The following is a 114,345-nucleotide window of genomic DNA, read 5'->3' as shown; positions in this document are numbered from 1 at the left end:
CGACTCACCGGCACCCGCTCGGCGTTGATCGTGCTCACCCGGGTCGCCGGGGCGGGCCGGGCGTTCCTCGTCGAACCGCTCGCGCGATCGTGACACCGATTGTCGCGCAGCGCGATCAGGCGATCTCGCCCCATCCGTCGACGTCCTCGGGGCGTCGCGGGCCGGGGCCGGTGTAGATCGCGGCCGGCCGCACCAGCTTGCCCAGACGCTTCTGTTCGAGGATGTGGGCACACCATCCCGCGGTCCGTCCGCAGGTGAACATCGCCGGCATCATGTGCGGCGGTACCTCGGCGAAATCGAGGATCACCGCGGCCCAGAACTCCACATTGGTCTCGATGGCCCGGTCGGGGCGGCGCTCGCGCAGTTCGGTCAGTGCGGCCTGCTCGAGGGCGGCGGCGACCTCGAAGCGGGGGACGCCGAGTTCCTTCGCGGTGCGCCGTAGCACCCGCGCGCGCGGGTCCTCAGCCCGGTACACCCGGTGCCCGAAGCCCATAAGTTTCTCCTTGCGGTCGAGGATGCCCTTGACCAGCCCACGGGCGTCGTCGGAACGCTCGACTTCCTCGATCATCGGCAGCACCCGCGCGGGCGCGCCACCGTGCAGCGGTCCGCTCATGGCGCCGACCGCCCCCGACAGCGATGCGGCGACATCGGCCCCGGTGGAGGCGATCACGCGGGCGGTGAACGTCGAGGCGTTCATGCCGTGTTCGGCCGCGCTGACCCAGTAGGCGTCGATCGCGCGGATGTGTGCCGGATCGGGCTCACCCCGCCAGCGCGTCATGAAACGTGCGGTGACGGTGTCGCATTCGTCGACCTGCGCCTGCGGTACGGCCGGCTGGTGGATGCCGCGCGCCGACTGTGCCACGTACGACAACGCCATCACCGACGCCCGGGCGAGGTTGTCGCGCGCGGTGGCGTCGTCGATGTCGAGGAGGGGCTCGTAGCCCCAGATCGGGGCGAGCATGGCCAGGGCGGCCTGCACGTCGACGCGGACGTCGCCGGTGTGGACGGGCAGCGGGAACGGTTCGGCGGGCGGCAGGCCGTCACCGAAGCGACCGTCGACCAGCAGGGCCCACACGTCGCCGAAGGTGACCCTGTTCTCCACCAGGTCCTCGATGTCGACGCCGCGGTAGCGCAGGTTGCCACCGGCCTTGTCCGGCTCGGCGATGTCGGTGGTGAAGGCGGTGACGCCTTCGAGTCCTGGGACGAAGTCGTCGGGCACGTGCGCGGTGTCCGAGGGGGTCGGTGAGCTGCCTGCCATCGTGTCGACTCCTTCGTCGGCCGTTCGCCTTGCTGACGCTGAGAACTCTAGTGCCCGCATCGGCACACACCGAGACAGCCCACAGGGTTCGACCGGCCCGCCGGTGGGTATGTCGACACCGAGCACCGAACGCACTCGACACAGGAGCGACCATGACAGACCTGACAGCGCACGGGTCGGCCCCCGACGACGACCGGGCGGTCCTCACCACCCGGCAGGGCCACCCCGTGCACGACAACCAGAACCAACGCACCGTCGGCCCGCGAGGCCCTGCGACCTTGGAGAACTACCACTTCCTCGAGAAGGTCAGCCACTTCGACCGCGAACGCATCCCCGAGCGGGTGGTGCACGCGCGAGGCGCCGTCGCCTACGGCCACTTCGAGGCGACCGGGAAGTGGGGCGACGAACCCATCGCGCAGTACACCCGGGCGCGGCTGTTCGCCCAGGAGGGAACCCGCACCGACGTCGCCGTGCGGTTCTCGACCGTCATCGGCGGGCGCGACAGCTCCGAGTCGGCCCGCGACCCCCGCGGCTTCGCGGTGAAGTTCTACACCGAGGACGGCAACTGGGATCTGGTGGGGAACAACCTCGGGGTCTTCTTCATCCGCGACGCGATGAAGTTCCCGGACGTCATCCACGCCCTCAAGCCCGATCCCGTCACCTTCCGGCAGGAACCGGCCCGCATCTTCGACTTCATGTCGCAGACCCCCGAGGCGACGCACATGCTGGTCAATCTGTTCTCGCCGCGCGGGATCCCCGCGAACTACCGCACGATGCAGGGTTTCGGCGTCAACACCTACAAGTGGGTCGACGCCGACGGACACACGCATCTCGTCAAGTACCACTGGATACCGACGGTGGGCGTGGCGAGTCTGACCGAGGTCGACGCCGCCGCGATCCAGGGTCGCGACCTCGGACACGCGAGCAAAGACCTCTACGACCACATCGAGGCCGGTGAGTTCCCGCAGTGGGATCTGCTGGTCCAGATCATGAGCGACGACGACCACGACGAACTGGACTTCGACCCCCTCGACGACACCAAGGTGTGGCCCGAGAACGATTTCCCGCCGAAGCTCGTGGGGCGGATGACGTTGACGTCCAACGTCGCCCACCACTTCGCCGAGAACGAGCAGATCGCCTTCGGCACCGGCGTACTGGTCGACGGTCTGGACTTCTCCGACGACAAGATGCTCGTGGGTCGCACCTTCTCCTACTCCGACACCCAGCGGTATCGGGTGGGCCCCAACTACCTGCAGTTGCCGGTGAACCAGCCGAAGAACGCCTCGGTGGCCACCAACCAGCAGGGCGGCCCGATGCAGTACCGGGTCGACGCGGTGGGCGACAACCCGCACGTGAACTACGAGCCGTCGACCACCGGTGGTCTGCGCGAGGCGCAGTCGCCGGGTGGTGACGATCAGGGGCCACCGATCTACGGCCGCTCGACCCGGTCGCGCATCGACCGCACCGACGACTACACCCAGTCCGGGCAGCGCTATCAGCTGCTCGAGCAGTGGGAGAAGGACGATCTGGTGACCAACCTGGTGGCCAACATCTCCGAGGCGACCGCAGCGGTACAGCAGCGCATGGTGTGGCACTTCCTGATGGCCGACGACGAGCTCGGCACGCGGGTGGGCGAGGGCCTCGGCATCTCAGCCGATGATGTACGTCATCTCGAACCGCTTGCGACGCAGACGCTGTCGGAGACCGACGAGCAGCGTCGGGTGAACCTGGGCAAGAACGGCCCGCGAGACGTGGAGGGCCTGGCCATGACCCACTGCGTGCCGAACGAGCACGTGGAGGTCGCGTCGTGACCGTCTCGGTCGAGGACGTCCGCGCGTTGCTCGCCGGCGACGTCGCCGACGCACACCTGATCCTGGAGGAGGGCAGGGTGTCGGTGATCTCGGGTGACGCCGTCGCCGAAGACCCGTCGGCGCTGGTCGTGGCCACCGCGCGCGAGATCCTCGACTCCCGAGGTCGCGGCGAACTCCCCGGCGACGATCAACTCCGCACCCTCGCGGCGCAACTCGACAGCCGGATCGCGACGCTCGGCGGCTGAACCAGCCGCATCTGTCGTCGCGAACCCAGGCCCACACCACCCACGAAAGGCACCATGTCCACCACCTCGAATTCTCCCGACACACCGACCGGGGCGGGTCCCACACCCCCGATCCCGATGACTGCGGCGGTCGCCGCCGAGGCCGCGTCCGAGGCGGCGCCTCTCCTGCCGCGCGTCCTCGGCGCGATCACCGCTGTCTACAGCGCGGCGCTGCTGGTGAAACCGTCTCTGCTGGCCCGTCCGTGCGGGTTCACCCCGGGAACCGCGGTGCCCCGTCCCGTCGCGACCCTCATCCGGGGCATCGCGGTCCGCGATCTGGCCAGTGGCACGGCGATGGTCGTGGCACCACCCGGCGCGCCGTGGACCGCGGCGATCGGCGTGCGGGTCGCCTCCGACCTCGGTGACGCCGTCGTGTTCGGCGCCGGTCTCACCGGCACGCGCGCACCGAAGATCGCGGGCTTCGCGGCGGTGTGGGGTGTGCTGTGCGCTGCCTCGACCGTCGTCGGCAGGCGCTGAGTGCGCCCCGACCTCGCCTGATCGGCGCCGCGCGGAGGTGACCGTCCGGGGTCGGGAGTAGCGTCGTCCCGCGTGGATGGTGAGGCAGTGAACGTGTCCGATATGCGCGTCGGCTACGGATCGGCCGGAGGCGGCGGGCTGGGTCCGGAGTCGTTGACCGGCGACCCGCTGTGGCTCGACCTGTTCGAGCGATGGCTGGCCGACGGCGTCGCCCGATCGATCCCCGAACCCAACGCGATGGTGGTCGCGACCGTCGACGCCGACGGTGTGCCCGCGACCCGCACGGTGCTGTGCAAGGCGGTCGACGAGCGCGGAATCGTGTTCTACACCAACCACGACTCCGACAAGGGCAGGCACCTGGCCGCCGAACCCGTTGCCTCGGCGACGTTCCCGTGGATCGCGATGGAACGTCAGGTGCACGTCCGCGGCCCGGTGACGCAAATCGCGCGCGCCGAGACCCAGGCCTACTGGGACAGCCGTCCCCGCGGATCGCAACTCGGTGCGCACGCCTCGACGCAGTCGCATCCCATCGCTTCACGCGCAGACCTCGAGGCCCAGGCCCGCGCCGTGGCCGACCGTTTCGGAGGCGTCGACGGCGACGAACCGGTGCCGCTGCCGGAGAACTGGGGTGGCTACCGCATCGAGCCGACGACCGTCGAGTTCTGGCAGGGCGGCGCCGACCGGCTGCACGATCGCGTCCGCCTGATCCGCGATCCGGCGACGGGCCGGTGGGACGCCCGCAGGCTGCAACCCTGATGGCGGGCCTGCTCGCCGACACCGCGCCGCTGCGCAGCCCGCACTTCCGTCGGCTGTGGTCGGCGAACATCATCACCGTCATCGGGGCCCAGCTCACCGTGGTGGTGGTGCCCGCGCAGATCTTCTTCATCACCGGCAGTTCGGCCTACGTGGGGCTCGCCGGCCTGTTCGGACTCGTCCCGCTCGTCGTGTTCGGGTTGTGGGGCGGCGCGGTCGCCGACATCGTCGACCGCCGTCTGCTGCTGATCATCACCACGATCGGCCTCATCGGGTGCAGTGCGCTGTTCTGGCTGCAGGCCGCCGCGGGCATCGACAACGTGTGGGTCATCCTGTCGCTGTTCGCCGTTCAGCAGGGTTTCTTCGCGGTCAACCAGCCGACCAAGTCGGCGATCCTGCCCAAGATCGTCGACATCAAAGACCTCCCGGCCGCGAACTCGCTGAACATGACGGTGATGCAGGCCGGCGCCATCGCCGGACCCGTCATCGGCGGCGCCCTCATCCCGAAGCTCGGGTACTCGACGCTCTATCTCGTCGACACGATCTTCCTGTTCGCGACGCTGTGGGCGGTCATCCGGTTGCCGTCGCTGAAACCCGAGCGCAGCGCCGACGCCCCGCGGGTCGCCGGTCTGCGGTCGGTCATCGACGGATTCGTGTACCTCCGTGGACACAAGGTGTTGATGATGTCGTTCGTCGTCGATCTCATCGCGATGGTGTTCGGCATGCCGCGGGCACTGTTCCCGCAGATGGCCCACGAGAACTTCGGTGGCCCCGACGGCGGTGGCCTCGCGTTCGCGCTGCTGTTCGCCGCGATCGGGGCGGGCGCGGTCGTCGGTGGGGTGTTCTCCGGGTGGGTGTCGCGGGTACAGCGACAGGGCCTTGCGGTGATCGTGTGCATCGTGATCTGGGGCGCGTCGATCGCCGGGCTCGGTGTGGTGGTGGCGTTCGCCGGCGGCGCCTCGCTGCCGATGCTGCCGATCGCGGTGGCGCTGTTGATGATCGGCGGTGCGGCCGACATGGCGTCGGCGGCCTTCCGGCAGTCGATGCTGCAGTCGGCGGCCAACGACGACGTGCGCGGACGTCTGCAGGGGGTGTTCACGGTGGTCGTGGCCGGTGGTCCCCGCATCGCCGACGTCGCGCACGGCGGTGTCGCGGCCACCGCAGGGGTGGCCGTCACCACCGCGGGCGGCGGTATCGCGGTCATCGTGTTCACGGTCGTCGCCGCGCTCGCCGTCCCGGCGTTCGTGCGCTATCGACTCGTGCACTGACCCGGCGGGTTCCGCGATGTCGTCGGTACCCTTGCCTGCGTGAAGGAGATGACCGGTCGCATCGGCGGCAGCGTGGTGCTGCTGGCCGCGATGGCGGTCGTCTACCTCGTGACCGTGTGGACCACGGCCGGTCAGCGTGTCGACCAGCGCATCTACGAGGCGATGTACGGCGCCGACACGTGGCGTGACCTCCTGCATCGCGTCGGTTTCCAGCGGGTGACCGACCCGCGGCTGTGGCTTCTGGCCGCGGTCGCCGTGATCGTGCTCGGTCTGCTCGCACGGCGTCGGGGCAGCATCGTCGCGCTGCTTGTGCTGCCGGCGGTCGGAGTGGTGGTCGCCCGGATGCTGCGCACCGAGATCCTGCCGCGTCCGGAGCTGATGGACATCGCCCGCGCCGCGTTCAACACCTTCCCGAGCGGTCACACCGCGGCCGCCGCCGGATGCGTCGCCGCGGCGATCCGGGCGGCACCGCGGATGGTGGCGCCGGTCCTCGCGGTCGTCGGCGCCATGTGGACCACCGTGGTCGGTCAGGGGCTCATGGAGGTCGGCGCGCACCGCCCCAGCGACATCGTGGGGTCCCTGTTCATGGTGGGGGCCGCGATGATCCTCGTCCCCGATTCGGCGCGCTCGGGGGTGCGGCCGGGGGTCGCCGCGCTGACCGGTGTGATCGCCGCGATCGGTCCCGTCGTGTGGGCGGTGCACACCGAACACCTGGTGCTCGCGGCGATCGGCGTTATCGCCGCGGGCGTGTTCGCACTGCTCACCGCGCGAATCGGCACGCCTGATCGACGGAACGCCTCGCCGACGCAGGCGGCCGTCCCGCAATCGCGGTGGGTCGCCGGTCGCTGAACCGCCGAGTGTGTCGCCCGTCACTTAGTGTGGGCTTTCTGCCCTCCGCTGTGTCTTACTATGCATTCCGTCATAACAATGACGGTTGTCATGGAGCCTCGGGAGCGGGATGTCGCACGGCAACAGTTCGGTCCTCGGTCGCATGGGTGCGTTCGTGGCGCGCCGCCGATGGTGGGTCATCGGCTTCTGGCTGATCGCGGTCGCGGCTCTCAACCTGGCCGTGCCCCAGATCGAACACACCGCCGCGGAGAAGTCCGCGGCGTTCCTGCCCCACCACATGCCCTCGGTCGACGCGCTGCGCGACATGTCGACCGACTTCGGGTCCCCGGCCTCGACGGCCGTGGGCAACGTGGTGCTCGCAGCCGACCGCGGTGTCGGGCCGGCGGAGACACGGTTCTACGGTGAGATGGTCCGCCGACTGACCGCCGACACCGACAACGTCGCCTACGTGCTCGACATGTACGGCAACCCCGCGACCCGGGATTCCGCGCTCAGCCGCGACGGCAAGGCCGTCACCGTGATGGTCGTCGCGCAGGGCGACGTCGGCAGCACGCGCGCACACCACAGCACCGTCGAGATCCGTTCGGAGATCGATGCGATCCCGCGACCGGCCGGTCTCGACGTCTACTACACCGGCGCGTCACCGACCCTGGCCGACCTCTTCTCGTCGATCGATGTGTCGCTGCTCATCATCACGGTGGTGTCGATGCTGCTCATCACCGTGATGCTGCTGATCGCCTACCGGTCGCTGTGGGCGGCGCTGGTCCCGCTGATCACCATCGGGATCGGCCTCGGTGTGGCGCGCGCGATCATCTCCGCACTCGGCGATGGGGACATCCTCTCGATCTCCAACTTCACCATCGCGATCATGACCGCGTTGTTGCTGGGCGCGGGAACCGATTACGCGATATTCCTGATCGCCGGATACCACGATGCGCGACGGGCGGGGCAGGACCCGACCGCAGCCGACCCATGGGGCGCGATCGCCACGGCGAGTGGGCGGGTGTCGCCGATCCTGGTGGCCTCGGCGCTGACCATCGCCGCGGCCGCCGGTGCCATGGGGTTCGCGAAGGTGGGGATGTTCGCCACGGCGGGTCCACCGACCGCGATCGGGGTGCTGGTGATCCTCGCGGTGTCGCTGACCCTGACGCCGGCGCTGATGGCGGTCGCCGCCGGTCGCGGTCGGCTCGAACCCCGCGCCGACACCGAGCGCCGCTGGCGTCGACGCGGTGTCGCGGTGATCCGCCACCGCGGTCCGCTCGCCGCGGCCTCGCTGGTGGTCCTGATCGCCTTGGCCATGGTGATCCCCACGATGCGGGTGAGTTTCGACGAGGAGTCGGTGCAGCTCTACGCCAACGACTCGACGCGCGGTTACGACGCGGTCTACCAGCACTTCGGTGTCAACGAGATCCTTCCCGAGTACCTCGTGGTGCGCGCCGACCACGACATGCGCAACACCAACGACCTCGCGGCGCTGGAGATGATGGCGATGGCGGTGTCGAAGCTGCCCGACATCGCCCATGTCCGGTCGATCACGCGGCCCGACGGCGCACCGATCCCCGAGGCGTCCACCGGTTACCAGGTGGGCCAGGTCGGCAGTCGCCTGGACGACGCCCATCGTCAGGTGCTCGAGGCGACACCCCAGTTGCGCCAGTTGGCCTCCGGCGTCGGCGATCTGCGTGACGGCGCCGATTCGGCGGCCGCCCGGCTCCCTGAGCTCGTCGCAGGCACCGATCAGGTGGTGTCGCTCGCGGACGGGGTGCTCGACACCGCCGACAGTGCCGAGCGGATCGTCGCCGCGGCCTCCGGTGGATCGCTGGACCTCCCGCAGGGTGTGCGTGCGCTCTCGGTGCTCGCCGATGTGCTCGGCACACTGATTCGCGATGTCTCGCAGAGCAATTCGTCGACCCTCGCCGCGGCCACACGATTGCAGGACGTGTTCGGCCCGATGCTCACCGCCGCACCTGATGCGACCTGTGCGACCGATCCGCGCTGCCTCGCCGCCCGCGCGGCGTTCCGGGTGTTCGATTCCGCCACCGCGGGACGGGCCTCGCAGGCGCTGCGCGAGGTGTCGTCGATCGCCGGGGTCCCCGGTGAGGTGGTTGCCCGCGCCTCGGCGGCCCTCCCCGAGATCCGTACCGGACTGGTCAGGGTGCAGGCCCTGCTCGACAGACTCGGTGGGCGCAGCATCGAGCAGGTACGCGGCGATCTCGGCCGGCTGACCGCCGGGATGGCCGAACTCACCGATGGCATGAACCGCCTCGCCGCCGGACTCCGTCAGGTGAAGGACGGAACCGACAAGACCGTCGCGCTCACCGCGCGACTGACCGCCGGTCTCGGCGAGGCCGGGGGCTACCTGCAGACGATGGCCCGCGACACCACCTCGGGCCCGGGTGCCGGCTTCTACCTCCCCGCGCAGGGGTTGAGCGATCCGCGTTTCGTGGCCGGATCGAAGCTGCTGCTGTCGCCGACGGGGCACACGGCACGGATGCTGGTGATCCGCAGCGACAACCCCTACGGACACAGGGCACTCGGAGACGTCGGTCGGGTCGCCGACGCCGCGCGGACCGCCGCGACCGGGACCGTGCTCGAGCGCGCCGAGGTGTCCTCGACCGGACTCGCCTCGCTCTCGGCCGACATGAGCGACCAGGTCGACCGCGACTTCGCGCTGTACGCCCTCGTGGCGATCCTCGCGGTCTTCGCGATCCTGTGTGTACTGCTGCGCAGTCTGCTGGCGCCGGCGTTGCTCGTGCTCGCGGTCATCCTGTCGTTCGGGGCGACCGTCGGGGTGAGTGTGCTGGTGTGGCAACACCTTCTCGGCATCGACCTCGACTGGTCGGTGATCCCGATCGCGTTCATGGCGTTGGTGGCCGTGGGCGCCGACTACAGCATGCTGTTCGCCTCGCGTATCCGTGAACACTCGTCGACCGGGATGATCAGCGGGATCGTCCGCGGGTTCGGCTCCACCGGGGGCGTGATCACCACGGCCGGAATCGTTTTCGCGGTCACCATGTTCGCGCTGATGAGTGCGACGGTGGTCAACCTGTTGCAGCTGGGTTTCACCATCGGTGTCGGACTGATCCTCGACGTGGTGATCGTGCGGACCATCCTGGTGCCTGCGGCGATGGCCGTGATCGGCAACCGCGTGTGGTGGCCGGCGAAGGTGTGAGACGGCCACCACACGCGGTGCGGCTCAGGCCTTTTCGTAGGTGAGACAGTTGGCGGTGTCCGAGGACTCGCCTGCGCCGATGCGCACCGCGGCGGCCGTGCACTCGAGGTTCGCGTTGTGCGAGCAGTCGGCCCGCTGGCAGGCGCCGACCTGGGGCGAGACCACGTCGAGGCCGCCCTTGGTCGACAGCGGGATGAAGGTGGCGCAGTCGGCGGTGCCGTTGTCGCCGCTGACGTTGATGGCGAATGCGTGACATCCGTCGTGGTTGTAGGAGCATGCGCTCATCGAACACTCGGTGACGTGCGGCATCTCGAGAGTGGCCATGGGAACCTCCGGAACGTGGGTGGGCGCGGCGACCGCGGGGCGTCGAGATCGCCTGGCACGCATCACGCTACGACCGTGTGACCGATTTTACCAGCAAGGTCAGGCTCCCCTTCGCGGGCGCGATGAGGTGAGGCTCGGCGAAGCTCAGGCCGCGATGTCGAGGGAGTCGAGAACCCGCCGGAATTCGTCGGCGACGTCGTCGAGGGGTGCGAGCGAGCGCTCGACGCGCGCGAGGATCAGGGCGCCCTCCGTCGCGGAGATCATCATGACCGTCACCGACCTCGCGCGGGCGGCGTCGACTCCGGCGGCGATGAGGGTGTCGCGGATGAGGACGTGCCAGTCGGCGAAGATCCCCGACACCTGGTCGTGCAGGACGGGATCGTTCTCGGCGCCACCGAGTGCGGCTCCGGCGACGGGGCAGCCGGCCTCGTACTCGCTGGAGGTCAGCAGATCGCGCCAGAAGGCGAAGAAGTCGTCGATCGCCTCGTGCAGCGGCTTGTCGACACTCGACCGGATCAGCGACGTCATCGTGTCACCCGCGCCGCGTAGGGCGTCGTGCACGAGCTGATCGCGTCCGCCGGGGAAGTGGTGGTACACCGAACCGCGGGGGGCGCCGCTGTCGGCGAGAACCGCGTCGACGGTGACCGCGGCGGCGCCGTTGCGCTGCATCAGGCCGATGGCGCTGCGCACCATGCGGGCGCGGGTGTCACCGCGTCGCGCCATCACCGTCCACCTCTCGCCGACACCCACTCACAGGACTATGCGGCAAAGCATACATTCGCGCCGGGGGTCTCGCGGTCACCCGGGCTCCTCGTGCGGTTCGATCACCAGCAGGCACAGATCGCGCAGCTGCGTGATCTGGTGCGGGGAGAGCCGGCTGCGCATGGCTCGCGACACCTCTCGCGCGTGCGCGGAACCGGCTCGTCGCGACAGCTCGACGCCAGCATCGGTGAGGGTGACGACGACGGCGCGTCCGTCCCCGTCGTCGCGGGTGCGGGTCACGAGACCCCGGGCCTCCATCCGCGCGATGAGACGCGACAGGCCCGGTTGGGTCAGCAGCACGTCGTCGGCGAGGTCGGTGATCCGCTTGCCCGCACCTTGTTCTGAGCCCCGTGTCCGGTTGCCGGCCGACAGGGCGTGGAGCACGCCGTATTCGCTCGCGTGCACCTCGTCCCACACCGCGCTGTCGGCGAGCTCGCGGGCGATCGTCGCCTGCGCCCGGTACAGCGCCTCCCAGGCCTCGTTGGCCGGGGCGACCACGCCGGGGGCGACCCCGTTCCGGGTCACGCCCGATTCGCGGCCAGGAGATCGGCGACGGCGGGCTTCACCGACCCGCCGAGCAGCTCGATGCCGCGGAGCATCGCGTCGTGGGGCAGCTTCGTGTTGGTCATCTGCACCGTGAGGCGCGCGAGGCCACCGAGATCGTCGGAGACGCGGGCGATCTTCTCCGCGACGGTGTCGGGCGAGCCGACGAACATCGCGCCGTGTGGTCCGGCCATCGCGTCGAACTCGGTGCGGCCCGGTGCGCCGAAACCGCGCTCGCGACCGATGCGTCCGAAGAGGTCGGACCAGCCCGGGTAGGCGGCGGCGATCGCGGCGTCGTCGGTGTCGGCGACCAGCCCGGGGGCGTGGATGCCGACGGGCAACTGTTCGGGGGTGAACCCCGACCGCGATCCGGCCTCGCGGTACAGATCGATCAGCGGACGGAACCGGCGCGGCTCGCCGCCGATGATCGCGACCATCAGCGGCAGTCCGAGGCGACCCGCTCGCACGAACGACTCGGGGCTCCCGCCCACGCCCAGCCACATCGGGATCGCGCCCTGCACCGGCCGCGGAAACACACCCTGCCCACGCAGCGCCGGGCGGTGCCGTCCGCTCCACGTGACCGACGCCGGGTTCTCCCGGATACGCAGCAGCAGATCGAGTTTCGCGGCGAACAGTGAGTCGTAGTCGGCGAGCTCGAGTCCGAACAGCGGGAACGCCTCGGTGAACGACCCACGGCCGACCACCATCTCGGCGCGCCCGTTCGAGATCAGGTCGATGGTGGCGAACTGCTGGTGCAGGCGCACCGGATCGTCGGCCGAGAGCACCGACACCGCGCTGGTGAGCCGGATGTCGCTGGTGCGCGCGGCCGCGGCGGCGAGGAGGACTGTCGGCGCCGAATCGTAGAACTCGGGGCGGTGGTGCTCACCGATGCCGTACACGTCGACGCCGGAGCGGTCGGCGACCTCGACCTCCTCGAGCAGATGCCGGATGCGTGTGCGGCCGTCGATCTCGCGACCGGTGTCGTATTCGACGACCGAGGAGACGAAGTTGTCGATACCGATCTGCATGGCGCACCGTCCTGTAGCTGTGCGGGCGTCGTGGTCGCGCCCGGCTCCCCTCGCACAACAACATGCGCAGTCATGTATTCCGGACAGCGTCGGGCGCGCGCAGACAGGTCAGCGTTGCCAGGGCAGATCGGCCCGGCGTGCGGCGCTCACCGGGCAGTAGTGCTCGGGCAGCCCGCGGCGGTCGACCGGCGGGAGATTGCGGGTCGGGGTCTCCACGAGGGGGGCGTCGGGGGCGACGCGACCCGACACCCGGTCCCACGCGTCGCGGGGGCGGGGGTGGATGCGATATCGGGGCGGCACCAGACGCATCCCCGCGTCGACGGCACGGCCGAAACGGCGGAATCGACGCTCGTCGGCCGCCGACCACGACAGGCCCAGCAGCTCGCGTACCGGCTCGTCGTAGAGGCCGGTCGTGATCCACACGAAGCCCCGTGCGACGACCTTCGCGGCCGGCCGCCACAGTGCGACGGGCATCCACGACATCCACGGCGGCGGGGGCAGCTCGGCAATGTCGAGCACCGTGCGGACCGCGGGATGATCCTCGAGAACGTTGCGACACATGTGATCCCAGTACTCGAGGAAGTCCTCGTAGGTGTCCGGGCACGGACGCATGCTCAGCCCGTACATCGAGTACCAGACCCGCGACTCGTCGAACATCGCTCGTTTGTCGGCCTCGGAGATGGGTGGGCCGAACGCCTCGGCACACCGCACCGCCCCATACCAGAAGGTGGCGTGGGCCCAGTAGAAGACGTCGGGATCCAGCGCGTGGTAGCGACTGCCGTCGGGCATCAGCCCGGAGATGGTGCGGTGGTAGTCCCGCACCTCGCGACCGGTGGCGGGAGTGCGGTCGAACACCACACCCGAGATGGGATACAGCGATCGCATCAGGCGCTGCCATCTCTCGCCGAAGAAGTCGGAGTGCTCCCACACCGCCGCGCCGAGCTTCGGGTGCATGTTCTGCATCGACCCCGACCACAGGCCCATCAGCATCCCGCGCCAGCCCCCGAAGTACTTCCACGTCACCGAGTCGGGACCCAGCATCGGGACCTCGTCGTCGGTGCGCGGGACCCGATCGGGGTGCGTCGCCGTCATGAGACGGAACTGTAATTCCGTCTCACGCCTGCGTCAACGGGTCCCCGCCGGGACGAGACGCACCCGGTCGCCGGCGACGAGCTGGGCGGCGGCTTCGATGGCGTCGGCGGTGAGCACCGCGACCACGGGATATCCACCGGTCACCGGGTGATCGACACCGAACAGCACCGGTTGGCCGCCCGGCGGCACCTGCACCGACCCGAGCGCGACGCCCTCCGAGGCGCGTTCGGTGCTCGCCGGATGCAGCGTCGGCAGGGGGTCGGAGCGGTTCGGGTCGCGGTCGAGCCGCACCCCGACGCGATCGCTGGCGGGATTGACGGTCCAGATGCCCGCGGTGAGGGCATCGGGATCGATGAGGGCGTCGGCGCGTGGTCCCGGCGAGATCGCCAGGGTGATCGGGCCGTGGTGTGCGGCGGCGGCGGTGAACGATTCGGTGGCGGTCGGCCACGGCCCGGCGTCGGAACCGACCGCCAGGAGATCGCCGGTCGCCACGATCGGTGGTCCCAGGCCCGAGAGGGTGTCGGTGGCGCGTGATCCGAGCACGGGCGGCACGTCGAGGCCACCGCGGACGGCCAGATACGACCGCAACCCGACGGTCGGGGAGCCCAGGCCGACCACGTCCCCGGCGTGCACCGCGAACGCCGCGCCGTGACCCATCGGGGTCTCGCCGCGGGTCACCGCACACGGTGCGCCGGTCACCACCACGAACGCGTCACCGCCCGCGCGGATCCGCAACCCGCCGAGCGTGGTCTCGAGGGTCGCGGCGGTCTCGGCGTTGCCCACCAGCCGGTTGGCGAGCCGGTGCGCACCCCGGTCGGCCGCCCCCGACAGCGGCACCCCGAGGTGGGCGTGACCCGCTCGGCCCAGGTCCTGCACCGTCGCGAGCGGACCCGTCGCCAGCACCTCGAGCACGGTTGGCCCCGTCATGTCGCGCGGAACCGCACCGTGACGCCGGGCGCGAGCGTGGCCGGAGGGGTGCGGGCGACATCCCACAGCGCGATCTCGCTGGTGCCCAGCAGATTCCAGCCCCCGGGGCTCGAGCGTGGGTACACGGCGCTGTAGCCCGCGGCGACCGCCACCGACCCCGCCGGGACCGACGACCTCGACTCGGGGCGTCGGCCGAGTGCACACAGGGCGTCGAGGGTCGCGGTGGTCGGCCCCGTCGTGGCGGGCACGAGATAGCCGAAACCCGGTGCGAACCCCATGAACTGCACCCGCCACAGGGTGTCGGTGTGTGCGGCGACCACCTCGGCGGGATCGACCCCGAGTGTCGCGGCGACGTCGGCGAGGTCCGTGCCGTCGTAGTCGACGTCGATCGTGACCTGGCCGGCCGCCGACGCGGTGATGTCGGCCGTGTCGATCCGGGAGGTGTCGTCGGATCGGGAGGCGCCCGCGGCACGCAGCACCCGACGGATGCCGAGCCGGTCGAGGCCGGTGCCCGGCGTCCCCTGCACCAGCACCGTCTCCGCGGTCGGGACGATGTCGAGCACCCCGGTCAGCGCGCCGTCGGAGGCGGCCGCGCGCAGGGCGTCGGCGGCGAGCAGGGCCTGGCGCCAGGGGGCCTCGGCATCGGCGAAATCGAGCAGCACGGCGTCGATTCCGGCAGGCAACTCCCGCATCCGACCACCGTACGTCGAGGCCGCCACGGGCCACCACCACGGCCGCATGGTTCCCGTCCCCCGAGTCCGGTCGAGGTGCGGTGTCGGTGTGCCAGACTCGTCCACGTGGGCGAATTCAGGATCACGGCGGGCGACTACAGCGCGGACATCGTGGCCCGCGGGGCAGGCCTGCGCGCCGTACGACACGGCGACCGGCTGCTGACCGAGACGTGGGATGCGGCGCAGGTGCTGGCCACCGAGGGCGGCAAACCGCCACTGTCGGCGGGGCTGGTGCTGGCGCCGTGGCCCAACCGCACCGCCGACGGCCGCTACACGTTCGACGGCGTCGACCATCAACTCGAGATCACCGAGACCGCGCGCAACAACGCCAACCACGGGTTCGTCCGCACCGTCGAGTGGAACCTGCACGAGGTCACCGACCGGTCGGTGACCCTCGGCGTGCCGATCGGCCGGCACCCGGGCTGGCCGTTCGATCTGACCCTCGTCGCCGAGTACGCCCTCGACGCCGACACCGGCCTCACCGTGACGGTCACCGTCACCAACGTCGGCGACACCACCGCCCCGTTCGCCCTGGGGCACCACACCTTCGTGCGTGCCGGCGACGCCGACATCGACGACTGCACACTGCAGCTCGCGGGTGCCTCCACGCTGCCACTCGATCCGGAGCGCCAACTGCCCGCCGGTGACCCGACACCGGTCGCGGGCACCGACCTCGACTTCTCCTCGCCCCGACGCATCGACGGTGTGTGGATGGACACCCCGTTCACCGATCTCGTCGACAGCGGCGGGCGACACCGCAACCGGCTCACCGCGCCCGACGGCGGGACCACCGAGCTGTGGACCAGCCCGGGCTTCGGGTGGGCGCAGGTGTTCACCGCCGACCCCGCCCACGATCAGCCGTTCCCCGGCCGAGGACGCGCGCTCGCCATCGAACCGATGACCGCCCCGCCGAACGCGCTGGCATCCGGTGTCGATCTCATCGTCTGCGAACCCGGCCAGATGTGGTCGGGCAGTTGGGGACTCCTGCACCACCCGGACGGCCAGGTGAGTGGCGACAACGAGGCGCAGGTGCATCCGGCGTGAAGGAGATCGTGGTCTGCGGGGAGTCGCTCGTCGACCTCGTCGCGCACACCGGCGGCCTCGCACCCCTGCGACCGGCCCTGGGCGGTGGGCCGTTCAACGTCGCGGTCGCACTCGGTCGGCTCGGGTCGGCGGTGTCGTTCTGTTCGCGTGTGTCCACCGACCACTTCGGCGACGAACTCGTGGCGTCGCTGCGGGCGGCCGGGGTGGACCTGTCTCTGCTGCAACGCGATCCGACCGCCCCCACCTCGTTGGCGTTGGCGTCGCTCGGCGACGACGGCGCGGCGAGCTACACGTTCTACGTCGAAGGCACCGCCGATCGGCAGGTCGCCGACCCCGGGCCGCTCCCGGGCACCGTCGGAGCGCTCGCCTTCGGCACCCTGTCGCTGGTGCTCGAGCCCGGCGCCTCGGTCTACGAGCAGATGATGCACACCCACCACGCGCAGGGGCGCCTGATCATGCTCGACCCCAACATCCGGACGCCGGTCATCGCCGACGCCGACGCCTACCGACGTCGGTTCGTGAGCTGGCTGCCCTCGGTCGACGTGGTGAAGGTGTCCGACGACGACGCCGAGTGGTTGGCCGCCGGAGCAGCTGGGTCGCGTCCCGACGACTGGCTCGACGCCGGTGTCGGTGCGGTCGTCACCACCCGAGGTGGCGCGGGGCTGTCGGTCACCACGAGCGCGTTCAGCGTCGAGGTCGCGGCCCCGGGCGTGCGCACCGCAGACACCATCGGCGCCGGCGACACCGTCGTCGGGGCACTGCTGCACTGGCTCGGCGCACACGGGTCGCTCGGTGCCGATGCGGTGCGCGACCTCGACCGCGACGACTGGCAGAGGGCGCTGGCGTTTGCCGCGCGTGCGGCGGCGATCACCGTGTCGCGACCCGGGGCCGACCCTCCGTGGGCGGGGGAGCTCACGAGCGACTAGGTTGACCTCAAGGCGTATGCACACCCTGGAACGGCCTTACCGGCCCTCCAGCCACTCGAAAAGGGGCCTGCAAGAGTGTCCGCGGAAACAGTCTCGTCCAACGGGGCGTCAGCCCAGGCCGCCAAGTTCGTCTACCCCGGGGGTGAGCTCGAGCTCCCGATCATCGAGGCCACCGAGGGGTCGGCCGGAGTGGGTCTGGGCAAGTTCCTCGCCCAGACCGGCATGACCACGTTCGACGGCGGGTTCGTCAACACCGCGTCGACCAAGTCGGCCATCACCTACATCGACGGCGACGCGGGCATCCTGCGCTACCGTGGGTACCCGATCGACCAGCTGGCGAAGAAGTCGACGTTCATCGAGGTCAGCTACCTGCTGATCTACGGTGAGCTGCCCTCGCCGACCGAGCTCGATCAGTTCACCGAGAAGATCCAGCGGCACACCCTGCTGCACGAGGACCTCAAGCGGTTCTTCGACGGCTTCCCGCGCAACGCCCACCCGATGCCGGTGCTCTCCAGCGCGGTCAACGCGCTGAGCGCCTACTACCAGGACTCGCTCGATCCGAAGGATCCCGAGCAGGTCGAGCTGTCGACCATCCGTCTGCTGGCGAAGCTGCCGACCATCGCGGCCTACGCGTACAAGAAGTCGGTCGGCCAGCCGTTCCTCTACCCGGACAACTCGCTGTCCCTGGTCGAGAACTTCCTGCGCATGACGTTCGGGCTGCCCGCCGAGCCCTACGAGGTCGATCCCGAGGTCGCCAAGGCCCTCGACATGCTGTTCATCCTGCATGCCGATCACGAGCAGAACTGTTCGACCTCGACCGTCCGCCTCGTCGGTTCGTCGCAGGCCAACCTGTTCACCTCGATCTCCGGTGGCATCAACGCCCTGTGGGGTCCGCTGCACGGCGGCGCCAACCAGGCGGTACTCGAGATGCTCGACGACATCCGCGCCGGTGGTGGCGACACCAAGGAGTTCATGAACCGGGTGAAGAACAAGGAGGCCGGGGTCAAGCTCATGGGCTTCGGTCACCGGGTCTACAAGAACTACGACCCGCGCGCCGCCATCGTCAAGGAGACCGCCGACACGATCCTCAAGACCCTCGGCGTGACCGACGACCTGCTCGACATCGCCAAGGGCCTCGAGGACGTCGCCCTGCACGACGACTACTTCATCGAGCGCAAGCTGTACCCGAACGTCGACTTCTACACCGGCCTGATCTACCGCGCGATGGGCTTCCCGACGCGCATGTTCACCGTGCTGTTCGCGCTGGGCCGCCTGCCCGGCTGGATCGCGCACTGGCAGGAGATGAACGCCGACCCGAGCACGAAGATCGGCCGTCCGCGCCAGATCTACACCGGGTACACCGAGCGCGACTTCACCGAGATGGGACAGCGCTGATGGCTGATCAGACCAAGCCCGAGGTCGATTTCCCGGAGGGCCCCGCGCCCACCGAGCTCGTGACCGAGGACATCACCGTCGGTGACGGCGCCGAGGCGGTGCCGCACGGCATGGTCGACGTGCACTACGTCGGCGTCGAATACGAGACCGGCGAGGAGTTCGACTCCTCCTGGGACCGTGGACAATCCGCGAACTTCCCCCTCGACCGCCTGATCCCCGGGTGGCAGCAGGGCATCCCCGGCATGCGTGTCGGCGGTCGCCGCAAGCTGATCGCGCCGCCAGAACTGGCCTACGGTCCCGCCGGTGCGGGACACCGGTTGTCGGGCAAGACCCTGGTGTTCGTCATCGACCTGCTCGGCGTGGGCTGAGGCTCCTCGCGTCAGGGTGTGTGCCGTCTGATCGACAGCGGTAGCACCACCCACAGCGCGATCGCGGCCACCGCGACGACGCCACCCACCACCAGGCCCGCGGTCTCGTCGACGACGACGTCGAAGATGGGGGTGATCACGCCGGTCACCGCGACGCCCAGCAGGGCGAGTCCGGCGACGGCGAGTCGGTTCGCCCACCGCACCACCGATGCGATCGCGTGCCGCCGGAACAGGGCTCGGTGCATCGCGACCGGCGCGACGAGGAACACCGTCGCCAACGCCGACGCCGTCAGCGTCACCAGATAGATCGTGAGATCCCGGTCGGACAGCCCGGTGAACCGTGTCTGGAACGGCAGGGTCAGCAGGAAGCCGGTCAGCAGCTGGATCCCGGTCTGGATGACGCGCATCTCCCGCAACAGGAACGACCAGTTGCGGTCGAGGCGTTCGATCGGTGTCTCCCCGCGGACGTTCTCGTTCCACTTGTCGTCGTTCACGCCCCGCCGTCCTTCATGCACTGTCACCGTTCACCTGTTGATCTCAGCACGACGCGGTCGCGTGACAGACTGCGACAGTGAAACAGCAGCGGGAATCGGGACTGGTCGCGGGCGTCGATGTGGGGGGCACCAACATCGAGGTCGGGTTGGTGAACGCCGACCACGAGGTGATCGACCGCGCGAAGGCGTCGACCCCCACCGACGGCCCCGACGCCGTGTTGTCGACCATCGCCGATCTCGTCGGTTCGTTGAAGCACCGTCCTGCGGCGGTCGGGGTGGGCATCCCGGGTGTGGTGCACGACGGTGAGGTGCTCACCGTCCCCAACCTCGAGAACTGGCACGAGCGGGTCGCGATCGACGACGACCTGGGTTCGCGTCTCGATCTCCCTGTCGCACTGGGCAACGACGTCAACGTCGGGTTGCGTGGCGAGTGGCGTGCCGGCGCGGCGCGCGGCGTCGACAACGCGCTCGGTGTGTGGCTGGGCACCGGCATCGGTGGCGCGTTGATCCTCGGCGGCCGCTTCTTCGAGGGTTCGCGGGGTGCGGCCGGCGAGATCGGTCACGTGGTGGTGCAGGAGCGGGGCGCGCTGTGCGGCTGTGGACGACGCGGCTGCGTCGAGGCCTACGCGGGTCGTCGATCGATGGAGACGACCGCTCAGGCCATGGTCGACGCGGGCCGGCAGACGCGCCTGTTCGAGATCCGCGACGAGGTCGGCAAGACCAGGGTGACGTCGAAGGTGTGGAAGAAGGCACTCGACTCCGGCGACGATCTGGCGACGTCGCTGTTCGACACCGCCGTCGAGACCCTCGGTGTCGCCATCGGTTCCACCCTCAACCTGCTCGATCTCGACCTCGTGGTGATCGGTGGCGGGTTGGCCGAGAAGCTCGGTGCGCCGCTGGCCGACCGCATCGCCGACGCCGCCGCCCCGTGGGTGCTGCAACCGAATCCCGATCGGGAGTTCGTGGTGTCGGCACTGGGCGACGACGCCGGCATCGTGGGCGCTGCCGATCTGGGGCGGGCCCTGCTCGCGCAGCGCTGATCTGCCCTGTTCGGCGGGAGCAGGTGGGTCAGAAGCGGTCGCAGGTGGCGATCACCCGTGCGATGCCGCGGTCGATCTGCGGCCGGAAGCGGTCGACCTGGGCCGCGACGTCAGGGTTGCGGTCGAGGTAGCGCTGTACTTCGGCACGCCGCTGCGGCTCGGGGAGCACCACGATGCGCTCGAACTCGCCGCGGACCCGCGGGTTGCGGAGGTAGCCGCCGAGGGTGGGGGACACCGCGGTGGTGGCGCGCTCGACCTGTCCGACGGTGCACGACGTGCCGGGGACGGCGCGATCGGCGGGTGCGGCCGACGCGGTGGCCGGCATGAGTGCCATCGCACCGATGCCGGCGGCCGCGATCGCGACGCCGAAGGTGCGGGTGATGCGGGAGGTGTTCAGCGTTCGAGAGGCGTTCTGGGCCATGAGGTCTCCTCGTGGAGTGTCTCTGGGCCGCGCGGGCACCGTCGGGTCTGCAGCGGCGCGGCCTGCCGTCCACCGTAGCGCGACATGTCCGACATGCTCCGCCGGTCGCGCTCCGAGCCGCGCCCGCAGTGGTCGGGCGGGGGGCGTCACGCGCCGACGGTGATGGTGAGTCGCGTGCCGCCCAGCGGGCTGTCGCTGAGGGTCGCGGTTCCGTGGTGCAGTGCGGCCTGCTGGGCGATCAACGCCAGTCCGAGGCCCGACCCGGAGTGTTTGCTGGGGCCGCGCTCGAAGCGTCCGAAGAGACGGTCCCGGTCGGCGACGGGGATGCCGCGTCCGTTGTCGTCGACGACGATGGCCGCCCCGAGCGAGTCCGGGTGGGCGGAGACCGCGACCTCGGTGGCCTCGCCGTGGCGGATCGCGTTGAGGACGGCGTTGTCGACCGCCATCCGTAGCCCGGTCTCGATGACGGGCACGACCACTGACGACGCTCCCGCGAGGGTGATCCGGACGCCCGGATGTCGGGCGCCCGCCTCGGTCACCACGCGGTCGAGGAGATCCACGACGTCGACCGCCTCGCGGTGGCGACCGCCGAGTTCGCCCTGCGCGAGGCTCTCGAGTGCCGCGAGGGTCTCCTGCACCCGGGCGTGGGCGCGACGCAGGTCGCCGACGATCTCCGCGCGCGCGACGGCGTCGGGTGCGAAGGTGTCGAGCACTTCGAGGTCGGTGCGCATCGCCGTCAGCGGCGTCCGCAGTTCGTGGGCCGACACCGACGCGAAGTCGCGCGCGGTGGCCAGTGCCTCCTGGGTGCGGATGCGTTCGTCGTCGACGCGGTGCAGCAGTGCGTCCATCGCCTCGGCGAGGTCCTCGGCCTCCCGGGCGCCCCGGACCGACTGCAGCGCAGTGCGTTCGGGCGATTGCGGTCCGGCATCGACGGGTATGGCCGCGGTCTGTCGGGCCAGACGACGCAGTGGTCGCACGGCGAGACCGCCGAGCAGCCACGCCAACACCGCCGCTCCCGCGACCGCGCCGAGGGCGATGAACAGCAGGGCGCGACGCTGGTCGTCGATACGGTTCTCGGTGTCGCGCAATGGGATCGCCACCGACACCGTCGCCAACCCGCCCAGGACCGTCGAGTCGAGCACCGACACCGTCTTCACGCGGTAGGCGGTGCCGTCGATCGTCTCGTCGGCCACACCCACCGACCGCGTCGGGACCGCCGGTGTCGTCGAGGCGACCGAGAGCGTGCCGAGCCGGATGGTGGCGAGGGCGCCGGAGGCGACACCGGTGGCCACGGTCGTCGCGTTCGGGTTCGAGATGCTGGGCTGCATCGCTGCCGACAGCGTGTCGACGCGCGCGTCGAGCTCGCGGTAGGCACTGGCGTGCACCTGTGTCCAGGCGACGGCGCCGACGATCGCGACGATGACCACGGTGGCCGCGGTCGCGGCCAGGGTGACACGGGTGCGCAGCGACGGCGTGCGGGTGCGTGTCACGGCGTGGTCCTGACCACGAACCCCACTCCGCGGACGGTCTGGATGATGCGCGGCTGACCGTGGGCCTCGAGCTTGCGGCGGATGTACCCGACGAACACGTCGACGACGTTGGTGTCGGCGGCGAAGTCGTATCCCCACACACTGCTGAGCAGCTGCACGCGACTCAGCACCATGCCGGGATGCTCCATCAGCACCGCGAGGAGTTCGAACTCCCGGCGCGTCAGGTCGACGAGGTGGCCGTCGCTGTAGACCCGGCGCGCGCCGGGGTCGAGCTCGACATGGGCGACGCTGCGGACCGCGCCTGCCCCGCCACGTTCCGCGCCGCCGGCCCCCGCACCGTTCGTCGCCGCGGCGGCGGCGTCGGCGGGACGGCGACGGAGCAGCGCCTTGATGCGTGCCACCAGTTCACCGAGGTCGAACGGTTTGGTGAGGTAGTCGTCGGCCCCGGCCTCGAGACCGGCGATACGGTCGTCGACCGATGTCCGCGCCGACAGCACACACACCGGGATGTCGTCGCCGATGGCGCGCAGGGCCGTCACCACCCCGACCCCGTCGAGTCCGGGCATGTTGATGTCGAGCACGAGCAGCGCGGGTCGGCGGACCTGCATCGCGCGCAGCGCCTCGGCGCCCCCGGTGGCGGTGTCGACGGAGAACCCGGCCAGGCGCAGCCCGCGTTGCAGCGAGTTCAGGACGTCGGCGTCGTCGTCGACGACGAGCACGCTGACGTCGGTGGCGGTGGTCGACTCGTCGGGCATGGGCTCCATTGTGCCCAGCGCGGGCGGGCGGGCACGCGGTCGGCGCGCGCGGTGTCGTGGTTGCCGCTGTGTCGTGGTTGCCGCTGTGTCGTGGTTGCCGCTGTGTCGTGGTTGCATGGAGTCGATGACCGACACCGCGCTGCTCTGGTTCCGCCGCGATCTGCGTCTCGCAGACCTGCCGTCCCTGCTCGACGCCGCCCAGGCCGCAGACCGGGTGCTCGCGTGCTTCGTCCTCGACCCGACGCTCCTGTCGTCGTCGGGGGAACGCCGGGTGCAGTTCCTCGGCGACTCACTGCGCGACCTGTTCGATCAGCTCGACGGACGGCTGCTGGTCGTGCGGGGCAAGCCGGAGAACCGCATCCCCGAGATCGCGAAGGCCGTCGACGCGACGAGTGTCCACATCTCCAGCGACCACACCCCGTACGGGATGGCCCGGGACAAGCGCGTCGCCGAGGCGCTCGGTGACATCGAGCTCGCGCCCCAGGGCTCGCCCTACGCGGTGACACCGGGGCGCCTGACGAAGGGCGACGGCGAGCCGTACAAGGTGTACACCCCCTACTTCCGGGCCTGGCGCGAGCACGGGTGGCATTCGCCCGCCGACACGAGCGCGTCGTCGGCGACGTGGGTGGACCCCTCGGACGTGACGACGTCGCGACTGAAGGCAGCTGACATCCCCGACCCCGGGGTCGATCTCCCGCAGCCCGCGGGGGAGACGGCCGCGCTCGCCCGCTGGAAGCAGTTCGTCGAGGGGACGAAGGACTACGCCGAGCATTCCGTCGGCGATTACGACGACGTCCGCGACCGCCCCGACCTCGACGCGACCAGTCGGATGTCGGCACACCTCAAGTTCGGGAACATCCATCCCCGCACGATGCTCGCCGACCTCGTCGACGCGGAGAAGAAGGCGTCGACGAAAGACGGTGCGACGGGCTATATCCGGGAGATCTGCTTCCGCGACTTCTACGCGACGATCATGCATCACTGGCCGCGCAGCTCCTGGTGGAACTGGAACCAGCAGTTCGACGGCATCGAGGTCGACACCGACTCCGACGCGGAGAAGGCCTTCGAGCGGTGGACGAAGGGGCAGACGGGGTTCCCCATCGTCGACGCGGCCATGCGGCAGCTGAACGAGTCGGGCTGGATGCACAACCGGCTGCGGATGATCGCGGCGTCGTTCCTGGTGAAGGACCTGCACCTGCCGTGGCAGTGGGGGGCGAAGTACTTCCTCGAACAGCTCACCGATGGCGACATGTCGAGCAACCAGCACGGCTGGCAGTGGACGGCCGGCTGCGGCACGGACGCGTCGCCGTACTTCCGCGTGTTCAACCCGACGACGCAGGGTGAGAAGTTCGACCCGAAGGGTGACTTCGTGCGGCGGTGGGTCCCCGAACTCGCCGACATCGACGGGAAAGCCGTCCATCAGCCCGGTGACAACCGGCCCGACGACTACCCCGCGCCCATGGTCGATCACAAGGCCGAACGCGAAGAGGCACTCGCGCGGTATCAGCGCGTCAAGCGCTGACAATCGCAGAGTTCGGTCATCCCAACTTAATTGTTCGCCCGGTTTGAAACCGGACGATCGGTGTGCCAATCTGGGCGAATGGCGTTGGGGACCGATCCGCAGGTGACCGATCCGGCACCGCGGCGCCCGCGTCGCGCACGTTTCGCCGGAGTGGCTCTGCTGGGCCCCGCCTTCGTCGCGGCCATCGCCTACGTCGACCCCGGCAACGTCGCGGCCAACGTCACCGCCGGAGCGCGCTACGGCTTCCTGCTGGTCTGGGTCCTCGTCGTCGCGTGCGCGATGGCGGTGGTCATCCAGTACCAGTCGGCGAAGCTGGGGATCGTCACCGGCAAGACGCTGCCCGCCCTGCTCGGCGAGCGGCTCCCGCGTCGCAGACGCCTCGCGTTCTGGGGGCAGGCCGAGATCGTCGCCGCGGCCACCGACATCGCCGAGGTGGTCGGCGGTGCCATCGCGTTGCAGCTGCTGTTCGATCTCCCGCTGGTCGTCGGGGGCGCCATCGTCGGCGTGATCTCCATGGCGCTGTTGGGTTTCCAGTCCCGCAACCGGCAACGCACCTTCGAGTCGATCATCGCCGGCCTGTTGCTGATCATCGTCGTCGGGTTCCTCGCCGGTCTCGTCATCAATCCGCCGTCGGCGGGAAATGTGTTCAGCGGTCTCGTCCCTCGTCTCCAGGGCACCGACACCGTGTTGCTGGCGACGAGCATGCTGGGCGCCACCGTGATGCCGCACGCCATCTACCTGCACTCCGCGCTGGTCGTCGACCGGCACGGGCCCAGCAGGACCGACGCGCGCCGTCGCCGTCTGGTGCGGGCGACTCGCTGGGACGTGGTGTGCGCGTTGGTGGTCGCGGGGGCGGTGAACATCTCGCTGCTCCTGCTGGCCGCGCAGAACCTGCAGGGCAAGGACGGCACCGACACCATCGAGGGCGCACAGCGCGCCGTCGGCGACGCCATGGGCCCCGTCATGGCCACGGTGTTCGCCGTCGGGTTGCTGGCCTCGGGCCTCGCCTCGACCTCCGTCGGCTGCTACGCGGGCGCGTCGATCATGCAGGGCCTGCTACGGATCCGGCTCCCGATGGTGGTGCGGCGGCTGGTGACGCTCATCCCCGCGCTGGTGGTGCTCGGCAGTGGCGTCGACCCGACGTGGGCCCTGGTGATCAGTCAGGTGGTGCTGAGCTTCGGCATCCCGTTCGCCATCATCCCGCTGGGCCGCCTCACCCGCGATCGTGCCCTGATGGGTGAGTTCGCCGACTCGCGCAGCCTTCGCGGTGTCGCGATCGCCATCGCCACGGTGGTCGTGGCCCTCAACGTCGCGCTGATCTTCCTCACGGTCACCGGGGCCGGCTGACCCTCAGGGGAAACGCGCGCCTACCGTTCGTCCGCGCGCCGAGCGTGGCGCGCGGATGAACGGGCGACGCGCGTTCGGACCGGGTCAGCCCTTCTTGAGGTCGGGGTTCTCGGCGTAGACCTCGGCGAGCACCGACATGTCGAAGATGTCGGTGGCGGCGATCGTGTAGCCGGCCTTGGCGAGGGCCTCGATGTTCTTGGCGATCAGGTCGTCGGTCATGGTGAGCAGCCCGTTGGCCTTCGTGTCGGCGGAGACGACGAGTTCGTTCTGCGCCTGGGCCTCCTTCACCTGCTCGTCGAGCTTGAGGCCCAACGACTTCCCGTACACGTTGACGGCGAGTTCGGCGGACTTCTGGGGGTCGGCGACGGCGTCGTTCCAGCCCTGCACCTCGGCCTTGAGGAACTTCTTCAGCTTGTCGCGCTCGTTGTCGATGGTCTCCTGGCGCACCACGAGGGTCTCGGCGACCAGGGGGAGGTTGTAGTCGGCGAACAGCAGGGTCTCGGTGGGGAAACCTTTCGCGGCCAGCGTGATCGGCTCGTTGGTGCTGTAGGCGACCCAGCCGTCGACGTCGCCGGTGGTGAGCGGGGTCGGGTCGTACTGCACCGTGATCTTCTGGATGTCGCTCTCGCTCAGGTTGTTCGCGGTCAACAGGGCCTTGAAGACGTTCTCGTTCGACGCCTGCACCCCGATCTTCTTCCCCTTCATGTCCGCGGGCGACGAGATGGGGGACTTGGCCGACGACATGATGCAGAACGGGTTCTTCTGATAAGTCGCGGCAACGGTTTTCAGCTTGGCTCCCTGCAGGATGACCGGGGCGGTCAGCTGGGGTGCGGTGGTCCCGATCCACACCTTGTTCGAGGTGAGGCCGGTCTCGACGCCGGTTCCCGCGCCTCCACCGGTGATGAGTTCGGGATCCGACGGTAGGCCCGCGGCCTTGTAGTACCCCTTGTCGAGCGCGTGGTACTCGCCGGCGAACTCGATGTTCTTGATCCACGACAGCTGCATCTTGATGGCGTCGGAACTCGACGACGATGATCCCGAGCTGCACGCGGCGAGCAGACCCGAGCCGCCGACGGCGGTCGCGGCGCCACCGGCGATCAGCGAATAGCGCAGGAAGGAACGACGATCGAAGGTGGGACTCATGATTCTCCTCAGGTGGGTTCGGTGCCCATGCGGGCGAGGACGATGTTCTCGATCACGCCGACGACGGCGTAGAGCACGATGGAACTGACCGTGATGACCACGACCGAGGCCCACAGTTCGTCGTAGGCGGCGGCGGGCAGTGCCTGTTGCAGGCTGGCACCGAGACCTTTGTTGGTGCCGAGCCATTCACTGACGGTGGCGCCGATCATCGCGCCCGGCACCGACACCTTCGCCGCGGCGAACAGCGCCGGCACGGCCGAGGGCAGCGACGCCATCCGCATCGTCGTGAACCGGGTGCCGCCGTAGGCGGTGATCACGTCGCTGATCTGTCGCGGCGCGGCTGCCAGCCCGGTCATGATCATCACCAGGGCAGGGAAGAACACGATGATGCCGCCCATGACGGCCACGCACGCCGGTCCGCGACCGACGATCATCGTGATCAGCGGCGTCATAGCGACCAGAGGGACCGACCTCAGCAGCATCGCGAGCGGCATGAACGTCTGCGCCGCGGGTCGGAACATCACGAACACCGCGGCCACCGCGATGGCGGCCACCATGCCGGTGACGAACCCGATCCCGGTGTCACCGAGCGTGATCCACAGGTCGTCGAAGATCGCCGACCGTTGTGACGAGGCGTCCGCACCGGAGACGAGGTAGGAGAACACGTCGATCGGGGTGCGACCGATGATGGGCCCGATGTCGGGGAACGCCAGCAGGAACAACGACCAGATCACGACGATCAGCACCAGCGAGCCCACGAGCGCACCGAGGAATCGGGTGGTCGTCGTCCAGGCGGATGTGCGGGTCATCGGCCACGCACCGATCCACCGCGCACCGATTCGCCGGTGGCCCAGCGGGTCACGAACACCGACACCGCTGCGACCACCGCGTAGCCGATACCCGCCACGGCGCCGGCGATCAGCGCGATCGCCCACACCTGCGGGATCGCGGCACTCTGCTGGGCGAGGATCATCGCCGGCCCGATGCCCTGTTCGGGCATGGACAGGAACTCACCGAGCACCGCGCCCAACACCGCCGCCGGGGCGGCGATCTTCAACGCGCCGAGGATGTTCGGCAGCGCCGCGACGATACGCACCCGGACCAGCTGGGCGAACACGCCGCCTCCGTGGACGCGGACGAGGTCGAGCCCGGCCTGCGGCGGCGATCGCAGCCCGGTGAGGGTGCCGATCATCGTCGTGAAGAACACCGAGATGGCCGCGAGGAACACGATCATCGTCTGGACCTCCGCGAACGCGACCTGCACGATCGGCGCCACCGCGATCAGCGGCGTGCAGTAGCTGATGATGGCGAGCTGGGTGGCCAGACCCTCGATCAACGGGATGATCACCACCAGCAGCGCCACCGCGATCGCCAGCAGGTTGCCCCAGAGGAACCCGCGCAGCGCCAGTTCGACGGTGGGTGTGACGTTGGTGGAGTAGAACTGTGAGCCCTGGTCGGCGAGGGCGTCGATCACCGCCAGCGGCGTCGGGATCGTGCCGGAGAACCACCGCGCCACCCCGGCGATCGTCCACACCGCGATGACCGCGACGAGTCCGGCGACACCGGCGCCCCAGCGCGATCCGGCGGTACGCAGCCCACCCCAGCGTGCCCCCGGCACGGGTACGCCCTCGACCGCGGTGCTCACGGTGGTCGTGCTCATGCCCGCTGTTCTGATGTCTGGGCGGGGGTCGACGCGCGACCGAAGAGCAGCCCGCTGAGGTGATCGTGCAGAGCGTGGAACTCCGGTGTCCGCATCATCTCGGGCACCCGCGGGCGCGGCAGGTCGATGGGCAGCACCTCGATGACCCGGCCCGGTCGCGGGCTCATCACCGCGACCTCGTCGGACAGGAACACCGCTTCGGCGATGCCGTGCGTGACCATCAGGGTCGTCGCGGGTTTCTCGGTCCAGATCCGGAGGAGTTCGATGTTGAGGCGCTGGCGGGTCATGTCGTCGAGCGCACCGAACGGCTCGTCGAGCAACAGGGCGGTCGGTCGGACCACGAGGGCCCGGGCGATCGAGACGCGTTGGCGCATACCGCCGGAGAGGGTCGCGGGTTTCGCCTTCTCGAAGCCGGTCAGTCCGACCAGTTCGATCAGTTCGGCGATCAGGCCGTCGTCGACGGGCATGCCCGCGACCTGCAGGGGGAGCTTGATGTTGGCCGCGACACTGCGCCACGGGAGCAGGGCGGAGTCCTGGAACGCGATCCCCAGACCGTGGTCGCGCTGCAGGTCGCGGGGGGATTTCCCGTTCATCAGGGCCGTGCCGCCGGTGGCCTGCTCGAGGCCGGCGAGGATGCGCAGCACCGTCGATTTACCACATCCCGAGGGACCGAGGAGCGCGAGGAACGATCCCTCGGGGGTCTGCAGGGTGACGTCGTCGAGCGCGGTCACCGTCGATGATCGCGACCCGAACACCTTGGTGAGCCCGGAGACGTCGATACCCGTCCCAGGGGGACGGGTACCGACGGACGAGTCAGGAGCAACCATGTCGGCGACGCTAGGTGCCGGTGGTTGCTGTGCTGTTAACCCTGTGTAACGCCGACCTTCTCGGGTGCGGGCGCCGAACCCGACGAGCCCTTGAGCGCGTCGGCCCAGCGCACCTTCGACCCGGTCTGCAGGATCGACCGCTGGTAGATGCGCGAGGCGGCCCAGACCGCGGCGAGGCACGCGATGATCATGATCACCACGGTCCCGATCACCTGGACCGTGTCGGTCTCACCGGCGGCGATCCGCATCGGCATGAGCGACGCCGAGAACGGCGGGATCCAGCTGAGCACCTTGATGAAGGTGGAGTCGAGCGAGTTGATGCCGAAGATGCCGGCGTAGAGCACGCCCAACGACAGGATGGTCAGCGGTGCCGCCGTCGACCCCAGCTCCTCCTGCCGCGACACCATCGCTCCGGTGGCGGCGTAGAGCGTCGCGAAGAACAGGAAGCCGAGCAGGAACCACACCACGACCGCGGCCAGCATCGACACCGCCGCACTGGGCACGGTGAGCACTCCGGTCACCGACGCGGTGATCAACCCCGCGCCGCCGAGCACGATCAGCTGTCCGAACGTGATCGCACCGATGCCCAGGATCTTGCCCCACAGCAGGTGCAGCGGACGGATGGTGGCGAGGAGCAGCTCCACCACACGCGAGGTCTTCTCCTCCACGACGCCGGCCGACACCATGCCGCCGCCGGTCATGATCGCGAACAGCAGCAGGATGACGCCCACGTAGGCGATGGCCAGGCGCTGGCCCTCGTCGGGCTTGGCGGGGTTCGTCTCGGTGACGTCGAGCGCGGCGGCGGCCTGCTGGGCCGCGGCGAAGGCCGACGGATCGACGTTGTTGCGGCTCAACGCCTCCTGCTGGGCGAGCTGTGCGATCGCTGTCCGCACGATGGTCTCCGAGGTACCCGAGAGTCCGTCCTTGGTGACGGCGGTGAACCCGGGGCCACCGGCCTGTTCCGCGGACAGGGCCACCGACACGTCGCCGGAGTCGACCTGGGTACGCGCCTGGGCGGCGTCGGCGAGCGGGACGATCTCGATCTTCGTCCCGGTGACCTGACCGGCGGCGGTGATCGACTGCGACAGTGCGGTGTTGGTGCCGACGACGCCGATCTTCTCGGGTTTGTCGTCGCCGCCGGTGAAGATCGATGCGACGATGAGGCCGCCGATGATCACCACCAGCAGCAGAGCGTTGGTGATGAGGAACGACCGGGCGCGCACGCGGGTGTTGATCTCGCGTCGCGCGATCAGCGAGACCGCGCGGCCCGCGCCGAGCCGGGTGGAACCGGATGTGTTCTGGCCTGTGATTCTCGGGGTGCTCATGCGGATACAACCTCTCGGAACAGATCGGTCAGGTGGGGAAGGCTGGTGGCGAAGCGGTGCACCGGCCCGTGGGACATGGCCGCGGCCAGGATCTGCTGGTCGTCGGCGGTGGAGTCGAGGGTGAGGAAGCTGTCGGCGCCGCGGTAGTCGGCGTCGACGACACCGGGCAGGCCGTCGGCCCACCGGGTGGAGGTGTCGGGACCGGTGACGTGCAGGGTGACGCCGTCGCGACCGCGCAGTTCGTCGACGGTGCCCAGCGCCCGCATGCTGCCCTTGGTGATGATGCCGACGCGGTCGCACAGTCGCTGCACGAGATCGAGCTGATGACTCGAGAAGACCACGGGCACACCCTCGGCCGCCTTCTCCTTGAGCACGTCGCTCATCACGTCGACCGCGACCGGGTCGAGTCCGGAGAACGGTTCGTCGAGGACCAGCACCGACGGCTCGTGGACGAGCGCCGCGGCCAGCTGTGCGCGCTGCTGGTTGCCGAGGCTGAGGTCGCCCACGTTGTCGTCGATGCGTTCGGCGATCCCGAGGCGCGCGACCCACCGCTCGACGTTGTCGCGGGCGTCGGCGGTCGAGAGCCCGTGCAGTTCGGCGAGGAACCGGAGTTGTTCTCCCACCTTCATCTTCGGGTACAGGCCACGCTCCTCCGGCATGTACCCGATCTGGCGACGCATCTCCAGGTCGATGGGCCGGTCGCCGAGCAGCACGCGACCGGAGTCCGCGGCGAGCACACCGAGGATGATCCGCATCGTGGTCGACTTGCCGGCGCCGTTGCTGCCCACGAAGCCGAAGATCTCGCCGGGGTTCACGGTGAAGGTCATGTCGGCCAGGGCGACCAGGTCGCCGTATCTCTTGGTCAGGCCGTCGATGATCAATGGGTTGTTCACGGTCGTCCTCTCGTCGGGTGGAGCACGGGTGGTCGGGGTGACGCCGGCGCGGCTTGCGTCACCATGTGGCCGGCGTCGGTGGGTCGTGGCGGGTGGTCGGGGTCGGTGTGGTCGGGGTCGGTGTGGGCGCAACGGATGTCGAGGTCGGCGGCGGATCGGTGGGGCCGGTCTGCTGATCTGCGGCGGAGGCGGTGGTCTCGACGGGTTCGCCGAAGTCCTCGGGGTCGGGGTCGGCCATCCACCAGGCGGTGAGCATCGTCGGGGTACTGACCCCGATCACCATCAGCGCGATGAGCAGCACCCCGATGCCGTACACGTTCTGTCCCTTGATGAGATCCATCGCCGACCCCATGAAGATGAGGACGAAGTAGGGGATGAACGACAGGGAGAACACGGCGAAGTAACCGATGGACCGGGCCGAGTTGCGTTGCGCCAGCTGGATCTCGTCGAGTGCACCCACGGGTGCGTCGATGATCGACCCGGTGACGGTCCGCAGGACGCCGAGGATCAGCATCAGCGCGACGATCGAGATGACGAACGGCGCGAAGAACCAGTACGAGAAGATCGCGACCACGGCTGAGGCCAGCAGGATGGTCTCCGCGCCGGCGAGCGCGATGACCAACCGTCGGAACGAGCGACGATTACGCAGCGTCGGCCAGCGGTGGGCGTTCTTTGCACACGACCTCTCGTATCGCGCGAGGCGCCAATCTTCGTAGCGACGCCACAGTGCGGGCTTGGCGTGTTCGGGGATCGTCGAGTGCGGGTCGGTCATGACGACGCTCCGTTCCTGTTGGCGTACAACTCTGCGGACATGGCGCCGAATTCGGTGCGGCTGAACACGGCTTCGACGGGGAGACCGAACACGGCACAGATGCGGAAGGCGAGATCGAGGCTGGGGTAGTTGTCACCCCGCTCGAGCGCGCCGACCGACTGGACGTTGATCTCGACCTTCTCGGCGAGTTCGGCGCGCGTCATCCGGCGTTCGGCGCGCAGGACGCCGATGCGGTTGTAGATCGGGAGCTGGGCTCCCCTGCGGACTGGGCTCACCCAAAGAAGTATTAGGAAAACACAACACCCTGTCAACAGGTGACAACAAATTGCTGTTTAGTGATTCAGTCGGTGCTGGTGAGACCCGGTGATGTCGTCGATCCGACGACATCGGCGACCACCCGCGCCGCCTCGCGACCCGCACGGTTGGCGCCGATGGTCGACGCCGACGGACCGTAGCCGAGGAGTTGGACGCGGGGCTCGTCGGCGACCACGGTCGCGAGGCGGCCGGTCATGGTGATCCCGCCGCCTGCGCTGCGCAGCCGTAGTGGCGCGAGGTGGTCCAGTGCGCTGCGGAACCCAGTGTTGTAGAAGATGACGTCGACGTCGAGTTGCGTGCCGTCGGCGAACGCGACGCCCGTCTCGGTGATGTCGGTGAACATCGGTCGCCACGCGAGGATCCCGTCGGCCTGCGCAGCGGCGATCGCGGGCGTGCGCCGGAGTCCGGTCACCGACACCACCGACGTCGGCGGTAGCCCTGCGCGTACTCGGCGTTCCACGCGGGCGACGGCCTCGCGGCCCTGTTCGGGCGTGAAGGGCCCGTCGGTGAACACCGGCTCGGTGCGCGAGCACCAGAACGTCTCCGCATCGGTTGCCGTACGGGCGATCTCGATGAGCAGCTGGATCGCAGAGATCCCCGCGCCGACCACGAGGACGCGCAGTCCGTCGAAGTCGTGCGGCCCGGAGTAGTCGTGGGTGTGCAGCGTGCGGCCGGCGAATCGCTCGGCGCCGGGGATGTGCGGTACGAAGGGGCGATCCCAGGTCCCGGTCGCGTTGACGAGGGTGGCGGTCTCGAGTGTGGTCGTCGGTGTCCCGGGGCCCGCTTTGCAGGTCACCGTGAACCGCGGGTCGTCCGGGTCGCGTCCGGGCACCAGGTGCACGGCGCTCACGTGGACCGGTCGGCGGACGGGGAGGTCGAAGCGTCGTTCATAGCGTCCGAAATAGTCGGCGACCGCGGTCGATGCGGGCCACTCGTCGCATTCGACGCCGAGCGCCTCGGTGAGGCCATAGCCGGGGAGATCGTGGACGTGGTTTGCACCGGCGAGGGTGAGTGTCGGCCACCGGAACTGCCAGGCCCCGCCCGACGACGGTGCGTGGTCGAGGATGACGAAACGACCGCCGAGGCCGCGCCGTTGGAGGAAGTAGCCCACCGAGAGGCCGGCCTGGCCGCCGCCGATCACCACGCAGTCGAGCTGCTCGTCGGAGGGCACGATGAGAACACTACTCAGCGTTCACGGCGTGCCGATATGCGTCGGGCAACCGGATGGTCTCGGTGGCCAGAAAGTGCAGTCTCCGTGCGGCCGCCGTCGCAATGGGTTCCGCCGGTGCGTCCTCGGCTGTGTGGTCGGCCAGGATCTGTGCTGGTCGGTGCAGGTGGTTGGCGCGTGGTGGGCCGGTGCTGCCGTTGGGTGACCAGCCGTAACGACCCCGATCGGGTCCGTAGTCGATTTTCACGGTCTGGAACTGGCCCGGGCCGTGGCCGACGGCCCGGTTGTGGGGGCCGCACGCGGGTGCGAGGTCGGTGATGTCGGTGAAACCACCATCAGCCCAGTCGCTTTCGGCGTGATGGATCTCGACATGCGCGAAGGGGGTGGGGCATCCGGCCTTGCCGCAGCCGCCGTACTGGGAGAACAGTGCGAATCGCTGGGCCTGCGTCGCCAATCGCTTGGCGCGACCGTGGAACAGCGGCTCGCCGGTGATGTCGTCGAACACCGACAGATGCATCTGCGCTGTCGCGGCCAGCGCGATGACGTCGGTCATCGGGAGGTCGGCGCCGGTGGCGGTGTGGGCGATCCCGGCTCGTTCTCGCAGTTGCTCGTCGGTGATGGACACGATGATGTGTGGCGGCAGCCCTCGGTGGGATCCGCCGAGGAGTCCCCCGTCGACAGCCGCCTGCAGCAGTGCCTTCAGGGCGTCGTGGTTGCGTTGGGACTGCGATCGGTGGTCTCGATCAGCCGCCTTGCGGAGGAGTGCAGGATCGATGCCGTCGCCGTCTCGACCGCCGTGGGGTGAGTGCTCGTCGTCGGGGTTGTTCATGCCGGGCGCGGCCCAGGCTGCGAGGACGACATCGAACAGTGCGCGCGTCGTCGGATCCAGGTGGCCGGTGAGCTTCGACATGAGCAGGGAGTCCTGGGTTCCCACGCCCACCCCGCGGTTCCGGGCGCGATCGCGGTCCGACGGCAGGTCGCCGTCGGGGTCGAGATGGGCGAGGATCCGAGCGCCGGCGCGGGCGATCTCGCGCGGTCCGAAGTCGCGGGCGATGTCGGCGAGCTGCGCCTCCGCGCGGTCGCGCTCGTCCGAAGGTGTTGCCGCAGGGACTTTGTCGAGAACATCGAGCACGGCGATGACGTGTTCGTGCGACAGTGCGCCGTCGGCCATGGCCGCCGCGGTCTCGGGGCAGCGCGGGGAGAGAGGTTCGCCGGTCATCGACAGCATCGACGACAATTCCGCGACCTCGCGAAGTCGTTTCTTGGGTGCTGCGACTCGGAGGCGTTCTCCGACGAACTCGATGAGGTTGCGACACTCCACCTCTCGGTAGGCCTCGCGGTCGGACACGTCGGCGATCCGACGGAGGCCGGTGGACCCCATGATGCGCGTGATTCGTTCGTGGGTGATCGCGAGTTCTGCGACCTCGGCGTCCGTACAGGCATCGGCAGACTCGGCGGCGATCTCGGCCGCAAGGCATTCCAGCGCAGCGTATTTGACGATCAATGTGTTCCCCACGAACAGCCTCCCCCCGGATGCATCGACTAGGTCGAGTCTAGTTCAGGTGTACGACATTCGCAAGTGTGTTCGATTGGCCCGCAGACCGAAGCTGTCGAGGGTTGTCGCGGCCGCCGAGGGCAGGCCGCGCGATACGCTGACGTCCATGATCGGGAGCACCACGGACGGGTCCGTCACGACCATCGAGCTGCAGCGCGCGGACAAGCGCAACGCGCTCGATCACGCCATGGTGGACGGCCTCGTCGCCGCGGTCGACGACGCCGTCGCCGCCGGTGCGCGGGCGATCGTCCTCACCGGCGAGGGTCGGGTGTTCTGCGCGGGCGCCGATCTGTCGGGGCCGGTCTACGACCCCGCGTTCCTCGCCAAGCTCGTCTCGGCGTTGCAGCGCATCGAGGCGACGCCGGTGCCGGTGATCGCCGCCCTCAACGGCAGCGCACTGGGTGCCGGGCTGCAGTTGGCGATGGTCGCCGACCTGAGGGTGATGGCGCCCGACGCGCTCTGCGGGATCCCGGCGGCCAAGATCGGTGTCGCGGTCGACGAGTGGACGATCCGCCGACTCATCTCACTGGTGGGATCGGGCACGGCGCGAGGCATGCTCATCGGTTGCGACCCGCTCACCGCCGAGCATGCGCTGTCGGTGGGCTTCGCCAATCGCATCGGCGACCTGGCGATGGCGCAGGAGTGGGCGGCGAGCATCGCCGAGCTGGCGCCGCTCACCCTCGCCCACTACAAGCTGGTGTTCGCCGGTGACGGCGCCCGTGACGACGTGCCCGCCGATCGGGCGGCCGCGATGATGCGTGCCTGGGAGAGCGAGGATCTCGCCGAGGGCCGGGCCGCGAGGGCCGAGAAGCGCAGCCCGCGGTTCACCGGACGCTGAGCAGCTACTTCAGGCGCTTGACCGACGAACCGGGTCGGTAGACAAGCTGTTTCACCGCCGCCGGCGGCGGCACGATCCCGGGTCCGCCCGCGCGCATCCAGTCGCCGACCTCGGCCATCGCCGACGCGCTCAACACCTTCTGCAGCCAGACCGGTCGGCCGCCCTTCACCCTTCCCGCCCGTGACGGCGACACCACGATCACATTCGAGCGCTTGCAGTCGTCGAGGCAGTCGCTGGTGCGAACCCGCGCAGCGTCGCTCGCCGCCGACCGCAGGGCGTCGAGGTGCTCGTCGTGGTCGATGTCGGGATGTTTACGCGCGGTGCCACAGCAGCAACCACGACACACCGTGGCCGTCGGCAGGGTGGTGGCGGACTTCTTACCGGACAGCATGAGCTCCGATGTTCGACGGCGGACCCGCGTGGCCCGATGACACTCATGAGCCTAGGTCATGTGTTCCAGGCCGCTCTACGCCACCCGGCTTTTGTGCGCAAGGCTAAGGGATTCGAGTTTTCCTACCCGAAACATGCTCGAACTGCGCGGGATACACCTCGCCTCTAGCGTCGCGATATTGCCCGCCAGGGGGTGGACATCATCTGCGATTGCCGATCGAGGAGAACGCATGACACAGGAAGTAGTGGAGCCGAACCCGGCTCTCACCGGGCCACAGGCCGCAGCGACCCGAGAGACGTTGGAGGACTACACCCTCCGCTTCGCGCCGCGTAGTTATCGCAAGTGGGGACCGGGCGTCGTCTCGATCTCCGCGCTCGGTGGCATCGCCTACCTCGCCGACTTCGCGATCGGCGCGAACATCGGTATCGCCAACGGCACCGGTAATGCGTTGTGGGGCATCCTGTTCTTCGCGGTCGTCGTCGTGTTGACCGGATATCCGCTGGCCTACTACGCGGCGAGGTACAACATCGACCTCGACCTCATCACGCGCGGTAGCGGTTTCGGCTACTACGGCTCGGTGCTGACGAACGTCATCTTCGCGTCGTTCACCTTCATCTTCTTCGCCCTCGAGGGCTCCATCATGGCGCAGGGGCTCAAGCTCGGTCTCGGGATCCCGCTGTGGCTGGGCTATCTCGTGTCGTCGGTGCTGGTGATCCCGCTGGTGATCTACGGGATGAACACCCTGGCCAAGCTCCAGGTGTGGACCACCCCGCTGTGGCTGGTCATGATGGTGCTGCCGTTCCTGTACCTGCTCATCACCCATCCCGACGCCGTCGGTGACTTCCTCTCCTACAGCGGCGGTCTCGACGCCCAGGGCGGACAGGGCGTGTCCTTCGCCGGCACCATGCTGGCCGCCGGTGTCTGTCTGTCGCTCATCGCGCAGATCGCCGAGCAGATCGACTACCTGCGCTTCATGCCCCCGAAAACCGCTGAGAACAGCCGCCGCTGGTGGACCGCGGTCATCGCGGCGGGCCCGGGCTGGGTGTTCTTCGGTGCCATCAAGCAGGTCGTCGGACTGTTCCTCGCGGTGTACCTCATCCTGAACTTCGCCGATCAGGCCGGCGTCGCCAACCAGCCGGTCGAGCAGTTCCTCGCCATCTACGAGGACTTCATGCCGCACTGGCTGGCACTGACCCTCGCGGTGATCCTCGTGGTCATCAGCCAGATCAAGATCAACGTCACCAACGCGTACTCCGGCTCGCTCGCGTGGACCAACAGCTTCACCCGCGTGACCAAGACCTACCCCGGACGCCTGGTGTTCCTGGTGTTCAACGTCGCCATCGCCATCGTGCTGATGGAGGCCGACATGTTCAGCTTCCTCAACAACCTGCTGAACTTCTACGCCAACTGCGGCATCGCGTGGATCGCGACGGTCGCCTCCGACATCGCGATCAACAAGTTCCTGCTGAAGCTCTCGCCCAAGCAACCGGAGTTCCGTCGCGGGATGCTCTACAGCGTGAACCCGGTCGGGTTCGGCAGCGTCGTGATCGCCGGCGGGTTGTCGATCATGACGTACTTCCACGTGTTCGGCGACGCCATCCAGCCCTACTCGCCGATCGTCGCACTGGTGCTCGCGGTGGTCCTCCCACCGATCTTCGCGGTTGCCACCAAGGGCAGGTACTACCTGCGTCGCACCGACGACGGGATCGACCTGCCGATGCTCGACGACGACGGCAATCCGTCCGACGCCAAGCTCATGTGCTGCGTCACCGGCATCGAGTTCGAGCGGCCCGACATGATCGCCTCGGCCAAGCCCGGCCCGAACGGCGAGAAGCAGTACATCTCGTCGCTGGCCCTGTCGTGCGACAAGACCGGCGAACACGTTCTGCCCGAACAGAAGTAACACCTCGGGCAACCTGGAGCCCGAACACTGCGGGGAGCGTCGACACCATCTGTCGACTGCTCCCCGCAGTGCTGTGCCGGTTCGCCCGGGCCGCAGCCGAACTCACATCCCCGGGGCTCAGGGGAAGAAGATGGTCCCGCCGTTGAAGTCCTGTGCCCAGCCGCGACCGTTGCGGTACTCGTCGCTCACCGGGAAACCGAAGAAGCCGGTCGAACCACCCTTGGCCGACCAGCGTCCGAGGATGCCGCCCCACACCGTGCGGGTTCCGCCGGCCGACGAGTAGTACACGTTGCCGCCCTGGAAGTTCTGGCGCTTGCCGCGGCCGGGGACGTCGATCTCGTTGGTCAGGGGCCAGCCGAGCACGCCGCGCTCGTACCGCAGCGACGCCCACTTGCCGCGGATGGCGCCGCCCACGTAGTGCGCCGTGCCGCCGGCGACATTCGCCTTCCAATAGAACGAGACGTTCTTCTCGAACCTCTGGAACCGCCCACCCTGGAAAGCGGGGGACTCGGGGATCAACGGGTTGCCCCACGTGTCGGGTCCGCCGGTGGCCGTGTAGGCCTCCTCGATCCGCCCGCCCACGGTGAACTCGCCGTAGGTGTCGTCGGCGCTCGCCACCCCGGCGAGCTGCGTCGACGCGATCGTCAGCACGGTCACGGCCGCGACGGTCAGTGCCGTCACTCGTTCTCTGATGCGCATGGGTGTCACTTTCTGCTTCGTGAGGTCACCGACCCGCGTCGATTGTTCCCCCATGGCAACGGTTCGCACCAACCCTCGACGTCGGATGGTGACGTGATCGACGCGGTTCCGCCGCACGCTCCGATATGCTTGGTGAGCACACGTAATTAGGGAGGCTAGATGTCTGACGTGATCCCGGACCGCGATCTCGTACCCGAGTACCCGATGGCGCGGACCTGTCCGTTCGATCCGCCCGCCGAGCAGACCGAGAACGGCCCGGTGTCGAAGGTACGGATCGAGACCGGCGCGACCGCGTGGCTGGTCACCGGATACGAGGAGCAGCGCGAGGCCCTCGTCGACCCACGCCTGAGTTCGGACTTCCGGCGACCCGGCTACCCGGCGCGCGTGATGGAGCGTCGCACGCGGTCGTTCATCTCGATGGACAACCCCGAGCATCAGAAGCAGCGCCGGATGCTGATCAAGCACTTCACCGTCAAGCGGATCGCGTCGATGCGACCGGCCATCGAGGGGTTGGTCGACTCGCTGCTCGAGCAGATGCTGGCACAGGACGGCCACGCCGATCTCGTCGCCGATTTCGCGCTCCCGCTGCCGTCGCTGGTCATCTGCGACCTCCTCGGCGTGCCCTACGCCGATCACGACTTCTTCCAGCGGTGCAGTTCGATGCTGCTCACGACGTCCGCGCCGATCGAGCAACGTGAGGCCGCCCGCGACGACCTCGCCGACTACCTGCGCGACCTGGTCGCCGAGGCGGTGGAGAACCCCGGCGACGACCTCATCGGCGATCTCGTGGTGAACCAGGTGCGGCCCGGCCACCTCACGACCGCCGAGGTCGCCGACATGTGCAGCCTGCTTCTCATCGCCGGGCACGAGACGACCGCGAACATGATCGCGCTGGGGACTCTCGCGCTGCTGCGCCACCCCGACCAACTCGCCGAACTCCGCGCGAGCGACGATCCCGCCACGATGACCGCGGCGGTCGAGGAACTGCTGCGCTACCTCACGATCGTGCATCAGGGTCTGCGGCGCGTGGCCACCGACGACATCGAGATCGCCGGCACCACCATCGCCGCGGGGGAGGGCGTCATCCTCTCGGCCGATGCGGCGAATCGGGCCGACGACGCCTTCGACGGCGACCCGAACACCCTCGACATCCACCGGTCCGCGCGACACCACGTCGCCTTCGGTTTCGGTGTGCACCAGTGCCTCGGCCAGGCACTGGCCCGCCTCGAACTCGAGATCGCCTACCGAGCCCTCATCACGCGTGTCCCCGGCCTCGCGGTGGCCGCCGAGCTCGATGACATCGACTTCAAGGACGACATGTTCGTCTACGGCGTCCGGTCGCTCCCGATCACCTTCGAGACCACCACCTCCGACACATCCGCCGGCGAGACCTCATGACCATCGACATCGACCGTGACGCATGCGTGGGCGCGGGCCAGTGCGTCCTCGCGGCACCGGATGTGTTCGATCAGAGCGAGGACGAGGGCATCTCCTACGTCCTCCCCGACGCACCCGTCGCGACCCGGACATCGGAGATCGCCGACGCCGTGGACCGCTGTCCCGCGCGGGCCATCTCGACCACCGCGTGACGCACTTTCGGCTGACGCGCACGCGGTCGGTCGTTGATACCCTCAGCCGGGTGAATCGCTCTCACTGTCGAATGTCCGGATCGATGCGCCGATGCTGATCCGGCTCCTGCGTACCTATCTCGCGACCTACCGTCGTGAACTGCTCGCCGTGGTGGTGCTCCAGCTCGTCGCCACCATCGCGATGCTCTACCTGCCGACGCTCAACGCCGACATCATCGACTCCGGTGTCGCGCGCGGCGACACCGATTACATCGTCGACATCGGCATGTGGATGCTCGGCATCTCCCTGGTGCAGGTGCTGTGCAGCATCGCCTCGAGCTACTTCGGGGCACGCGCGTCGCTCGGCGCGGGCCGCGACATCCGCCGCGACCTCATGGGGCGCGTCAGCACCTTCTCGGCCCGCGAGGTCGGTCAGTTCGGTGCACCGTCACTGATCACCCGCACCACCAACGACGTCCAGCAGGTGCAGATGCTGGCCGTGATGGCGTGCACGATCCTCGTCACCGCACCCATCATGTGCATCGGTGGCATCGTGCTCGGTCTGCACGTCGGCAGCTCCCTTGCATGGGTGCTCGTGGTCGCCGTCCCGGTGCTCGGCGGCAGCATGGCGATCATCATCGCCCGCATGATCCCGGGTTTCCGGGCCATGCAGAGCCGCATCGACACCGTCAACCGTGTTCTGCGCGAACAGATCACCGGCATCCGCGTGGTACGTGCGTTCGTCCGCGAACCCTACGAGCGCGAGCGGTTCGACCGCGCCAACGACGACCTGACCGACTCGGCGCTGCGTGTCGGTCGCCTGATGGCGCTGATGTTCCCGGTCGTCATGCTCATCACCAACGTCACGATGGTGGCCATCGTGTGGTTCGGCGGCTACAAGATCGCCGACGGCACCGTCGAGATCGGTTCCCTCACCGCGATGATCAGCTACGTCATGCAGATCATGATGGCGGTGATGATGGCGTCGTTCCTCGCGATGATGGCCCCGCGCGCCACGGTGTGCGCCGAACGGATCTCCGAGGTCCTCGACACCGAGACCTCGGTGCGGCCGCCGGAGAAGACGGCGCCGTTCGTGACCGATCCGGGCACCATCGAGTTCTCCGGCGCCGAGTTCCGCTACCCCGGCGCCGACGCGCCTGTGCTGTGCGACATCTCGTTCACCGCCACCCCGGGAACCACCACCGCCGTGGTCGGCTCGACCGGTTCGGGCAAGACCACCCTGCTCGGCCTCATCCCTCGACTGGTCGACGTGACCGGCGGCGCGGTATCGGTGGGTGGCACCGACGTGCGTTCACTGGACCCCGACGAGCTGCGGCGCGTGATCGGGCTGGTGCCGCAGAAGCCGTACCTGTTCTCCGGGACCATCGCGACCAACATGCGCTACGGACGCCCCGACGCCACCGACGACGAGATCTGGGAGGCGCTGACCGTCGCGCAGGCGGCGGACTTCGTGCGCGACATGCCCGATGGGCTCGACACCGCCGTCGCCCAGGGCGGCACCACGGTCTCCGGCGGGCAGCGACAACGCCTCGCGATCGCCCGCGCACTGATCCGGCGACCCAACATCTACCTCTTCGACGATTCGTTCTCCGCCCTCGACCTCGCCACCGACGCCCGGCTGCGCGCGGCCCTGCGCCCGGCGACCACCGACGCGTGCGTCGTCATCGTGGCCCAACGCATCTCGACGATCATCGACGCCGATCAGATCGTCGTCCTCGAACACGGAAGGGTGGTCGGCGTGGGCCGCCACCACGACCTCGTCGACACCTGCCCCACCTACACCGAGATCGTCGAGTCGCAGATGGCGGTGGACGCCCGATGACGCGCCCCGGCGGTGGCGGCGGTGGCATCCCGATGGGCGGGGTGCCGGGAGAAAAGGCGCGGTCGTTCCGGCCGTCGGTGAAACGCCTCGGCGGCAGGCTCGCGACGCGACGACTCTCGCTGGTGGTGATCTTCGCGGCCGCCGTCGGTTCGGTCGTCCTCACCGCCCTGTCGCCGCGGATCCTCGGCCACGCCACCGACATCATCTTCTCGGGTGTGATCGGTATGTCGTTGCCCGACGGCGTCTCCAAGGCCCAGGCCGTGCAGGGTCTTCGCGAGCGCGGCGACGGAACCTACGCCGACATGGTGTCGTCGATGAACGTCACGCCCGGCACCGGCGTCGATTTCGGCGCACTGGGATCGACGCTCACCCTCGTGCTGGTGCTCTATGTCGCCTCGGCCCTGCTGGCGTGGTTGATGAGTCTGCTGCTCAACGTCACCGTGCAGTCGACGGTGCGCGAGCTGCGCACCGAGGTGGAGGACAAGATCCACCGACTCCCGTTGCGCTACTTCGACACCACCCCGCGCGGCGAACTGCTCAGCCGCGTCACCAACGACATCGACAACGTGTCGCAGTCGTTGCAGCAGACCATCTCCCAGCTGCTCAACTCGCTGCTCATGGTTGTCGCGATCCTGGTGATGATGCTCGTCATCTCGCCGCTGCTGTCGCTGATCGCGATCATCACCGTGCCGCTGGCGGTGCTCGCCACCGCGATGGTCGCCAAACGCTCCAAGCCACACTTCCTGTCGCAGTGGAAGAGCACCGGCGCACTCAACGCCCAGGTCGAGGAGGCCTTCACCGGCCACGAGGTCATCAAGGTGTTCGGGCGCGCACAGGAGGTCGCCGATCGCTTCGACGAACGCAACGAGTCGCTCTACGCGTCGAGCTGGCGAGCCCAGTTCATCTCCGGGATCATCATGCCCACCATCATGTTCCTGGGGAACCTGAACTACGTGGCGATCGCGGTCGTCGGCGGTCTCCGGGTCGCGTCGGGCAGTCTGAGTCTCGGTGAGGTGCAGGCGTTCATCCAGTACTCCCGCCAGTTCACCCAGCCGCTCACCCAGATCGGGTCGATGTTCAACCTCATGCAGAGCGGTGTCGCCTCGGCCGAGCGCATCTTCGACATCCTCGACGCCGAGGTCGAGGACGCCGACCCGGCCGCGCCGAAGCTCCCGGTCGGAGACGCGGGAGAGGTTGTCGTGAAGGATGTCTCGTTCAGTTACCGCGACGACACGCCGCTCATCGAGGGCCTGTCGCTGACCGCGCGGCCGGGTCACATGGTCGCCATCGTGGGCCCGACCGGTGCGGGCAAGACCACCGTGGTGAACCTGCTCATGCGGTTCTACGACGTCGACTCGGGCACCATCTCGCTCGACGGCGTGGAGACCCGTGAGATGACGCGCGCGGACCTGCGGGAACGAACGGGCATGGTGCTGCAGGATTCCTGGCTGTTCGGCGGCACCATCCGCGAGAACATCGCCTACGGCGACCCCGACGCCGACGACGCCGCGGTGATGGCCGCGGCACGTGCGGGCCATGTCGACCACTTCGTGTCGATCCTGCCCGACGGGTACGACACCGTGATCGACGAGGAGGGCGGGGGTGTCAGTGCGGGCGAGAAGCAGCTCATCACGATCGCTCGGGCGTTCCTGGCCCAACCGAGGCTGCTGATCCTCGACGAGGCCACCAGCTCGGTCGACACCCGCACCGAACTGCTCATCCAGAAGGCGATGCAGGCGCTGCGGGCCGATCGGACGAGTTTCGTGATCGCACACCGGCTCTCGACGGTCCGCGACGCCGACACCATCCTCGTGATGGAGGGCGGCAAGATCGTCGAGCAGGGTTCACACGACGAACTCATCGACGCCCGCGGCGCCTACTTCCGGCTCTACAACAGCCAGTTCGCCGGCACGGTCACCGCCGACACCGACGGCTGAGTCTCACGCCTGCACGGGCGGGGTGGCGCACACCGCGATGACGGCGGTGCCCGCGGTGCGCAGGCCGTCGTCGACGAGTACACGGAACTCGTCGTTCGCCACGAACGGCAGATCCGAGGTGTAGACGAAGCGACCGTCGGCATCGATGTGGACCGAGCCGTGGCGTGGACCGCCGGCGACGGTGTAGATCCGACCGATGCCGTCGTCAGGGCCCACGATGGCGCCCGGTACCGACCGCGACAGCACCGACACCCCGTCGGCCGTCGCGGCGTACACGCGGGAACCGTCGGGACTGCACACCAGGTGACGGGGGAACTCGCCGGTGGGGGCCGCGGCCACCACCGTCCCGGCGCGCAGGTCGACCGCCGAGATGGCGTCGCCGAACGACGCGGCCACGAAGACGGTGTCCCCGTCGGGTGCGGCGACGACGGCGGTGTGCAACGCGCCGAGATCGATCACCGAGAGCACCAACAGGGTGCGGGTGTCGACGGTGGTCAGCGTGCGTGCGTCGGCCGAGACCAGGTGCAGGCGGGAATCGTTCGCGCCGAGGGCCATGTCGGGGACGAAGCCGTCGGCGCGGATGGTGCCGACCTTGCGTGGGGCGCCCGCCGGTGTCGTGATGACGTGGACGAGTGCATCGGGGCCGGACTCGTCGAGTACGTAGGCGCGGAGCCCGTCGGCGCTCACCAGCATCGAGCGGATCCGGCCGAGTCCGTCCACGCGTCCGACCTCACCGCCGTCCCCGTGCGAGGCCGAGCCCAGCACACGGAGCGACCCGCCGCCGTCGGCGACGAACAGCGCGGCGCCGTCGGCCGACACCGCGACTGCGACCGGCGCGGCGACCTCCACGGCACCGATGACCGATGCCGAGACGGTGTCGATGACGGCGATCCTGTCCTCGTCGGTGAGGGCGACGTAGACGCGCGCACCGGACGGGTCGACGGACAGCGCCGTGGGTACGCCGTCGAGGTCGATCACGTCGACGACCGCCGACGTGGTGGTGTCGATCATCGACCACGTCGATGCCTCCGAGCTGATCACGTGGAGGCGGGCGCCGGTGGCGTCGAGGGCCGTGGTCCGCGGGGTCGCGGCCAGGTCGATCGACGCGCTCCCGGTCGCGTTCACGGAGAATCGCACCGGCGTACGCGCGGCGTCGGCGGACACGATCGGGGCGACCGCCAGCGTGTGGCGGTGACCGGCGTCGTCGGACACGGCGATGCGGAAGCGATCGGCGACCGGGCCGGCGGTGCGGCTCAGACGGTGCACCGCCATCCCCGGTACGTAGTCGAAGGACCCGTCGGCGCGCACGGTCGCCCGGCCGTGTTGCGGTGCCGACTCCAGGACGTGGCGAGCGACGGTGTCGTCGGCATCCCGCGACGCCGACCCGACGAACGGCGCTCGACCCGAGATCGATCGGACAACGGTGTCGGCGGCGGGCGGTGTGGCTGTGTGGAACACGCGGCGCCGCAGCGAGGTCTTCCAGCGCGGTGTCGCCGGGACCGGCGCCGTCGGGACCGCCGGGACGCCGGGATCGACACGCGGCGACACAGGGTCGAGATGTGTCGGGAGATGCGCCGGTCCCCGGGAGTCGGACGGGACGATCGCCCCCGGCCCGGACCGGTCGGTCCCGTCTCGCGTGGTGCTCCGTTGCCTGACCGTTGTCTCGATCGGACCGTTCTCGTCCACCCCGTGCATGTCGCGCCCCCGAACAGTTCTGTCAGATGTTCATGTTCTCGACCCCGGCCGTTGCACTCCCCGCCGTTCCGAGATCACCTGTGTGGTGCTGACACCCATAGTGCCGTCGAAGTGCATAAAAAGTGCAAAAATGGCAGCTCAACGATGGTTCGGCCGTGGTTGGCGACCGTGGAAGCCCTCGGTGGGCTCGCCTCGACGTTCGGCGGTCGGGCCCCGGGCCTATCGTCATCGGATGGACACCGGGGCTCCGATCACGATCCGCCTCGTCGGCGTCGTGTCGGTCGTCCACGGTGACCGGGTCGTCGATCCGCGGGTGGTAGGCGGACCGCGGTGCGTCGAGATCCTGGCCTACCTCACCCTGCACCGCCAGCGGGAGGTCACCACCGCAGAGCTGGCCGACCTCATCTGGTTCGACGGGCGACCCCGGTCGTGGACCTCGTCGTTGCGGGGACTCATCTCCAAGGTCCGTGACTCGCTGGGTGCCGCGGGCGTCGCAGGCGACTGCGTGCGGTCGCGCGGCGGCAACGTCCGACTGCTGCTCCCCGACACCGCCGTCGTCGACCTCGAGTCGGCGCGGGCGAACTGCCGTCCGGCGGTCCCCGACGCCGACGGCACGATCGATCACCGGGCGGTGGCCGACCGTGCGCGTGCGGCGCTGGCGATGCTGTCCGACGAGGCGCTCGTCGGTGTGACGGGCGACTGGGCCGAACCGATTCGCGCCGAGTGCATCACCCTGCGGTTGCGCGCCCTCGACCTCGACGCCGGATCATCGCTCGAGACAGGCGAATACGAACAGGCGGCGGCATCGGCCGAGGCCCTTCTCGCCGTCGACCCGCTGCGCGAGATCGGCTACCGGATGGCCATGCGTGCCTACGCCGCGCTCGGCGACCGCGCCCAGGCCCTGTCGGTCGCGGCCCGGTGTCGACGGGTTCTCGCCGACTCCCTCGGCGTCAACCCCTCGGCCGACACCGAGGCCGTCTTCGCCGAACTCCTGCGGGACGACGCGACCACGAACGCGCGCTCATCCGGTGACCCCGTCGACCACGCCGTGCCGGTGGGACCGTCGACGTTCCCGTGGCTGCACATCGTCGGGCGCGGTGAGCATCTGCGCGAACTCGCCGCCGCCATCGAGGCCGCCTCCGGTGGGCACGGTCGATTCGTGGTGGTGTCGGGCGAGAGCGGCACCGGCAAGACCACCGTGGTGACCGAGGCCGTGCGCCGTGCCCGGGCGGCGGGTGTCGAGGTCGTCGTCGGACGATGCAGCGAGAACGCGGCCACCCCGTACGAACCGTTCGTCGAAGCGGTCACCCACGAGATGGAACGCCACGACACCGCCGACACCCGCGAATGGCTGACGCGGCACGGCGCCGACATCCTGCGCCTCACACCGCGCGCCGCCCGGCGGTTCCCCGACCTCATCCCGGCGTCGGTGTCCGACGACCGGCCCCTGGTGATGGAGGCGGTGGCCACCTGGCTCACCGGTGACCCGAACACCGCCACGGTGCTGGTGATCGACGATCTCCAATGGGCGTCGGCGGCGACGCTGGCCGTGTTGCGCTACGTCGTCGAGGTGTCCGCGCGGTCGAATCTGTGCGTGGTGGCGACCGTCCGTGATGATTTCGTCCCACACCCCGAACTGCTCGCGACGATGCACAGCGCAGAGGCCGCGGGGCGACTGCACCGGATCCCGTTGGGCCTGCTGACACCGACCGACGTGAAGGAACTCGTCGAGCTCGCGGGGTTCGACATCGACGCCGACTCTCTGCACGAGCGTTCCAACGGCCTCCCCATGTTCGTGGCCTCGCTGATGGCGGCGCACTGGCGGATGCCCGAGGAGGCGCTGCCGTCGTCGGTCGCCGACGCCGTCGCCCAGCTCGAACGCCGCCTCTCCGACGAGACCGTCGGGCTGCTGCACCTGTGTGCGGTGATCGGGATGGTGGTGTCGCGCCGCGTGCTCCGACATGCCGCCCGGTGGTTCGATCCCGTCGCCTTCGACGACGACACCCGGTTCGCCGAGGCGATCGACGAACTGCTGCTGCGGCGTTTTCTGCTCGTGTCCCCCGATGACTCCGAGGACGCGATGCGGCTGCGGCACCCCCTGGTGCGGGAGACGTTGTACGCGAACACCGCCGGTGCGGTGCGCGCCCGGATGCACTCGTCGGTGGCGCGTGCGCTGGAGGCGATCGGTGCGTCGGTCGACACCGACGACTTCGTGCGGCTGGCGTATCACTTCAGCCGTGCGCTCGACACCGATCGTCCTGCCGCGGCGATGTATTCGCGCCGCGCGGGCGAGAACGCCCATCGTGTCGCCGCATACGAGGACGCCATCGAGTACTTCGGTGACGCGTTGGATCGCATGGTCCCGCGGGGTGACTCGGTCGCGCGCTGCGAGGTGCTGATCGCCCGGGGCCGTTCGATGCGCCGGATCCGAGATCCTCAGGCCCGCCCGACATTGTTCGCGGCCGCCGCGATGGCGAGGCGTCTCGGCGAGCTCGACCTGCAGATCGCCGCGACGTTGGCGAACGCGCTCGAGGGCATCCTGTTCGTACAGATCCACGGCATCGATCATGAACGCGTCGACAGCCTCGGTGACGCGCTGGCGGCGCAGGAGGCCGCCGGTGTCGCCGACAACGCCGACACGGCCCGGTTGTTGTCGCAGTTGGTGATCGAGCTGGGGTGGGAGAACGACTGGGAGGCCCGTCGCGGGTTCGTGTTGCGCGCGTTGGCCGCCGCCCGCGCCGCCGGTGACCGTGATGCACTCGCCTCGGTGATGCTGTCGGTGCTGATCGGCCTGCGGGTACCCCAGTGCGCCGATCTGCGAGAGCTGGCGCGTGCGGAGCTGTCGGATCTGATGTCGCTCGCGACCCGCCGCGTCCGCGATCCCGCGGTGGCCATCTGGTCGTCGCGCGCGGAGATCGAACACGGCGATCCCGTTGCGGCGCTCCGGATCCTGGACCGGATCACCGAGGCCCAGACGTCGCGCAACCCTGAGCTGGCGGCGCTGGTGCAGTACGGGCTCGTCGGCATCGACGTCACCGTGGGGCGCCTCGTGGAGGCGGAGGAGCGGATCGCGATGCTCAACGCGTTGCCCACCGCACCGGACGACACCGGCAAGTGGGGGCGGCTGCAACTGTCGCTGCTGACCGTGCACACCTTTCGCGGCGATTTCTCCGCCCAGGTGGCCGAACGCGGCATCTTCGCCGAGGCGGCGCGCGTCGTGCCGATGTTCCGTCCGATCCTGGCGCTCGCCCTCGACGACGTCGGACACACCGACGTCGACGACGCGGCAGCGCTGCGGGCCGAGGCCGTCGAGCTGATGGACCACTACACCGCCGAACGCGTCGCCGAGATCCCGACGTCGGTGACCCTATCGCTGTACCTCGCGACGCTCGCCCGCGCCGCGGCGGTGACGCGCAACGTCGAGGTGTGCCGGGCGGTCTATGCGCGGCTGCTGCCGTTCGCCGATCAGACGATCGTGGTGTGGGCGGCGGTGTTCGGCGTGGTACATCACCACCTGGCGCACCTCGCGATCGCGATGGGCGAACACGACCGTGCGGCAGTCCATCTCGCCGACGCGCGCCGCGAACACCGGCGTCGCGGCTATGTGGCGTGGGAGATCGAGACCGAGCACCTCGCGGTGGTCCTCGCCGCCGAGACCGGCGCCCCGGTCGATCCGGTCGAGCTCGAGGCGCTGGCAGCGCGGGCCGAACGCATCGGGGCGACCGCGATCGTCCGCCGGGTCACCCTGCTCGCCCGCTCGCTCGGCGTCTGATTCAGTTGCGCCGGCCCGTCGGTCAGCGGATACCCACGATGACCACGTGGGTGTCGACGGGAGCGTTGCGGTGGTAGAGGTCGGTGATCCGGACCGCGAAACGATCGTCGGCCACCAGCGGCCCGTCGGCGGTGTAGACGAACGAACCGTCCTCACACACCGACGCCGTGCCGTGGCGCGGCGGGTGTCGCAGCTCGTGGTGGACACCGGAGTCGAGGAGGCCGCCGAGCACGGTCCCCGTCACCGTCGGCGACAACACCGTCACGCCGTCGTCCCCGGCGCAGTAGAGGGTGTCGCCTCCGGGTGCGACGGCGACGTCTCGGGGCCGGGCACCGGCGTGCACCGTCACCGCGCCGGGACGCTCGTCGTCGATGCCGACCACGGTGACGGTCTCGTCGAGGGAGTTGACGGCGACCACCGACCGGCCGTCGGCGGTGAACGTCGGGGCGCTGTGTCCGGGTGCGATGGAGACGGTGTGCAGCGTCATGAGGGTGACGGCGTCGAGGACGACGAGCCCGTCCCCGTGCCCGTCGGTGTCACCGCCGGCGTCGATGAGCGCGAGTCGGCGACCGTCGGCCGACATCGCGACACCGCCGACCATGCCCCGCGCGGAGACACGGTGGGTCGGCAGCGGCGCATGCATGGGCGACTCGACGAGTTGCACGGCGCACCCCGTCCCGTCCTCGGTGACCACATGCAGTCGCGAGTCGTCGGGCGAGAGCAGCACGCCGCGCACCGACCCGAGGTCGTCGAGGTTCACCAGGGTGCGGGTCGTCGCGGTGTCGATCACCTCGATCTCGCCGCCGCCGGTGGCGACGACCAGGCGCGACCCGTCCGAGGACAACGCGAGATGTATCGGTTCGTCGATCCACAGTGAATCCAGGATCTCGCCGGTCTCTGCGTCGACCACGTCGACGCAGTTGCTCCCCGCGATCGCCGCGTAGAGCCGCGGCCGGTGGGCGTCGACGACGATGGCGGCGGCCGGACCGGTGAGGTCGAACGTCTCGACGACACAGCACGACATCGCGTCGATCACCATGACGACGGCAGCGTCTTTGGAGATCGAGTAGACGCGTTCGGCGTCGGGGCTCGGTGCCAGGGCGCCAGGCGTGTGCGGCACAGGGATGGTGGCCGTGCCGGTGTTGGCGCTGGTCGCCACCTCCGGCTCGTGTGAACCGGCGCCGATGGGCACCACCACCGCGATGCGTCGTGCGGTCCCGCTCCGCTCGGTGCCGGTCACCACGAAGGTGTCGTGGGTCGGCCCGCCGGTGGCGGCCGCGCGGATCGCGGCACGTGTCGGGACGTAGCGGAACTCGGTCGGTCCGACCATCGTCGCCCGGCCGTGACGCGGCAGCACCGTCATCCGGTGTCGAACCGACTGCGGATCGGTGTCGTCGACGTAGAGGTGTCCGCTGATCGCCGCGCCGCCCGCGGTCAGGGGGTTGCCGATCCGCAACGCCCGCCCCGCCCACCGTCGCGGCGCCGCGCGCAGCGTGTCGGCCTGCTCACCCCGGTCCACGGATCGGCGTGTACCGACCTCGCTGTCCTGCATCTCCCGCTGACTCATCGCCCCCACCTCGCTCTCAGGGGGAGATGGTCGCGAACGAGTGCAATTATTCTGTAAGAGTCGCAGGTCACAGCGGTGTCATCGGGCTCGTCGAGCCCCGCGCCTACAGTCGTGTGGGCATCGCCGCGGAGTGCGCGGCGACGGGAGAGAACCGTGTCAGATCGACCGGTGTGGACAGCGAGGAGCGTGTGACAGCGATGGCGTATCGGTACCTGGGCAACAGTGGCCTGAAGATCTCGGAGATCACCTACGGCAACTGGCTGACCCACGGCTCGCAGGTGGAGAACGACATCGCCGACAAGTGCGTCCGCGCCGCGCTCGACGCCGGCATCACCACGTTCGACACCGCCGACGTCTACGCCAACGGCGCCGCCGAGACGGTGCTCGGCCAGGCGCTCGCCGGCGAGCGCCGCGAGGGTCTGGAGATCTTCACCAAGGTCTACTTCCCGGTCGGGGAGCGCGGACCGAACGACACGGGGCTGTCGCGCAAGCACATCTCCGAGGGCATCAACGCCTCCCTGAAGCGCCTCGGCACCGACTACGTCGACCTCTATCAGGCGCACCGCTACGACCACGAGACGCCGCTCGAGGAGACGATCGCCGCGTTCGCCGACGTCGTCCGTTCCGGCAAGGCCCTCTACATCGGGGTGTCGGAGTGGACCGCCGAGCAGCTGCGCGACGGCCAGCGCCTCGCCCGCGAGGCCGGGTTCTCCATCGTCTCCAACCAGCCCCAGTACTCGGCGCTGTGGCGGGTCATCGAGGAGAAGGTGGTGCCGACGTCGCAGGAGCTCGGCATCTCACAGATCGTGTGGTCGCCGATCGCCCAGGGCGTGCTCACCGGCAAGTACAAGCCGGGCCAGGCCCCGCCGGCCGGGTCGCGCGCCACCGACGACAAGGGTGGCGATCAGATGATCAAGCGCTACCTCGACGATTCGGTGCTCACCGATGTCGCGAAGCTCGAACCGATCGCCGCCGACCTGGGCATCACGATGGCGCAGCTCGCCGTCGCGTGGGTGCTCGCCAACGACAACGTCGCCGCGGCGCTCGTCGGCGCCTCGCGACCCGAGCAGATCGCCGAGAACGTGAAGGCGTCGGAGGTCACCCTCGACGCCGACGTGCTCGCGAAGATCGACGAGGCGTTGTCGGGCAGCATCATCCGCGACGCGTCGCTCACCAAGAGCCCCGAGAAGCGTCTGGTCTGACGGCACAGCCGTGGGAGTGTCGGCGGCCGTGGCTACTGTCGGTGACATGGCCCTGATACCCACCCCGCCGACGCCGTCGGGCACCGATGACCACAGCGCGTCGATCGCGTGGGTCGCCGAACATCTCGGTGATCTCGCGCGCGAGGACCCGGCCGACATCGCGGCCGGCGGGTTCACCGGGGGGCAGACCGCGGCCGATGTCGCGCTGGCGTCGCTCGACATCACCGGCTACGCGCGCGACCGGAACAACGTCCTGCCCGTGGGTCGTCGGGGCGCGAGCCGCATGTCGCCCTACATCCGTCACGGTCTGCTGTCGCTGCGCGAGGTGTGGGACGCGGTGTCCGACGCGCCGGGCCGCGACAAGAGCAAGTACCGCGACGAGCTGCTGTGGCAGGAGTACGCACGGCACCTCTATGCCCGCGTCGGGACCGACCTGGGGGAGTCGCTGCGCTACGAACAGCCCCGCCGCCCGGTGTCGCCCGAGGACCGACCGTTCGGCGGCGACCCCTGGCCCACCGAGATGAACTGCATGTCGGCGACGCTCGACGAGCTCCACGGCGACGGCTGGCTGGTGAACCAGACCCGCATGTGGATGGCGTCGCAGTGGGCAGTGCGGGTCGGTGCGACGTGGCGCGAGGGCGAGGACGAGATGTTCGCCCACCTGCTCGACGGATCGCGCGCGGCCAACCGCCTCGGCTGGCAGTGGACGGTCGGGACGGGGTCGGGCAAGCCCTACGGTTTCAGTCGCTGGCAGGTCACCAAACGCTCACCGTCGCTGTGCGGGTCGTGCGCGTTGAACGCCGACTGTCCGATCGAGGACTGGCCGCCGAGTGATCACGGGGCACCCCTCGACGGCCCGTACCTCGGCGCCTCCGCCATCCCCACCGGGCCCACCGAGGTCGACGGGGCAGGCGGCGGCGAGCAAGTATGGCTGACCGCGGAGTCGTTGGGACACAGCGATCCCGCCCTGGCCGCGGATCCCGATCGGCGCGCGGTGTTCGTGTTCGACGAGCCGCTGCTGCGAAAACTGCGGTTGTCGGGCAAGCGACTGGCGTTCCTCGCCGAATGCCTAGGCGACATCGCCGCCGGTCGTGAGGTGGAGGTGCGGCGTGGGGTGGTCGCCGACGAACTCGAGGGCCGCTCGCTCGCCGCGACGTGGGCGCCTGTGCCCGGCTTCGGCCGCATCGCCGCACAGGTCACGCCGGCGGAACTGCACCCCTGGCCGTGGTTGGTGACACCGCGCCGGGCGCCTGTCCGGTCGTTCAGCGCGTGGCGCAAGGCGGTCGGCACACCGCGCTGAATCGCCGCATCGGCTGCCTCGGCGCAGGGTTCTCCCTACTGTCATCGGTATGCGAGCACCGCGGACACCGGCCCGAGCGGGTGCGTGCGTGTGACCGTGGTGATCGCGACGATCAGCCTCAAGGGCGGGGTCGGCAAGACGACGGTGACCGCTGGGGTCGCGGAGTTCCTGGCCGGGGAGTTCGGACGCAGCGTGCTGCTCGTCGATCTCGACTCGCAGATCAACCTCACCACCATGTTCCTCGGCGACGCGCGGTGGCTCGCCCTGAACTCGGCCGGACACACGCTGGCGACCCTGTTCGCCGACGCCGTCGACGGCACCTCGGAGTTCTCACTGGGGGACACCCGACAGCGAGACGTGTCGACCGTCCGCGGGGTCGGTGGTGTCGACCTGATCCCGTCGTCGCTCGATCTCATCGAGGTCACCGAGGAGGTGAGTGCGATGCGGGTGCGCACCGACGACACCCTCGCCGGGGTGTCGGCGCTGCGGGATGGTCTGGCGCCCGTCGTCGACGAGTACGACGTCGTCCTCATCGACTGTCCGCCCAACATGGGCCCCATCACCCTCAACGGCCTCGCGATGGCCGACGCCTACATCATCCCGACCATCCCGGATGTGCTGTCCACCTACGGTATTCCGCAGGTGCAGACCTACATCGGCCGCTTCGGGGACGAGATCGGCCGTCGGCTCGTGGAACTCGGTGTGGTGATCACGAAGTACAAGGCGAACTCCGCGGTGCATCGGGAGACGGTGACACGGTTGCGGCGCGACCCGTCGATCCAGAACGTGCTCCCCGGCTATCTCGTGGAGGCCAACTCCATCGCTGCGGCCGCGGCCTTCGCCGAGTATCCGACCCTGCGCGCGAAATACGGCCGCCCACAGTTCGACCAGTTCCGAGAACTGGCCCACACCGTCCTCGTCGAGGCCTCCGCCAAGATTTCCGCAGCCGCACCCTGACCCGCAGTTGGGCCGACGTTCGCATCGGTTGGGCCGTGGTCCGCATCCAGTGGGCCGACGTCGCCGACCTGTGGGCGCTCACATCGGACCGTGTCGGCTGAACGAACTACATCCCACACAAAGTCGATCGCAGGGGTAACGAAACGGCGCGAAGGAGGTCATAGTCGAGACATGACTCTGGTACGTAGAATTTCCACAAGCTTCGCCGTTGCGCTCATCGGCGTCGGAGCATTGGGAGCGGGCACGGCCTGGGCTTCGCCGGTGGTCCCCGTGGCAGACGAGGTCATTCCCACGGCCGACGGACGCTGTTCAGGGCTGAGTCCGTACATCGTCGACTTCCCGCTCACGGCAGATCTCGAGGTGTCCCAGCCACGAATCAACCTGGCGCACGGTCAGGTGACGGCGTTGGGTCGCCCCCGGCCCACCATCTGGGCCCCGTACCCGCTGACAGCCCGGCTCGACTGGGTGAACACCACGCGAAACACACGCGGAAGTGTGACGACGACGGGACAGGTCACCGGCTTCGCCCAATCGGGTTTGATCGCCTTCACGCCGTCGTCGAAGGTCGTCACAGGAATCGGTGTCGTCGACTTCACCGCCACCTTCACTCCGCATGGTCCGGTACCGGTGGGTTCGATCAGGTGCGTGACCCGCTCGAACGTGCTCTGATCGACAGGTGATCCCGCAGCCCGGGAGCGCCGCCGCGCTCGACGCCGCCGACCCGTTGCGCCCCCACCTCGACCGTTTCGTCACCGGCGGCGGCGTGCAGGCGTACCTCGACGGCAACTCGTTGGGGCGGCCGCTGCGGGTGACCGCCGAGCGGATGCGCGCCTTCGTCGACGAGCAGTGGGGCACGCGACTGATCCGCGGCTGGGACGAGGGCTGGTTCGATCTGCCGCTGCGACTGGGCGATCGGATCGGCGCCGTCACCCTCGGTGCCGCTGAGGGACAGACCGTCGTCGCCGATTCGACGACGGTGCTGCTCTACAAGCTGATCCGTGCGGCGCTGGCTCTGCGACCCGGCCGCACCGACATCATCGTCGACCGCGGGAACTTCCCGACCGACCGCTATCTCGCCGAGGGCGTGGCCGCCGAGACCGGCGCGACACTGCGCTGGATCGACCCGGAACCCGATGCCGGCGTCACCGTCGATCTGCTCGAACCGGTCTTCGGCGACCGAACGGCTTTGGTGCTCGTCAGCCACGTCGCCTACCGCTCCGGACACCTCCTCGACGCCGCCGCGATCGCCGACGCCGCGCACGCCCACGGTGCGCTGGTGTTGCTCGACGTGTGCCATTCCGCCGGCGCACTGCCGGTCCGGCTCGACAGCTGGGGTGTCGACCTCGCCGTCGGCTGCACCTACAAATACCTCAACGGCGGACCGGGGTCGCCCGCGTTCGCCTATGTCGCGCACCGACACCTCGCCGACATCACCCAACCCATCTGGGGATGGATGGGCGCCGCCGATGCCTTCGAGATGGGGCAGGGTCACGTTCCGGCACAGGGCGTCCGGCGCCTGCTGAGCGGCACACCACCGATCGTCGCGATGCAGCCGATGATCGACATGCTCGACCTCATCGACGAGGCCGGTGTCGATGCCATCCGCGAGAAGTCCACGGCGCTCACCGGATTCGCGATCGACCTCGTCGACGAACGCCTCGCCGACCACGGTGTCACCGTCGCGACACCCCGCGATCCCGACCGCCGCGGCGGCCACATCACCATCGACCACCCCGACTCGCGACGCGTCACCATCCGACTGTGGGAGCGCGGCATCATCCCCGACTTCCGACGCCCCAGCGGGATTCGTCTCGGACTGAGTCCACTGAGCACGTCGTTCGCCGACGTTGCCACCGGAATCGACGCGATCGCAACCGAACTCGAGGGCTGAGCTACAGCGGCAGCTCGCGTTCGATCGCGGCCAGTGTCGCCGCCCACAGCCGCGTCGACGGGTCGATGATCGCGAAGTGATCGCCGGGAGCGGTCACCGTGGCCACCTCGTCGCCGGCCGCCGTCGCGGCCTGCACGTAGTCGGCGCTGATGTCGACGAGGTTCGGGTCGTCGTCGGTCCCGCATGCGATCACCTGCGGCACACCGAGAGGCAGCCGGTGCCGAGGCGACGACGCGACGTCGTCGGGGGAGCGGGGATCGAACCGGTGTCCCAGGGCGTTCGCCACCGCCCCGTCACCCATTCCCCGCTCGTCGGCCGTCTCGAGGTCGATCACCCCGGCCAGCGACACCCCGAGCACCGGTCGATCGGTGTCGGCGGCCACCCGCAGCGCGAGTTGTCCACCGGCGGAATGCCCGATGACCGCGATCGGGCCGTCGGCCTCCACCGCCGCGAGCGCAGCCGCGACATCAGCTGTGGTCGCGGCCCAACCGTGGGAGTCGGGTCGGCGGTACTCGACGTTCCACACCGCGACCCCCGCGGCGGCGAGCGAGTCGGCCATCGGGTCCATCAGGTCCAGTCGATACGGCGTCCGCCAGTAGCCGCCGTGGATCAACACCGCGGTCCAGCGAGGATCGGCCGACGGTTGGCGGACGGCGATGTGTTGGTCGGCGTGGTCGCCGTAGGTGACGGTGCGCTGGGTGACGTCGGTGCTCATGGATCCGAGTGTGCCCGAGGCGGGTCATCGGCCGAACTCCACCGGGCCCCCGGGGCATCCATGCCACGATGGGCGCATGGGACTGACGATTGCGGTGACCGGCCCGACCGGGGAGATCGGTATCTCGGCGGTGACGGCGCTCGAGGCCGATCCGAAGGTCGACCGGATCCTGGGGATGGCGCGACGACCGTTCGATCCGGCCGAGCACGGATGGACGAAAACCGAGTACCGACAGGGCGACATCCTCGATCGTGACGCCGTCGACGCACTCGTCGCCGACGCCGACGTGGTGATCCACCTGGCCTTCATCGTCATCGGGTCTCGTGAGGAGGCCGAACGCATCAACCTCGCCGGCACCCGCACCGTGTTCTCGGCGACCGTCGAGGCGAAGCGCCCGAAGCGGATGGTCTACACGTCATCGGTCGCGGCGTACGGCTATCACGCCGACAACCCGCTGCCACTCACCGAGGACACCCCGATCCGCGGGACCAAGGAGCACTACTACTCGGCGCAGAAGGCGCAGTGCGAGGACGCCATCGCCGATCTCGTCGAGGGCACCGACCTCGAGCTGTTCATGCTGCGCCCGTGCATCGTGGCCGGCCCGAAGGCGCCCGCGCTGGCGAATGCGATGCCGTGGAACATGTTGCCGGGCATCGCGACGTCGGCCATCAACGCCGTTCCGGGACTGAAGGTCCCGTTCCCCGATCACGGCGTGCCGGTGCAACTCGTCCATCACGACGACGTCGCCGCGGCGATCGCGTTGAGCGCCACCACCGACGCGCCGGCCGGCGCCTACAACATCGCCGGTGACGGCACGGTCAGCCTCACCGAGATCGTCGACGCGCTCGGTGGCCGACCGGTCCCGGTTCCCTCGGCGGCGGTGAAGGTGGCGGCCGAGGCGGTCAAGCGCCTGCCGTTCATGCCGTCGTTCTTCGAGTGGATCCACATCGGTCGCACCTCGGTCGTCATGGACACCACCAAGGCCCGCGACGTCCTCGGCTGGACGCCGCAGTTCTCGGCGAAGGACACCCTCGAGGCGCTCGCCTACGCCCGCAGGTCGAGCTGACGCCACCCATCCGATGAACCCACCGTGATCCGAATTGTCCGGATCGGATCGGTGTCGTCCTAGTGTCCGGACATGCCTGACGAACCGACCCGCGCGGCCGACTCGACCGACTCGACGGCCCCCGCCGACACCGACGTGTCGACACTGCAACGCCGGTGGCTCACCGAGGACTGGGCGGCTGTCGTCGTCGGCCTGGTCCTGATCCTCCTCGTCTTCGCAGGCGTCATCCCCACGGGACTCGTACCGTGACCGACAACCTCACCCTCGAGACACGCGAATCCGACAACCGCGTCCTGTGGGCGGTCGGAGGCCTGATCGCCGTGCTGGTCCTGGGCTCGCTGACGCGGTTGTTCGAGCAGCAGGTCCCGAACTGGCTCGCCGACACCCCGCTGGAGGATGTGGCCGGTGCGATCGAGTTCCCCGTCTACGCCATCGTTTTCGGCCTCATCGGCAACGCGGTGCTCACCCGCTTCGGGATCCGGGATCGCCTCTCCGGCGGATTCCGTACCGAGTTCTTCATCAAGACCGGCCTCGTCCTGCTTGGCGCGTCGGTCAACCTGAAGGTGCTGGTGAGCGCCGCGGGACCCGCGATCGTGCAGGCGCTGCTGTTGATCAGCATCGTCTTCGGCTTCACGTGGTGGTTCGCCGGACGGCTCGGCATCGACGACAAGCTGCGCGCACTGCTGGCCTCGGCCGTGTCGATCTGTGGTGTCAGCGCGGCCATCGCCGCGGCGGGTGCGGTGCAGGCGAAGAAGGAGCAGCTCGCCTACAGCGCGTCGCTGGTGATCGTGTTCGCGCTGCCGTCGATCTTCCTGCTGCCGTGGCTCGCCGGGTTGTTCGGACTCTCCGACGCGGTCACCGGCGCGTGGATCGGCGGCAACATCGACACCACCGCCGCGGTGGCCGCCGCGGGCGCCGTGGCCGGCGAGGACGCACTGCAGATCGCGACGATCGTGAAGACGACGCAGAACGCACTGATCGGGGTGGTCGCGATCGCGTTGACCGCCTGGTTCGCGTTCAAGGTCGACCGGACGCCGGGTGCGGCGCGACCGAAGATCGGCGACTTCTGGGCGCGTTTCCCGAAGTTCGTGCTCGGCTTCATCGCGGCGTCGATCATCGGGACGCTGTGGTTGGCGAACGTGTCGGGCGCCAAGGCCGACATCACCGTCATCAACGACCTGCGGACGTGGTTCCTCATCCTCGCGTTCGTGGCCATCGGCCTCGAGTTCTCGGTGTCGGGGATCCGCGACGCCGGCCGACGGCCGATCATCGTGTTCGCCACGGCCACCGTGGTGAACATCGTCGTCGCGCTCGGACTCGCCGCGGTCCTGTTCGGCGACTTCGACGTGCCGACAGGCTAGTACCGACCTATCCGGCGCGGGTGATGCGGAAGATCGGGAACTTCCGGCCCTCCGCGGTCTTGGTGTAGTCCGCGAATCCCGACGAGGCGTCGGTGAACTTCTTCCAGTCCGCGTCCCATTCGTCGTCGCCGACCTCGGTGACGTCGACGGTGATGGTCGCGACCTCGCCGTCGGCCGGGACCTCCATCTCGATCCGCGGGTTCGCGCGCAGGTTGTGCACCCACGCCGGGTGCTTTACCGCGCCGGCAGCTGAGCCGACGATGAGCCAGCTGTCGTCCTCGCTCAGCGCGAACAACGGGTTGAGGCGGATCTCGCCGCTCTTGGCGCCGATGGAGTGCAGCACCACGAGGTTGTCGCCGAAGCCCGCGGTCTCCACGTGGCCGTTGTTCTCGCGGAACTCGTTGATGATCATCTCGTTGAAGTCGGTCATGGCCTCATCATGACAACTGTCGGCGTCTGCGGGGAGGCGTTCGCTTCACGCGCGGATGACCGGCCGATGGCCCACACTGTTCGTCATGTCAGATTCAGATCCTTCGTTCGCCGCGGCGTTCCGCTGGAGGAAGGTCGAGGGCACCGACGCCGTCGTCGCCCCCGGTGACCGTTTGACCTGGCCGCGCACGGTCAGCATCGGCCTGCAGCATGTGGTCGCGATGTTCGGCGCCACGTTCCTCGTGCCCGTGCTCACCGGGTTCCCGCCCGCGACCACCCTGCTGTTCTCCGGTGTCGGCACCATCCTGTTCCTGCTCATCACACGTAACCGCCTGCCGAGCTACCTCGGCTCGAGTTTTGCGATCATCGCGCCGGTCACCGCGGCGACCGCATCCGACGGGCAGGGCGCCGCACTCGGCGGACTGGTGATGGTCGGTCTGCTGCTGGTGATCATCGGCATCGTGGTGCATGTCGCGGGGATCCGGTGGATCGAACTGTTGATGCCGCCGATCATCACCGGCACCATCGTCGCGGTCATCGGCCTCAACCTCGCCCCGACCGCCAAGACGAACTACGAGAAGGACGCGCTCACCGCGACCGTGGTGCTGGTGCTGCTGATCGCGGTGCTCGTGCTGTTCAAGGGCCTCGTCGGGCGTCTGGCCATCTTCGCGTGTGTGGTGCTCGGCTACCTGCTGGCCCTGGCGCGCGGCAAGGTCGAGACCGACGCGATCGGCGCCGCGAGCTGGGTCGGTCTCCCCGACTTCACCACTCCCACACTGCATCTGTCGGTGTTACCGCTGTTCATCCCGGTGGTGCTGGTGTTGGTCGTGGAGAACATCGGGCACGTGAAGTCGATCCAGACGATGACCGGCATCGACTACGACAAGCAGATCGGCCGCGCGCTCACCGCCGACGGCATCGCAACGGTTCTCGCCGGCAGCGGCGGCGGATCGGCGACCACCACCTACGCCGAGAACATCGGCGTGATGGCCGCGACGAAGGTCTACTCGACCGCCGCCTACTGGGTCGCCGGCATCGCGGCGGTGCTGCTCGGTCTGTCGCCGAAGGTGGGTGCGGTGATCGCGTCGATCCCCCCGGGCGTGCTCGGTGGTGTCACCACCGCGCTCTACGGCCTCGTGGGGATCCTCGGCGTCAACATCTGGGTCAGCAACCGCGTCGACTTCTCCAAGCCCATCAACCAGTTCACCGCGGCCATCCCGCTGGTGATCGGCATCGCCGACTTCAGCTGGACCATCGGCGATCTCAGCTTCGGCGGCATCGCCCTCGGTGCGGTGGCCGCACTGGTGATCTTCCACGCGATGCGCATCATCGGCGGATGGCGCGGAACCGTCGTTGCGACCGACGAACCCGAGTCCTCAGAACGCAGCGCCCAGTAGTCCGGACAGCAGCACGAAGACGGGCGGGGCGAGGAGGAAGCCGCAGACCGTGCGGCCCGGACCGCGTCCGCCGACTACGCCGATGAACGCCGATGCGGTGGCGATGATCGCGGCCGCCATCGCGATGGGCATCGAGCTGTAATCGGCGTCGTGTGTACCCATCTCGAAATCCGACGCGAATGCGGGTTGCCCCAGCAGCGACAGGACGATCGCGGGCGCGACGATCGCACCCAGCGTCGCGATCAGGGCCGCAACGGTCCCGATCACGCGACGACGCTCGGCGGGCAGGGGCTGATGGGTGGTCTCGGTGGTGATCATGGCCTGATTCCACCGCTGTTCGGCGGGCCGCGGCAGAGTAGCTCTACTCAAACTCGGATGCCGGAAAGCACTCGACCGGGGCGCCGGGATCATCGATCCTGGGTGCATGACATGGGAGACGCACCCGGTGACGCCCGATCGATTCGACGATTTCGCCGACGTCATCAACCCGAACCGACGCGCGAACCACTGCTGGTGCCTGTCGCACCGGATCAAGTTGCGCGAGATCGAGGAACTCGGGGAGGGCAGTCGAGAACAGGCGATGCGACGACTGACCGAACGCGAGCACCCGCCCGGCGTGGTCGCCTACCGCGACGGACTCCCCGTGGGGTGGTGCAACATCGGGCCGCGTTCGGAGATCACACGGTTGACCGGCAGCAGACTCATCCGGCCCGTCGATGACGTCGCGGTGTGGAGCATCGTCTGCGTGGTGGTGCGTGGCGGCCACCGCAAGCAGGGGGTGTCGGGTCAGGTGATCGAGGGCGCGGTGGACTACGCGCAGCGGTCGGGTGCGCCCGCGGTGGAAGCGTATCCGGTCGATCCTCCGGGCCGGATGGACACGACGATGGCGTTCGTCGGCACCCGGAAGATGTTCGCAGCGGCCGGTTTCGAGGTGATCGGCGAGACCGACGCGGTCGCCTCGAAGATGCCGCGACTCATCATGCGCCGCGACCTCACCTGACGCCGCGGTCATCGGGCCTCGTCCCCCCGCCCGGTGATGATGAGCGCCATGTTGGTCAGGGCCTGGTTCTGGGTGCCGTCAGGGTGGGTGTCCCAGTAGGCGCTGTGGTCGCCCAGGCGCGGGTGATCGCTGTGGTCGGAGGTGAAACGCTGTGCACCGAATATGGGGTTGTTCGGGCTGATACCGTGGACCCCCTCGGTGAGACCGATCGGATCGGTGGTCGAGGTGCTCGCGTACACGTGCTGCGCCATGTCCGCACGCGCGACACCGGTCAGCGACAGATCGTCGGGCGAGTTCGGGCCACCGATCCCGGGGCTGGCGAGGAACACCAGGTCGTCGGCATCGAGTGTGTTGCCCTGCGATGCCGCCTCACCCACCACGACGGTGCCGTAGCTGTGACCCAGCACGGTGTTGTGCGAGGGCGAGCCCTCGTGCGTGGCGCGCAGTCCGTCCTGAAACCTGTCGAGTGGTCCGGCCGCGCCGGCCGCAGAGCTCGGACCTGCTGCGGCGCCCAGGTTCTGCGGTGCGTCGTAGCCGTACCAGGCGACCACCGATGTCGCGGCGCGCGGATCGGCGCGTTCGGCTGCACCCACCATCCTCTGCGCCCGGTCGATGCCTGCGCCGATGGTGCTCAGGTTCGATCCGGTGCCGGGGACGTAGGTGGTCACGTTCGCGGCGGTGTCGGGGTTGTTGACCGCCACCGCGCTGCGTCCGCGGGCGTCGAGGCGTAGCAGGAATCGCGGGTTCGTCCCGGACGGGTCGTGCAGCGCCTTCTCCAGCCCGGTCAGCGCGCGATACCGTCGGGTCACCCTGTCGTACTCGTCTTCTCGCCGGTCGTCGGTGAGGTAACCGCCGGGACCGGGAGCCGCGGTCACCTTCCCGCCCTCGATGTAGGGGTGGGCGGCGATGTAGCCGTTGACCTTCGCTCGTTCGGCGATCTGCATCTCCGCGAGGTGGCGGCGGTTGAAGTGGTCCCGGTCGGCTGCCGGTATCCCGTCCCGATTGCCGACCGACCGGTCGGCGTTCCACAGCGCCGCCTTCTCGATGCCGGTCAGCGTGTCCCAGAAAGAGTTGAGGACCTTCGGATCCGACGGCAGTGATCTCTGACCTCCGACGATCAGCGAGACGTCGGCACGCAGAGGCGCCCACGCGGTCGCACGGTCGGCGGCGTGATCGAGTGCGGTGAGTGCGGCGCTGATCTGGCGGGCGAGGTCGGCGTCGGCCTGCCCGGCGGCGGCGAGTGCGGCCATGAGGTCCTGTTGGTGCACTGCGGCATTCGTCGCGGCGATGGTCGCGGCCACGATCTCGTCAGCCCCGGCGGGAACGTCGACGGGGTGGCCCGCGCGGGCGTCGGCGGGTGCGGTGACGGCGCCGGTGTCGGCCACGAGGTAACCGCCGCCGGTCAGTGAGTCGGCCAGGGATCGGGCCACCTCACACGAGTGGATGAACGTCGGCCCGAGGCGGTTCATGTCGTCGGCGATGTCGAGGATGGCGATCCCCAACCGGTTGCTGAACTGCTTCTCGGCAGCGGCCTGTGCCGCCGAGGCACGCGCTGCGTCGCCCTGCCAGCTCTGCGACACCGCGTCGACGTCGCGCAGGAGGTCGTTCATCGCGGCGTCGAAGGTGTCGACCGCCGAATCGATCTGTGCGGCCGCGTCGGTCAGCGCCATGCCGTGCCTGCTCCAGGTCCGTACCTGCGACACCGTCGGACTGCTCACGGGATGTCTACAGGGCCGGGTTCAGCGTCGCGCGGATTGCGGCGGCGTAGGTGTCGTCGGCGAGGTGCACGGTGTCGGCGGCGGTGCGATTGGCTGTCGCGAGCGCCTCGACCCGGCCGGCCACCTGGGCCAGCGCGGTCTCCACGGCCGTCTCCGCACGGGCGCACACCGTCGACACCTCCGACCCGGCGAGACCCGAGATCGCTGCGGCAAAGGCCTTTCCGACGTCGAGGCCGCGGATGGTGGCCGCGCTTGCGCGCTGTTTCCCGGCCAGCGCTCGGATGGCCTCGAGGTCGACTCTCATCACGTCGGACACAGGTGGCTCCCCCTCACAGTCGGGCCGATGGTGGCGTGGCCACGCTATCGACGCGGGATGTGCGAGAGGCGGTTCCGACGTCCCCGGTACACAGCCCCGACCGCGGCGGCGGTAACTGGGGAGAAGTCGGTCAGTTCGCGGCGAACGCCTCGTCGGGGTACCAGCGCCGGTAGACGTCGGGATGCGCACGGGTGCGGCTCTTCCAGGTGTTCTCGCCGTAGGTGGCGAACAGCGGGTTGGCCGGGTCGCTGGTGATCCCGGGCGCCTGCGCACCGGCGGGGGCTCCGATGGTGGGGATCACCGCGTCGAGCGACGGCGCGAAGAAATACGGGATCGACAGGCGCTCGGGGGCGTGGGGCGCGGTGAGCACCCGGTGCCGGGTCGCCTTCAGATAGCCGTCGGTGGCGACCTCGAGCATCTCGCCGATGTTGACGATGAACGCGCCCTCGAGTGCGGGCGCCTCGATCCACGTGCCGTCGGACCGTTCGACCTGCAGGCCCCGGGAGTCGTCCTCGAGCAGCAGGATGGTCAGCACACCGGAGTCCTTGTGCGCACCGACGCCCTGATCGTCGACGGGGCGGTCGTCGGTGCGTGCCGGGTAGCGGATGAGCTTGATCAGGGTCGCCGGCAGCGCGAACGCGTCGGTGAACGCCTCGGCCGATGCACCCAGCGCCACCGCCCACCGCGACAGCAGCTCACGCGACACCCGCGCCAACTCGGCGTCGTAGGCGGCGACGGCGTCGCGCAGTTCAGGTAGCGCGGCCGGCCACTGGTTGGGGCCCTGCAGACGCAGCGGGCCGCGGGCGTCGGGCAGTGGTGCGCGTTCGGGTCCGATGTCGATCTGTTCGCGCCGGTCGACCGATCCGTTGGTCAGCTCGCCGCCGAGCTGGTTGTACCCCCGGAAGTGCGGGCTGTGGATCATCGCGATGGACTGCTTGTCGGCGTCGGGCAGGGCGAAGAACTCGTGCGCGGTGTCGCGGATGCGGTCGATGGCGGCGTCCGACACCCCGTGGTCGACAAGATAGAAGAAGCCGACGTCGCTGCTCGCCGCGGCCAGGCGCTCGCGTCCGTCGGCGGTGTCGAGGTCGGGGAGCGAGATCACCGGCAGCATGGGTTCGACGATAGGTGGAGTGATGCCGGAACGCCGTCGGCGACGGATTTCGCGCCGCCGTGAGTCGAATCCCGCGAGCGCCGCTGAGCCGATCATCCGTAACGGTGCAGTTCAGCGGGTTGCTCCCAGCCGGAAATTACGTTCGACGAAAAGGTGTAACGGGTAGCCGGTCATTTGCGACAATCACCGTGAGATTCATGTGAGGCCACCGTGAGTTCACTGTCGTGAACCTTGCGGGTGGCGGTGCAGCTGGTGCAGAGACGCGGCAGAGAACCATCACTCCCATGCGCTCGTCGCCCCATCAGTTGGCCCCGGAGCGGGCCTGAATGTCCAGAGGTTGAGATGAATCGCAATGCCAAGGGTGCCCTCGCTGCAGGTGCCGCCGTCGTCGTCCTGCTCGGCGGTGCCGGCTCGTATGCTCTGTGGGACGACACCGCGTCGGGCGCCAACGGCTCGGTCACCACGGGCCAGCTGAAGCTGACCGCCGTCGGTACCCCCACCTGGACCGATGTGTCGACCACCGGCATCGTCGGCGGGACCACCGTCAACCCGGTCACCGACTTCCTCGTTCCCCGCGACACCTGGGAGTACACGACCAACTACACCGCATTGGCGACCGGCAAGAACATGAAGGCCCAGGTCACGGTCAACCCGGGTACGGCGGGCACCCTGCCGACCGGGGTCACCTTCACCCCCACGGTCACCGTGGCCGGCGGCACGCCCGGTGCCCCCGGCGCCCCCGTCACCATCACCCCCGGTGCCGCGCGGACCATCGAGGTCAAGGTGACCGTCGCGTTCGCCGATGTCACCGGCAGCACCAGTCAGAACACCCCGGTCAACGTGTCGGGGATGACGGTGAACCTGAACCAGATCCGTCCCTGACGATGAGTCGGTCGGGTCTCACCCGGCTGGCCGTCGTGGCCATCGCAGGCCTGGTGGTCGCACTGTCGCTCGCGACGGTGCGATCCACCGGTGCCCTGTGGTCGGACAATGCCAACGCCGCGCAGGCCACCGCCACCACCGGGAACCTGACCCTTGTCGCAGGTAGCGGCTCGGGCACGTCCTACCAGTTCCCGGGACTGTCCGGCTCGATGATCCTGCCGGGCAACCAGACCCAGGCGCCGCTGGTGATCGGCAACGGCGGATCCACGCCGCTGCGGTATCGGCTGACCGGCGCCGGGCCGGTGCTCACCTCCGGGCCCGCGGCCACGGTCGTGCTCTCGGGTGCCGTCAGCGGCAGTTGCGGCACCGGACCGCTGACCGGCACCCAGGCGTTCACGCCGGTCACCACCTCCACGCCGGTGGCGACAGCGGGTGTTTGGCGGACACTCGCGCGCGGCGCGTCGGAGACCTGGTGCGTCCGCAGCGTGCTGCAGTCGGTCGCCGCCGGCGCCGGATCATCGACGTACACAATCTCTTTCACCTTCGCAGCAGAACAGACGAGGCCATGACCACGGTGCATGAGGAGTCCGCCACCGCAGGCGATGAGCGGCGCACCGGACCGCTGTGGTGGCTGTGGCAGACCATCACGTGGCTCCTCCTGCTGTTCCTGGTCGGCATCCTCCTCGCCGCGATCGTGGTGCCGAAGGTCGCCGGCGGACAGCCCTATACGGTGCTCACCTCATCGATGACGCCGAAGTACCCGCCAGGAACCCTCATCGTGGTGCGCCCGGTCGAGGCCGCCGATCTGGGTATCGGTGACGTCGTCACCTACCAGATCCGTTCGGGTGAAGCCGATGTCATCACCCACCGCATCGTCGGTGTGACGTTCGATCAGCAGGGCAATCGAGTGTTCACCACCCAGGGCGACGCCGTCGGCAAGCCCGACGCGCGCCCGGTGCAACGTGCGCAGATCCGTGGCGAACTCTGGTACGCGATCCCGTACCTCGGTTACGTCAACAACTGGATCACCGGTTCGGCCCGCCAGGTGCTGGTCTACGGGATCGCCGGGGCGTTGTTCCTCTACGCGGCATGGCAATTCGTGCGGTCGACGCGGGATCGCCGCGCGACGAAGCGATCGTGACCATGCGCCTGCGAGCCCTCGGGCTCGCGCTCATCAGTCGACGGTTCCGGGCCGTCCTGTCGGTCGGGATGGTCCTCGGCCTCGGTGTGGTCGGCACGTTGGCGCTGTGGTCGTCGACGGTCACCACACAGTCGGGCACCTTCACCACCGCCACCATCTCGATCCTCGCCGACAACTCGAAGAGCGCGACCTTCGCCTTCTCGCCGAGCGGAGTGCTGCCGGGGAGATCGGCCGCGAAGGTCATCACGGTCTCCAACGCCGGCAGCACGGCCCTGCAGTACTCCGCGGCGGTGTCGAGCGCCGACGTTCTCGGTAGAGGGATGACCCTCACCGTGGTGCCCACCAGCACCTCCGCCAACGGGGTGTGCGGGACCGGCACCGCGCTCACCACCGGCACGGCGATCACCGCCACACCGACCACGTTCGTCACCGGCCGCGGTCCGCTCGCCGCCACCTCCGGCGCCGAGACCCTCTGTGTGCAGGTGAATCTGCCGATCGACGCACCCGCAACACTCGCCGGGACGTCGGGCACCATCACCCTGACCTTCACCGGCACGGCAGGGGTCTGAGATGGCCCCGCGCACCCGCCGCTTCCTCACCGAGACCGCCCTCACCGTGGGTGCCGTCGCGGGGGTGCTGTGCGTGCTCGCGGCGGTGGCCGCGGTCGCGTTCGGCCTGTCGCCGTTGGTGTTCCGCACCGGTTCCATGGCGCCCACCATCGGTGTCGGCGACGTCGCCATCGCACGGTCGGTGCCGGCGTCGAGCCTGGCGGTCGGCGACATCGTGAGCGTCAACCGACCCGACGGCGAGCGCGTCACCCACCGCGTGGTGTCGATCGACTCGCGCGTCGGCAACTCGACCACGATGACCCTGCGCGGCGACGCCAACAACGTCGCCGATGCCGCGCCGTACACGGTGACCACGGTCGATCGCGTGGTGTTCGACATCCCCAAGGTCGGCTACGTACTCGGCGTTCTCGCGAGCCCGTACGCGTGGGTGCTGACGACGCTGGCCACCCTCGGCCTGCTGTGGATCGCCTTCGGACCCGACCGGCGACGCCCTGATCGGCAGAGCCCGCCGCGCCACGCCGCCCCCGTCGCTACGACGGTTCGCCGCCGCACCGTGGCAGTGCAGGGCGTCGCCGCGCTGCTGGTGATCGCCGCGGCCGTCACCGGGTACACGCGCACCAGCGGCACCCTCGCCGCGCTCACCGATTCGGCGACCGCGTCCGGAACCGTGTCGGCGATCCGGCCCACCGCGCCCGCCTCGCTGTCGTGTGTGAATCAGTCTGGTGCGGCGCGGTTGTCGTGGCCCAACCCCACGGCCAGCCAGGGTTACGACTACCAGCTCGTGTTCACGCCGACGCTGCTGGGCGGGCCCACATCGACCGTCGTGATACCCGCGTCGACCACCGACCCGGCCGGTCTGCTCGTCACCCGCAGCTACGTCAGCGGACTTCTCGGGTTGGGTGTCCTCGGGACGTACTCGGTCGCGTTGCGCAGCAAGGTCGGCAATTTCGTGTCGACCGGAAGCGTGACCATCAATCTGACGCTCGTCGTCCTGAGTGTGTCGTGCGGCTCGAGCTCCGGGACCCCGTCGCAGACCACCGCGTCAGCGGCCGCGCGCCAGGCCGCACCCGCCACCACCTCATCGACCGCGCCGTCGACCTCGGCGTCGGCGTCGCCCTCGGCGGAGTCGAGCACTCCGAGTGTGCCGTCGAGCACGTCGTCTTCCACGTCGTCGTCGGCAGCGCCCGCGCCGGCGTCGACACCCACCACGTCCGCACCCGCACCGACATCGACGGCTCAGGCCGCTCCGGGTGTCGCCTCCCCGGACGGTGCGAGCACCGCGTCGGTCGCCGACGGGGTCGTCGTCATCCGCGACACCGCGTCGGGTGCCGAGCAGTACCGCGCAGACCTGTCGGCGGCGTCGGTGACGTGGGTCGACGACACCACCCTTCGTGTCACCGGGCGCGACGGGACGGTGACCACGCTGAGGCGGGTCGCCGGTGTGTGGAGTGCGGCGGCCGCAGCGCCGACCACGGCGCCTGTGGGCTGAGCACTCCGCGACGGCCGAGCGGGTCGTGCGCTCGGGTAACCTCACCTCGAATCCGTCCCGTACTTTCGACCGGCAGCCACAGGAGTCACGATGAACACGAAGACCATCGGCGCGATCGTCGGCGTCGCGGCCTGTGTGGGGGTGCTCGCGGGATGTTCGTCCGACGGCACCACGGCGCTGCCGTCCGGCGCGGGCGAGGGCGGCGGCGCGGCCGCCGGTGCAACTGCGCAGACCGATGGCAAGCCGCTGTCGAGCTACCTGCTGCAGCAGTCCGATGTCCCCGCCGGGTTCACTCCGTTGCAGGTGCCGGCGAGTGCCGGTGATCTGAGCGGTTCGGTGCTCGACGCGACCAAGAATGCGACGATCACCCCCGCCTCGTGCCAGCCGGATCTGTCCAACTTGTCGTCCGACGACGCCGCGAATGCGCCGCGGGCGCTGTTCACCAAGGCTTCGGAGGGAACGTCGATCATCTCCGCGGTCAATCCCTCGTCGAACAAGAACGCGTCGGTCAGCAACTTCACGAGGTACAACCTCGGTGATTGCGCCTCGTATCAGTTGACGTCGTCGGTGAGTGGGCAGTCGTTCACCGCCTCCGTGCAGACCGAGGACGCCGGCGTCGAGGTCCCCGGCATCGACGACGCGGTGACCGCGCAGCAGACCACCCGCACACAGATCCCCGGCGTGGGGCCGCGCACCTCGGTGGTGCTCATCGCCCTCATCCCGGTGCCGGGCGGCACCATGACCGTGCAGATCGGCAACGTTTTGGGCGGCGGCAGCGCGCCCGACAAGTCCCTGTTCACCACCGTCGTCGACGCGGCCGCGAAGCGCGTCACGGGCTGAGCGCCCGTCGCGAAACCCCCGAACGAGGAGGATCGATCATGCTGCTGGCGATTCTGGTGCTCAGTGCGTTCGTGCTCGGTGTGGGCGCGTTGGTGAAGCAGACAAAGAGTGAGCAATCCGAGCGGCCTGTGCAGCGAACCGGTCGTGCGGGTATCACCCCGATCTACAAGCGCTCCAAGGGAATGGACGTCGGCGGCGGCGTCGGGTTTCTCGGTGCCTCGGGTGACGGCGGCGGCTGGTTCGTCGGCGGTGCGGGGAGCTTCGACGGCGGATCGTGCGGTTCCGGCGATGGCGGGTCGGGCGGCGGGGACTCCGGCGGAAGCTGTTGACCGGCCCGATGAGTGAGCCGGCTGACGTGCAGGGTGTCGTCGACGCTCTCGCCGAGGCGCAGACGGTCACCGTCCTGACCGGCGCCGGGATGTCCGCCGAGAGTGGGGTTCCCACCTTTCGTGACGTGCAGACCGGCCTGTGGGCGCGCTACGACCCCATGACGCTGGCGACCCCGGAGGCGTGGGACGACGATCCGGCGCTGGTGTGGGCCTGGTACCAACGACGACGCGCGATGGTGACCGCCGTCGAACCCAACGCGGGCCATCGCGCACTGGCGACGTGGGCGCAGGCGGCCGATGTGAGGGTGGTGACCCAGAACGTCGACGATCTCCACGAGCGCGGTGGCAGCACCGATGTGGTCCATGTCCACGGCAGCCTCTTCACCTGCCGATGCGACACGTGCGGCCAACAGCAAGATGCCGAAGTGGTCGACCTCGACACCGACCGCATCGATCCACCGGAATGCGAGTGTGGCGGACTCGTGCGACCCGGTGTGGTGTGGTTCGGGGAGTCGTTGCCGCAGAACGCTTTCGCGGAGGCGACCGCCCGCGCCGAGGCGTGCGACGTGTTCATCCTCGTCGGGACGTCCGGCGTGGTCTACCCCGCCGCAGGGCTTCCGCACATCGCCCGTGCGGCCGGCGCCACCATCGTCGAGATCAACCCGAACGAGACCGACCTGTCCGATGCCTGCGACATCCGACTGCGCTCCAGTGCGGCCGTCGCGCTTCCCGCGATCGTCGCGGCCGCAGGGGCCTGAGCCCGGCTCACACCGCGACGATGTCCACGACGTGTGACAGCTCTTGCACATCTGCACTGTTGCGGGTGGCCAGTGCGAGGTCGTTCGCCACAGCGACCGCAGCAATCATTCGATCAAGGGTGTGAGTGCGGGCGCCTCGACCGGCCGCCACCGACTCCCGAACAATTCGGCCGTACTCCAGAGCAGCGCGATCGTCGTAGGGCAAACCCGCCCCGAAGACCCTGGTGACATCGTCGAGTCTGTCTTGTCTACGCTGCCGAGCGGCGCCGACAACTGTGGCCAGGCCCATGCGCATCTCCGAGTAGCACAGCGACGACACGAACAATTCGTCGAACATGGACAGATCGATCGGCCGCTCATCGCGCCGGCTCATGCTGACCAGCACCGACGTGTCGAGAAGTGCGCGTCGTGTCGTCACGCCCACGGATCGTCAGTCGCCTGGGCCCGGTCATCGGCGAGTTCCGCGGCCCACGAGGCACCGACCGGCGTCCGCACCAGTACATCCATGACCTCTGCCGGGGTCGCTCCGCGGATTTCTCGATGCGGCACCAGATCTGCCACGGGTCGGTTGTGGCTGGTGACCACGAGGCTGCGTCCCTCGCTCACGGCCTGCAATGCAGGCGCGGGGTTCTGTCGCAACGCGGCTATCGGAACCGTGTCTGTCATGGCCACACCTTACCGAGAAGTAGACTTTTATCTACTTCCGACTGAAGCGAACTGAACGGACTCCAGAGAACCTTGCGACGTCAGCGTTCGTTCGACCGTTGGCGCGGCGCGACCGGCCAGGGCACGTTGTGATCGGCATAGTCGATGGGTTCCAGGGGAGCGTGTGACGGAACCCCCAGTCCCGCATGCACCCACACAGCGGCGTCGACGAGATGGAGCGACACCCGCTGCTCGGTGACCGCCGAGCCGCTGACGGAGATGGTCAGGCGTGAGGTGCCACCCGGCGGAGCCATCGGCTGGACCGATGATCCGTCGGGGCGGCGGAGGCGATCGATCCACGGGTCGAACGGGACGCTGCACAACGTCTCGGGTCCGTCGTCGAGGGACACGAACACATCGACGGATTCGTCGGTGGTCGTGGTGAAGTCGAGCCACAGTGCGTCGCCCTGCCACATGGGTACGGCGAGATCGGTGAGCGAGTGATGCCCCACGCTGTCGGCTCGACGCAGCTCCAACGGGCCGAGATCGGGGAGGAGTCCGTACCGCTCGTCGGCCACGAGCGTGCGGCGCGGACTGATGGTCAGGTACCCCTGTCTGTCGAATCGATCCAGGCACAGGCGGATTTCGCCCACCACGATCTCGGGAAGCACGTCATCGTTCTCATCGACCTTCATGAGCCTTAGATGCGAATTGGCGCGAACTGGTTCCCGCGCAACCGAGGATTCTTCTGTGATCACGGTCACGTGGTGATTGACGGTCAGAGAAACAATCCGAGCCGACTGACATGGCTTCATCTCATCGCCGACGCCGTCGGAACACATCTGTACTTCTACTGATGTCGGTACCCAGCCGGGTACCCGCACCGTGGTGGGAACATGGTGGTGGAGACGTGGATCGGCAGGGGAGCATGCATGGCGCAGCGGAACGTGAAAGTGAAAGTGGCCTTGGCGGTCGCCGCCATCGCCGCGGTTGCGGTCGCCGCCACGGTGCTCTGGGTCCGCAGCGACGGTTCATCGGGCATCAGCGGGCCGTACCTCACCGCCGACGACGTCCCCTCCGGCTACCAGGTGTCGCAGCTGCCGAACACAGCCCCGTCAGGAATCGGGGGCACCACGATGCCGTCGGAATGCGGACCGGTCATCTCCGGGCAGGTGGCGCGCCAGATGCGCGCATCCACCCCCGGCGTTCTCGCGACACCCGACGACAGCACCAAGCCCACGTTCGCGCAGTCGGTGATCACGGGCGGTGAATCCGTCGCCGACACAGTCGGAGTCGTGCGCCGATGCCCCTCGTATCGGCAGCAGACCGACACCGAGACGTTCGAGTCGAGTTCGTCGATCCTGTCGACACCGAGCGGATGCCCGCGTGATGCGGTCGTCATCCGAGCACGAACCCGCTACTCGTCCGCGTCGGAACAGTCGGACACGACGTCGGTGACCGCGTACGTGCAGGGCCGCAACGTCGTCGGCGTCCTCACGACGGCTCTCGCCCGGGCCGAGGCGCCGATCTCCGACGACTTCTGCCGACTCACGACTCTGGTCGCCCGGCGTCTCGAGTAGCCGCCGGCGGGCTGTGGCTGTAATGACGGCCACGCGCTCGGCGTGCCGCCGACTTGCCGAAGGGAACGAACGCGCGGTGGTCCCCGTTGATCGAACGAGTGAGTTCGCCTGACAGGACGAGGGGATGTGAGCAGATGCTGGCGAGAGTCGTGAACATTGCCGAGCAGGTCGCGGATGCCGCGTTGGGGATCGTGGGTGTTCGTGTGTTGACCGAGGAGCCGTCGCACACCACGCGCCGACTGACCGACACGGTGGAGATACGTCGCTACGGTCCGCGGATCGCGGCCGAGACCACCGTGCAGGGTGCCGACGAACAGGCGGCGCGGTCCGAGGGATTCCGACGCCTGGCCGGCTACATCTTCGGGGGTTAATCAGGCAGGGGAGAAGGTCGCGATGACCGCCCCGGTCAGCCAGGGTTCGTCGAAGGGCCAGAAGATCGCGATGACTGCGCCGGTGTCGACGTCGGGCGACGACAGCGGTTGGGTCATCCGCTTCTTCATGCCGTCGAAGTGGACCATGGCGGCGCTGCCGACGCCGAACGACGATCGCGTGCATCTCGTCGATGTGCCGGCTGAATCGGTTGCCGCTGTGCGATTCAGCGGTTCTCGTGATCCCGACGCAGTCGCGACCAAGACAAAAGAGCTGCTGGACGCGCTGTCGGCCAACGGTGTCGAGACCGCGGGCGAATCGACGAGCTGGTTCTACGACCCGCCCTGGACGCTGCCTTTCCGTCGTCGCAACGAAGTGGTCGTTCCGATCGCCGAGTGAACGCCGATCGCACGTAGCCTGAGCACACGCAGTCGGGACCGAATCTGCGCGACGAGGGGGATCAGCGTGGACTTTCACGAGGAGCGCGCCGCGTTCTTCGGCGGTTACGGAGAGACCGATTCGTTGATGAGTTCGCTGCGTGAACAGCGACTGTTCGTGCCTCTCGACACCGATGAGCAGCTGTTCACATTGATGTTCGGCGATGTGCCCTGGATGGTTGCCTTCACGTCGGTCGATCGACTGCGAGCCTTCTCCGACGCCGCAGGGCGTGACTCGGCCGCTGTTCGTTTGACCGAGGTGGCGGCAGGCGATTTGATAGACAGGGTCATCACCCAGGGGCCCGTGCCCTCCGGCCTCGTGGTGGACGCACACAGCAGCGATGTGATGGTGTTCCCGCCGGACGCGCTGAACCGGGTCAGGAGGTCGGAATGACAGTTCACGTGAGTCCGGAAGTCCTCAGACAGGCTGCCGCCGGAATCAACGGAGTCATCGACGGATTGTCCGGTGCGCCTGTCGTCGGCTCGTACACCGGTCAGACCGGCCGCGGATTCGATGACCTCGCGCTCACCGGTGAATAGATGAGCAGAGCTCAGGCCAAAGCCGCGATGGACGACTTCTGTGAGAAGTGGGAGTGGGGCATCCGCGCCATCGTCCAGAGCGCGAACGACATCTCCCACAAGCTCCACCTCGGCGCCGGTATGTACGAAAAGCAGGACGATTTCCACGCCGACATGCTCAAGGACATCGCCAACGATCTCGTCGGTGACCCGTCGCTGCAACAGGAGTCGGTGCGCGACGAGCAAGGCAACATCGTGGTCCGCGGAACCGACGACATGTCGGCGAGCGAGCTGCTCGACTACAACACCGACCGTCTCTCCCATCCCGACATCGACGAGAACACTTTCGGCGACATGGTCGACGCGGCGAAACCGAACCTCGAGCAGGCCGTCGACGAGCTGCCGCAGGCCGGGATGAACCTGCTGCCGGGTGGAGCCGCTGTGGGCGCATCGAGATCGATCACCGGCAACTGACGTGGGCTTTCTCGACGACCTCGTCTCCACCGGGGAGGATCTTCTCGACGCAGGCGAGAGAGCCGTCGGCAAAGCGGTCGACAAGGGCACCGACCTCGTCGGTGACGGACTGCGCTCGGTCGGACTCGACGGTGCCGCCGACGCGGTGGAGGACGCCGGCGACACGATTGCCGACCAACTGGGCGCGACGCCTGACGAGAAATCTCTCGAAGAGACCGATGACCCGAAGGAACTGGTGCACGGCGACGCCGGGGCTCTACGGGACCGCGCGTCGAAGCTGTCGACAATGGCGGGTTCGCTCGAGCAGGGCGGCAACGGCCTCAAGGGGATCTCGGTGGGTGACTGGAGCGGCGAAGCCGCCGACGGCTACCACGAGAAGACCTCCGCCGAGTTCCCGAAGTGGTTCACCGCCTCCGACGCGTGCGAGTCGGCGGGAAACGCACTGACCCAACTCGCCGACGCGGTGCAGTTCGCGCAGACACAGGCCGCCGAAGCGGTGAGGCTGTGGAAAGAAGCCCAGACACAACACAACTCGTGGCTCACCGACGTGAACACGCGCACCGATTCCTACAACGCGGCTGCGGCGAGCTACAACAGCGGTGCCACCGACGTGAAGCCCACGATGCCGACGTTCGCGCCAGACCCGGGGCCGGCGCTCAAGGATCAGGCCAACGACGTACTCCGAAGAGCCCGAGAACACCGCAACACCGCCGCCGACAGTGCCGCCGGTGCCTTGCAGGGGGCTGCAGGGCAGGCGCCCCCACTGGAGGGCGCCGCGAGCCGACTGGTCGACAACATCCACGACGCCTCCACCGCCTTCGGCATCGCGAAAGACCACTTCGGTGCCGGGGCGATCGGCGTCGCCACCGACACCGTGAAGCTGGTGCGCACGGTCAACCCGAGCGATCCCTACAACATGGCCCACCCGGTCGACTATGCGCGCAACGCATCTGCAGTCGGGTCCGGCCTGGTCACCATGGCCGCGCATCCCGACCAGTTCGTGAAATCGTTCGTCGGTACCGGGTGGAGCAAAGACCCGGCCAAGGCGTCCGGTGCACTCACCGCGAACATCCTGTCGCTGGCCGCACCCGGCCCCAAAGGTGCAGGCGCACTGTCGGGTGCGGCACGGGTCGGTGGCGGTGCCGCGCGTGAGGCCGGTGTTGCCGCGCGATCAGCGGCGTCATCGGGTGCGCGTGACGCGGCATCGGCAGCCTCGCGGGAGGCATCGTCGTCGGCGCGATCAGCGGCGAGCGCAGCCACCCCTCGGGCGCCCGAGATCCCAAGGGCTACGACGTCGTCGGCTCATCCGTCGGTCGATGTGCCGCGCGACTCCAGCCCGGTTGCGGCGCAGCACGACACGACAGCGACACCGGCGAAGTCGGAGACATCGTCGGCGCCACAGCAGGAGACCGCCGGTCCGCCGCACGCCGAACCCTCAGCGCCGAACAAAGCGGACGCGCCTGCAGCCCACCCGGGAGACGGCGCCCCGGATCGTCCGGACCCCTCGACAACGCCCACGCCCGACAAGCCCGACTCGAACGTCACGCCGGCCGGCCCGCACGACGGATCCCATGCCCCGGAATCCGACGCCCCGCCGCCCAAGCCGGATCCCGACCCGGTCACTGCGCGTCCGCACGAACCCGATTCCGCGACGCCACCGCACGAACCCGATGCCGCGACCCCGCCCCGAGATCCTGATCCGGTGACCCCGCATGATCCCGACGCGCCCGCGTCGCGACCGCACGATGCCGGGGACACACCGACCCACACTGTCGACTCGGCGACTGTGCGACCACACGATGTCGACCCATCACCGCACCTCACCGACCGCGATGCACCGCCGTCGCACGCCGTGGAGCACGACCCCACGCCGATGCGTGACCCGGACACCACTGCAGCCCCGCATGATTCCGCCCCGCACGATTCGGCCCCGGCGAATACGCAGTCGGCGAGCGCTGCGCCAACGTCGGCACCGGTCACCCACCCGACGGGGAGCGGGCTGCACGATCCGGTGACCACACCGCGCACCTCACATGCCGCACCCGAGGCCCCGTCGACGCGCCCCGACGTCCCGTCCAGCCGTGTGGAGCCGTCACCGAACGTGGCTCCGCACACTCCCGGCCGTGTCGAGGCAACCCCCACCGGTCGTCTGCCTGATGCGAATCCGCCGATGGCGCCTCGGACTGCGCCCTTCGACGGCGGTCCGACCCCTGCCGCGGCGCACCCTCCCGGCTCGCCGAGTCCAGGCGGTGGCGCCCACCGCCCGAGCGAGCCCGGCGCAGTGGCGGCGGCCCCGGTGCGCGGACCCGGCGACGGCGTGGTGCCTCCGAAGGCCGTCGATGGCGGTCCGCGGACACCGACGGCGGGCACAGATCGTCCCCTCGGCGACGTGCCCGGCGGCGATCGCACCCCCGACTCTCCAGACGGGATCAGCGACAACGGCGACGCCACGAACATCAACGCCGACAAGCCCGATTCGACACCGTCGTCATCGGCCGAGGGACGCGACCAGACCACGTGTGGTGACCCCGTCGACGTCGCGACCGGCCAGTACCTGCTGCCTGCAGTCGATGTCGACCTCCCCGGCGTGCTGCCTTTGCGATTGGTGCGCGGGCACCGATCCGGCACCACCGGTGGTCAGTGGTTCGGACCGTCGTGGTCGAGCACCTTCGATGCCCGTGCCGTGGCGGATGACGAGGGTGTCACCACCGTCGATCCCGACGGTGTGGTGTTGCGGTTCCCGCCGGTCGAAGGCAATGACGAGGTCGAGTCGTTGACCGGTCGCGCGTGGCACCTGTCGCGAACACCGCTGGGCGGGTACGTGTTGCGTGATCGCGCCGGTACCCGTTTCTATTGGTTCGACCCGAAACCGCAGCTGGGTGGACTGGATACCAGCGCCGGCGCATTCTCACTGTCGGCTATCACCGATCGCCATCGCAACCGGATGGTCATCGGCCACGACGAGCTCGGTGCGCCGGTGTCGGTGGAGCACTCGGGCGGCTACCGCATCGCCGTCGACACCGAGGGCGGCCGTGTGGTGCGGTACCGCGCGATCAGCCTGTCGGAGTCGGGCGTGACCTCCACGGTGCTCCGCGAGTTCGCCTACACCGATGGTGAGCTCACCCACGTGACCACCGGTGTCGGTGCGACAACGCGATTCGACTACGACGACCTGCACCAGATGGTGCGTTGGACGGATTCGATCGGGCAGACCTACGAGAACGTGTACGACGACCGGGGTCGGGTCGTGTTCCAGACCGGGCCCGGTGGTGTGTGGTCGGGACGCTACGACTATCGCGACCTGCCCGACGGCACCGGCAGCGTCACGGCGTACACCGATGCCCTCGGCGCCACCACGTTCTTCGGGATCGACGTGGACGGTCGCCCGCAGCGAGTGATGGACCCGATGGGTCGCACCACGGTCCGGAAATGGGATGTGCGCCGCAACCCGATCAGCGTGACCGACGCCGCCGGCGCCACCACCACGTTCGACGCCGACGAGAACGGCGACATCGTCAGGGTCACCGATGCACTCGGTGGGGTCACCGATGTTCGCTACGGATCTGCGGGTCGGCCCGTCTGGATGGGGTCACCCGACGGCGCGCAGCAGTCGTTGACGTACAACGATGTCGGTGACCTCACCGAGGTGACCGATGCGGCCGGCGCGGTATCGCGGATGGTGTACGACGCGACGGGTGCGGTGGCGCAGCAACGGGATCCGGCCGGACGTCTCGCCACCGTCGCCAACAACGCGGCGGGGCTGCCGGTCCGCGTGACCGATGCGCTCGGGAACGCGACGGAGGTCGTCTACGACGACGCTGGACGTCCGGTGCGTGTCCTCGGACCCGATGGCGCCCAGACGGTGCGCGAGTACGACGTCGAGGGCCGGCTCGCCGCTGTGGTGGCCCCTGACGGTGGCCGCCAGGATTGGCGATACGACGGTGAAGGCAACCGGATCGCTCACGTCGATGCCAGTGGCGCCGAGACTCGTTGGGAATACGGCTTCTTCGATCTGCCGGTGACACGTGTCGATGCCGACGGGTCGCGAACCGAGTTCTTGTACGACCGTGCGCGGCGGTTGGTGGCGGTCGTCAATCCGCTCGGGCAGCAGTGGACATATGAGTACTTCGCTGACGGCCAGGTCGCTCGGGAGGTCGACTTCTCCGGCGCCGAGATCGTGTACAGCTACGACGACGCAGGCCGTGTTGCAAGCCGCACCAACGGTGCCGGGCAGCGGATCGAGTTCACCTACGACGCGCTCGGTCGCCGTATCGGCGAGGTCAGCGGCGACGATGTCGTGACTTACGGCTTCGACGCGGTCGGGCGGATGATCTCCGCTGCCAACGGCTCGGGACGCCTCGAGGTGTCGCTCGACGTCACGGGTCGCACGGTGGGGGAGTCGTGGAACGGTGGCGTCGTCGGGTCGCGGTGGGACCGTGACGGGTCGCTGACCGAGCGCAGCACACCGTCGGGTGTGCGTGCGGAGTTCAGCTACGACGGCCGTGGTGCACTGTCGGCAGTGGTGTGCGACGGTACGGCGATCGATCTGTCGCGCGACGCCGCCGGGCGTGAGACGCGACGCACCATAGGGACCATCGCGCTTGATTCCCGATGGGACAGTGCGGGCCGGCTGGTGGGTCGTTCGCTGATCAACGGCCTACGCGACACCGGGACGCTCAATCTCGGCGTCACCGGAACAGAGACCGAAACCGTCGTGGCCGGCAGTCGCTTCGATTACCGCCCGGACGGGTCGCTGGTGTCCGCTGGCTCCGAGGGGCCGTCGACCGGTTCGCTCGTACCCGAAGCGCGGTTCGATCTCGACGTGATGGGTCGGGTGCGGTCGGTGTCCGACGCCGCCGGGGCAGTGCTCGAATCGTTCGCCTACGACGGCGGCCACAACCTCGTCGGCGCCTCAGGCGGTGATGGTGACTGGCAGTACGAGGCCGGTCGCTTGTTGAGCGATGGCAAGGCTACCTATTCCTACGATGGCGCCGGCCGCGTGGCGCAGGTGGTACGGCGACGGCTGAGTCGTAAGCCCGATGTGTGGCTCTACGAGTGGGATGCGTGGGATCGGCTGCGGGCGTTGACCGACCCGGCTGGTGTCCGGTGGGAGTACGAGTACGACCCGCTGGGCCGCCGGGTGTCGAAACGGTCGAGCGACGGAACCGTTCACGTCCGCTTCGCGTGGTCGGGAACTCAGCTGGTCGAGCAGGTCGACGAGCTCACCGGCGAGTCGGTCAGCTGGGTGTACGCCACCGACGGCCTGACCCCCATCGCGCAGATCGCCGGCAGTGCGGCCGCCGTCGGTGCTCGGCCGGCGGGTGGGGCGCTGAACATGGCAGGCGCCGAGGGTGACTCGGCTCTGTCGCCGGGGTTGACGCAGTCCGATATAGATCGCCGTTTCTTCGCGATCGTCGCCGACCAGATCGGTATGCCGGTCGGGCTGGTCGACCCGGTTAGTGGCGGCTTCGCCGGACGCGCGGTTACAAGCCTCTGGGGCCAGTCGACATGGACCGGTGTATCGACGCCGCTGCGATTCCCGGGCCAGTACGCAGACGCTGAAACGGGGTTGTTCTACAACCTCTTCCGATACTACAGCCCCGACACCGGGCGCTACCTCTCCTCCGACCCACTCGGCCTCGCGCCCGCGCCGAATCCGTATGCTTACCCGCCCAACCCCACGGTGGTGTGCGATCCGCTGGGGTTGATGGCCTGCGGCGACGCAGAGAAGCCGCGAGTCGGTTTCGCGGAGGGTACTGCCGATTCAGTGTTGTCATCAGATCGGTTGCAACACGGGACACGTCACTTGACCGAAGCCGGGCTTTTGCCGAGTTGGTCGGGCAGAACGAGCCCTGGGCTCATCCGCGATCTCCTTACTCCGATCTTGGAGCACCCGTCTGCAACTTTCGAACACACTCTCGGTGGGACTCGTGTGAGGGGATTTGTGGGACAGCTTGATGATAGGGCAGTCGCGCTGTTTGTCTACGAGGAGGGAGCGATGCAGGGAAAGCTGGCGACGTCGATCGTTCCTTCCGCCGCTCAATGGGCAAAATGGGGGTTCTGAATGGTGCTTCGTCTGGTCGACGTGTTAGAGATATTTGTTGCGGGTGATCAGCGGCCGGGGTGTATTTTATATTCTCTTTGGTCTCGGAAGGAGGTTGCGGAAGCTAGTGAGCTGCCGCTGATCTCAGGGCTTCGAGTTGCCAATCGATTTCAGCTGCAAGGCGGCGACTGGGTCGTGGAGATGGTCGGGGTCGAGGCCGCGCACTGGCCGGACAATCCCAAGGATTGGAGCGATTGGCTGCGAAGGGCGCTGAATGAGCCGCTGACACATGGGGCACGCGCGACGTGGATGAGCAGCGAGGGCGGACCTTATGCTGATCCGCCCAATCTTTTCGACGAGAATCTCATGTCGGGAGGAGTATTCGCTTGGGCGCTGCCGGAGGAGACTTCGCGGATCCCGTTGCTCGATGAACAATTTGTGCCGGCACCGCCTGCAGAAATGAGCAGGTTGCGGTCAGCCACAGTGGAACTTTCCGCTGCGTCCGACAGAGGGGCTCCGCCTACATGATGTAGGTGGGGCATGGCGCGGACTCATTGAGCAGGGGCGATGCGGTCAGGACCCGTCGAGTTGCGGCGAGTTGCGGCCTTCGCCTCGAGGTAGGCTCCGTGAACGGGTGGCTATCACGACTGGGTCGGTGACGGAGCTCATTCGGGGTTCTGGTCGAAATGGCGGAGGGATCCGGTGTCAAACGTCAGCGTCAGCGAACTCGTCGGGTTCGATGCTTCAGCACTGAATGCGACTGAGCTCGAGGGCTTTCGGCATGCAGTCAGATCGACCTGCGAGGAGGAGTTCCAGGTTAGTGAGGTCGAGCAGCAGAGTGTTGTCAACATCTATCGCCGTGGCGCCAGCTTTATCGCCGATGGTCGATGAAGGTCACCCACGTCCGGGGCCGTGAATGGATTTGATCCTAGAGTTTGTCACCGCACACATGCGTTTCCTTTGGCGGGATGGCAAGTTTCGTATTAGCGGATCGACGGTGTCGCCAGCGAATGGTGGCAGCGCCGAACTGTTCCTCGAGTCCGCGGCCGTAGCGATGAATATCTCTTGTGACCGTAGAATATTACTGCTCCAGATTGGCCCACGTCGAGGGCCGGGTACTTCAGGTACGCCGAAAATGTATTCCGTTGATCTCATCAAGAAGGTGATTCTCGGCGAATGGAATCTCAATGAACCCTTCTCGCCGCGTGACGCGAGATTTGTTGAAGTGAATCTTGAAAATATTGAGAGTATGTTCTCTCCCAGTTCAGTCGATCAAACCGAATTGACTATGAAAACACTCAAGAAAGAGCGCGGTCGGTTGATGTTCGGATGAATTTGGGGCATTAGATGAATGTTGAGAAGTACCCCTGACGGCCGTGTTGTCACCGGGGTGACGCGAGTCGAGTGTTGAGTGTGACGGCATGGCGCTCCTGCCATTCAAAACCGCGCTCCCCAATCTGCCTGCTGTCTGCTTCAGCGCGCAGATTGTGACGTCGAGCGACATGGGAGGATGGGAGCGTCTGAACGGTTGAAGCGGAGGGAGAACGTGACTCCACGGCGAGCGCGATTCGCCCTGATCGTCACCGTGATCATCGCCGTTGCGGCACTGGCTTCGATGTTCTTGGGACGCGGCGGCGATTCATCCCCTTCTGCCGGCCCGTTCCTCACCGCTGACGATTTCCCGTCCGGCTACCAGGTTTCGCCGCTGCCGAACACGGCTCCCCCCGGCATCGGCGGGACCACGATGCCCGCCGAGTGCGGGCCGGTCATCTCCGCGCAGGCGGCACGTCAGCTGCGTTCGTCGCCGGTCGGTGTCCTCGCTGTGCCCAGCGACAGCGCGAAGCCCACGTTCGCGCAGTCGGTGATCACCGGTGGTGAATCGGTCCCCGACACCGTGGGGGTCGTGCGTCAATGTCCGTCGTATCGGCAGCAGACCGACACTGAATCGTTCGAGTCGACCTCGTCGATCGTGCCGGCTCCAGACGGATGCCCTCGCGATGCAGTCGTCGTGCGGGCGCGCACTCGGTACAGGGACCCCGGCGACCAATCGGATTCGACGTCGGTGACCGCGTATGTGCAGGGCCGCAACGTTGTCGGCGTCATCACCACCGCCCTCAACCAACCCGAGGCCGCGCTGTCTGATGAGTTCTGCACGTTGGTGTCGCTGGCCGCCGGTCGTCTGCGGTAGTCGCGCATTACGCCGTGACGGCCGCGCCGCATCAATCGAGCTTCAGAAGAAGAAGTACCGCTGCTTCGTGACGCTGAATCCGTGACCGGTCTGATCGTTCTTACAGCTGACCCCGGTCTGCTCACCCACGGCACAGGTGTAGCCGAGAACCTGCAGTTGGTTGTCGTAGGGGAAGCGGTACCGCGCCATATCCTGCCGAGTCAGCATGCTCGACACCCCCGCGGTGACCGCGAAGATGCTCGTCTGGCCCGAGGAGTCGACGCCGATACCGTTCGCGGCGACCTGTTTTCCGGGTTCCCCGGACAGCGCAACGGTGACCCCGTTGACCAGTGCCTCACCCTGTGGTGCGAAACAGCTCGCCTGCTCGGCGGTGATGGCGCAGTAGAAGTTCCCTGATGGACTCGACAGTTCGCATCGGCCGCGGTTCTCGCACTGACCGCTCTCGAGACGGTTCTTGCCGAACAGTCCGTCGGAACTGCCCGTGGTGGGAGCGGACGCGTCGGTCGGAGCCGACACGACGACCGTCGAGGTCTGCGTGACGAGAGGGCCACGCGGCGACGCGTTCGGGTCGGTTCGGGTGTCGACCACGAGCACGACCAACAGAGCGACCGCGACGGTGAGGACCAACACCACCGACACCAGCAGAACAGTTTTCGAGCGTTTCGCCGGTGTCGGGGCGTCCGGCGGCGGCGAGGTCATGCGTGTCCCTCGCGCAGTGATCGGCTACGGGTGGTGAACGGGGTTCTCAGCTGCTCAACACCTCTTCCATGCCGATAGCCAGCACGTCCGACATCGCCGACCACGGCACGGTGATGGTGACCAGCCCATCTGCGTAGGCACCGACCTGGTAGTCGCCGAAGTGGATCTGCATCCCCGCCGGCGACGCCGTCCAGTTGGCGAAGTTCTTCAGCTCCGGGGTGATGCCGCTGCGCTCGAAGCGGTTCCCGACGTTCGTGGTCGGCAGGATCTGCGCCGCCTGCTGCGACAATCGCGACAGCCCAGCGCCGAGATCAGTGAACGCGTCCTGCAGGGTGATGGGTTTCGCGGTGTCGGCATTGATCGTGACGGTCGCCAACAGCGAATCACCATGAGCACCAGGTGGGTTTGCGTGCCACTCCGTGATCTGTTCAGCACTGATCACGCGTTGGCCGATGTGCAACGGACCCTTGGTGTACCCGTCGTTGAGAGTGAACCCAGGGTAAGTGGTGTCGTCATCGTCGATCTGATCCTGCAAGGCTGCCCGCATCGACTGGTTGAACTCGGCGGTCACCGCGGCGTTCCCGCCCGAGAGCTGTGGGATGGTCACGTCGTAGATGGCTCGTCCCGAGGCGCCCTTCACGCGGGTGCTGGTGATCGCGTACGGATTCGATGGTGCCGATGCGGTACTCGGCGCGGCCGAGCGGGTCTGCTCAGCGGGTGCCTGCGACGCGGTCGAGGTGACCGTCGTGACGGTGGTCGACTGCGCAGCGGGCGTCCCGTCAGTGGAGGAGCATCCCGCCACCACCACAATCGCACCCAACGCCGGGATGGCGGAGCGCACCAGAAGTGATCGGTTCATAAGACAGGCGTAACAGTTTCAGGCGGCCGAAGCGACATACCGGATACGACCGATACCCAATCGATGCCGAACGTCGCCGTTGATCAAAACTGCTGATCAGCGGTGGTTTGATGCGCGGTCTGCCGGGCCTCACGACGCTGAGCGATGAGTAATTCATCTCGTCGGCCACTGGACGTCGTCACACCGCGAGCGCGAGGTGGTTCAGCGGGTCGGCGAGGTGGGCGAGTGGATCAATTGGGTGTACTGGCCGTGCAGTGAGATTCTCAACCAAGCGCCTGTACGGTAATTTCGTGAGCCGTCCGACTGCATCGGAGGTGAGTACGTTGCTCGAGAACAAACCAGCTGCCGGCCGCACCGTGATTGCACGAACCGCGGTGCCTTCGGCGTGACCGACGACCCGCGGACCTTTCGCTGGAAACGGCATCTGTCGTCAGCATCGACCGGCCGCGGTATTGCGCTGCTCATCGTGCCGGTGGCGGTGTTCCTCATGGTGATGCCGGCTCTCGACGGCGCCTGGTTCGGTGTGGTTGTCGGATTGTTCCTCCTGTTGACCGCGCCGCTGATACTGATGGGGCCGACGTTGCGGACAGTCCCCGATGGCGACCGCGTTCGAGTCCTTGCGCAGCCGCCCCTTCGCAATCCGCGTGGATGGTGCGCCGTCGACCTGGGTGTGTGCGGCGCATTCCTGATGTTTCGAGCATTCGCCGGCGCCGCAGTGGATCGCGGATATCTTTACGGCGCTGTCGTTTTCCTGACGCTGGCTCTGTTCCTTGCTGTGTTGAGCGCCCGGTGGCACGGGGAACTGGTGATCAGCCAGAGGCGGATCGATGTGGCGCCCGGTATGAGTTTCTCGGTCGATGACGACGAGGTGATGATCCGGGACTATCCCCGCACCGAGGCCGTGGTCACCCTGAAGCACCGCGTGCCCGGCGAGAAGCGGCAGACGAATGAACTCAACTATCGGCTATGGGGCATCCATCCGAACACCTTGATGTCGCTCATCGAGCAACTGCGCAAATGGAACTCGCAGGGCATCGAGGTCGACGGTAGGACGATCGCCGAGATGGCGGCGGTGCCCGACCAGCCGTCGCTCAAACAGGGTCAGACGACCGACATTGGTCTCGCGGTTTCATCGTGATCGTGTTCATTCCATTGTTGCGGAGAAAGGACGAGAAGACGGGGCCCTGGGTGTTTTCGCCCTGGAGTCCCGTCGCGTCTGTTTCACACAGACGACTGTTTCTGCACGGTCCGACCGAGCTGGTCGTGTCGAGCTGCGACAGCGCGAACGCCATAGGTGTCTCTCACAGGGAACCTGCGCGTTGAGTTCCGCTGAGACGACTGCGCGAGCGGTCGATTGAACGATTGTCGGAGCGCGAGCGCTGTGATGGAGTGACGAACGTGAGTGACGAACGTTGGGCACTGGTCGACGTCGAGACTTCGGGGTTGAGTCCCCAGCGTGACCGAGTCCTGAGCGTTGCTGTTCTGACGATGGATGGCGACACGATGGCTGATGAGTTCACCTCGCTGATGAACCCGGGCTGTGATCCCGGGCCGGTCCACGTCCACGGACTCACGCCGGAACGGTTGCGCGGAGCTCCCACCTTCGGTGAGATCGCCGCGGAACTCCATGGTCGGCTCGAATCACGCACGCTGGTCGCACACAACGCAGCCTTCGACCACAACTTCCTCGCCGCTGAGGCGGCGCGACTCGACACCGCGCTGCCCACAACCCAGCGCCTGTGCACGGTTGCGCTGACCCGGCGGCTGCAACTCGACGTGCCCAACGCCAAGCTCTCGACCCTCACCCGCTACTGGGGGATACCGCACCGACGGGCGCACGATGCGCGCGAGGACGTCCTCGCACTGGCGGGAGTGTTCCGGCACAGTCGATCTCTCGCAGCTTCCCTGGGCCTCCCGCTTCCGGTCGTCGCCTGTGGCGCCACGGCGAAGGCCAGTCCAGCGCGTGCGACCGCAGCCCGCGCGACCCGCTCGCCACGAACTCGAAGCCCGTATCGAAACCCCGGCCGGCTCGACCGCTCTTTCGGCCTGATCCAGGGGATGCGCGTTGCGATCACCGGTGCGCTGTCGCAGCCTCGCGCCGACGTCGCATACGTGCTGACTGCGGCGGGTCTCGATGTCACCGGGTCGGTCAGCGCGAGAACCAGCGTGCTCGTGACGAACGAGCGAAGTGACTCGACGAAGTCGCGCGCGGCCGCCGTGCACGGGGTGCCGATCATCGACGAGTCGACGTTGATGCGACTTCTCGCGCATGTCCGCCCGGGAGTCGCGATAGATGGCTCCGTCGTCCCGACGGCGCCACCTGAGACATCGCCGGTTGTCGTGACTTCGGCGAGAGCTGTGACGCCGACTCGACAGGGGCCGATGAGCGGCTGTCGCGTCCTGCTCATAGGAGGGCGTCACCTGGAGGCCACCATCATGCGGTCCCGCCTGATCCAGCTGGGCGCTCTGCCTGCGGTGAACCTCACGGCCGGGGTCACCGACGTGCTGATTCTCGATGGCGGAGAGGGGGATCCACGCATGTCGCGCATTCGCGAACGTGCGCTGAATCTGCTCGCGCCACGTGATGTCGACACCATGCTCGCAACGCGCGGCGACATTTCGCCCATACCGGCTCATGGCACACCTGCCGCGATGGTGCTCCCGCCAGGTGGAGTGGTGGATCTTCCGTCGGATGTCGGAGATCTGACCGTGAACGTCTCGTGGGCTGTGACTGCGGATGCCGACATCGATGTGGTTGCCTTCGAGACGCGCGACGACGACCTGGTCCCGTCGGACGCGCACTTCGTCTTCTACAACCAGCCGACGGGTCCGACAGGTGCGACGGCGTTGACGATCGACGGCGACTGCGAGCAAGCAATCCGTGTGGATCTGTCAGGTGTCGACGAGTCGATATCGAGGGTGGTCGTCGGTGCCGCTGTCGACGGCGTCGAGAACTTCGGCGTCGTCGGACCACTCGCTGTCACCATCGACGGTTCGCAGGGCACCATCGCCTCGGCCGTTGTGGACGCTGCGACAACTGAACGCACGATGATCGTTGCCGAGGTCTATCGGCGCAACGCGCGGTGGCGTGTGCGGGTGGTGGGTCAGGGGTACGACGACGGCCTCGCAGAACTCGCGGTGCGTTACGGCGTCGAGGTCGACGACTGAGTCGTCCGGCGTCGGCACACCCTCACCACGCGGTCTCACATGCGTCGAACACCCAGCGCGTGATCTTCACGGCCGCGAAGCTTCAGCCTTGGGCCGGCCCGTGGGTGGCGGCCCGGGCGGGAATCCACCTGAGGATCGAGAACCCCTGATGCTGAACGCATCCGGCGCAGGCTGGGTGCTGCCGGCCGTCAGCGCGTCAGTCGATGCTGGTGTCGTTCCTACGGACATTCCACCGAGTGCCGGGATCGCGGAGAAGAGTGGCACTACCCACGTCGCACAGCGATGTCACCCGAGGGCCATCAGGCACAGTACGGGCGCGATCAGGATGAACAGCCCCACCGACCGCGAGCGGTTTCTGCCCATGACGGCAGCGAGTACGGCGCACACCACGGTGGGGACTGCGAAGACGGCAGATCCCCACAGGCCGCTGAGATCTGCGGTACCGGAGTCCGGCGTGAGGGCGAACATGGAGGTGGTGACCAGATCGAGAGAGGGAAGCGTTGTCACGACCGCCAGGATGACGGCCACGACGGCGTGGAACTGCCCCCATTCGGCGCGACGGACGGCGGCGTCGGTGGCGGGCGTGGTGTCGATGAGGGTCTCGGTCATGCGACCAGCCCACCGCACGGTGGCTTTCCACAACAGAGTGGAACTACCCAGGTGGTGCAGCGGTCACCCGGTCACCGTGTCCATCTGAGGGCACGGAGGACTTTCACTCGCGGCCGTCGCCGATATCGTCAGGCCGAACATCAGTCAGGTGTCCTCGCGCCGCGGGGCCAGGGCGATCGGGGAGTGCGTGACGGCAGAGTGGTCGATCTACGAGCGTCTGGCACAGATGGCTGTGTCAGCGACGCGCATCGTCGACGAGACCACGCTTCCGGGGGTGGTGCGGTCGGCGATGGGGTCGTCGGGGTGGGTGAGGGTCGACGGGTCGTCGCTGGGCTGCCTCGAGACCTGGGTCAACCCCGCCCAGGACGGCGAGGTGTTCCGCGACAACCTCGTGGTCATCGTGACGCGGTTCGCGCCCGACGAGGGGGCGAAGCCTGCTGACCTGTTGGACCACGCCTTCGTTGACGGCCGCGCGCTCCCCGGGTGGGAGTCGGAGAGCGAGGACCGATGGCCACGCGGGCGGCGGCACTCGGGGTGGGCGTTCCAGTCGGGGGTGTACGAGCTCAGGGACCGGACGCTGTGGACTGCGACGGTCTACGTCGTCCACGACCGCGGCGACGACGCCGCCTTCCTCGTTCAGACGACGGTCACCCTCGACGCCGCCGGAACCAACATCGCCGATCGTGACCGCTTCGTCGATCTCGTTCGCTCGGTGATCTTCGCGGAATGACCTCGGCGGAAGCGGCGCCCGCCGCGCGGTGGGGCACGTCGTCCACATGCGAAGCGTCCTGGGCCGTGGAGATGGGGCTGATCCGCATCGGGGAGGGGATCAATCTCGTTCCCGACGGTGTCCTCGCGCAGGTCGACGGGCAACCGTGGCGGGCCATCGCGGGTATGCGCACCTTCGCCGCCCATCAATACGCCGACATCGTTCTGCCGGAACTGGATTGACGCCCGGACGCTAGCGTCCCGGGTCGCCTTCCGTGTTCGTCACCTCCGCCAGGAATGACGGATGCACGCAATCCCAGGTCGCGAGGAGAGCGTCGTCGACGACACGGCGGGCGAGGCGCTCGGCATCCGACTCGTCGACGGTCAGCCACGGCCCCGCGTCGGACCAGCCGGCCTCGAACAGCCACTCCGACTGCTCGTTTCGGCACTCCTGATCGGGGTGCAGGGTCGATGCGTCGATCGCGGCGGTGACCCTGCTGCTATCTACCGCGGTCACCACCACGACGCCGTGCGGGCCCTCGGGGTACTCGCAGGACTGCGCGACGGTCAGCCGCTGCCCGGGAACAAGCGACTCGATCTCCGCGGCCAGATCTGCGACGTATCCCTCCCATGCCACGGCCACCATCAGGTCCACCGACGGTCGCGCAACCCGACCTGATGTGGGCGTCCCGTCCGGCTCGTCGCCGATGCCCAGCGCGGTGCGCAGCGCGGGCAGACCCTCGTCGAGGAACTCGTACCACTGGCGCAGGTAGACGCAGAAGTAGAGGAACTTGTAGCTGTCGCAGGGGGCGAACGTCGCGGCGTACAGATCGCCGTCGCGGACCACGAGGGTGATGTGGGCAAACCTCGGACCGAGCACACGGGTCAACGTCTCAGCAGACACGTCGAACGGCATGTCGGTGATCACCCGCGCGAAGATGTCGAGCCGCGGTTCTTCCATCGACACCGCCACGGACGTCGGGAAGTCGGCGCCAGGGACTTTCATGATGGCGTCTGGGCCGATGGTCGGCGCCCCGCCGATGAAGGCTGCGATGTCGTCGCGCACGCGGGTCCGCAGGGTGTCGGGGCCGAGGCGCCCCGGCGGCGGTGAGCCGTCCGGCTGGTAGTCGCCGAGGGGTGCGATCTCGTCGGGATGGTCGAGCAGCCAATGCTTTCGGGCGATCTCGACGACGGTCTCGGCGATCTCGTAGGGGGGAAACCCGACCTGGGTGATCCGGTCGGACCGGATCTCTGCCCAGTCGAGTGTGCCCCCGTCGTCCAAGCGCGGCCCGACGAGCCGCATGCCCTGCTGCGGCCGAAGATCGATCCGCAGACCGGCGCCCGCCTCACCCTCGGCGGGGGCGACGAACAGCCAGTCCATGATGGTGGACCGCTCGAGCCGGCGGGCCAGTGAATCGGCGAACGCCTCCCACGCGGCGTCGGCGAGCGTCAGTTGGTCGGTCATGGTGACCTCCTCAAGTGCTGACGCGGCCCGGTCATCAGCAAGGTCGATCGGGGCCGTCGGGTCCGCGATGCGGAACCCGAACTCGGTGGAGGAACCACCGCTCACCTGCAGGTTAGGGGAGGGGTCTGACATCGATGGTGTCCATGAGCGCAGGCCGAGCAGTGTCGGTGCGGCCGTTTACCGTGAGGGCGTCGAGACGAGGAGGACGCGGTGACATCAGATGCAGAGGCAACCCACGACTGGTCGGGGATGTCGACGTGGATGAGTGAATCGTTGACGGATCAGGCGGTGGGCTTCGTGTTCGACCTCGGTCCGCGTGATTACGGGCCGGTGGAAGAGCGCGCCGGCATTGCTGCGGTGTGCGCACAGATCCAGGTGCTGCGCGACGATGTGCTCATCCTGCGACGCTCGCGAAGTGTGCTGCGCCGACTGGTGATCGGCGATTACGACGTCGACGACCTGCCCATCGAGGAGTGGCTCGACGGGCGACATTTCGGGGACTGCACCGACGGCTACTTCTTCAGTCGCGACATCGACCTCATCGCCGACGCCACCACGGCATGGTTCCGCGACTGCGGTCTGTACGCGAGCCCGGAACTGATCGGCTGCGAATTCGATCATCCGGACAGTCTTGTGCCGGATAGCGACTGAACGCAGATGGTCAGGGCTCGACGGTGATCCCCGGTCGTCACGAACGCAGAATGGGCGGATGTAGAACAGTCGCCGACCCCGCGCGGTAAAGCTGCGCGTGACGGCCCCGCGACCCGTTCGAGACGGTCTGCCCCTCGAGGGGTCGCACGAAGTCGGGCGTCCCCAACACTTTCCGACGGAAGTTTGCACGATCCCAGGTGGTGTCCCACACGGTCTCGTACACCGTCTGCAGGTCACGCAGGGTGAATGCGTCTCCGACGAATTGTGTTGCCAATGTCGAGTACTCGAGTTTCGATCGCACACGTTCGATGGCGTCGTCGACGATCGCGCCGTGGTCGAACGCGATGCGTGGCGGGAGCTCGTCGACGGGAGTCCACTGCGCGCCTGCCGCGTCGGTACCGGCGACCGGGTCGGGGAGGTTCGGCGCGAACGCGACATACGCGACCGACACCACGCGCATCCGCGGATCGCGTTCGGGGTTCCCGTAGGTGGCCAACTGCTCGATGTGGCCGGTGAACACGGCGACTCCGGTCTCCTCGATGAGTTCGCGTGAGGCGGCGTCGTCGATGGACTCCGAAATCTGCACGAACCCGCCGGGGAGAGCCGGTTCGCCACGGAACGGTTCCTCGCCGCGGGTGATCAACAGCAGGCACAGGCGGCCGTTGCGGATGGTGAGGATCGCGAGGTCGACGGTGACGGCGAACGGGGGATAGGCGGCCGGGTCGTAGGTCACCCCATCACCGCCGGTGGAGTGAACGTAGACCGGTGGGTGAGGGCTTGGTCGATGACACGCGTCGCCAGGTCGATCCGCTCGTCGAGGCTGCCGGTCAACAACACCCACGACCGCCCGTGGTGTGTGAGCGCCCCGATGAACCAGTCGGTCATCTCCGCGCGAAGGTGTTCGCCGTCACGGATGCCGTCCTGCACGAAGGGAACGCCGTGGTGGTCGGTGATCAGATAGATGCTCCCGTGGTCGCGCACCTCGAGTTGGGCGAATCGGCTCTGTGGGCCGAGGTAGCGACGTTCCCACACGGTGGTCGCGAAGGCGTCGGTGTCGCAGATCAGCAGCGGCGAACCGGCGCGAGCTGCGGCATCTTCGCGGGCCTGTTGGGTCCTGGCGATGTGTGCGAAGTCGGTTCCTGTCCAGGATACGTCGGTCATGTCGGCGTCGGGGTTCGTCTGATGCAGTGCTGCGAGTTTGTCGGTGGTGGCCTCGCGCCCGTACTCCGGAACCCATCGAGTTGCGGCCCACACGCCGCCGCGATTCCGGAATCGTTGTGCGAGTGCCCGACTGACGGTGGTCGTCCCGGTGGACTCCGAACCCAGCACCACCACACGCGTGGTGAGGCCGGCGCGCGTCGGCGCCTCGAGGTGATGCCACATGCCGGCAAGGTCGGCGCGGCACGCGGTGCCGGAGACAGGTGCGGCGCGGCGTTCAGGGTCGAACGAGACGTGCTCGGCGTCGAACCAGCGTGCGAGTTCTGGGCCGTACTGTTCGCTGCTCACCACCACGTCGATCGCCTCGGTGGTGACCGTGCGCACCGCGGCGCGCATGCAGGCGACCTGGGCTGCCCACACCGCGCGCGAGGTGAGGTCGACGGGGGCGTCGCAGACGATCCCGGTGACAGCGACGGAGGCATCGTCGCGATGCGACTCACGCAACCACTCCACTCGATCCGAGATGGGGATGGTCTCGGCTGCGGTCGACATCGCGACCACGACCACCTCGTGGGCCACCGACGCTGCGTGTCTGATCAGCAGGTGGTGGCCGGCGTGCGGTGGGTAGAACTTCCCGATCACGAGAGCGCGGCGAAACATGGTGCGGCTCAGTCCTGCAGCACGAGGTCGGCTCGCTCGATGGTCGATGCATCGCGTCGCCACGCCCGCAGACCCATGACGCACAGGGCGAGGAAACCGAGGTAGAGAACGGCGGTGAGGATGAGGTCCTTGTAGAGGTACAGCGGGATGTAGATGAGGTCGGCGGTGATCCACAGGATCCACGATTCCCAGCGCTTCTTGGCCTGTCCCCATGTAGCCATCAGCGACAGGGTGGTGGTGACCGCGTCCCAGAACGGCACCACCGAATCGGTGGCAAGGGCCAGCAGTGCCGTCAGCGCGACGGTGGCCACGACACCTGCGCCGAGGAGCCACGCCCACTCGCGACGGCTGGTGCCGGTCACGGCCAACGGTGCGGCCTCGGGTCCTGCCACCCAGCGGTACCACCCCCACAGCGCGAGGGCGATGTAGACGACTTGCAGCGCAGAGTCGGCGTAGAGGCCCGCGGTGAGGAACAGCAGGATGAACACCACGTTGTTCGCGATCCCGATCGGCCAATTCCACACGTTCTGTTGCGCAACGAGATACACGCACGCGGCACCGGTGACGAAGCCGATGATCTCGACCCACGAGGTGGGCGCACCGAACGAGGTGAACGCGGTTGATCCGAGCCAGTCGATGAATGCCATTGCTGACCCCTTTGCTTTAGTAGTCGAGGTGACTGCAAAAAGACGCTAGCACGAAACGGCCGATTCCGAACGTCGGTGCTCCGCGCTACCGTCAGAACTATCAACGAGTCGACTCCGCTGGATTGCCGCCGACGACAGCTGACCGCTCATCGAAAGGATCAGCAGATGACCACTTCTCGAGACTCTAGAGCGATTGTCGTGCTCGCCGACTCCATCGCCGTCGAGGCCCACGAGGGGCAGACCGACAAGCTCGGCGTCGATTACATCGCCCATCCGCGCTCGGTGGCGCGCCGTGTCGATCAGGACGACGAGATCGCCGTCGCGGGCGCCCTGCTGCACGATGTCGTCGAGGATTCCGGGTTGTCCGCAGCCGATCTGCTCGAGCGGGGGATGCCGACCGCGGTTGTCGACGTGGTCACGCTCCTGACGCGGGACAAGTCGGTCTCGGATGAGGACTACTACGCAGCCATCAAGAACCATCCGCGCGCGTTGCAGGTCAAGCTCGCCGACCTCGCCGACAACAACGATCCGGATCGGGTGAGCCGGCTGCCGGAAGCACTGCAACAGAAGCTTCGCGCGAAGTACGAGAAGGCCTACCGGGCACTGGGACGCGACGATCTCGCCGACGAAATGAAGAACTGACAGGCCGGTGAGCGGCGCGCCGACCTCTCCGGTGGTCGGGTGCCGCCACCGGTCATGCTCCGCTGTCGGCCAACCTCAGCAGTTCCTCGGTGACTGTCGCCCAGTCCGGGAACCGCTCACTGCCGAAACGGATGTGGATGCCTTCGAATTGGTGGACGCCGTTGTGGATGCGGTCGTCGATGATGATCGCGCCCTTGTTCAGATGCTTGTGGTGCGAGAGGATCACGCGCTTCCATGCCGGCGTCTCCTTCTCGGCGCCGATCTGTTTCTGCACCCAGAGCAGCTTGTCGGACCATGCTGACGGGTTCTTCCACGGTGCGGTCGAGAGGATGTAGGTGTCGTAGACCTCGGCGAGCGTCGTGTACGCCTCGATGGCGCCGGCGATGGGGTCCATCAGCATGCCGGGCTCCTCGTCGAGGTCACCGTCTCACGTGTCTCGATTCTTCGGACTGAAACGGGCGATGCCGTAGGGGAAGTGGACCAGCACGTTGTCCATGACGACGTACAGAACCTTCCGGGTTGAGAACAGTCTTCTATGGCGGCGACATGGTCGAGCCTCTGGGCGCGAGCGCATCGGAACCGTAGTTGCGCGGTGGACAGATTTCGCTTCGCCACCAGGGCAAGCGGTGCCGTTGGCCGAGATCGCCCCAAGTGCGATGCGCCGACGCCAGCGCACATCGTATGCAAGTCTGGCCGGATGAGTACGGACCATCCTGACTTCGTATGGCACAACGTCAATCGGTCGTCGACAGTGAGCAAGGCATCAATTCAAAGGTTGGAAAGACAACAACGTTGCCTTGAAGGCCTGGGTAGGCCCGCGACGATCGGACTCACCGAGGTCGGGACGAGCTCGGTGACGGCCTGGAGGGAGTGGGCGGGGGGTCGTGGATACGACCTCATCTCTGGTTCGCAGAAGGCGGGAATACCGGTGACCGCGCTCCTGCTGTGGCAAACGGACCGAGTTGTGAAGCCGTCAGCCACAACAAGGACCGAACCGCGCGAGAAGATGAATGGCGAACCAGGCCCGTGGCTGGAGTTGCAATCAGTGGTGATCCAGATGCCTGGACTTGGCGACCTGCTGGTTGGCAATGCCTACTGCTACGGCAGCTTCAAGCGCGTAGTTCGCGACTTTGAAAAGAGGCGGCCGGGGCCATCGGGGTCACGGGTTATCGGCGGAGATTGGAACCTCATACGTTCGGTCAGTGATCGTGCTGGGCCGAAGGAGTGGACTGAACCGGCCTTCGCATGGGTCGAGCAGAACAGCGGACTCAGAGAGATCAAACCCACGCGCGCGGATGGCAGCGTCGGCGCAGTGGACACGTGGCAGGTCGGAAAGAAACTGTCGCGCCAGCTTGACCACGTCTTCGCGGATGCACGGCTAAAACCGCGACTCGAAGTCAGGGTCCGCGCCGCGGTCGATGATCGCCGAGGAAGAGTCAGCGATCACGAGATCCTCACCGCGACGCTGCGAACCGCAGCCGACAACACCCGGAGTGACCACCTGACCGCAGAATAGACGGTACTTCGCGATGGACTTCAGTTCCTGGATTCTCCGAATGCTAGCGGGATTACGGTGCGCGATCACTGCAATGCTCTGACGATTCTTGCCTCGTCCACGATGTGAATCCGCTGCAACCGGCGACGTCGTTCCCGGACAGCGAACAATTTGCGTCCTTCGTCGGCCCCCAGGGTGTTTCTCACCTCTCCGCGGATCAGCAAAGTGGTCTCAGCTGTGACGCCATCCTGTACAACGACTCCTTTCGATCGCAGCTGAGCCGATAAAGCTGGCTGCGTGAACGAAGCAAAGCGTCCAGTGATCACCGCGCGCTGGCCGCGCAGTCTGCCGACCCGCCCTGTGGGTGCCATCGATACGTGTCGCAATTGTGTCAGTGCGGCCAGCGCCTCACCGGCGTCGGCGTAGCGCATCCCCTTCCTCGATGTCGCGTGCCAGATCCAGCAGACGAGATCGTCCGGGGCGTCCAGGTAGCGCAGAGTGGCGAGATCGGTCCGTGTTCGTACCTCTCCAGCCAACAAGCTGTAGAGCAGGAGTCCCATCTGAAAAATGTCTATCCATGCTGCCCACTCAAGTCGTCGATCCATGTCATCCGGTGAGAAGTCTGGTGTGAAAGCGTCGACGATCTGCAGGTCCTCTGGCAGTGAGAGCTTCGCGATGCCGAAGTCGCCGAGTAGAAGAGCGTTGTTACGGAGCAAAATGTTGCTTGGCTTTATGTCACGATGCGTGATGCCGACATCGTGCAGGTCTTCCAAAAGCCTCAGAATCGAAGCGACGGCATGGCGCGCCCGCGCAGGCGGCCATGGCGAGCCGTCGAGTTTGGCTTCGAGAGTTCCTTCCTCTAGGTACTCGAAGACGAGCACGTAGAGCCTGGACTTGCCCACGGTGTCGACGAACGAGTCGAGCAAGGACACAACCTGTGGTCGGGAGCTTGTCACCGTTCCGAAGAACGCCTCGCCGTGCCAGTCCCGGGAACCGCCGCAGATCTTGACACAGACAGTGCGTCGAGACCGGTCTGACGTTCGGGCCAGCTGCGAAGCTCTGTAGACAACTCCGAACCCGCCTTCAGCAATTTCTTGGTCGATTCGGTAGCGATGACCGTCGTCGCTGACCAGCACTCGTCCGCGTCTCAACGCATGATGTGGCATTGGTGAAACCTAGCTGTGCGGCCGTGTGCCATGTCGGCGTTCCATCGCGAACTCGTCGAACGCTGAGGACAAGCGAACCTGTGCGGGGTCGACGAGAAGACCTCCAGATATCGAGAGCCGTATGCGCTGGCGCTACCCTCGACTCATCGCGGCGATTCCATTCGCGCCCTAGTAGAGGATCCCTACAAGTGACTTCGATGTACCGAGACACCGGTTACGCCCTGAATCACCTGGTGATGGACATACGTGCCGGCCGAATCGCGCTCCCTGATATTCAGCGGCCGTTCGTTTGGTCGTCGGCCAAGGCTCGTGACCTGCTTGATTCTATGTATCGGGGCTATCCGATCGGCACGATCATGCTGTGGGAGACCGGCGTCGATACCGGCACCCGGAAGATCGGAGATGCGGAGGATCGAGCGCCGCAATTCTTGATCGTTGACGGTCAACAGCGGTTGACCTCGCTGTATGCGGTCCTCACGGGGTCCAAGGTGCTGACGAAGGACTTCTTTGAGAAAACGATCCGCATCGGGTTCCGACCCACGGATGAAACGTTCGAGGTGACGGACGCAGCCATAGAGCGTGACCCCGAATTCATGCCGGATATCACAGCGCTATGGACGGATGGGAGGAAGAAAAACGTCCGTGAGTTCCTGAAAAGGTTGAATGCGGCGCGAGACGGTGGTCTGACGGAGGCCGACGAAGACCTCCTCGAGGATCGACTCGATCGGGTGCATGACATGGAATCGTTCCGTTTCCAGGTCATTGAGCTGGCCAATACGGCCGACGAGGAGCAGGTCGCGGAGATCTTCGTCCGTATCAACTCTGAAGGAGTAAAACTCAACCAGGCCGACTTCATCCTCACACTCATGTCGGTTCACTGGGAGGAAGGCCGCCGAGCCCTGGAGGCGTTCAGCCGTGCAGCGGTTGATCGCTCCGTGACCGGACCGTCTCCCCGGAACCCCTTCCTTGATCCAAGCCCCGACCAGATGCTGCGTGTCGGGGTCGCTCTGGCGTTTCGCCGGGCGCGGCTCCAGCACGTATACAGCCTGCTCCGCGGCAAGGACTTGGAGTCTGGAGAAGTGACCGCTGAGCGACGACAATTGCAGTTCGCGCAGTTGGCAGCTAGCCAGGAGAAGGTTCACGACCTGACGAACTGGCACGAGTTTCTAAAATGCGTTCAGACGGCTGGCTTCATGCGAGGCGGAATGATCACCTCGGAGAACGCCTTGCTCTACAGCTACGCACTATGGCTGATCGGCCGCGTCGACTTTGGCATCGACTTAAAGGTGCTACGCGCTGCCATTGCGCGGTGGTTCTTCATGTCCCATACAACCGGCAGGTATACATCCTCACCTGAGTCACAGCTGGAGTCAGATCTTGGGCGTATAGCCGACCTCGAGCCAGGTGACGGTGACGCGTTCATCGCAGAACTCGACCGAATTGTTGCCTCGAATTTCACAAATGACTATTGGCAGATCAGCCTCACGAACCGTCTGGATAGCTCGTCGTCTCGTTCTCCCGTCCTCTCCGCGTACCTTGCCGCCCTTAATCTTCTCGATGCCGAGGTATTGTTCAGCGACGTCAAGGTTCGTTCGTTGTTGCAGCCGGACGGTGCGGCGCCGCGCGCGATTGAGAGGCACCATCTGTTTCCCAAGAGGTACCTTGCGTCACTGGGAGTCAAGAGCACGCGTCAGGTCAACGCGATCGGCAACATGGCTTTTCTGGACTGGTCTGACAACTCGACCATCAGGCATAAGGCGCCGCACGACTATGTGCCGGTCATGTCTACTGGTGTGGCTCCCCAGCGTTTGAAGCGCCAGATTGAATTGCATGCCCTACCTATTGGATGGGAACAACTCGAATACGGCGAATTTCTCCGACGCCGCCGTCCTCTCATCGCGAAAGTGGTGCGCGAGGGCTTTTCGACTCTCTGGGGCCGGGAAGAGAAGAGATACGACGCAAAGGTTGTCGATCTCATCGCTGCGGGAGAGTCTCAGTCAGTAGAGTTCAAATCCACCGCGCGCTGGAACCTGCATACGTCTCAGGTCGATGCGAAGCTTGAGCACGTGATCGTCAAAACCGTGTGCGGCTTCTTGAATTCGGAGGGTGGGACATTGCTCATAGGCGTCGCCGATGACGGTAGCTTGCTGGGCCTTCAGCACGACTTTGCGACATTGGGTGGCAAAGCGCATGCCGATGGCTACGAGCTCTTCCTTCGGCAGCTGTTTGAGAACAGCTTGTCGGTGCCGAGCGCCGGGATAGTCAGTGTGCGATTTGAAACGTTGGAAGACAAGCAAGTCTGCCGGATATCGGTCGCCTCGTCCGGAAAGCCCGTGTTTGCACGACCCGGCAAGGGGGCGAACTCGCCAGACGAATTCTGGGTGAGAACAGGCAACTCCACTCGCCAGCTTCACGGCGATGACTTCGTTCAGTATCAGGACGACCATTGGGGATGATGCGTGCGTGGTCACATCGCACGCGCGATCGCGGCGCCTACCGCGATCTACTGAGGGAGAACGGTTCTCGGTCCGGCAGTATCGTCAGAAGTCGGCGATGACTGATTCCTGGCATGATCGCGGCGGCAGGCCAATTGCTTCCTCGCAGGCTGTTCGCGCGCGTATGAGCAAGCAGAAGCGAAGGGACACCGAGGCCGAGATGCTGGTGCGGCGTGAGCTCCACGCGCGCGGCATCCGGTTCCGTGTCGACGTGAGGCCGGCAACGGATATGCGCGTTCGAGGCGACATCGTCTGGCGGGGGCTGAGGCTCATCGTCTTCATCGACGGATGCTTCTGGCATGGTTGCCCTCTGCATGCGACGAGGCCCGCCGCCAACAAGGAGTGGTGGGCGAAGAAGCTGGACGGCAACATCGCGCGGGACCGCCGCACCGACGCAGCGCTTACCGAGCGAGGTTGGTTGGTCCTGAGGTTTTGGGAGCATGTAGACGCGACCGACGTCGCCGATGACATCGAAAGCGTCCTCGCCCGCCGTCGTGCTCATCGGGCAAACTCAGCGCGCGATCAGTTCCTCATGTGACGCGATCGGATGAGCGAGCTGGTCGATTCCACCGCGAGAACCGTTCCAGTTCATACGAACTGTCTCGTCAAGTCGCTTAGTGTCCAACCGTTGTCCCGTTGCCGCGGCGAGTATGTGGGCCGCAAGTCGAGGCGGGATTGCGTTCCCGATCTGCTGCCCGACGTCGCCTCCGGACCAGGGATAGTCGGCAGGAAATGTCTGCAATAGGCCGGCCTGGTGCAGGGTCAAACGGGATTGGTGTCCTGCCGAGTGCTGCAACCTGTTACGGGTGACTTTTCCGGTCACCGTAGCGGCAGGCTCATCAGACGCGCGCCGTCCGCGCTTCCTCGGGTCCCCGCCACTTCCGTAATTCGAGATGACGGAGTAGTCGCTTCCGAGCCGCAGTGCATCTTCTATCGAGACCCACTCGCTCACGTCTGGGTTGTTCTGCCGAACCACACCCTTCCGGTAAGTCTGATGTGACGCCTTGGGCAATTGGGCTGAACCATTCAGGCGAGCGATCAAAACCGCACGTCGCCGTGTTTGTGGCACGCCGAACGCTTCGGCCGCCAGCACGTCGCAATCCACGTCGTAGTTCGCCGAGCGAAGGACCCCAGCGACAGCTTCCCAGATAGGCAAAACTGCGGGGACCTGTTCGAGAACGACGGCCTCGTAGGGAACCCCGGCGCGCTTGGCCTCAAGTGCCCACCGCAATGGCTGGACCACTAACCCAGTGCGCTCATCTTCCAGGTCTCTGAGTCGGTCCGTTATGTCGACATCGGCGGCCAATTCCTCGATCAGTCCGAGGATTGTGTTTATAAACTTTCGTCCTGTACCTCTGCCTGCGATGGTGAAGGTCTGGCACGGAGGCCCACCTGCCAAGATGGTCGCGTCTGGAAAGTCTTCAGGTCCATAGGCGCGGACGTCGCCCATCACGGTCTGGAGCCCGGCTGCCGCGCGCGTCTCACACGCATTCGAATCGATCTCGATCCCGCAGGCTGACAACCCGAGCCAAGATGCCCCGACGTCCAGGCCCCCGGGCCCTGCGAACAGGTCGACGATCCTTGCAGATGCGCCGAGTGGTCTGCCCATGGGCAAATGGTAGCCGGCCCGTGATTCGGCGGCCTGCAGGCGGCACGGGTTCGGGGTGTCGGGGTCTGCTGCGCACTCACACGACAGCTGTTGCGCCCTGCGCACCAAAGGCTTTGCTCTCGCTCTTCGACGACGTCGGGAAGTCGAACGGCCGTACGGATTGTCGGTACGCAATGTAAAAGTGGACGTACGCAAATTGTGGTTCTCTCGTCAGGGGGTGTTCAGCTGTGGCCGTTGTCTTGGACGACGCGCAGATGCAGGTGGTCGACGCCCCGCCGGACGCGCGCCTGTTCGTGGAGGCAGCGGCCGGCTCCGGCAAGACGGAGGTCGTGGCGGCACGAGTCGCACGCCTGACCGCAGAAGAAGGTCTGTCGGCATCGACGGAGATCCTCGTGCTCAGCTTCTCGCGGGCGGCGGTGCATGCGGTGCGATCACGGGTGGCCGATGGCGACAGTCCAGAAGTGAACGTCCGTACCTTCGACTCGTTTGCATCGCAGTTGCTTCTGGAGTTCGAAGTCGAGCCGCAGGGCTTGTTCGATCAGCGGATCAGGCAGGCGACCACCGCACTCAACGACGCTGAAGAGGTCCCAGCGCTCATCGACGACCTGGCGCACGTTGTGATCGATGAGGCGCAGGACCTGGTCGGCGACCGAGCAGAGTTCGTCTTGGCCGTTCTACGGCACCTGAACGAGGGTGCAGGCATCACGGTGCTCGGTGACCCTCTCCAGGGAATCTATGACTTCGTGCTCGACGAGTCGCGTAGCTCGATGGCATTCGACGCATTTCTGGAGGCGCTCGACGCTGAGTTCCACCTCGAGCGGATGTCGCTCGACCGCAACTACCGCGCCAGAGGATCCGATTGCCTCAGTCTCGCAAAAGTCGTCGGCGAACTTCGCCGGGCAACTGCAGCGGACACCGCACTCGAACTGCTTGATGGCTTCGAGAAGTCGTTGCCCCACATCGATCGTCCCGCGAATTGGGATTTCGTTGGGTCCTACTCAGGACGTACCGCGATTCTCTGTCGAAGCAACGCCGAGGTCCTGCGGGTCTCCAGATCGATGACTGATCATTTGATCCGTCATACGGTGAGGCGGGCGGCTCGCTCGTCGGGGGCTGCGAGGTGGATCGCGCCCGCGCTCGGAGAGTTGCCCGGTCCGCTGGTCCCACAGTCCGACGTCGAGACCGTGCTCGCGGCAAAGCTCGACGAGGCGGAAGCCGATGAGGCCTGGTATCTGCTGAAGTCAGTCGAGGGTCGCTCTCGCAGCCAGCACCAGATCGATCTCGGTCGCATCAGGTCGAGGGTCAAGTCCGCGGCTATGCCCTTAACGCTGACTCAGGGTGACGACTCCGACATCATCGTGTCGACAATTCATCGCGCCAAAGGGCTCGAGTTCGACAACGTCGTCGTCCTCGCATCTGATTGGCGCCACGAAGATGAAGATCCGTGGGCCGAGGTCCGGCGAAGGTACGTCGCCCTCAGCAGAGCCCGAGATCGCATCGTTGTTGTGCACCCGGTACGCGCATGGTCGTCGATTCGCGAATTCGTTTGGCTCGCAGGCCGGCTGCAGGAGCGTGTGGGGAAGTCGGGACACACGCGTGCGCGGGCAATCGAATTCTGCCCGACTGATGTTTACGACAGTCGCCCATCAGCCGCAGGCGAGCGCGACGCGAGTACGGTCCAGCGGCTTCTCGAGACGATGATCCCGGGCTGCCCGGTCGACGGGGAGCTCGACACAGGCCGATCTGACCTTCAGCGCCCGATCTACACACTGACCGTCGACGGCCTTCCGATCGGTCGCACCTCAGAGGACTTCGGAGCCGCATTCGCGAAGCTCTTCAAGGTGAGGCCGGGAAGTTGGCCCGCGGAGCTTGCTGATCTTGTGTTGGCGTCGGTCGAGACGACCGCGGGCGAACCCCGATTCACCGAAGATGCCGGGATTGGTCCCGGAGGATTCTGGCTGGTCCCACGAGTGGTGGGCTTGGCGAGGCCGTTGTGGGACGTGATGGAGGAAGTGCGATGAGCAAAGACCAGACACTGGCCGAAAAGTATCGGTTCCGCGAGGAGATGGTCGATGCGCTGGCGGCAGATCTCGTAGGCCCTGCTGACGGTGAGAACGAGCACGTCGGTGAGGCGCCGCTGAGCAGGTACGTCGTGGGTGCCCTCTGGCCGCGTCCTGCAGACGACGTCGAGGGCGCCGACGAGACTATGCAGGAGAACGCAGCCGAGCCCGACAGCGCCGAGGCTGACAGCGAGGGTGCGGATGACGGAAACCCAGTAGCCCAAGCGCTTGCGCGTTTTCCGTCTTCGATGGGTATGACCTTTTCGGTGCGTGTTTCAGCTGGGCACGTTGTCATCGCCGCCTCAGCGGGACGATACGAACAGCCGATCGACGAAGACGAGGCGGCGAAAGATTGGGTTCGAATCCCGTCCAAGGCTGAGCCGGTCGTCCAGGACCTGAGCAAGCCGGGGGTTCATCGCCGTCAGATCGACAAGGGCCTCGAACTCTATTGCTACGTCCGTCCCGCGAGGAATGGCATTGTCACGCTGTCCGTTGCGCTCAACAACACGAACGTTTCCATCAAGGGCGACATGCGAGACGCCATCGCCTGGTTCCAGGCCGGAATCGAAGCGCGAACCCAGCACACGGACATCGTCGATCGCACATCACCTCGCAACCTCGGTCATGATGCCGACTTGGACAGCGCCGCACTGATGTACCGCCACGCGTACACCTTTGCCATCGGCCACGGGTGTGCAGCCGACTGGGATCTGGACGCAATCGACGACGGTGCAGTTTCGCGCGTTGCGACCACCTTCATCCCCACGCATGAGGTTCATCGGGCACGTCCGGGGGCGTTGGAAGGCGTCGATCTCCGGATGTCATCGCTCGCCGATCAGCCGTTGGACGAGGTCACCACGAGCTTGAGGGGGCTCACTCGCCAGTACCGCGACTGGATTGACAACCTCGAGCAATCGATCGCATCCGGAGCCGCGTCGGTGGTGGAAGAGCTCGAACCGATCGCAGCTGACCATGTCGCCGAGATGCGACGTGTCGCGGAGCGCATCGACGCCGGCATCCGTCTGCTCGAAGATGACGAAAGCTCTTACAGAGCTTTCAAACTTGCGAATCGCGCCATGCAGTTGCAACGTGCTCGTCAGGACTGGGTCCGTTCGGGTGCGAAGCCCGGCGAGCTGTCGGACGGGTCGACTGCGGCGTGGCGTCCGTTCCAGATCGCCTACGTGCTTCTGAATCTTCCCGGTATCGCCGATCCGAAACACGAGGACCGTGACGTCGCCGATCTGCTGTGGTTCCCGACGGGCGGCGGCAAGACCGAGGCTTACCTGGGCTTGGTCGCTTTCGTCATTTTCTTGCGACGTATCAGGAACTCGTCTGCCATGGGTGTCGCCATCATCATGCGATACACATTGCGCCTGCTGACGATTCAGCAGTTTGAACGTGCCTCGATGTTGATGTGTTCGCTCGAGACTGTGCGGAAGGACAACCCGGATCTCGGGGGGCGCACATTCTCCATCGGCCTCTGGGTCGGCTTGAGTGCCACACCGAATACGGTCCCTGAGGCGAAGACATCACTTACGAAACTCGCGCGCGGTGAGACCTTGATAGAGAAGAACCCAGTCCAGCTTACCCAGTGCCCCTGGTGCGGAACGCTTCTCGATCACTCGAACTATTCAGTACAACGTGCGCCGCACCAGCATCTTCGCGTTGCATGCGGGACCGCCGGGTGTGACTTCAAGAACGGCTTGCCAGTGCATGTCGTCGACGAAGACGTCTACCGGGAACGTCCTGAACTGGTCCTCGGAACCGTGGACAAGTTCGCAATGATGGCCTGGAACGAGAACGTTGGAAAGCTGTTTGCGCGAGACGGCATGGGCACACCTCCGGAGTTGGTCATCCAGGACGAGTTGCACCTGATCTCCGGGCCGCTGGGCTCGATGGTCGGGCTCTATGAAACCGCCGTGGACGCGGCCTGCACCGTCACGTCGCTCGACGAGGAGTCGAACCGCGCTCGACCGAAAGTCATTGCGTCCACAGCGACGATTCGTCGCGCCGACAAACAGATCTCGTCGGTGTTCGCGCGCAAGGCGGCGCTGTTCCCACCACCAGGCATCGACCCCGATCGTTCCTTCTTTGCCGAACCGTCCACAAGGGACGAGCTGGGCACCCGCAGGTACGTCGGAATCATGGCTTCCGGGACCAGCCATGCGACGCTCCTTGTCCGCGTGTACGCGGCCCTTCTGCAAGCCGCGAAGGACGTGCCCGGCAGTGATGAGACGCGAGACCCCTACTGGACTCTGTTGGGATACTTCAACAGTCTGCGAGTGCTCGGCAGTGCAAACCTTCAAGTCGAGGGTGACGTACGGGAGCGTCTAGGCGTTGTGGCACGACGCGAAGGGACAGACAAGCGCGAACTCAAGGTCGTGAACGAGCTGACCAGCCGCGTTGCGTCGTCGGAGATCCCCGAGCGGCTCAAGGCGTTGGAACGACGGCTGGGTGGCAAGAACGCACCTGACGATGTGGTGCTCGCAACGAACATGATCTCGGTGGGTGTGGACATCGATCGTCTCGGCCTCATGACGGTGATGGGACAGCCGCAGGCCAGCGCCGAGTACATCCAGGCCACCAGCCGCGTCGGTCGCCAGTACCCGGGGCTCGTGGTGACCATCTTCAACTCGGCTCGCTCCCGCGACCGCTCACATTATGAGAGCTTTCGCCCCTTCCACCAGGCTCTGTATCGGGCTGTCGAAGCGACGAGTGCAACACCGTTTGCGGCGCGCGCTCGTGATCGGGGGCTGCACGGTGTACTCATCGCGATGGCGCGTCTCCTGATCCCCGGGATGTCCGGCAACGGATCTGCGTACCTCGCCGACGTCAACTGGGACGATCTGACAAAGGTCGCGGCGCTGATCGAACAGAGGGTGAGGATGGTCGAGAGTGATGAAGCAGAGGACACGGCGGACGAGATCGGCGATCTACTCGACATTTGGTCCGATGCCGGACAAGAACGCGAGTACATGAAGTACCAGAACAAGGAACTCGAAGCCGCGCTGATGGTTCGGCCTGAGGATGCGTTGACGAACGACGAAATCGAGTACTCGCAACGTGAGGTCCCGTGGCCGACGTTGCAAAGCATGCGCGACGTCGACGCCGAAAGCAGCCTGTATCAAATCCCGATGAAGAGGAAGCCATGAGCACCGCCGACGCCAAGGCACGTCGCAGTCAACTACTGAGCACGTACGGCATCGGAGGGCTTTTCCCATCGGAGACATCAAGTTTCATGATCGTCGGTCTCGACTTCTGGAACGAGGACCGTGCTCCGGTGGTGAGCGAGCCCAGGCTGGCCCGTTCGCTCGGTGTAAAGGAGCTGAAGTCGCCGCCTGCCGGCGGGCGGAGGGACGTTCCAGTGGTTCGTTTCCCACGAACCCAAATCTGTCCCGCGTGTCGCCGAATCGGCAGTACCCACGAACTGGGCGGGGATTGGAACGCCTCTAAGTGCAAGTGTAAGGCGGGTCGAGCGGGAGCGGCTCTGTCGCCATTCCGTCTCGTAACAGCTTGTACGCGTGGCCACATCGATGAGTTTCCGTTCTTTCGCTGGCTGCACAAGGATCAGGCAACCACGCCAGGCGACAAGCACGAGATGAAGATGGTGTCGTTGGGGCGGACCTCATCGCTCGACGACCTCGTCCTCGAGTGCAGCTGTGGTGTGCGGCGACGATCGCTGGAGGGCGCGTCCCAGGGGCAGGCGATGAAGGGTGTTATTTCTTGCCAAGGCCTACGTTTGTGGTTGGGCCCCGAGTACACGGAATCCTGCGATGAGACCCCCCGGGTTCTGCAGCGCGGTGCGTCAAACGTGTGGTTCCCGGCGGTGCGGTCCGCGATCTCGATCCCGCCGTACTCGGAAGCCCTTGCCAAGTTCGTCAACAAGCACTGGGTGTCCCTAGAAGATCCCGAGGCGGTGAATCCAGCGCTTCTGGCGAATATCGCAAAGCAGTCTCACGGCAAATTCACGGTCGAGCAGATCGTTGCCGAGATTGAGCGTCGCCGTGGCGAGGAGAAGGGCGATGTCATCGGCGAGGAGCAGTTACGTAAACAAGAATTCGGCGCCCTCATGGATGGGCGCGCGGCCACCAAAGACGAGTCGGACTTTGTTTGTGAGAAGACCGTCGTCGGCGGAGAGTTCGACGGCGACGTTCCGGGCATCATCACCGATTTGCGCAAAGTGACTCGCCTACGGGAGGTTCGGGCGCTGTACGGGTTCTCTCGACTGACTGGTTCAAATGACCCGGACACGCTGTGCACTTTGTCCGGTGAGCCCAGGTACTGGTTGCCGGCGATCGAGGTCATCGGCGAAGGGATCTTTCTTGCCATGAACCGCGATGCGATCAGCGATTGGGCAACCAAGCCGTTCGCCGACGACAGGCGTCGTAGCCTCCAGAAGTCAGCCAACCGTCAGGCGGAAGCATTCAAGAAACCGCCCATCACGGTCGACATCGCCAAGGTCGCATTGCACACCTTCGCTCACGTGCTCATCGACCAACTGTCGCTCGATGCCGGTTACCCGGCGTCGGCACTGCGGGAACGGCTGTTCGTCGACGAAGAGATGGCGGGAATTCTGATCTATACCGCCAGTTCGGATTCGGCGGGCAGCTTGGGCGGCGTCGCATCGCAAGCTGATCCGGAACAGTTCGCAAAGGCTATCAACGAGGGTCTGACTCGCTTGTCGTGGTGTTCGTCGGATCCGGTCTGCATCGAGTCGACCGCGTCGGGAACCGACGCCCTCAACCTCGCGGCATGCCACGCATGCGTTCTCGCGCCTGAGACATCGTGCGAGTTGAACAACACTCTGCTCGATCGTGCACTGTTGTTCGGTACGCACGAGCCAGGTGAAGAGAACGCGGGGTTGTTCAGCGAATACCTCGCACGGGTGTAGCGGCCAAACAGATCCAGGGAAGTAGGCAACACGGTGGCAGACATTGCCGCGGGAGAACGAGTGATCGTTCGCGATGAAGAATGGCTGGTCAGATCGGTCCGGTCGACCGAGTTCGACGGGACGCGGGTTGAGGTGACCGGGGTCAGCGAACTCGTTCGCGATCTCGATGCGGTCTTCTTCGACCACCCGGAGCTCGACGACATTGACCGTCTTGATCCGAAACAGGGCACCCTCGTCGCCGATACCTCTCCGGGCTTCCGACGCACCCGGCTCTGGCTCGAATCGGTCCGTCGGGGTAGCCCGATCCCCGGCGCCGACACCCGCATCACCGTCGGCCACCGCGCCCTGCTCGATCGCATGGACTACCAGCTTCGGCCGGCTTCGCAGGCTCTACAGAATCTGCGGCCACGCATTTTGATCGGGGACGCGGTCGGTCTCGGCAAGACACTCGAGATCGGAATCCTGCTGTCCGAACTCATCAGACGTGGACGCGGCGAACGAATCCTGGTCGTCACGCCCCGTGCTGTCCTCGAACAGTTCCAGCAGGAACTGTGGACCAGGTTCGCCATTCCGCTGATCCGTCTGGACTCGGATGGCATTCAGAAGGTCAAACGAGATCTGCCCGCGTCCCGAAACCCGTTCAGTTACTACAAACGGGTCATCGTCTCGATCGACACCCTGAAGAACCCGGCCCGATACAAGCATCATCTCAAGAACCAGCACTGGGACGCCGTGGTGATCGACGAGTGCCACAACCTCATCAACCGCGGGACGCAGAACAACGCACTCGCGAAATTGCTCGCGGAGCAGACCGACGCGCTGATCCTGGCCAGCGCGACGCCACACAACGGCAAGCCGGAGTCATTTGCCGAACTGGTGAACCTGCTGGATCCGACCGCGATCGCAGATCACGACAAGTACTCAGCGAAAGACATCGAGCATCTGTACGTGCGACGCCACCGGAATTCGCCGGATGTGAAACTCGACGTCGCACACAAGTGGAAAGAGCGTTTGCAGCCGGAGGTTGTCGGAGTGGCACCGACACCGGCAGAGCTGGACGTGCTGCGCGAGCTGGAAAATGTCTGGCTGCATCCCGAAGGGCCCTCGGTCATCACCGGGCAAGGGCGGCAACTGTTTCCGTGGACGCTGTACAAAGCGTTCCTCTCGTCGCCAAAAGCATTGCGCGCGAGCGTCGGAAGACGTCTCAAGAACCTCGACGACGACACGGGGCCGGAGGCAAAGGCGCTCCAACGCCTCGACGAGCTGGCAACGGCTGCCGACAAGGGCGCACCCGCAAAGCTCGAGGCGTTGATCGATCATCTTGGCCAGATCGGGGTCGGCAAGGACTCAAACACTCGTGTCGTGATCTTCTCCGAGCGCATCGACACAATCGACTGGCTTGTCGACGAGATCAGCAAACGTCTCAAGTTCTCTGGCAAGTCGAAAGACGACTTGAACCCGGTCGAACTCTTGCACGCGCAGATGTCCGACCAGAAGATTCAAGCGGTCGTCGAGGGGTTCGGGCAGAGCTCGTCGCCGATCCGAGTGCTGGTGGCCTCTGACATGGCTTCGGAGGGACTGAACCTTCACAAGGAGTGCCACCAGTTGGTCCACTACGACCTGCCATGGTCGTTCATCCGTATCCAGCAGAGGAATGGTCGTATCGATCGCTACGGCCAGCTCCATCGACCGCAGATCACCGCACTGGCCCTCACCGCCGAAGCCGACGCCGACGTCACCGACGACCTGAACGTGGTGACGAAGCTTTTGCGGAAGGAAGACGAAGCGAATCGTGCACTCGGCGATGCAGGCGCGCTCCTCAACCTCCATGACGCAGAGATCGAAGAAGCCAGGGTGATGGAGGCGATCCGGCAGGGCAAGGACATCGACGACGTGGTCCCGGAGGCCACACCGGCGAAGCTGAATCCCTTTGCGGCATTGATGGCCACGGGCGGCGAACACCGTGTCGACGCGTCTCCCGAGACAGCGGACCTGTCGACATTCTTCGAGGACGACGACAACTACCTGACCGATGAGCTTGCGGACATCAGTAGCGGTAGGGGTGGGCCGGATATGGAGATCGAGCGCGTCGCCGACGATGACTTCATTGCGTTCACGCCCCCTGACGATTTGATCAATCGATTCCGCGATCTACCGCCTGACTACCTTGAGGAACAGGACATCGCCGGGCGACTGCGGCTCACGGGCAGCAAGTCGTTCGCCCAGGGACGGCTGACTCGGGCCCAGAAGGCGGAAAAGACATCTTGGCCCGACGTGCATTTCTTGGCACCGATTCATCCCGTGCTCGATTGGGCCGGTGATCGCGCTGTGGGTCGATTCGGCCGGAACGAGATCCCGGTCGTCGCAGGCGACGTGGACGAACCCTATTTCTTGACCCAGGCGGTCTGGTCCAACGACGCAGGCAGCCCGGCTATCGCGCACTGGGGTGCGGTCGGTGGGCTACCGAACAATCCCGATGTTCGCGACTTCGACGAAATCGTCGATGTCGCGGGCATTCGTGAAGGCGCGACAAACCCGGGGATCGACAACGAACTACTTGGAGATCTACAGAAGAACGTTCCGGGGGCAGTCGATGCTGCGACAGCACACATCCGCTCCCGACGAGACGACTTCGAGGTCGAACTTCTCGAACGAGTGGACCAATACCGCGCCAGCCTCAAGACCTGGGAACAGACTGCTCTGACGGTGGTCATTGAGACCGGCGCGCGGAAGAACGCGCGACTGGACATCGAAAAGACCGCCGATGACTGGAGTGCGATCATCGATTCACTTGCAGCATCGGGCGATCCGTTCGTACGGGTCGTCGGCGTCATCATTCCGAAAGCGAGGGCCTGAGTCGTGTTCGATTCGATCCACAACGCCAACGACTTCTTGTCCGAGCACTGGCTCGCGGAAGTTTTCCCTTCGAAGTTGAGAGACCTCGCCAAGGGTTGGAAGGAACGTGCCGAACAGGACAAGCCGACGCCGCTGCGAGGTCTGTCGTCCATTGCCGGCGGTTACCTGAAGGACCTTGCCGACCTTCCTCCAGTAGGGGCATCGGAGTATCCGAGCCGAGTGACAGAGGTCCACACCGGGTTGCTCGCAGCGGTCGGGTTCCAGGCTGCCGCGACAACAATTGAAACGCTGCAGGCGGATACACCCATCGATGTCCCCCTTCTGGCACGATTCCCCAGCACCAGTACGACGGACTCGCTGCACATCCTGCAGGCAGTACCTGTCGACAGCGTCGATGCACTCCTCGGAGGCGATGCGGAGCTAATCGAGCCGTTCGGGATCCATGTCACCAGTCAAAAGATCGAGGAGGTGACCTCGGTTTCCGACGCGGTGACGCAGTTGTTCGTGAGCGACGACGCACCTCGGTACTTGCTAATTGTGGCCGGAGGTGTGGCGCTGTTGACCGATGTCGCACGGTGGGCAGAGGGCCGGTACCTCGGCTTCGACATCGCGACTGCGCTCGACCGTCGCGACGTCAAGACCGCAGGCGAACTCGCGTACCACGCCGGATTGTGGTCATCGGATGCGCTGCTGCCGGATGAAGACGGCAAGACCGAACTGGATCACTACACCGAAGACTCCGAAAGGCACGCGGTCGGCGTCAGCGAGGACCTCCGGGAGGGACTCCGCATCTCGATCGAGAAGATCGCTAACGAGGTACTGACCCGCAGGCGTGCTGCAGGTCTGCAGGTCGAGGGTGTGCCTGAATTGCCGCGCGACCTGACCACGCAGTCGCTCCGCTTCCTATATCGAGTCCTGTTCTTGCTCTTCGCCGAAGCTCGACCAGAGCTGGGTGTACTTCCGGTGGGCACCCCTGAATACGAATCGGGTTATGGCCTCGATCGGCTCCGGGAGATGGTGCAGGTGCCGCTGGCGGGAACCTCGGCCGAGGGCCATCACCTACACGAATCTCTCGATCGGCTGTTCCGTCTGGTCAACACCGGCCACAACGCAGGACGAGCAAGCACCGACGCCTTCGTGTTCGAGCCGCTGCGGTCGGATCTCTTCGACCCCGAAGAGACGCCTCTCATCGACGGCGAAGGAATGCGGCTCAGTAACCGGGTACTGCAGGAGGTGCTCAACCTTTTGCTCCTGTCCAAGCCGTCGAAGAACAAGAACCGGCAACGCGGATACATCTCTTATGCGCAACTCGGCATCAACCAGCTTGGTGCCGTGTACGAGGGACTGATGTCCTACTCAGGGCTGATCGCGTCCGACAACATGATCGAAGTGGCAAAGGAAGGAAATGCCGACAAAGGTTCCTGGCTTGTGCCGTCGACGAAGTCAGCTGAATATGACGCGAAGGACATCGTCTGGCGCGAGGACCGACTGACTGGTCGAAAGGATATTGTCCGTCATCCCAAGGGCAGCTTCGTATTTCGTCTGTCCGGCCGAGACCGACAGCGCAGTGCATCCTACTACACGCCAGAGGTTCTCACGAAGTGTGTGGTGAAACATGCACTTGCCGAACTGATCACCGATGAGACGACGGCCGGCGAGATTCTCGAATATCGCATTTGCGAGCCGGCCCTCGGTAGCGGCGCGTTCCTCAACGAGGCGATCAATCAGCTCTCGGCCGAGTATCTCAGCCGCCGTCAGGACGAGCTCAAGGCGCGAATCAAGCCGGAGGACTATACAACTGAGCTCCAGAAGGTGAAGGCCTACCTAGCGCT

107 protein-coding genes and 1 pseudogene (2 of these 108 only partly in view) are annotated in these 114,345 nt (G+C 67.2%); 63 read left to right on the top strand and 45 right to left on the bottom strand.

Annotated elements, in window-relative coordinates:
* Positions 1-93, top strand: partial view of a THUMP-like domain-containing protein gene (locus ACLBW1_RS09135; protein WP_447811522.1) — the end only. It extends 1,098 nt beyond the left edge of the window; only the last 93 of its 1,191 coding nucleotides appear in the window; its start codon lies off the left edge, out of view; the stop codon is at positions 91-93.
* Between the two features lie 22 nt (positions 94-115).
* On the opposite strand, the gene ACLBW1_RS09130 is transcribed toward ACLBW1_RS09135, so the two are convergent.
* On the bottom strand, positions 116-1,258 hold the full coding sequence (locus ACLBW1_RS09130; RefSeq protein ID WP_447811521.1) for a citrate synthase 2: 1,143 nt from the start codon (positions 1,256-1,258) through the stop codon (positions 116-118).
* A gap of 152 nt (positions 1,259-1,410) precedes the next feature.
* Between ACLBW1_RS09130 and ACLBW1_RS09125 the strand changes: the two genes are divergently transcribed.
* The 7 genes from ACLBW1_RS09125 to ACLBW1_RS09095 all read left to right on the top strand — a co-directional run bounded on the left by ACLBW1_RS09125 (position 1,411) and on the right by ACLBW1_RS09095 (position 9,869).
* The gene (locus ACLBW1_RS09125; protein ID WP_447811520.1) at positions 1,411-3,069 is read left to right on the top strand and encodes a catalase; all 1,659 of its coding nucleotides are present in this window, start codon (positions 1,411-1,413) and stop codon (positions 3,067-3,069) included.
* A complete protein-coding gene (locus ACLBW1_RS09120) occupies positions 3,066-3,314 on the top strand; it encodes a hypothetical protein (RefSeq protein WP_447811519.1) in 249 nt (82 codons plus the stop codon). Before ACLBW1_RS09125 ends, ACLBW1_RS09120 begins: the two co-directional genes overlap by 4 nt.
* 117 nt (positions 3,315-3,431) lie before the next feature.
* Positions 3,432-3,830, top strand: coding sequence for a hypothetical protein (locus tag ACLBW1_RS09115; protein WP_447811518.1), 399 nt, complete (start codon positions 3,432-3,434; stop codon positions 3,828-3,830).
* Positions 3,831-3,932: 102 nt separating this feature from the next.
* A complete protein-coding gene (gene pdxH / locus ACLBW1_RS09110) occupies positions 3,933-4,586 on the top strand; it encodes a pyridoxamine 5'-phosphate oxidase (RefSeq protein WP_447812142.1) in 654 nt (217 codons plus the stop codon).
* On the top strand, positions 4,586-5,851 hold the full coding sequence (locus tag ACLBW1_RS09105; RefSeq protein WP_447812141.1) for an MFS transporter: 1,266 nt from the start codon (positions 4,586-4,588) through the stop codon (positions 5,849-5,851). The genes pdxH and ACLBW1_RS09105 overlap by 1 nt, the downstream gene beginning before the upstream one ends.
* A gap of 48 nt (positions 5,852-5,899) precedes the next feature.
* Entirely contained in the window at positions 5,900-6,700 is an 801-nt protein-coding gene (locus ACLBW1_RS09100; protein WP_447812140.1) for a phosphatase PAP2 family protein, read from the top strand.
* Between the two features lie 109 nt (positions 6,701-6,809).
* Positions 6,810-9,869: an MMPL family transporter gene (locus ACLBW1_RS09095; RefSeq protein WP_447811517.1), complete on the top strand. Its 3,060-nt coding sequence runs from the start codon at positions 6,810-6,812 to the stop codon at positions 9,867-9,869.
* Positions 9,870-9,893: 24 nt separating this feature from the next.
* Here ACLBW1_RS09095 and ACLBW1_RS09090 read toward each other — a convergent pair whose 3' ends face one another.
* The 7 genes from ACLBW1_RS09090 to ACLBW1_RS09060 form a co-directional block, all read right to left on the bottom strand.
* Positions 9,894-10,193, bottom strand: a complete 300-nt coding sequence (locus ACLBW1_RS09090; RefSeq protein ID WP_447811516.1) for a DUF1540 domain-containing protein — start codon at positions 10,191-10,193, stop codon at positions 9,894-9,896.
* A gap of 144 nt (positions 10,194-10,337) precedes the next feature.
* The gene (locus tag ACLBW1_RS09085; protein WP_447811515.1) at positions 10,338-10,916 is read right to left on the bottom strand and encodes a TetR/AcrR family transcriptional regulator; all 579 of its coding nucleotides are present in this window, start codon (positions 10,914-10,916) and stop codon (positions 10,338-10,340) included.
* A gap of 75 nt (positions 10,917-10,991) precedes the next feature.
* Complete coding sequence (locus ACLBW1_RS09080) at positions 10,992-11,480, bottom strand: MarR family winged helix-turn-helix transcriptional regulator (RefSeq protein ID WP_447811514.1); 489 nt, start codon at positions 11,478-11,480, stop codon at positions 10,992-10,994.
* Positions 11,477-12,526, bottom strand: coding sequence for an Atu2307/SP_0267 family LLM class monooxygenase (locus ACLBW1_RS09075; RefSeq protein ID WP_447811513.1), 1,050 nt, complete (start codon positions 12,524-12,526; stop codon positions 11,477-11,479). Before ACLBW1_RS09075 ends, ACLBW1_RS09080 begins: the two co-directional genes overlap by 4 nt.
* A gap of 108 nt (positions 12,527-12,634) precedes the next feature.
* Positions 12,635-13,618, bottom strand: coding sequence for an oxygenase MpaB family protein (locus ACLBW1_RS09070; RefSeq protein ID WP_447811512.1), 984 nt, complete (start codon positions 13,616-13,618; stop codon positions 12,635-12,637).
* Positions 13,619-13,651: 33 nt separating this feature from the next.
* Positions 13,652-14,545, bottom strand: coding sequence for a 5-oxoprolinase subunit C family protein (locus ACLBW1_RS09065; RefSeq protein ID WP_447811511.1), 894 nt, complete (start codon positions 14,543-14,545; stop codon positions 13,652-13,654).
* Entirely contained in the window at positions 14,542-15,237 is a 696-nt protein-coding gene (locus ACLBW1_RS09060) for a 5-oxoprolinase subunit B family protein (RefSeq protein WP_447811510.1), read from the bottom strand. Before ACLBW1_RS09060 ends, ACLBW1_RS09065 begins: the two co-directional genes overlap by 4 nt.
* A 105-nt stretch (positions 15,238-15,342) precedes the next feature.
* Between ACLBW1_RS09060 and ACLBW1_RS09055 the strand changes: the two genes are divergently transcribed.
* The 4 genes from ACLBW1_RS09055 (at position 15,343) to ACLBW1_RS09040 (ending at position 19,009) form a co-directional block, all read left to right on the top strand.
* Complete coding sequence (locus ACLBW1_RS09055; RefSeq protein ID WP_447811509.1) at positions 15,343-16,320, top strand: aldose 1-epimerase family protein; 978 nt, start codon at positions 15,343-15,345, stop codon at positions 16,318-16,320.
* The gene (locus tag ACLBW1_RS09050; protein WP_447811508.1) at positions 16,317-17,246 is read left to right on the top strand and encodes a carbohydrate kinase family protein; all 930 of its coding nucleotides are present in this window, start codon (positions 16,317-16,319) and stop codon (positions 17,244-17,246) included. Before ACLBW1_RS09055 ends, ACLBW1_RS09050 begins: the two co-directional genes overlap by 4 nt.
* Before the next feature lie 75 nt (positions 17,247-17,321).
* Positions 17,322-18,641 (top strand): citrate synthase, encoded by a 1,320-nt coding sequence (locus ACLBW1_RS09045; protein ID WP_447811507.1) that lies wholly within the window; start codon positions 17,322-17,324, stop codon positions 18,639-18,641.
* Positions 18,641-19,009 carry an FKBP-type peptidyl-prolyl cis-trans isomerase gene (locus ACLBW1_RS09040; protein ID WP_447811506.1) on the top strand — a complete coding sequence of 123 codons (369 nt, stop codon included), beginning with the start codon at positions 18,641-18,643 and terminating at the stop codon, positions 19,007-19,009. Before ACLBW1_RS09045 ends, ACLBW1_RS09040 begins: the two co-directional genes overlap by 1 nt.
* Positions 19,010-19,020: 11 nt before the next feature.
* Here the strand turns inward: ACLBW1_RS09040 and ACLBW1_RS09035 are convergent, their stop codons facing one another.
* Entirely contained in the window at positions 19,021-19,503 is a 483-nt protein-coding gene (locus ACLBW1_RS09035; protein ID WP_447811505.1) for a DUF6328 family protein, read from the bottom strand.
* 77 nt (positions 19,504-19,580) lie between these two features.
* Here ACLBW1_RS09035 and ACLBW1_RS09030 point away from each other — a divergent pair, with 77 nt between their 5' ends.
* Positions 19,581-20,543 (top strand): ROK family protein, encoded by a 963-nt coding sequence (locus tag ACLBW1_RS09030; protein ID WP_447811504.1) that lies wholly within the window; start codon positions 19,581-19,583, stop codon positions 20,541-20,543.
* A gap of 28 nt (positions 20,544-20,571) precedes the next feature.
* Here the strand turns inward: ACLBW1_RS09030 and ACLBW1_RS09025 are convergent, their stop codons facing one another.
* The 3 genes from ACLBW1_RS09025 to ACLBW1_RS09015 form a co-directional block, all read right to left on the bottom strand.
* Positions 20,572-20,964: a hemophore-related protein gene (locus ACLBW1_RS09025; RefSeq protein WP_447811503.1), complete on the bottom strand. Its 393-nt coding sequence runs from the start codon at positions 20,962-20,964 to the stop codon at positions 20,572-20,574.
* 146 nt (positions 20,965-21,110) lie between these two features.
* Positions 21,111-22,454, bottom strand: coding sequence for a sensor histidine kinase (locus ACLBW1_RS09020; protein WP_447811502.1), 1,344 nt, complete (start codon positions 22,452-22,454; stop codon positions 21,111-21,113).
* On the bottom strand, positions 22,451-23,209 hold the full coding sequence (locus ACLBW1_RS09015; RefSeq protein ID WP_447811501.1) for a response regulator transcription factor: 759 nt from the start codon (positions 23,207-23,209) through the stop codon (positions 22,451-22,453). The genes ACLBW1_RS09020 and ACLBW1_RS09015 overlap by 4 nt, the downstream gene beginning before the upstream one ends.
* Before the next feature lie 124 nt (positions 23,210-23,333).
* Between ACLBW1_RS09015 and ACLBW1_RS09010 the strand changes: the two genes are divergently transcribed.
* Both ACLBW1_RS09010 and ACLBW1_RS09005 read left to right on the top strand, forming a co-directional pair.
* Entirely contained in the window at positions 23,334-24,731 is a 1,398-nt protein-coding gene (locus ACLBW1_RS09010; protein WP_447811500.1) for a cryptochrome/photolyase family protein, read from the top strand.
* Positions 24,732-24,809: 78 nt separating this feature from the next.
* Positions 24,810-26,078: an Nramp family divalent metal transporter gene (locus ACLBW1_RS09005; RefSeq protein WP_447811499.1), complete on the top strand. Its 1,269-nt coding sequence runs from the start codon at positions 24,810-24,812 to the stop codon at positions 26,076-26,078.
* Positions 26,079-26,162: 84 nt separating this feature from the next.
* Here the strand turns inward: ACLBW1_RS09005 and ACLBW1_RS09000 are convergent, their stop codons facing one another.
* The 10 genes from ACLBW1_RS09000 to ACLBW1_RS08955 all read right to left on the bottom strand — a co-directional run bounded on the left by ACLBW1_RS09000 (position 26,163) and on the right by ACLBW1_RS08955 (position 35,697).
* The gene (locus ACLBW1_RS09000) at positions 26,163-27,221 is read right to left on the bottom strand and encodes an ABC transporter substrate-binding protein (RefSeq protein ID WP_447811498.1); all 1,059 of its coding nucleotides are present in this window, start codon (positions 27,219-27,221) and stop codon (positions 26,163-26,165) included.
* An 8-nt stretch (positions 27,222-27,229) separates the two neighbouring features.
* Positions 27,230-28,030 carry an ABC transporter permease gene (locus ACLBW1_RS08995; protein WP_447811497.1) on the bottom strand — a complete coding sequence of 267 codons (801 nt, stop codon included), beginning with the start codon at positions 28,028-28,030 and terminating at the stop codon, positions 27,230-27,232.
* The gene (locus ACLBW1_RS08990) at positions 28,027-28,881 is read right to left on the bottom strand and encodes an ABC transporter permease (protein ID WP_447811496.1); all 855 of its coding nucleotides are present in this window, start codon (positions 28,879-28,881) and stop codon (positions 28,027-28,029) included. Before ACLBW1_RS08990 ends, ACLBW1_RS08995 begins: the two co-directional genes overlap by 4 nt.
* Entirely contained in the window at positions 28,878-29,708 is an 831-nt protein-coding gene (locus tag ACLBW1_RS08985; protein ID WP_447811495.1) for an ABC transporter ATP-binding protein, read from the bottom strand. Before ACLBW1_RS08985 ends, ACLBW1_RS08990 begins: the two co-directional genes overlap by 4 nt.
* A gap of 35 nt (positions 29,709-29,743) precedes the next feature.
* A complete protein-coding gene (locus ACLBW1_RS08980) occupies positions 29,744-31,033 on the bottom strand; it encodes an ABC transporter permease (protein ID WP_447811494.1) in 1,290 nt (429 codons plus the stop codon).
* Positions 31,030-31,926: an ABC transporter ATP-binding protein gene (locus tag ACLBW1_RS08975; RefSeq protein ID WP_447811493.1), complete on the bottom strand. Its 897-nt coding sequence runs from the start codon at positions 31,924-31,926 to the stop codon at positions 31,030-31,032. Before ACLBW1_RS08975 ends, ACLBW1_RS08980 begins: the two co-directional genes overlap by 4 nt.
* Positions 31,927-31,984: 58 nt before the next feature.
* Entirely contained in the window at positions 31,985-32,698 is a 714-nt protein-coding gene (locus tag ACLBW1_RS08970) for a hypothetical protein (RefSeq protein ID WP_447811492.1), read from the bottom strand.
* A complete protein-coding gene (locus ACLBW1_RS08965; RefSeq protein ID WP_447811491.1) occupies positions 32,695-32,973 on the bottom strand; it encodes a helix-turn-helix transcriptional regulator in 279 nt (92 codons plus the stop codon). Before ACLBW1_RS08965 ends, ACLBW1_RS08970 begins: the two co-directional genes overlap by 4 nt.
* 65 nt (positions 32,974-33,038) lie before the next feature.
* Positions 33,039-34,184, bottom strand: a complete 1,146-nt coding sequence (locus ACLBW1_RS08960) for a flavin-containing monooxygenase (protein WP_447811490.1) — start codon at positions 34,182-34,184, stop codon at positions 33,039-33,041.
* A gap of 10 nt (positions 34,185-34,194) precedes the next feature.
* Positions 34,195-35,697 carry a DUF222 domain-containing protein gene (locus ACLBW1_RS08955; protein ID WP_447811489.1) on the bottom strand — a complete coding sequence of 501 codons (1,503 nt, stop codon included), beginning with the start codon at positions 35,695-35,697 and terminating at the stop codon, positions 34,195-34,197.
* 145 nt (positions 35,698-35,842) lie between these two features.
* Between ACLBW1_RS08955 and ACLBW1_RS08950 the strand changes: the two genes are divergently transcribed.
* On the top strand, positions 35,843-36,574 hold the full coding sequence (locus ACLBW1_RS08950) for an enoyl-CoA hydratase (protein ID WP_447811488.1): 732 nt from the start codon (positions 35,843-35,845) through the stop codon (positions 36,572-36,574).
* A gap of 4 nt (positions 36,575-36,578) precedes the next feature.
* Here ACLBW1_RS08950 and ACLBW1_RS08945 read toward each other — a convergent pair whose 3' ends face one another.
* On the bottom strand, positions 36,579-36,965 hold the full coding sequence (locus ACLBW1_RS08945) for a (2Fe-2S) ferredoxin domain-containing protein (RefSeq protein WP_447811487.1): 387 nt from the start codon (positions 36,963-36,965) through the stop codon (positions 36,579-36,581).
* Positions 36,966-37,194: 229 nt separating this feature from the next.
* On the opposite strand from ACLBW1_RS08945, the gene ACLBW1_RS08940 reads away from it, so the two are divergent.
* Positions 37,195-38,868: a purine-cytosine permease family protein gene (locus ACLBW1_RS08940; RefSeq protein WP_447811486.1), complete on the top strand. Its 1,674-nt coding sequence runs from the start codon at positions 37,195-37,197 to the stop codon at positions 38,866-38,868.
* A gap of 117 nt (positions 38,869-38,985) precedes the next feature.
* Here ACLBW1_RS08940 and ACLBW1_RS08935 read toward each other — a convergent pair whose 3' ends face one another.
* Complete coding sequence (locus ACLBW1_RS08935; RefSeq protein WP_447811485.1) at positions 38,986-39,567, bottom strand: LGFP repeat-containing protein; 582 nt, start codon at positions 39,565-39,567, stop codon at positions 38,986-38,988.
* Between the two features lie 159 nt (positions 39,568-39,726).
* Here ACLBW1_RS08935 and ACLBW1_RS08930 point away from each other — a divergent pair, with 159 nt between their 5' ends.
* The 4 genes from ACLBW1_RS08930 to ACLBW1_RS08915 all read left to right on the top strand — a co-directional run bounded on the left by ACLBW1_RS08930 (position 39,727) and on the right by ACLBW1_RS08915 (position 44,915).
* Positions 39,727-40,965, top strand: coding sequence for a cytochrome P450 (locus ACLBW1_RS08930; protein ID WP_447811484.1), 1,239 nt, complete (start codon positions 39,727-39,729; stop codon positions 40,963-40,965).
* Positions 40,962-41,156: a ferredoxin gene (locus tag ACLBW1_RS08925; protein WP_447811483.1), complete on the top strand. Its 195-nt coding sequence runs from the start codon at positions 40,962-40,964 to the stop codon at positions 41,154-41,156. Before ACLBW1_RS08930 ends, ACLBW1_RS08925 begins: the two co-directional genes overlap by 4 nt.
* Before the next feature lie 91 nt (positions 41,157-41,247).
* On the top strand, positions 41,248-42,978 hold the full coding sequence (locus tag ACLBW1_RS08920; RefSeq protein ID WP_447811482.1) for an ABC transporter ATP-binding protein: 1,731 nt from the start codon (positions 41,248-41,250) through the stop codon (positions 42,976-42,978).
* Positions 42,975-44,915: an ABC transporter ATP-binding protein gene (locus ACLBW1_RS08915; RefSeq protein ID WP_447811481.1), complete on the top strand. Its 1,941-nt coding sequence runs from the start codon at positions 42,975-42,977 to the stop codon at positions 44,913-44,915. The genes ACLBW1_RS08920 and ACLBW1_RS08915 overlap by 4 nt, the downstream gene beginning before the upstream one ends.
* 3 nt (positions 44,916-44,918) lie before the next feature.
* Here ACLBW1_RS08915 and ACLBW1_RS08910 read toward each other — a convergent pair whose 3' ends face one another.
* Positions 44,919-46,601, bottom strand: a complete 1,683-nt coding sequence (locus ACLBW1_RS08910) for a YncE family protein (protein WP_447811480.1) — start codon at positions 46,599-46,601, stop codon at positions 44,919-44,921.
* Positions 46,602-46,842: 241 nt separating this feature from the next.
* Between ACLBW1_RS08910 and ACLBW1_RS08905 the strand changes: the two genes are divergently transcribed.
* Complete coding sequence (locus ACLBW1_RS08905) at positions 46,843-50,382, top strand: ATP-binding protein (protein ID WP_447811479.1); 3,540 nt, start codon at positions 46,843-46,845, stop codon at positions 50,380-50,382.
* A 22-nt stretch (positions 50,383-50,404) separates the two neighbouring features.
* Here the strand turns inward: ACLBW1_RS08905 and ACLBW1_RS08900 are convergent, their stop codons facing one another.
* A complete protein-coding gene (locus ACLBW1_RS08900) occupies positions 50,405-51,949 on the bottom strand; it encodes a YncE family protein (protein WP_447811478.1) in 1,545 nt (514 codons plus the stop codon).
* Between the two features lie 197 nt (positions 51,950-52,146).
* Between ACLBW1_RS08900 and ACLBW1_RS08895 the strand changes: the two genes are divergently transcribed.
* The 5 genes from ACLBW1_RS08895 to kynU all read left to right on the top strand — a co-directional run bounded on the left by ACLBW1_RS08895 (position 52,147) and on the right by kynU (position 57,299).
* Positions 52,147-53,151, top strand: coding sequence for an aldo/keto reductase family protein (locus tag ACLBW1_RS08895; RefSeq protein WP_447811477.1), 1,005 nt, complete (start codon positions 52,147-52,149; stop codon positions 53,149-53,151).
* Positions 53,152-53,197: 46 nt separating this feature from the next.
* Positions 53,198-54,451: an FAD-binding domain-containing protein gene (locus tag ACLBW1_RS08890; protein ID WP_447811476.1), complete on the top strand. Its 1,254-nt coding sequence runs from the start codon at positions 53,198-53,200 to the stop codon at positions 54,449-54,451.
* Between the two features lie 90 nt (positions 54,452-54,541).
* Entirely contained in the window at positions 54,542-55,408 is an 867-nt protein-coding gene (locus ACLBW1_RS08885; protein WP_447811475.1) for a ParA family protein, read from the top strand.
* A gap of 270 nt (positions 55,409-55,678) precedes the next feature.
* Positions 55,679-56,077 (top strand): hypothetical protein, encoded by a 399-nt coding sequence (locus tag ACLBW1_RS08880; RefSeq protein ID WP_447811474.1) that lies wholly within the window; start codon positions 55,679-55,681, stop codon positions 56,075-56,077.
* Between the two features lie 7 nt (positions 56,078-56,084).
* Complete coding sequence (gene kynU, locus ACLBW1_RS08875; protein WP_447811473.1) at positions 56,085-57,299, top strand: kynureninase; 1,215 nt, start codon at positions 56,085-56,087, stop codon at positions 57,297-57,299.
* A gap of 1 nt (position 57,300) precedes the next feature.
* Here kynU and ACLBW1_RS08870 read toward each other — a convergent pair whose 3' ends face one another.
* Complete coding sequence (locus ACLBW1_RS08870; RefSeq protein ID WP_447811472.1) at positions 57,301-58,014, bottom strand: alpha/beta hydrolase; 714 nt, start codon at positions 58,012-58,014, stop codon at positions 57,301-57,303.
* A gap of 76 nt (positions 58,015-58,090) precedes the next feature.
* Between ACLBW1_RS08870 and ACLBW1_RS08865 the strand changes: the two genes are divergently transcribed.
* The 3 genes from ACLBW1_RS08865 to ACLBW1_RS08855 all read left to right on the top strand — a co-directional run bounded on the left by ACLBW1_RS08865 (position 58,091) and on the right by ACLBW1_RS08855 (position 60,441).
* Complete coding sequence (locus ACLBW1_RS08865) at positions 58,091-59,080, top strand: NAD-dependent epimerase/dehydratase family protein (RefSeq protein WP_447811471.1); 990 nt, start codon at positions 58,091-58,093, stop codon at positions 59,078-59,080.
* Positions 59,081-59,152: 72 nt separating this feature from the next.
* On the top strand, positions 59,153-59,329 hold the full coding sequence (locus ACLBW1_RS08860) for a hypothetical protein (RefSeq protein WP_447811470.1): 177 nt from the start codon (positions 59,153-59,155) through the stop codon (positions 59,327-59,329).
* Between the two features lie 44 nt (positions 59,330-59,373).
* On the top strand, positions 59,374-60,441 hold the full coding sequence (locus tag ACLBW1_RS08855; protein WP_447812139.1) for a YeiH family protein: 1,068 nt from the start codon (positions 59,374-59,376) through the stop codon (positions 60,439-60,441).
* A gap of 7 nt (positions 60,442-60,448) precedes the next feature.
* Here ACLBW1_RS08855 and ACLBW1_RS08850 read toward each other — a convergent pair whose 3' ends face one another.
* Positions 60,449-60,871, bottom strand: a complete 423-nt coding sequence (locus tag ACLBW1_RS08850) for a nitroreductase/quinone reductase family protein (protein WP_447811469.1) — start codon at positions 60,869-60,871, stop codon at positions 60,449-60,451.
* 85 nt (positions 60,872-60,956) lie between these two features.
* Here ACLBW1_RS08850 and ACLBW1_RS08845 point away from each other — a divergent pair, with 85 nt between their 5' ends.
* Positions 60,957-62,267, top strand: a complete 1,311-nt coding sequence (locus ACLBW1_RS08845; protein ID WP_447811468.1) for a uracil-xanthine permease family protein — start codon at positions 60,957-60,959, stop codon at positions 62,265-62,267.
* On the opposite strand, the gene ACLBW1_RS08840 is transcribed toward ACLBW1_RS08845, so the two are convergent.
* Positions 62,247-62,585, bottom strand: coding sequence for a hypothetical protein (locus tag ACLBW1_RS08840; protein ID WP_447811467.1), 339 nt, complete (start codon positions 62,583-62,585; stop codon positions 62,247-62,249). The genes ACLBW1_RS08845 and ACLBW1_RS08840 overlap by 21 nt on opposite strands.
* 106 nt (positions 62,586-62,691) lie before the next feature.
* On the opposite strand from ACLBW1_RS08840, the gene ACLBW1_RS08835 reads away from it, so the two are divergent.
* A complete protein-coding gene (locus tag ACLBW1_RS08835; protein WP_447811466.1) occupies positions 62,692-63,267 on the top strand; it encodes an N-acetyltransferase family protein in 576 nt (191 codons plus the stop codon).
* An 8-nt stretch (positions 63,268-63,275) separates the two neighbouring features.
* Here the strand turns inward: ACLBW1_RS08835 and ACLBW1_RS08830 are convergent, their stop codons facing one another.
* The 3 genes from ACLBW1_RS08830 to ACLBW1_RS08820 form a co-directional block, all read right to left on the bottom strand.
* The gene (locus ACLBW1_RS08830; RefSeq protein WP_447811465.1) at positions 63,276-64,985 is read right to left on the bottom strand and encodes an alpha/beta hydrolase; all 1,710 of its coding nucleotides are present in this window, start codon (positions 64,983-64,985) and stop codon (positions 63,276-63,278) included.
* Positions 64,986-64,992: 7 nt separating this feature from the next.
* Positions 64,993-65,289, bottom strand: a complete 297-nt coding sequence (locus ACLBW1_RS08825) for a hypothetical protein (RefSeq protein ID WP_447811464.1) — start codon at positions 65,287-65,289, stop codon at positions 64,993-64,995.
* 142 nt (positions 65,290-65,431) lie between these two features.
* The gene (locus ACLBW1_RS08820; protein ID WP_447811463.1) at positions 65,432-66,412 is read right to left on the bottom strand and encodes an isopenicillin N synthase family dioxygenase; all 981 of its coding nucleotides are present in this window, start codon (positions 66,410-66,412) and stop codon (positions 65,432-65,434) included.
* Between the two features lie 342 nt (positions 66,413-66,754).
* On the opposite strand from ACLBW1_RS08820, the gene ACLBW1_RS08815 reads away from it, so the two are divergent.
* The 8 genes from ACLBW1_RS08815 (at position 66,755) to ACLBW1_RS08780 (ending at position 72,420) form a co-directional block, all read left to right on the top strand.
* Positions 66,755-67,294, top strand: coding sequence for an alternate-type signal peptide domain-containing protein (locus ACLBW1_RS08815; RefSeq protein WP_447811462.1), 540 nt, complete (start codon positions 66,755-66,757; stop codon positions 67,292-67,294).
* A 2-nt stretch (positions 67,295-67,296) separates the two neighbouring features.
* A complete protein-coding gene (locus tag ACLBW1_RS08810) occupies positions 67,297-67,863 on the top strand; it encodes a hypothetical protein (RefSeq protein ID WP_447811461.1) in 567 nt (188 codons plus the stop codon).
* A complete protein-coding gene (locus ACLBW1_RS08805; RefSeq protein ID WP_447811460.1) occupies positions 67,860-68,435 on the top strand; it encodes a signal peptidase I in 576 nt (191 codons plus the stop codon). Before ACLBW1_RS08810 ends, ACLBW1_RS08805 begins: the two co-directional genes overlap by 4 nt.
* 2 nt (positions 68,436-68,437) lie before the next feature.
* A complete protein-coding gene (locus ACLBW1_RS08800) occupies positions 68,438-69,004 on the top strand; it encodes a SipW-dependent-type signal peptide-containing protein (RefSeq protein ID WP_447812138.1) in 567 nt (188 codons plus the stop codon).
* Between the two features lies 1 nt (position 69,005).
* The gene (locus ACLBW1_RS08795) at positions 69,006-70,493 is read left to right on the top strand and encodes a signal peptidase I (protein WP_447811459.1); all 1,488 of its coding nucleotides are present in this window, start codon (positions 69,006-69,008) and stop codon (positions 70,491-70,493) included.
* A 90-nt stretch (positions 70,494-70,583) separates the two neighbouring features.
* Entirely contained in the window at positions 70,584-71,333 is a 750-nt protein-coding gene (locus tag ACLBW1_RS08790; protein WP_447811458.1) for a hypothetical protein, read from the top strand.
* A 38-nt stretch (positions 71,334-71,371) separates the two neighbouring features.
* Positions 71,372-71,662, top strand: coding sequence for a hypothetical protein (locus tag ACLBW1_RS08785; protein WP_447811457.1), 291 nt, complete (start codon positions 71,372-71,374; stop codon positions 71,660-71,662).
* Positions 71,663-71,670: 8 nt separating this feature from the next.
* On the top strand, positions 71,671-72,420 hold the full coding sequence (locus ACLBW1_RS08780) for an SIR2 family NAD-dependent protein deacylase (protein WP_447811456.1): 750 nt from the start codon (positions 71,671-71,673) through the stop codon (positions 72,418-72,420).
* 7 nt (positions 72,421-72,427) lie between these two features.
* Here the strand turns inward: ACLBW1_RS08780 and ACLBW1_RS08775 are convergent, their stop codons facing one another.
* The 3 genes from ACLBW1_RS08775 to ACLBW1_RS08765 all read right to left on the bottom strand — a co-directional run bounded on the left by ACLBW1_RS08775 (position 72,428) and on the right by ACLBW1_RS08765 (position 73,760).
* Positions 72,428-72,838 (bottom strand): type II toxin-antitoxin system VapC family toxin, encoded by a 411-nt coding sequence (locus tag ACLBW1_RS08775; protein WP_447811455.1) that lies wholly within the window; start codon positions 72,836-72,838, stop codon positions 72,428-72,430.
* Entirely contained in the window at positions 72,835-73,086 is a 252-nt protein-coding gene (locus ACLBW1_RS08770) for a type II toxin-antitoxin system Phd/YefM family antitoxin (protein ID WP_447811454.1), read from the bottom strand. The genes ACLBW1_RS08775 and ACLBW1_RS08770 overlap by 4 nt, the downstream gene beginning before the upstream one ends.
* An 80-nt stretch (positions 73,087-73,166) precedes the next feature.
* A complete protein-coding gene (locus ACLBW1_RS08765) occupies positions 73,167-73,760 on the bottom strand; it encodes a hypothetical protein (RefSeq protein WP_447811453.1) in 594 nt (197 codons plus the stop codon).
* Between the two features lie 237 nt (positions 73,761-73,997).
* Between ACLBW1_RS08765 and ACLBW1_RS08760 the strand changes: the two genes are divergently transcribed.
* From ACLBW1_RS08760 to ACLBW1_RS08725, 8 genes and pseudogenes are all read left to right on the top strand, one after another.
* A complete protein-coding gene (locus ACLBW1_RS08760; RefSeq protein ID WP_447811452.1) occupies positions 73,998-74,645 on the top strand; it encodes a hypothetical protein in 648 nt (215 codons plus the stop codon).
* Positions 74,646-74,779: 134 nt separating this feature from the next.
* A pseudogene (locus ACLBW1_RS08755) lies at positions 74,780-75,413 on the top strand (SOUL family heme-binding protein).
* A gap of 66 nt (positions 75,414-75,479) precedes the next feature.
* The gene (locus tag ACLBW1_RS08750) at positions 75,480-75,845 is read left to right on the top strand and encodes an SseB family protein (protein WP_447811451.1); all 366 of its coding nucleotides are present in this window, start codon (positions 75,480-75,482) and stop codon (positions 75,843-75,845) included.
* Between the two features lie 146 nt (positions 75,846-75,991).
* The gene (locus tag ACLBW1_RS08745) at positions 75,992-76,444 is read left to right on the top strand and encodes a hypothetical protein (RefSeq protein WP_447811450.1); all 453 of its coding nucleotides are present in this window, start codon (positions 75,992-75,994) and stop codon (positions 76,442-76,444) included.
* 1 nt (position 76,445) lies between these two features.
* The gene (locus tag ACLBW1_RS08740) at positions 76,446-82,508 is read left to right on the top strand and encodes a putative T7SS-secreted protein (RefSeq protein WP_447811449.1); all 6,063 of its coding nucleotides are present in this window, start codon (positions 76,446-76,448) and stop codon (positions 82,506-82,508) included.
* On the top strand, positions 82,509-83,015 hold the full coding sequence (locus tag ACLBW1_RS08735; RefSeq protein WP_447811448.1) for a hypothetical protein: 507 nt from the start codon (positions 82,509-82,511) through the stop codon (positions 83,013-83,015).
* 388 nt (positions 83,016-83,403) lie between these two features.
* On the top strand, positions 83,404-83,820 hold the full coding sequence (locus ACLBW1_RS08730; protein ID WP_447811447.1) for a hypothetical protein: 417 nt from the start codon (positions 83,404-83,406) through the stop codon (positions 83,818-83,820).
* 213 nt (positions 83,821-84,033) lie between these two features.
* Entirely contained in the window at positions 84,034-84,675 is a 642-nt protein-coding gene (locus ACLBW1_RS08725) for a hypothetical protein (RefSeq protein ID WP_447811446.1), read from the top strand.
* A 42-nt stretch (positions 84,676-84,717) separates the two neighbouring features.
* On the opposite strand, the gene ACLBW1_RS08720 is transcribed toward ACLBW1_RS08725, so the two are convergent.
* Positions 84,718-85,374 carry a hypothetical protein gene (locus ACLBW1_RS08720; RefSeq protein ID WP_447811445.1) on the bottom strand — a complete coding sequence of 219 codons (657 nt, stop codon included), beginning with the start codon at positions 85,372-85,374 and terminating at the stop codon, positions 84,718-84,720.
* A gap of 46 nt (positions 85,375-85,420) precedes the next feature.
* Positions 85,421-85,945 (bottom strand): RsiV family protein, encoded by a 525-nt coding sequence (locus ACLBW1_RS08715; protein ID WP_447811444.1) that lies wholly within the window; start codon positions 85,943-85,945, stop codon positions 85,421-85,423.
* A gap of 43 nt (positions 85,946-85,988) precedes the next feature.
* Between ACLBW1_RS08715 and ACLBW1_RS08710 the strand changes: the two genes are divergently transcribed.
* From ACLBW1_RS08710 to ACLBW1_RS08700, 3 genes are all read left to right on the top strand, one after another.
* A complete protein-coding gene (locus ACLBW1_RS08710; protein WP_447811443.1) occupies positions 85,989-86,246 on the top strand; it encodes a hypothetical protein in 258 nt (85 codons plus the stop codon).
* 372 nt (positions 86,247-86,618) lie between these two features.
* Entirely contained in the window at positions 86,619-87,371 is a 753-nt protein-coding gene (locus ACLBW1_RS08705; protein WP_447811442.1) for a hypothetical protein, read from the top strand.
* Positions 87,372-87,622: 251 nt separating this feature from the next.
* The gene (locus ACLBW1_RS08700; RefSeq protein ID WP_447811441.1) at positions 87,623-89,401 is read left to right on the top strand and encodes a TerD family protein; all 1,779 of its coding nucleotides are present in this window, start codon (positions 87,623-87,625) and stop codon (positions 89,399-89,401) included.
* Between the two features lie 285 nt (positions 89,402-89,686).
* On the opposite strand, the gene ACLBW1_RS08695 is transcribed toward ACLBW1_RS08700, so the two are convergent.
* Positions 89,687-90,010: a hypothetical protein gene (locus ACLBW1_RS08695; protein ID WP_447811440.1), complete on the bottom strand. Its 324-nt coding sequence runs from the start codon at positions 90,008-90,010 to the stop codon at positions 89,687-89,689.
* Between the two features lie 226 nt (positions 90,011-90,236).
* Here ACLBW1_RS08695 and ACLBW1_RS08690 point away from each other — a divergent pair, with 226 nt between their 5' ends.
* Entirely contained in the window at positions 90,237-90,740 is a 504-nt protein-coding gene (locus ACLBW1_RS08690) for an LpqN/LpqT family lipoprotein (RefSeq protein ID WP_447811439.1), read from the top strand.
* The gene (locus ACLBW1_RS08685; RefSeq protein WP_447811438.1) at positions 90,737-90,961 is read left to right on the top strand and encodes a HepT-like ribonuclease domain-containing protein; all 225 of its coding nucleotides are present in this window, start codon (positions 90,737-90,739) and stop codon (positions 90,959-90,961) included. The genes ACLBW1_RS08690 and ACLBW1_RS08685 overlap by 4 nt, the downstream gene beginning before the upstream one ends.
* 10 nt (positions 90,962-90,971) lie before the next feature.
* Here the strand turns inward: ACLBW1_RS08685 and ACLBW1_RS08680 are convergent, their stop codons facing one another.
* Positions 90,972-92,183 (bottom strand): TY-Chap domain-containing protein, encoded by a 1,212-nt coding sequence (locus tag ACLBW1_RS08680; RefSeq protein ID WP_447811437.1) that lies wholly within the window; start codon positions 92,181-92,183, stop codon positions 90,972-90,974.
* 210 nt (positions 92,184-92,393) lie between these two features.
* On the opposite strand from ACLBW1_RS08680, the gene ACLBW1_RS08675 reads away from it, so the two are divergent.
* Positions 92,394-92,834 (top strand): hypothetical protein, encoded by a 441-nt coding sequence (locus ACLBW1_RS08675; protein WP_447811436.1) that lies wholly within the window; start codon positions 92,394-92,396, stop codon positions 92,832-92,834.
* A gap of 37 nt (positions 92,835-92,871) precedes the next feature.
* Here ACLBW1_RS08675 and ACLBW1_RS08670 read toward each other — a convergent pair whose 3' ends face one another.
* The 3 genes from ACLBW1_RS08670 to pnuC are packed head-to-tail and all read right to left on the bottom strand — an operon-like array spanning position 92,872 to position 95,299.
* Positions 92,872-93,567: an NUDIX hydrolase gene (locus ACLBW1_RS08670; RefSeq protein WP_447811435.1), complete on the bottom strand. Its 696-nt coding sequence runs from the start codon at positions 93,565-93,567 to the stop codon at positions 92,872-92,874.
* Entirely contained in the window at positions 93,564-94,652 is a 1,089-nt protein-coding gene (locus ACLBW1_RS08665) for an AAA family ATPase (protein ID WP_447811434.1), read from the bottom strand. Before ACLBW1_RS08665 ends, ACLBW1_RS08670 begins: the two co-directional genes overlap by 4 nt.
* 8 nt (positions 94,653-94,660) lie before the next feature.
* Entirely contained in the window at positions 94,661-95,299 is a 639-nt protein-coding gene (gene pnuC, locus ACLBW1_RS08660; RefSeq protein WP_447811433.1) for a nicotinamide riboside transporter PnuC, read from the bottom strand.
* A gap of 165 nt (positions 95,300-95,464) precedes the next feature.
* Here pnuC and ACLBW1_RS08655 point away from each other — a divergent pair, with 165 nt between their 5' ends.
* Entirely contained in the window at positions 95,465-95,941 is a 477-nt protein-coding gene (locus ACLBW1_RS08655) for an HD domain-containing protein (RefSeq protein WP_447811432.1), read from the top strand.
* A 52-nt stretch (positions 95,942-95,993) separates the two neighbouring features.
* On the opposite strand, the gene ACLBW1_RS08650 is transcribed toward ACLBW1_RS08655, so the two are convergent.
* Positions 95,994-96,341, bottom strand: coding sequence for a 5' nucleotidase, NT5C type (locus ACLBW1_RS08650; protein WP_447811431.1), 348 nt, complete (start codon positions 96,339-96,341; stop codon positions 95,994-95,996).
* Positions 96,342-96,869: 528 nt separating this feature from the next.
* Here ACLBW1_RS08650 and ACLBW1_RS08645 point away from each other — a divergent pair.
* Entirely contained in the window at positions 96,870-97,457 is a 588-nt protein-coding gene (locus tag ACLBW1_RS08645; protein ID WP_447811430.1) for a hypothetical protein, read from the top strand.
* 65 nt (positions 97,458-97,522) lie between these two features.
* On the opposite strand, the gene ACLBW1_RS08640 is transcribed toward ACLBW1_RS08645, so the two are convergent.
* Positions 97,523-98,602, bottom strand: a complete 1,080-nt coding sequence (locus ACLBW1_RS08640; protein ID WP_447811429.1) for a serine/threonine protein kinase — start codon at positions 98,600-98,602, stop codon at positions 97,523-97,525.
* 197 nt (positions 98,603-98,799) lie between these two features.
* On the opposite strand from ACLBW1_RS08640, the gene ACLBW1_RS08635 reads away from it, so the two are divergent.
* Positions 98,800-101,058 (top strand): GmrSD restriction endonuclease domain-containing protein, encoded by a 2,259-nt coding sequence (locus ACLBW1_RS08635; protein WP_447811428.1) that lies wholly within the window; start codon positions 98,800-98,802, stop codon positions 101,056-101,058.
* Between the two features lie 163 nt (positions 101,059-101,221).
* The gene (locus tag ACLBW1_RS08630; protein ID WP_447811427.1) at positions 101,222-101,635 is read left to right on the top strand and encodes a very short patch repair endonuclease; all 414 of its coding nucleotides are present in this window, start codon (positions 101,222-101,224) and stop codon (positions 101,633-101,635) included.
* On the opposite strand, the gene ACLBW1_RS08625 is transcribed toward ACLBW1_RS08630, so the two are convergent.
* A complete protein-coding gene (locus ACLBW1_RS08625; RefSeq protein ID WP_447811426.1) occupies positions 101,609-102,706 on the bottom strand; it encodes a DNA cytosine methyltransferase in 1,098 nt (365 codons plus the stop codon). The genes ACLBW1_RS08630 and ACLBW1_RS08625 overlap by 27 nt on opposite strands.
* A gap of 227 nt (positions 102,707-102,933) precedes the next feature.
* On the opposite strand from ACLBW1_RS08625, the gene ACLBW1_RS08620 reads away from it, so the two are divergent.
* The 5 genes in view from ACLBW1_RS08620 to ACLBW1_RS08600 are tightly spaced (at most 33 nt apart) and all read left to right on the top strand, a layout consistent with a single transcriptional unit that may run on beyond the window.
* Complete coding sequence (locus ACLBW1_RS08620) at positions 102,934-104,727, top strand: UvrD-helicase domain-containing protein (protein WP_447811425.1); 1,794 nt, start codon at positions 102,934-102,936, stop codon at positions 104,725-104,727.
* On the top strand, positions 104,724-107,918 hold the full coding sequence (locus ACLBW1_RS08615; protein ID WP_447811424.1) for a helicase-related protein: 3,195 nt from the start codon (positions 104,724-104,726) through the stop codon (positions 107,916-107,918). Before ACLBW1_RS08620 ends, ACLBW1_RS08615 begins: the two co-directional genes overlap by 4 nt.
* Entirely contained in the window at positions 107,915-109,657 is a 1,743-nt protein-coding gene (gene drmB, locus ACLBW1_RS08610; RefSeq protein ID WP_447811423.1) for a DrmB family protein, read from the top strand. The genes ACLBW1_RS08615 and drmB overlap by 4 nt, the downstream gene beginning before the upstream one ends.
* A gap of 33 nt (positions 109,658-109,690) precedes the next feature.
* Positions 109,691-112,513 carry a helicase-related protein gene (locus ACLBW1_RS08605; RefSeq protein ID WP_447811422.1) on the top strand — a complete coding sequence of 941 codons (2,823 nt, stop codon included), beginning with the start codon at positions 109,691-109,693 and terminating at the stop codon, positions 112,511-112,513.
* Positions 112,514-112,516: 3 nt separating this feature from the next.
* On the top strand, positions 112,517-114,345 hold the start of the coding sequence (locus ACLBW1_RS08600) for an Eco57I restriction-modification methylase domain-containing protein (RefSeq protein WP_447811421.1). 2,890 nt of this gene lie beyond the right edge of the window; only the first 1,829 of its 4,719 coding nucleotides appear in the window; the start codon lies at positions 112,517-112,519; its stop codon lies beyond the right edge, outside the window.

Source organism: Williamsia sp. M5A3_1d, from assembly GCF_053345315.1.
The sequence above is the reverse complement of the archived record's forward strand: the minus strand, read 5'-3'. Positions and strand labels throughout refer to the sequence as shown.

What these genes read in the sequence shown, in the direction of transcription:
- ACLBW1_RS09130 (WP_447811521.1), bottom strand. Translation starts at nt 1,258, where the DNA reads ATGGCAGGCAGCTCACCGACCCCCTCGGACACCGCGCACGTGCCCGAC.
- ACLBW1_RS09125 (WP_447811520.1), top strand. Translation starts at nt 1,411, where the DNA reads ATGACAGACCTGACAGCGCACGGGTCGGCCCCCGACGACGACCGGGCG.
- ACLBW1_RS09115 (WP_447811518.1), top strand. Translation starts at nt 3,432, where the DNA reads ATGACTGCGGCGGTCGCCGCCGAGGCCGCGTCCGAGGCGGCGCCTCTC.
- pdxH (WP_447812142.1), top strand. Translation starts at nt 3,933, where the DNA reads ATGCGCGTCGGCTACGGATCGGCCGGAGGCGGCGGGCTGGGTCCGGAG.
- ACLBW1_RS09105 (WP_447812141.1), top strand. Translation starts at nt 4,586, where the DNA reads ATGGCGGGCCTGCTCGCCGACACCGCGCCGCTGCGCAGCCCGCACTTC.
- ACLBW1_RS09100 (WP_447812140.1), top strand. Translation starts at nt 5,900, where the DNA reads ATGACCGGTCGCATCGGCGGCAGCGTGGTGCTGCTGGCCGCGATGGCG.
- ACLBW1_RS09095 (WP_447811517.1), top strand. Translation starts at nt 6,810, where the DNA reads ATGTCGCACGGCAACAGTTCGGTCCTCGGTCGCATGGGTGCGTTCGTG.
- ACLBW1_RS09090 (WP_447811516.1), bottom strand. Translation starts at nt 10,193, where the DNA reads ATGGCCACTCTCGAGATGCCGCACGTCACCGAGTGTTCGATGAGCGCA.
- ACLBW1_RS09085 (WP_447811515.1), bottom strand. Translation starts at nt 10,916, where the DNA reads ATGGCGCGACGCGGTGACACCCGCGCCCGCATGGTGCGCAGCGCCATC.
- ACLBW1_RS09075 (WP_447811513.1), bottom strand. Translation starts at nt 12,526, where the DNA reads ATGCAGATCGGTATCGACAACTTCGTCTCCTCGGTCGTCGAATACGAC.
- ACLBW1_RS09070 (WP_447811512.1), bottom strand. Translation starts at nt 13,618, where the DNA reads ATGACGGCGACGCACCCCGATCGGGTCCCGCGCACCGACGACGAGGTC.
- ACLBW1_RS09065 (WP_447811511.1), bottom strand. Translation starts at nt 14,545, where the DNA reads ATGACGGGGCCAACCGTGCTCGAGGTGCTGGCGACGGGTCCGCTCGCG.
- ACLBW1_RS09060 (WP_447811510.1), bottom strand. Translation starts at nt 15,237, where the DNA reads ATGCGGGAGTTGCCTGCCGGAATCGACGCCGTGCTGCTCGATTTCGCC.
- ACLBW1_RS09040 (WP_447811506.1), top strand. Translation starts at nt 18,641, where the DNA reads ATGGCTGATCAGACCAAGCCCGAGGTCGATTTCCCGGAGGGCCCCGCG.
- ACLBW1_RS09025 (WP_447811503.1), bottom strand. Translation starts at nt 20,964, where the DNA reads ATGGCCCAGAACGCCTCTCGAACGCTGAACACCTCCCGCATCACCCGC.
- ACLBW1_RS09015 (WP_447811501.1), bottom strand. Translation starts at nt 23,209, where the DNA reads ATGCCCGACGAGTCGACCACCGCCACCGACGTCAGCGTGCTCGTCGTC.
- ACLBW1_RS09010 (WP_447811500.1), top strand. Translation starts at nt 23,334, where the DNA reads ATGACCGACACCGCGCTGCTCTGGTTCCGCCGCGATCTGCGTCTCGCA.
- ACLBW1_RS09005 (WP_447811499.1), top strand. Translation starts at nt 24,810, where the DNA reads ATGGCGTTGGGGACCGATCCGCAGGTGACCGATCCGGCACCGCGGCGC.
- ACLBW1_RS09000 (WP_447811498.1), bottom strand. Translation starts at nt 27,221, where the DNA reads ATGAGTCCCACCTTCGATCGTCGTTCCTTCCTGCGCTATTCGCTGATC.
- ACLBW1_RS08995 (WP_447811497.1), bottom strand. Translation starts at nt 28,030, where the DNA reads ATGACCCGCACATCCGCCTGGACGACGACCACCCGATTCCTCGGTGCG.
- ACLBW1_RS08990 (WP_447811496.1), bottom strand. Translation starts at nt 28,881, where the DNA reads ATGAGCACGACCACCGTGAGCACCGCGGTCGAGGGCGTACCCGTGCCG.
- ACLBW1_RS08985 (WP_447811495.1), bottom strand. Translation starts at nt 29,708, where the DNA reads ATGGTTGCTCCTGACTCGTCCGTCGGTACCCGTCCCCCTGGGACGGGT.
- ACLBW1_RS08980 (WP_447811494.1), bottom strand. Translation starts at nt 31,033, where the DNA reads ATGAGCACCCCGAGAATCACAGGCCAGAACACATCCGGTTCCACCCGG.
- ACLBW1_RS08970 (WP_447811492.1), bottom strand. Translation starts at nt 32,698, where the DNA reads ATGACCGACCCGCACTCGACGATCCCCGAACACGCCAAGCCCGCACTG.
- ACLBW1_RS08950 (WP_447811488.1), top strand. Translation starts at nt 35,843, where the DNA reads ATGATCGGGAGCACCACGGACGGGTCCGTCACGACCATCGAGCTGCAG.
- ACLBW1_RS08945 (WP_447811487.1), bottom strand. Translation starts at nt 36,965, where the DNA reads ATGCTGTCCGGTAAGAAGTCCGCCACCACCCTGCCGACGGCCACGGTG.
- ACLBW1_RS08940 (WP_447811486.1), top strand. Translation starts at nt 37,195, where the DNA reads ATGACACAGGAAGTAGTGGAGCCGAACCCGGCTCTCACCGGGCCACAG.
- ACLBW1_RS08935 (WP_447811485.1), bottom strand. Translation starts at nt 39,567, where the DNA reads ATGCGCATCAGAGAACGAGTGACGGCACTGACCGTCGCGGCCGTGACC.
- ACLBW1_RS08930 (WP_447811484.1), top strand. Translation starts at nt 39,727, where the DNA reads ATGTCTGACGTGATCCCGGACCGCGATCTCGTACCCGAGTACCCGATG.
- ACLBW1_RS08925 (WP_447811483.1), top strand. Translation starts at nt 40,962, where the DNA reads ATGACCATCGACATCGACCGTGACGCATGCGTGGGCGCGGGCCAGTGC.
- ACLBW1_RS08920 (WP_447811482.1), top strand. Translation starts at nt 41,248, where the DNA reads ATGCTGATCCGGCTCCTGCGTACCTATCTCGCGACCTACCGTCGTGAA.
- ACLBW1_RS08915 (WP_447811481.1), top strand. Translation starts at nt 42,975, where the DNA reads ATGACGCGCCCCGGCGGTGGCGGCGGTGGCATCCCGATGGGCGGGGTG.
- ACLBW1_RS08905 (WP_447811479.1), top strand. Translation starts at nt 46,843, where the DNA reads ATGGACACCGGGGCTCCGATCACGATCCGCCTCGTCGGCGTCGTGTCG.
- ACLBW1_RS08900 (WP_447811478.1), bottom strand. Translation starts at nt 51,949, where the DNA reads ATGAGTCAGCGGGAGATGCAGGACAGCGAGGTCGGTACACGCCGATCC.
- ACLBW1_RS08895 (WP_447811477.1), top strand. Translation starts at nt 52,147, where the DNA reads ATGGCGTATCGGTACCTGGGCAACAGTGGCCTGAAGATCTCGGAGATC.
- ACLBW1_RS08890 (WP_447811476.1), top strand. Translation starts at nt 53,198, where the DNA reads ATGGCCCTGATACCCACCCCGCCGACGCCGTCGGGCACCGATGACCAC.
- ACLBW1_RS08870 (WP_447811472.1), bottom strand. Translation starts at nt 58,014, where the DNA reads ATGAGCACCGACGTCACCCAGCGCACCGTCACCTACGGCGACCACGCC.
- ACLBW1_RS08865 (WP_447811471.1), top strand. Translation starts at nt 58,091, where the DNA reads ATGGGACTGACGATTGCGGTGACCGGCCCGACCGGGGAGATCGGTATC.
- ACLBW1_RS08860 (WP_447811470.1), top strand. Translation starts at nt 59,153, where the DNA reads ATGCCTGACGAACCGACCCGCGCGGCCGACTCGACCGACTCGACGGCC.
- ACLBW1_RS08850 (WP_447811469.1), bottom strand. Translation starts at nt 60,871, where the DNA reads ATGACCGACTTCAACGAGATGATCATCAACGAGTTCCGCGAGAACAAC.
- ACLBW1_RS08845 (WP_447811468.1), top strand. Translation starts at nt 60,957, where the DNA reads ATGTCAGATTCAGATCCTTCGTTCGCCGCGGCGTTCCGCTGGAGGAAG.
- ACLBW1_RS08840 (WP_447811467.1), bottom strand. Translation starts at nt 62,585, where the DNA reads ATGATCACCACCGAGACCACCCATCAGCCCCTGCCCGCCGAGCGTCGT.
- ACLBW1_RS08835 (WP_447811466.1), top strand. Translation starts at nt 62,692, where the DNA reads ATGACATGGGAGACGCACCCGGTGACGCCCGATCGATTCGACGATTTC.
- ACLBW1_RS08825 (WP_447811464.1), bottom strand. Translation starts at nt 65,289, where the DNA reads ATGAGAGTCGACCTCGAGGCCATCCGAGCGCTGGCCGGGAAACAGCGC.
- ACLBW1_RS08820 (WP_447811463.1), bottom strand. Translation starts at nt 66,412, where the DNA reads ATGCTGCCGGTGATCTCGCTCCCCGACCTCGACACCGCCGACGGACGC.
- ACLBW1_RS08815 (WP_447811462.1), top strand. Translation starts at nt 66,755, where the DNA reads ATGAATCGCAATGCCAAGGGTGCCCTCGCTGCAGGTGCCGCCGTCGTC.
- ACLBW1_RS08810 (WP_447811461.1), top strand. Translation starts at nt 67,297, where the DNA reads ATGAGTCGGTCGGGTCTCACCCGGCTGGCCGTCGTGGCCATCGCAGGC.
- ACLBW1_RS08805 (WP_447811460.1), top strand. Translation starts at nt 67,860, where the DNA reads ATGACCACGGTGCATGAGGAGTCCGCCACCGCAGGCGATGAGCGGCGC.
- ACLBW1_RS08800 (WP_447812138.1), top strand. Translation starts at nt 68,438, where the DNA reads ATGCGCCTGCGAGCCCTCGGGCTCGCGCTCATCAGTCGACGGTTCCGG.
- ACLBW1_RS08795 (WP_447811459.1), top strand. Translation starts at nt 69,006, where the DNA reads ATGGCCCCGCGCACCCGCCGCTTCCTCACCGAGACCGCCCTCACCGTG.
- ACLBW1_RS08790 (WP_447811458.1), top strand. Translation starts at nt 70,584, where the DNA reads ATGAACACGAAGACCATCGGCGCGATCGTCGGCGTCGCGGCCTGTGTG.
- ACLBW1_RS08785 (WP_447811457.1), top strand. Translation starts at nt 71,372, where the DNA reads ATGCTGCTGGCGATTCTGGTGCTCAGTGCGTTCGTGCTCGGTGTGGGC.
- ACLBW1_RS08780 (WP_447811456.1), top strand. Translation starts at nt 71,671, where the DNA reads ATGAGTGAGCCGGCTGACGTGCAGGGTGTCGTCGACGCTCTCGCCGAG.
- ACLBW1_RS08770 (WP_447811454.1), bottom strand. Translation starts at nt 73,086, where the DNA reads ATGACAGACACGGTTCCGATAGCCGCGTTGCGACAGAACCCCGCGCCT.
- ACLBW1_RS08765 (WP_447811453.1), bottom strand. Translation starts at nt 73,760, where the DNA reads ATGAAGGTCGATGAGAACGATGACGTGCTTCCCGAGATCGTGGTGGGC.
- ACLBW1_RS08760 (WP_447811452.1), top strand. Translation starts at nt 73,998, where the DNA reads ATGGCGCAGCGGAACGTGAAAGTGAAAGTGGCCTTGGCGGTCGCCGCC.
- ACLBW1_RS08745 (WP_447811450.1), top strand. Translation starts at nt 75,992, where the DNA reads ATGAGCAGAGCTCAGGCCAAAGCCGCGATGGACGACTTCTGTGAGAAG.
- ACLBW1_RS08735 (WP_447811448.1), top strand. Translation starts at nt 82,509, where the DNA reads ATGGTGCTTCGTCTGGTCGACGTGTTAGAGATATTTGTTGCGGGTGAT.
- ACLBW1_RS08730 (WP_447811447.1), top strand. Translation starts at nt 83,404, where the DNA reads ATGGATTTGATCCTAGAGTTTGTCACCGCACACATGCGTTTCCTTTGG.
- ACLBW1_RS08720 (WP_447811445.1), bottom strand. Translation starts at nt 85,374, where the DNA reads ATGACCTCGCCGCCGCCGGACGCCCCGACACCGGCGAAACGCTCGAAA.
- ACLBW1_RS08710 (WP_447811443.1), top strand. Translation starts at nt 85,989, where the DNA reads ATGGCTCGTCCCGAGGCGCCCTTCACGCGGGTGCTGGTGATCGCGTAC.
- ACLBW1_RS08695 (WP_447811440.1), bottom strand. Translation starts at nt 90,010, where the DNA reads ATGACCGAGACCCTCATCGACACCACGCCCGCCACCGACGCCGCCGTC.
- ACLBW1_RS08690 (WP_447811439.1), top strand. Translation starts at nt 90,237, where the DNA reads ATGGCTGTGTCAGCGACGCGCATCGTCGACGAGACCACGCTTCCGGGG.
- ACLBW1_RS08685 (WP_447811438.1), top strand. Translation starts at nt 90,737, where the DNA reads ATGACCTCGGCGGAAGCGGCGCCCGCCGCGCGGTGGGGCACGTCGTCC.
- ACLBW1_RS08680 (WP_447811437.1), bottom strand. Translation starts at nt 92,183, where the DNA reads ATGACCGACCAACTGACGCTCGCCGACGCCGCGTGGGAGGCGTTCGCC.
- ACLBW1_RS08665 (WP_447811434.1), bottom strand. Translation starts at nt 94,652, where the DNA reads ATGTTTCGCCGCGCTCTCGTGATCGGGAAGTTCTACCCACCGCACGCC.
- pnuC (WP_447811433.1), bottom strand. Translation starts at nt 95,299, where the DNA reads ATGGCATTCATCGACTGGCTCGGATCAACCGCGTTCACCTCGTTCGGT.
- ACLBW1_RS08655 (WP_447811432.1), top strand. Translation starts at nt 95,465, where the DNA reads ATGACCACTTCTCGAGACTCTAGAGCGATTGTCGTGCTCGCCGACTCC.
- ACLBW1_RS08650 (WP_447811431.1), bottom strand. Translation starts at nt 96,341, where the DNA reads ATGCTGATGGACCCCATCGCCGGCGCCATCGAGGCGTACACGACGCTC.
- ACLBW1_RS08640 (WP_447811429.1), bottom strand. Translation starts at nt 98,602, where the DNA reads ATGCCACATCATGCGTTGAGACGCGGACGAGTGCTGGTCAGCGACGAC.
- ACLBW1_RS08635 (WP_447811428.1), top strand. Translation starts at nt 98,800, where the DNA reads ATGTACCGAGACACCGGTTACGCCCTGAATCACCTGGTGATGGACATA.
- ACLBW1_RS08630 (WP_447811427.1), top strand. Translation starts at nt 101,222, where the DNA reads ATGAGCAAGCAGAAGCGAAGGGACACCGAGGCCGAGATGCTGGTGCGG.
- ACLBW1_RS08625 (WP_447811426.1), bottom strand. Translation starts at nt 102,706, where the DNA reads ATGGGCAGACCACTCGGCGCATCTGCAAGGATCGTCGACCTGTTCGCA.
- ACLBW1_RS08615 (WP_447811424.1), top strand. Translation starts at nt 104,724, where the DNA reads ATGAGCAAAGACCAGACACTGGCCGAAAAGTATCGGTTCCGCGAGGAG.
- drmB (WP_447811423.1), top strand. Translation starts at nt 107,915, where the DNA reads ATGAGCACCGCCGACGCCAAGGCACGTCGCAGTCAACTACTGAGCACG.